This is a genomic window from Anaerostipes butyraticus (assembly GCF_016586355.1).
Lineage (GTDB): Bacteria > Bacillota > Clostridia > Lachnospirales > Lachnospiraceae > Anaerostipes > Anaerostipes butyraticus.
Window position 1 is genome coordinate 115,344 of the sequence record NZ_BLYI01000027.1, and the last position, 115,343, is coordinate 230,686.

The following is a 115,343-nucleotide window of genomic DNA, read 5'->3' on the forward strand; positions in this document are numbered from 1 at the left end:
TCTCTCGCTGATGCTTTGGATTTTGATCTTGTGAAGATTCTGACATCCGTGCAGCCGGAACAGCTGTATGATGTACTGTCTGTGATCGGAAAACCTTATGAAGACCGCCTGGAATTTGTCCGTACGGCTCCATTTTATATTGAGGCTATGCCGAAAAACATTCATAAAGCTGCCAGTCTGCAGCTGGTCTGTGAAAAACTGGGAATCCGTCCGGAGGAAGTGATCGCTTTCGGCGATGCGGAAAATGATCTGGAAATGATTCAGTTTGCCGGACACGGCGTTGCAATGGGAAATGCATGCGATGCACTGAAAGATGCTGCCGATGAAGTGACTCTGTCTAATAATGATGATGGAATCGCCCACAGTCTGGAACATCTGCTGGACTTTTTATCCTGAAGTAAAAGAAGGAAGAAGCGGTGAGATTTTCTCATTCCGTTTCTTCCTTTTATTGTGTCTATTTTTTACGTTTTCCAAAGAAGCCTTTATGTTCGTGCTCGTGGTGCTTCGGCACTTCTCCCATTGCTTCCTGGAACTTCTGAAGCGCTGCTCTCTGCTCTCCATTTAAATGTTCCGGCACCTGAACGACCAAAGTGACGAAATGATCTCCTCTGACGTTCTTGTTTCTTACCATTGGAACACCTTTTCCTTTCAAACGGATTCTTGTATCCGTCTGTGTTCCCGGTTTGATCGTATATTCATACGGTCCATCCACCGTTGGAATCTGAATGGTTGCACCCAGTGCAGCCTGTGTAAATGAAATCGGCTCTGTGGAGTAAATGGTCGTATCCTGTCTCTGGAACTTCGGATGTCTCTGTACAATGACTTCCACAAGAAGGTCTCCTCTTGGTCCGCCGTTGACACCAGGTTCTCCTTTTCCGCGGATCCGGATACTCTGTCCGTTATCAATTCCGGCCGGCACTGTAACCTCAATGGTCTTCCGGCTGCTTGTATAACCGGTTCCGTGACAGTCTGGACATTTCTCCTTGATCACTTTACCGGTTCCATGACATTCCGGACAGGTCTGCACATTCTGAACCGTACCAAACATAGACTGCTGTGTATATACAATCTGTCCGCGGCCGCCGCATTTTGGACAAGTTTCCGGCTGTGTTCCCGGTTTTGCACCGGTTCCGTGACAGGATGTACACTCATCTTTCAAAGTAATCTCTATTTTCTTTGTTGTGCCAAAAATGGCTTCTTCAAATGTTACATGAACTCTTGCGCGGACATGAGCTCCCTGAGCCGGACGATTCTGCTGCCGCTGTCCTCCTCTGGCTCCGCCGCCAAACATTCCGCCGAAAAGATCGCCAAAGATGTCACCCATATCACCGCCGAAATCAAAGCCTCCAAAGCCGCCGCCATTAAAACCGCCGCCCTGTTCAAAGGCAGCATGACCGAACTGGTCATACTGCGCTTTTTTCTCAGAATCACTCAGCACTTCATAGGCTTCTGTCACCTCTTTGAACTTTGCTTCTGCTTCTTTGTCTCCAGGGTTCATATCCGGATGATATTTTTTTGCGAGTTTTCGGTAGGCTCTTTTTATCTCTGCATCAGAAGCATTGCGGTCAACCCCTAACACTTCATAGTAATCTCTCTTCTCTGCCATGATCGTCTACCTTTTCTCTTCTCTCTTATACTTCTTTGTAATCACCGTCAACGACATTGTCATCTGCTCCGCCGGATGTTGTCTGTCCTGCACCTGCATTGCCTTCCGGTGCTGCCTGACCTGCAGCTGCTTCGTACATCTTAGCAAACAGATTCTGTGCGCTTGTCATCAGTTTATCTTTCTTTGCTTTCATGTCTTCAACCTGTGCATCTGTCATTTCCTGATCTTTTGTCTGTTCTACAAGGTCTTTTAATGCTTTCAGGTCATCTTCCACTGCTGCTTTCTCAGAAGGATCTACTTTATCTCCTGCTTCTTCCAGGGCTTTTTCTGTCTGGAATACCATGGAATCTGCTTCGTTTCTTGCGTCGATTGCTTCTTTTCTCTTCTTATCCTGAGCTTCAAATTCAGCTGCTTCTTTTACAGCCTTATCGATGTCTTCCTCAGACATGTTAGATCCTGCTGTGATTGTAATATGCTGTTCTTTTCCTGTTCCAAGGTCTTTTGCAGATACATTTACAATACCGTTTGCATCAATATCGAATGTTACTTCAATCTGAGGCACTCCACGTCTTGCAGGTGCGATACCGTCCAGACGGAATCTTCCAAGAGATTTGTTGTCTTTTGCAAACTGTCTCTCACCCTGAACTACGTTGATATCTACTGCGCTCTGATTATCTTCTGCTGTAGAGAAGATCTGGCTCTTCTTTGTAGGGATTGTTGTATTACGCTCGATCAGTCTTGTTGCAACACCGCCCATTGTCTCGATAGATAATGAAAGCGGAGTAACATCCAGAAGAAGGATATCGCCTGCTCCGGCGTCACCAGCTAATTTACCGCCCTGGATACATGCACCGATTGCAACACATTCATCCGGGTTGATTCCCTTAAATGGCTCTTTTCCTGTTAACTGTTTTACTTTTTCCTGAACAGCCGGGATACGTGTTGATCCGCCGACCAGAAGGACTTTGCTTAATTCAGATGCAGATAATCCAGCATCATTTAATGCAGAATTTACTGGTCCTGCTGTTCTTTCTACCAGATGAGCTGTTAATTCATCGAATTTTGCTCTTGTAAGGTTCATATCGAAATGTTTTGGTCCTTCTGCTGTTGCAGTGATGAACGGAAGGTTGATGTTCGTTGTTGTAGAAGAAGATAATTCTTTCTTTGCTTTTTCTGCAGCCTCTTTTAATCTCTGCATTGCCATCTTGTCTGTAGATAAGTCTACGCCTTCCTGTTTCTTGAATTCATCCAGCATATACTGTGTGATTACGTTATCAAAGTCATCTCCACCCAGTTTGTTGTCTCCGGCTGTAGATAATACTTCGATGACACCGTCACCAATTTCGATGATAGATACATCGAATGTACCTCCGCCTAAGTCATATACCATGATTCTCTGTTCATTTTCATTGTCAAGTCCGTAAGATAATGCTGCTGCTGTCGGCTCGTTGATGATACGTTTTACATCCAGTCCGGCAATCTTACCGGCATCTTTGGTAGCCTGACGCTGAGCATCATTGAAATATGCAGGAACTGTGATAACAGCTTCTGTAACTTTTTCTCCTAAATAATTCTCTGCGTCAGATTTTAATTTCTGAAGGATCATTGCGGAAATTTCCTGTGGAGAATATGCTTTTCCGTCAATGTTTACTTTGTAATCGGTTCCCATATGTCTCTTGATGGAAGAGATTGTTTTTTCTGCGTTTGTGACAGCCTGACGTTTTGCAGGTTCACCAATCGCACGTTCCCCTGTTTTTGTAAATGCTACAACAGATGGTGTTGTTCTCATTCCTTCTGCGTTTGTAATAACGGTAGGTTTTCCACCTTCCATAACAGCTACACAGCTGTTTGTTGTTCCTAAGTCAATACCAATGATTTTACCCATGATCAATTCCTCCTAAACTCTATCACTTTTTTCATTTTTTTCAATAAATATTGATTTGCTGACTGACATCTGAACTTCGTCCGCCAAGTCAGCCGGCGCATCGCGCTTCGCTTTCTTTATAAGGTAGTTCCACTCGACTAGCGCTCATCCTTCGCTTAGCTCAGATTCGCTGAGTCTCGGGAACGGCTTGTTGACTAACCTCACTTCGTTCGCTAAGTCAGCCAATGCCTCGCTAAGTGCTCTTGTCAATTTGCTACTTTTACCATGCTGTGACGAAGTACGCTTTCTTTGTACATGTATCCCTTCTGCAGCTCTTCCGCTACGATGTTTTCTCCGAGTTCTTCATCCTCCACATGCATAACCGCATTGTGAAGATTCGCATCAAACTCCTTGCCTTCTGCGTCCATCGGTGTAACTCCGAGATCTTCCATCACAGAAATCAGCTGTTTATAAATCTGCTGGATTCCCTGTACAAACGCGGAATCTTTTTCTTCTTCTGATACGCTTTCAAGACCTCTTTCAAAATTGTCAATCACCGGAAGGAGTTTTTCGAGCACTCCCATAGCTCCCATGTCATAGCGCTGTGTAGATTCTTTGCTCATCCTCTTTCTGGCATTCTCAAATTCTGCCATCAGTCTCTGATACTTATCTTTCCAGTCCGCAATCTCTGCGTCCTTAGCCTTAATCTGATCTTCAAGATCATCTTTTTTGTCTTCTGCTTTTTCTTCAGAATCTTTTTTATCAGCCTCTTTTTCTTCTATATTTTCTGCAGATGTCTCTGCGTCTTTTTCCTCTTTCTCCTGGAATTTCTTTTCTTGTTCTTTCATTCCTTCACTTCCTTTCTCAGGTTTTTCCTTTAAAGATATCATCCAGCTCCTCGGTCAGATTCTTCAAAGTCTTTACAACTTTTCGATAGTTCATGCGCTTCGGTCCGATAATTCCTACCGTTCCTGTGCCGCCTTCCGCAAGTTCATACGTCGCTGTTACAATGCTGCAGTCCTTCATGTTCTGTACCGGAGATTCTTCTCCAATATAAACCTGAATTCCATGATGTTCATCATCCTGATCCAAAGTTGAGTCAACCAGTTTTGTCAGTGCCTTTTTCTCTGCCAGAGTATCCAGCAGCTCTGTGGCTGTATCTGGATTTCCCAGTTCCGGATACTTCAGGATATTGGCCGCTCCGCCTGTATATATCTCCATCTGATTTGCCTCATGGATCGTTTTGGCGACTTCTTCCAGAATCTTTTCTAAAATATCCTGCCGGATGCCTGCCTGCTCCCGCATTGTCTGAATCAGTTCCAAATTAATATCCCTGAGCGATAATCCCTGAAGGAATGTATTAAGCAAAACATTCAGCTTCAAAATATCTTCATTAGACAGCGGTTCCTCCACCGACATCATCTTGTTCTTAACAACATTGCCCTGGGTCACAATAACAGCAAGCAGATGTTCGTGATCCACCTGAGACAGCTGTACAAACTTCAGCGTAACTTTCTGATAATGAGGGGATGAGACCATAGTGGCATAGTTCGTATTACTTGCCAGGACATTGGCTACCTGCTTCAACAGAACTTCCATTCTGTCGACCTTCTGTATCAATGCCTGTTTTTCTTCGCTCTCTGTCTCCCGTTCCATCATCAGCTGATCTACATAGAAGCGATATCCTGCATCGGAAGGAATCCGTCCTGCTGATGTATGCGGCTGTAAAATCAGACCCATATCTTCCAGATCCGCCATCTCATTCCGAATGGTTGCGGAACTTAGATTCAGATCCGGATGTTTTGATATGGTTCTTGATCCCACCGGTTCACCAGTTTCAAGATAGTTGGCTATAATCGCTTTTAATATTAATTTTTTACGATCATTTAGTTCCATATCTTTCCCTCCCTGTTATTAGCACTCAACAATACCGAGTGCTAACATCTATATTTAAAGTATCACTTTTGTATTTTATTGTCAACTATATTTCAAAAAAAATTTATTTATTTGCAATTTCTTTTTGGGAAATATTTTGAAAACGCTTTCATAGAATAAAAAATAAGGAGTGTGATGACAATGAATCAGAATCCGAATTTTGAACTGGAACGTCAGAAACTGAATCAGACCTACGAAAAAATGAACGCAGGCAAAACATCTTCCCATGATGACAGCAGGATTCCTACATACTGGACTTTTCTAAAACTGAGAATCGGATTTTCTATTCTTCTGTTGTTTTTTCTGGCCGTTTCTGTGAAAGCCTTCCCCTCACCGGAAACAAAACATATTCAGAAAGTCCTCCGGCAGATAGATCAGATGGATCCATATACACAGGAAGCGATGCGCCAGATACAGTCTGTCTTCCCCAAATAGGCCGCATTGCCTGTAAAACAAAAGTCCCCCAGACAGATCTTTTCTTTATATGATCCGTCTGAGGGCACTTCCCACTTGAAAATTTTTTGCTTACTGTACGATCTTAACCTGGATGCCATTGTTTTCCAGAGTTGTTTTTGTTTCTTCCGGAATCTGATCGTCCGTAAATATCATATCAATGTCTTTCAGCCGTGACTGAAGGACAACTCCGTGTTCCTGAAATTTACTGGAATCTGTCAGAATGACCGCTTTTCTCGCAGACCCCATCATGCTTTTCATGGCTTCTGCCCGCATCATGTCGCCACAGGTAAAACCGATTCCCGGAATATATCCATCGGTTCCCATGAACAGCTTATCCACATAAAACGCTTCTGCACATGTTTTTACCAGCGGTCCAACCATAACTTCCGCATCCTTTTGATATTCTCCTCCCAGCAGTATGACCTTCGTGTCGCCGCTGCCGGATTCCCGGATAAACCGGGCAATAAACGAGGAATTTGTAATGATCGTAACTTCTTTTTTTGTTTCAGAAAGACATGACGCCAGAAGAGCACAGCTGGATCCGGATTCTATCATAACCGTTTCCCCATCCGATACGAGTTCCGCCGCCGCCTGGGCAAGCTTTTGCTTTACATCGTATCTCACCGCCAGACGGTTCCCGATATCTGACATATTCTTCGCTGCGGCATAGCCGTGCTCCCTCACCAGCAGTTCCATACTCTCCAGTGCATCCAGATCCTTTCGGATTGTTACCTGGGACACGCCAAGCAGTTCAGATAAAGCTGCCACCTCAACTTTTTTCTGCTGTGTTACAATCTCGAGAATTTTTGTCTGCCGGTCTGTCATATCTTTCATCCTTTCTTATTCTGATTCTATCCTTCAGTTTTGTGATTACAGATCGCAGATTCCCTTTCCTTCTCCATATACACTGTACCAGTCCTGATTGAAATCTGTGACTGCTTTATCGATATTTGGATTTGCAAAAACCTGCTTCAGAACTGCATACGGCGCTGTAACTGCTTCCGCTCCATAATTGAATGCGTTCTTTATCTGCTCTACTCCTTTGAAAGATGCCGCAACAATCTTGCAGTCATATCCGTCATCATCGATCCGGTCCTGAAGATTTCCAATCAGTTCCATCGGATCGCTTCCCAGATTTCCAATCCTGTTTACATACGGCGCAATATAATCGGCGCCGGCTGCCAGGGCAAAATATGCCTGCATCAGATCATATACCGCTGTTGCCGTAACATGGATTCCTTCTGCTTTCAGCATCTTGATTGCTTTTAATCCCTCATAAGAAACCGGAACTTTAATATAAACCTGATCATCAATTTCTTTTAAAATTCTGTGGGCTTCCTCAACGATCGTATCTGCCTCCAGTGAAATCACCTGGATATGAAGGCTTCGGTCTTTTCCAATGATCTCCCGTATTTTCCTCATATGTCCGAAAAAATCTTCCGGACTTGTTTTCTTTACAATAGAAGGATTGCTTGTAACTCCTGAAATCGGCATATGGTCAATTCCATCTTTAATTTCTTCCAAATCCACTGTATCTAAAATAAATTCCATTTTTCTTCTCCTATTTTATACTAAAATTTTATTTTTCTCCATACAAAAGAACATTTTTTCTTCATAAATTATAAAGTCTGCTCTGTTCTTCCGATGATATCGTCCTGCGTTGCTTTTGATAATACATTGAAAAATGCGGAATATCCGGCAACACGAACAATCAGGTCTTTATGTTTTTCCGGATGCTTCTGCGCATCGATGAGCGTATCTCTGGATACTACATTGTACTGTACATGATATCCATCCAAGCGGTTAAAGAAAGTACGAATGATCATTTCCAGTTTCTGCTTGTTTTCTTCTGTAGACAGCATCTGCGGTGTTACTTTCTGATTTAACAAAACTCCGCCTGTAATTTCATGTGTCGGCAGTTTGGATACAGACTTAAATACTGCAGTCGGACCGCTCTTATCCATAGAATGAGCCGGTGAACATCCCTCTGCAAGAGGCTCATGAGCTTTACGTCCATCCGGAGTTGCCATGGTGTTCATTCCCTGCCCTACATTTGCTGAAATGCTGGAGGTTCCGGCATAACGAATTCCTCCGATCGGACCTCTGCCATATCTTGTATTTGGATATTTCTTCATTTCATCAATGTACTGATCATATACTTCGACTACCAGATCGTCTACATAATCAATGTCATTTCCATATTTCGGTGCATCGTTGATCAGCATCTTCTGGATTTTCTGATTCTTCGGACTGGTAAAATCATCTTCCAGAGCGTCACATAATTCATCCGGCGTGATTTTTCCTTCCTCGAATACAAGTTTTTTGATCGCTGCCAGACTGTCTGCCATATTAGCGATTCCCACCTGAAGTCCGGAAATGAAATCGTATACAGCTCCGCCTTCTTTGATGGTTTTTCCTCTTCCAATACAATCCTGTGTCAGGGCAGAACATAAAATATCCGGGCATTCTCTTTCAATGGCCAGATCAATCGCATTTTCCACGATAACACTCATTCTGGTCAGCTCTCTTGTTACATATTCTACTGCATCCTGAAGTTCCTTGTAAGATTTCATGTTTCTGAAATGTCCGCATCCTTTTACAAAGCGTTTTCCTGATGTCGGATCGATTCCATCGTTCATAGCGATCAGAAGGACTCTTGGGAAGTTCAGATAACTCATTCCGGTACAGCGGTATCCCCATTTTCCAGGCACCGCAGTTTCCACACATCCGATAGCAGAATAATTATAAGCATCTTCTTCCGCTACGCCTTTTTCAATAAAGGACGGGATAATTACCTCATCAGAGTTAAATGCCGGCATTCCGGTTCCCAGTTTCATAACTTCGATTGCTTCATCCATAAATTCTTTTGACATGTTCCTGTGGTATCTGACTGTCAGATTCGGCTGTGGGAGTCTTGTCTGGGCAACGGATTTCAGGATAAGGAAGGATAACGGATTTACGGCGTCTTTCTTATCCGGCGTCTGTCCTCCAATGGTAACATTTTGGTACATCGGGCTTCCGGCGCTGCTTAATGTATGTGCCTGACTTCTTACTTTATTAATAGTCAATGTTTTGATCCAGAGATTATCCAGAAGTTCCACTGCCTGATCGTCTGTCAATGTTCCATTTTCAATATCATGTTTATAATAAGGATAAATATACTGATCAAAACGTCCATAGGAAAGAGAATGTCCGTTAGATTCAATCTGCAGGATCAGCTGGATAAACCAGGTAGCCTGAACCGCTTCCTGGAATGTCTCTGCCGGCTCATATGGAACTTTATCGCAAATCCGTGCAATCTCCAGTAATTCTGCTTTTCTTGGCTCCTCAGCCTTCTCTGCCATCTCTCTTGCCAGATCCGCATAACGATGAGCAAAATTCTTTACTGCGTCAATTACGATCAGTACTGCTTTGTAAAAGCAGTTTTTATCAATGCTTTCTACCTGGCAGAGATCCAGTTCACTCTTCAATTTCTTCGTTCTCTCTTCATATCCTTTCAGACCGGTTTTCAACATAGTCGGATAATCAACAGCAAGATGCGCGTCTCCGGAATTCAGTTTTCCTTCCATTCCAAAGAATCCTGTTTCCATAAACACATCTACTTCTTCCGGAAGCAGAGCTCCTCCTTTTGCTCTCAGGTTATTGTTCTCCCAGAATGGAGCAATGGACCGCAGAGCCTCTTTGGTTTCTTCTGTAATATAGAAAACGTCTCCGTCACGTTTCTCAAACAAATCCAGTTCGTTGATAACAAATTCCAATGTGTATTCAGGAAAGATCGGGGCATCTTTATTAGAGGAAGCCTGGTTTCCAACGATCAGTGTTTCATCCTCAATATAGATAGACATTTTCTCCAGGATATTTTTTAACATCAGCGCACGTTTCATTACCGGCGGCTGATTCTGATTCTTCTTATATGCTTCTGTCGCAAGCAGCGCACGCTCTGCGCAGATATATGGTTTCTTATCCAGGACTTCTTCACGGAACCGTTCCATCCTTGGTGTTAAGTCTCCAAAATGCTCTACATTCTTCATATTCATATACCTCCATAGGAATCAAAAGTTTCATTCAAAACATTTTCTCTGGCTTCTATACTTCTATCATACTACATTTCTTTCATTTGTCAATATTTTTCTTTCATTTAAAACTATTTTATTTACATTTCGTAACTTTTGTGTTATGATGTTATCAATATAAGAAGGGAGAAAAAACATGTCAGACAAAGGAATTGTTTTTAATATACAAAAATTCAGCATCCACGACGGACCGGGAATCCGGACAACCGTCTTTTTGAAAGGATGTCCTCTTCGGTGCAAATGGTGCGCCAATCCGGAATCCCAGCTGAGCGAGGTGCAGATTCTTTACGACCAGAAGAAATGCCTGCACTGCCAGACCTGTGTTCAGTCATGTCCAAATCAGGCTTTTTCTTTGAAAAAAGATCACATTCAGATTGACCATGACCGCTGCAGCGGATGCCTGTCTTGTGTCCGAAACTGTCCGGGGGAGGCACTCAGCTATGAAGGGGAAGAAAAAACAGCAGATGACGTCACTGAAGTCTGCCTTCAGGATGTTGACTTTTATGAAGAGTCCGGAGGCGGCGTAACGATCTCCGGAGGAGAGGGAATGGTTCAGTCTGATTTCGTAAAAGCGCTGCTGTTCCGTTTAAAAAAACACAATATCCATACTGCCATTGAAACTACCGGTTATGTTTCTGATGATATCTTTCAGGATCTGGCCCCGGAGTTTGATCTGCTGCTGTTTGATGTAAAACATTATGATTCCAGAAAGCATCAGAAAGGAACCGGAGTCTGCAATGAACAGATCATCAGAAATCTCAAATGGGCTGTCCAAAACGGCCTGAATGTCCTTCCAAGGATCCCTGTGATTCCAGGCTTTAATGCTTCTCTGGAAGACGCAGCAGGAATTGCAGAGCTCCTGAAAGAAGTAAACGCCGATCAGGTCCAGCTTCTGCCATTTCATCAGTTTGGCGAAAATAAATATCATCTTCTCGGAAGATCTTATGATTATGAACATGTGGAAGCTCTTCACCCGGAAGATCTTTCTGATTATCAGAAAGTTTTTCTGGACGCCGGGCTCAAATGTTTCTTCTAATTATACAAAAACCCCTGCCGAATCAGCCCGGCAGGGGTTTTTAATTCAAATATCTTATTTCATTTTCTTCCGTTAAAACATCTCTTCCTGTGTCAGCAGTCCTGCTGCCATCTGCATCTTAACTTTCAGCAGATAATTATAAACAGCAATCACTCTCCCTGTAAAAATCACAACAAAAAGAGTTCCTATGCCGATTCCAATGATATGTCCGGTAAAAGCAAAACCAATCACCAATGCAATACAAAAACAGGTAAAATCGAAAATATTCTTTCCCAGTCCCATATCTCTGTGAATCTTTTCTCCGATCGCCGCTGCAAGAGCATCTGCAGGATTTGGAATCAGTTTCATATTCACCATGGTTGCCGCTCCGATTCCTGTTACCAGCACCGCAGCAATCAAAAGCAGAAATTTTCCAGCCACTGTATCCGGCTGCAAATTCAGATACTGATCAAAAAAATTAATAAACATGCTTGTTACAAGACTCATCGGAATCTGCAGCAGATCATAAATCTTAAAATTCTTTCCTTTTATGACCGCTTCCACAAGAACGCAGAAGCTGTAAAAAATAAAAACAGTGATTCCAAGATTAAAATGACCAATCTGACAGACGTTGTACGGAATTGAAATAATCGGTGAGACGCCCAGCAGAGTTTTCGTATTTAACACAATACCAAGCGCCAAAACAATCAGTCCGAAGAAGTAGATTACCGCACGGTTTAACTGTTCCTTCAAAATACATCATCCTTTCTTCCTCGAATGATTATAACACCAATTTTTCAAAGACTCAAAGGGTCTTTTCGTTATTTTTCTTTGATCTGACAGAATTTTTTCTTTCCTTTTCTTAAAAGGATTCTGTTCTGATCATCAAAATCCGCTGTTCCAAACACTGCTTTAATGTCTCCTACTTTTTCGCCATTTACAGATACTCCTCCCTGCTGTACCATTCTTCTGGCGTCAGAACGGGTAGTACAGAGTTTGGAATCCACAAGCAGGGTCAGGATGTCAATTCCTGCATCCAGCTGTTCCTTATCATATTCAAAGGTCGGCGCGTCTTCGTTGGCTCCTCCGCTTACAAACATTGCTTTTGCGGCGGTCTGCGCTTTCTTTGCCTCTTCTTCTCCATGAACGATCTTGGTCACTTCATATGCCAGGACATCCTTCGCCTCATTAATCTTGGCACCTTCCAGCGCACCCAGCCGGCGGACTTCTTCCATTGGAAGGAAGGTAAGAAGGCCAAGACATTCTTCTACTTTGACATCCTCAATATTTCTCCAGTACTGGTAGAAATCATACGGCGATGTTTTATCCGGATCCAGCCATACGGCTCCGGCCATAGTTTTTCCCATTTTCACTCCGTCACTTCTCGTGAGAAGAGTCAGTGTAAGTCCATATGCTTCTTTCTGTTCTTTTCTTCGGATCAGATCTGCTCCCGCAAGGATGTTGGACCACTGATCATTTCCGCCCATTTCCAGTTTACATCCATATCTGCGGTTCAGTTCAAGGAAATCATATGCCTGCATCAGCATGTAGTTAAATTCGAAGAACGTAAGTCCTCTTTCCATTCTCTGTTTGTAACATTCTGCTGTCAGCATCTTGTTTACAGAGAAATGCACTCCGATTTCTCTTAAAAATTCCACGTAATTCAAGTCCAGAAGCCAGTCTGCATTGTTTGCAAGGATTGCTTTATCATCATCAAATGAAATGAAGCGGGATAACTGCTCCTTGAATCTCTGCGCGTTATGCTCAATGGTCTCCCTTGTCAGCATATTTCTCATATCAGATTTTCCGGATGGATCTCCGATCATTGTTGTTCCTCCACCCAGCAGCGCAACCGGACGGTGTCCGGCTTTCTGCATATGCATCATTGCCATGATGGTCAGAAAGTGTCCGGCAGTAAGGCTGTCCGCGGTCGCGTCAAATCCGATATAGAAAGTTACCTTTTCTTTTCCTAACAAATCTCTTAATTCTTCATGCGTTGTCTGGGCAATAAATCCCCTTTCCGCTAACACATCATATACATTTCTACTCATTCTTCTTCTCTTAACTCCTTTTATCTATTTTATCCGTTGTCTGACAGAAATTTGCTTTTATGGAAATTCTTCGATTACCTTCAGCAGCAGTTCCCATGTCCTCTTAGCAGATGAAACGGACATTTTAAAATGATTTAGTACCCCAAGTTCTTCACCTCTTTAGTTCTTAAAGCTGTGGATCGGAGCCGGAATTCTTCCGCCTCGATTGACAAAATCATCGCAGGAAAATTCATTGACCGGCATAATTGGAGCGTATCCCAATAAGCCTCCGAATTCCACCTGATCCCCCACGTCTTTTCCAACCGCAGGTATGACGCGGACTGCTGTTGTTTTCTGGTTGATCATTCCCAGTGCCATCTCATCGGCAATCAGCCCTGCGATGGTCGTTGCCTTCGTCTTTCCAGGAATGGCGATCATATCCAGTCCCACAGAACATACACAGGTCATTGCTTCCAGTTTTTCCAGTGTCAGGGCGCCTGCATTAACCGCATCGATCATGCGCTGGTCTTCACTGACCGGAATAAAAGCTCCGCTTAAGCCTCCCACATAGGAAGAAGCCATAACGCCGCCTTTCTTCACCTGATCGTTGAGCATGGCAAGAGCTGCTGTCGTTCCCGGAGCTCCCGCATATTCCAGACCGATTTCTTCCAGGATCTCTCCTACACTGTCTCCCGCTGCCGGCGTCGGCGCAAGAGAGAGATCAATGATTCCAAATGGAATTCCAAGTCTTCTGGAAGCCTCTTTTGCTACCAGCTGTCCCACACGGGTTACTTTAAACGCTGTTTTCTTAATGGTTTCACAGAGAACTTCAAAGTTTTCTCCTCTTACTTTTTCAATCGCACGTTTTACAACACCAGGGCCGCTGACACCTACATTGATGACCGCATCAGCTTCCGTTACGCCATGAAAAGCGCCCGCCATAAACGGATTATCATCCGGCGCATTACAGAACACGACAAATTTGGCACATCCCAGGCACTGATTGTCTTTGGTCAGTTCCGCTGTTTCTTTGATCATCTCACCAATCAGTTTTACTGCATCCATATTGATTCCTGTTTTGGTGGATCCTACATTAACAGAAGAACACACAAAATCTGTCTGAGCCAGTGCCTGCGGAATGGAGCGAATCAAAAGCTCATCGGCTTTTGTCATACCCTTGCTTACCAGGGCAGAATATCCTCCAAGGAAATTGACTCCAACCTTCTTGGCTGCCTTGTCCAGTGTCTTGGCAATTTCCACAAAATCTTCTGATGTTTTGCATACACTGCCTCCCACCAGAGAAACAGGAGTTACAGAAATCCTTTTATTTACAATCGGAATCCCGAATTCTCTCTCAATATCTTTTCCTGTTTTCACCAGATCCGCAGCAACTGTTGTGATTTTGCGGTATATATTTTCTTTTACTTCTTCTAATGTTGTCCCTGCACAATCCAGCAGACTGATACCAATGGTAATTGTGCGCACGTCCAGATTCATCTCATGAATCATTTTATTGGTTTCAAAAACTTCATTCAGATTAATCATTTTGCCACCCCGTTAAATTCTATGCATAATATCAAAAATCTTCTCATTCTGTGCCTGGATGACGACACCAATCTCCTCACCAATCTGCTGCAGTTCAGCAGAAAGAGTATTCATATCTTTGGATGAATCCTTTGGATCCACTACCATCATCATATTAAAAAATCCACCTGTGATCGTCTGGGAAATGTCCAGAATATTCACTTTGTTGCTTGCGAGATAATCACAGACTTTTGCTATGATTCCCACTCCATCTTTTCCTACAACTGTAATGACTGTTCTATCCATGATCCTAAATCCTCCTAATTCTCATTAAACAATTGTTACAGATGACACTGCATCTCTCTTCGCCACTTCCAGCGGCAGTTCAGCTTTGTCCGGCAGGGAAACCTTTACCGTCTCATAAGCGAGTTTCTCGTAATTATTTTCTTTGCTCAGATGTCCCAGGTATACCTTCCGGGTTCCTTCCGTTGCCGTATCCTGGATCAGCTGCGCACACCTTTCATTGGAAAGATGTCCGTTGCGTCCCAGAATCCTTCGTTTCAGGTAATAAGGATATCTTCCCACCTGCAGCATATTAACATCATGATTCGCTTCCACAAACAAAATATCGGATCCGTAAATCTTCTCCACCAGATACTCATCATAATCTCCCAGATCTGTGGCGATACTTGCCTTGCTGCCATTGGACCAGAAAGAATAACATACCGGATCCGCGGCATCATGCCATACCCTGGAAGCTTCTATTTTAATATCTCCGATCCAGAACGGATGATCTGCTTCAATTGACTGAAACAAGCTTCTGTCAACCTTTCCCAGATTCTTATATTCAAAAATCGCGTCAATTGTCTTCCCTGTGGCAAATACCGGCAGTCCGTATCTTCTGGAAAGAACGCCAAGTCCTTTGATATGATCTGTATGTTCATGGGTGATCAAAATTCCTGAGAATTCCGGTACCGTCAGATCCAGCTCTTTTAATCCTGCTTCAATTCTTTTGGCGCTGATTCCACAATCTACCAGCAGTTTTGTATCTTCGGTGCCGACGAAGATCGCATTTCCCTCACTGCTGCTTGCAATGCTTGTTAATTCCATGAATTTTACCTCTTCTTTCGCCAAACCGTTCTCTTTAGTATAGCATAAGGGTATGGCAGAATCTACTTTTTCTTTTAAAATCCGCTTGCGGCAGGTGACTGGGCCGCATCGCCAAGAATTTCCCGGATCTGACGTCTGGTCTCTTCCAGATCTCCGGAATTGTCGATTACATGGGTTGCCGCCGCCTTAAACTCTTCTTCCGTCTTCTGGCTTTCCATCATCTGACGGATCTTGCGGTCAGAATATCCTCTGGACGCTTTTAACCTCCGGAAGCGAATTTCTTCTTTCGTATAAATATACCAGAGCTGATCAAACAAAGATTCATACTGTGCTCCTACCAGAAGCGCTGCTTCACAGACTACCAAAGCATTCGGGTCTTCTTTCCGGATTTCTTCAATCTGCCGCATAATCTCCACGTCTACATTTTTATGAGTAATCTCATTTAAGATCTTAAGTTTTCTTTCACTGCAAAATACAATGGAACCCAGCACTTCCCGGTCAATAAAACCATCTGCCTTTACGATTCCTTTTCCAAATGCTTTTACAATTCCTTTATAGCTTATGCCGTCCGGTTCCATCAGTTTATGAGCTACCAGATCTGCAATAATAATTCTTGCGCCATATTCGTTTTCCACTATATTTAAGATTTCACTTTTCCCGGAGCCAACGCCCCCGGTAATACCAATTATTTTCATTTTCCACTCCTTATTTTGCTTCATACCAGCTGCTTCCAGTATTAATATCAATCTCCAAAGGGATTTCCAGATCCGCCGCATGCATCATCTCCGTTTTCAGGATTTCTTTTACCTCGTCCAGTTCCTCCATCCATGCCTCAATCAGAAGTTCGTCATGAATCTGCAAAATCAGTCGGGACTTCATGTTCTTCTCTTTCAGTTTTACATTCACCCGGACCATGGCAATCTTAATAATATCAGCTGCTGTTCCCTGAATTGGAGAATTCATCGCCACTCGTTCCCCAAAGTTTCTCTGGGCAAAATTCTTTGACTTTAATTCAGGAATCGGACGTCTCCGATGGAACATCGTTTCTACAAATCCATCGGTCTTTCCTTTTTCTACTTCCCGGTCCAGATACTCTTTTACCTTTGGATAAGTCGCAAAATATTTATCAATATAATCCTGTGCCTGTTTTCGTGTAATCTTTAAATCCTGACTCAATCCAAACGCACTCAGTCCATAAATGATTCCGAAATTTACAGCCTTGGCATCCCGTCTCTGGGCACTTGTAACCTGATCCATCGGAATTCCAAACACTTCTGAGGCAGTTCTGGCATGAATATCCTGATTTTCCTGATACGCATGGATCAGTTTCTCATCTTTTGACAAATGCGCCAGAACTCTTAATTCAATCTGGGAATAATCGGCATCCAGAAAAATATACCCCTTTTCCGGAAGAAAAACTTTGCGGATCTGGCGTCCCAGATCCATGCGGACCGGTATATTCTGGAGATTCGGCTCCGTACTGCTGATTCTTCCTGTTGCAGTGATCGTCTGATTGAATTTGCCGTGGATTCTTTCATCCTCTCTAATAAAATTGGCAAGTCCATCCGCATAGGTGGATTTTAATTTGGTCAGCTGACGGTATTCCAGAATCATCGGGATGATCGGATACAAATGTTCAATCTTCTCCAGTACATCCACACTGGTAGAATACCCGGTTTTTGTCTTCTTTCCGCCTTCCAGCTTCATATGCTCAAACAAAACTATTCCCAGCTGTTTTGGAGAATTAATATTAAATTCTTCTCCTGCTTCCTGATAGATCATATTCTGGAGCTCCTCAATTCTGCCGATCAGCTGATCTCCGTAATCTTTCAGCGCCTGACGGTCTACATGGATTCCTCTTTCTTCCATATCATAAAGCGCGAACATCGTTGGAATCTCAATGTTTCGATAGAGATCCATCATGCCCAGTTCTGCCAGCCGTCTGGATAACGGCACAATGGATGTTCTGGAAACATAAGCTTCCATTCCAAGAATTTTTCTGCCTTCTTCCGTCAGTCCGTCTTCCCCTGCCATAGGTTTCTTCTTATCTAACAGTTCTTTTCTGGAAGGAATCATAAGGCTCAGATAGTCTCTGGCAATATCGTCATATTCATACGTGCTTTTCAGTGGGTTTATCAGATATGCCGCAAGTGAAATATCAAATACAGACGGTGTTTCTTCTTTTATCTTCAATTCTCCCAGATATTCTTTGGTCTCCATCATTCCGACAGATTCCACAGAAACATACAGGCGGCTGATCTGATCCAGCAGAAACTCCTTCGTTATAAATCCTTCTGCCGGTAAAAGATAAATCTGCTGCCCTTCTACGGACAAGCCAGCCCAAAAGCGGTCATTTTCTTCATAAATAGAGATACCAATCTGCTCTCTGTCTGCAGCCTGCGCAAAAATCTCTTCCGCCCGTATCAGATCGTGGATAGTCTCTGTCTCCAATTGAAATTCATCTGGATCATCTCCGTCAAATCGTTTCAAAATAGATTTAAATTCCAGTTTTTTCAGAAGCTGATACGCTTCCTGAGTATAAATATTCTGAATCTTCGCATCTTCCAGTTTAATCTCTACCGGACAGTCTAACTTGATCGCAGCAAGTTCCTTGCTCATAACTCCCTGCTCATAATATTCCTGCAGATTGTTTTTTGCCCGGTTCGGCTTTACCTCTTCAATATGCTCGTAGGCATTCTCAATGCTGTGAAATTCTTTGATCAGCTTTGTCGCTGTCTTCTCCCCAATCCCCGGAATTCCCGGAATATTGTCAGAAGCGTCTCCCATCAATGCTTTTACGTCAATAAATTCTTTCGGCGTCACCTGATACTTCTCCATCACATCCGCCGCATAATAATCCTCTACGATCGTTCCTGACATCTTTGTCTTTGGGATCCGGATCTGTACCTTATCTGTTGCAAGCTGCAGCAGATCACGGTCTCCGGATATGATCTTTACTTCATATCCCTGGGATTCTCCAATGACAGACATGGTTCCAAGAAGATCATCCGCTTCATATCCTTCCTGCATCATCATCGGAATATCCATTGCCTTCAGCACCTCTTTGATCACCGGGACCTGCTCCGCAAGCTCATCCGGCATCCCCTTCCTGGTGCCTTTGTAATCCGCAAACATCTTATGGCGGAACGTAGGCGCTTTCAGATCAAAAGCGACTGCCAGATGAGTCGGATGCTCTTCCTCCAGGAACTTAAACATAATATTTAAAAAGCCAAGCACTGCATTGGTATGAAGGCCCTGGCTGTTGGTCATTTCTGGTAGTCCGTAAAACGCACGATTTAAAATGCTGTTTCCGTCAATTAATAACAATTTTTCTTCCATCGGAATATTCTCCTTCTATTTGTTATGTTTTCCATTGTAACAGAACCAGCCAGACAAGTCCACCTCGCAAAAATCCCATATGACGGATTTTTTCCGTACATATGGGATTTTTTTGCTTATTTTACTGAAACATTGGGGTTGACAAGTATCTGTCTCCGTTGTCCGGCAGGAAAACGACAATATTTTTTCCATGATTTTCCGGACGCTTTGCCACCTGAATGGCTGCCCACAGAGCGGCTCCTGAAGAAATTCCAACCAGAATGCCCTCTTCCACTGCCATGGATTTGCCAAGATCAAAGGCATCTTCATCTGATACCGGGATGACTTCATCATAAATTTCTGTGTTAAGGACGTCCGGCACAAATCCGGCTCCGATTCCCTGAATCTTATGCGGTCCGGCTTCTCCTTTTGAAAGAACCGGAGATGTAGCCGGCTCTACCGCAACAATTTTAATATCTTCTTTTTTGGATTTTAAATACTCTCCGACACCTGTGATCGTTCCGCCGGTTCCGACACCTGCCACGAAAATGTCAATATTCCCTTCCATATCTTCCCAGATTTCCGGACCTGTAGTCAGACGATGCACTTTCGGATTAGACGGATTCACAAACTGTCCTGCCAGAAACGCATGGTCCAGTTCCTGTGCAAGTTCCTCTGCTTTCTCAATAGCTCCGTTCATTCCTTTCGCTCCGTCTGTCAAAACAATCTCCGCTCCGTATGCCTTTAAAAGATTTCTTCTCTCAACACTCATGGTCTCAGGCATTGTAAGAATGACACGATATCCTCTGGAAGCCGCAATGGATGCCAGTCCGATTCCCGTATTACCGGAAGTCGGCTCAATGATCACAGATCCTTCTCCCAGTCTGCCGGCAGCTTCTGCGTCTTCAATCATCTGCAGAGCAATCCGATCCTTTGCGCTGCCTGCCGGATTTAATCCTTCCAGCTTGGCAAAAATCTTTGCTCCTGTCTCATATTTTTTCTCTATCTTTCCAACCTCCATCAAAGGAGTCTTTCCAATCAATTCTCCTACGTTCTTATAAATCCCAGCCATTGTTGTCTCCTTTCATTTCCTATAATTCCTAGCAGGTTAATATGATATTAATATATCACATTTTCCCCGTTTGTCAATAGAAAAAGACAGAAACAACTCCGTGCTAAATCACGAAGTCATTTCCGCCTTTTTCCTTTGCCCGTTCCACAATATCTTCCAGTGTAATCTGACTTAAATACTCCCGGATCACCTGTCCCAGGCCTTCCCAGATCCCAATGGTCGGGCACTCATGATACCGCCCGCACTGATTGATCTCATCATCCAGACAGGCAACCGGCTGAAGGCTTCCCTCTGTAATCTGAAGGATTTCATAGATCGTATAATCCGCCGGTTCCTTTGCCAGCTGATATCCCCCGTGAGGTCCCCGCAGACTCTTCAAATAACCACAGATGCTCAGCTGACGTACAATCTGCTCCAAATATTTCACAGAAATTCCCTGACGTCTGGATACATCTTTCAGCGCCACCCAGTCTCCCGTATGATGCACTGCCAGATCATACATCAGACGGACCGCATATCTCCCTTTTGTTGATATTTTCATAACACCACTCCATGTTTTCTTTTTTCTACATAATTACTATGATTTATTCTACTTGCTTTCGATTCTATTGTCAATTTTCTTCTCATGATTTACAATAGATGCAAAAGGAGGAACACTGTTATGAGCAAAATCAATAAAATCACACCCCTCACCCATGTAAAATATCTGAATCTGTATGAGCTGGAAGCGGAGAATAAATTTGGCGACACCCACCCTTATTATGTCGCCAGCCGAAAAGATGAACATACCATGATGGCTGCCACGAAGAAACCAATTCCAGACGGCGTCATCATTTACAGCCTTTTCGGTGAGAATAACGATAAGGTGATCATGATCCGCCAGTTCCGCTATCCGCTCAATGATTACATATATGAATTTCCGGCAGGCCTCATCGACCCGGGAGAATCCGTAAAAGAAACTGCGGTCCGGGAAATGATGGAAGAAACCGGCCTTAACTTTACCCCGGCCGACTGCGAAGAATTTCTGCACCGGCCGCATTTTTCTTCTGCCGGAATGACCGATGAAACCAACTGCACAGTATATGGATATGCATCCGGAAAACCAAATCTGGATCATCTGGAACCCAATGAAGATTTATCTGTTCAGCTGGTAGATCGCGAAGAAGCTAAACGGATCCTGAAAGAGGAAAATCTGTCTGTCAAAGCTTACTATCTTCTGCTTCATTTTCTTCAGAGCGATCCAAAGGATCCTTTTGCATTTCTTCATATTTAAAAATCTGTACATAGCAAAAAGGAAGGACATGGATTTTCCATGTTCTTCCTTTCTATAAATAAAAGCAGATCCTTTTTCTCTCTGTTTATGATTCAATAATTATATGCTTCACTCCGCCCTGTTCTGCCCAGGAACGGAATTCTGCCATTTGTTCCTTTGTATACAGTTTCGGGTTATCCTTAAAACAGTACTCCTGATCGATCAGGTGATATTTGGATTCTGCCAGAGGATTATAGTTTAAGATCTCATAAGAAACTTCCGGGTAAATGCCGCTGATCCATCTTCCCACTGCTTCTATATTTTCTTTTGTCGCTGTCATTCCCGGAATCATCGGCGTCCGTATGATGACTGCGTCTTTCTTTTCGGATTCCAGCAGAAACTTCAGATTTCTTCGGATCCTTTCATTAGAGACTCCTGTATATTTCTTATGAAGATCCTCATTTTCCAGTTTAAAATCCGCGAAAATGCGGTCCAGATACGGCAGGATTTCCTCCAGAATTTCCTGTCTGGCATAGAGAGAAGTCTCTATGGCCGTATGGATTCCTTCCTTTTTACACTGTTTCAGTAATTCCAGAGCAAATTTCCACTGAAATAAAGGCTCTCCGCCGGACAGGGTGACCCCGCCGCCGTGGCGGTAAAATACTTCGTCTTTCCGGACTTCCTCCATTACTTCGTTCACTGTCATTTCTCTGGAATCCATTTCAATAGCTCCCGCCGGACACCAGTCGATGATCTCTGCCCAGTCTTCTGCCACTTTAGGATTGAGATGGATTTTCCCATTTTCTATTTTTACGCCTTCTGCTCTGCTTTTCTTCACGCAGGTTCCACAGTGGATACACCGGTTTTCAAAATACAGCGGTCTCTTTTTCGCAGAAATTCCTTCCGGATTCTGACACCATACACAGGAGAGAGGGCATCCTTTTAAAAATACGGTCGTACGGATGCCGTCCCCGTCATGGGTGGAAAATCTGCGGATATCAAACACCTGTCCCTTCATCTAAATATCTCCATAGCTGGTGCGGGCAATGATCTCATTCTGCAGTTCATCTGCCAGCTCCGTAAAATATGCCGTGTATCCCGCTACACGAACCGTAAGGCCGCGGTACTGTTCCGGATTCTTTTTCGCAGCGATCAGATCTTCTTTGCGCACCACGTTAAACTGGATGTGCGGTATCTCGAGATCTACAAAACTGCGGAGGAATTTGGCAAATTTATCGATTCCCGCTTCGTTTTTAAAGAATTCCGGCAGGAATTTCATATTTAACAGGCCGCCGTTGGTCGTTAAATTCTTATCCAGCTTGGATACAGATTTCAATACCGCTGTCGGACCTTTTACATCTCTTCCGTAAACCGGTGACATTCCGCCGTCTGCCAGTGGTTCTTTCGCATGGCGTCCGTCCGGCGTAGCGCCGACATTTTCTCCCATCGGAACATGAGCGGATACCGTGTACATGCCGGTATGATACGGGCCTCCCCGGTAATTGGTGAATGTGCGGAGACGGTTTTTAAAATACTCTGCCCATTTTGTTCCCATGGCATCCACCCAGTCTACGTCATTTCCATACTTCGGAACTTTGTTCAGACACATGGTTCGCAGGAACTCATATCCTTCAAAATCATGCTTCAGAGCATCCAGCATTTCACCTTTTTCCACTTTGCCCTCATCGTAAATCAGCTGTTTGATTGCTGCCAGACTGTCTGCCAGGTTCGCTACCTGAATCATCTGAATCCCGGACAGATTATATTTTGCTCCGCCTGCCGTTACATCGATACCGCCTTCCATACAGTTATCGATCACAGAAGATAAGAACGGTGACGGCAGCAGATCGATGTGTGCCTTTTCTACTTCTTCACATGCCAGGATCATCTTGTCCATAAAATAATCAATCTGACGGCGGAACGCTTCTTCCAGATCCTCAAATGTCTCATAATCCTCCAGATTACCGTAATCCGGCGCAAAACGCTCTCCGGTCAGAAGACAGATGCCTCCGGTCAGCGCCGCTTCCAGCGCTTTATTAAGATTAAACATGGCGGAATCACTCCATCCCAGATTGTTTCCCTGGGTTGTCAGTTCCACGCAGCCTACAATCGCATAATTTAAGGCATCCTTTTCCTCGATTCCCAGCTCTTCCATGGACGAAATCACTGCCTTGTCATTAAAAAACTGCGGCATTCCGCTTCCTTTCGCAACGGTTCTTACTGCTTCTTTCAGCAGAGCATCTCCGGTTCCTTCATGAAGTCTGACGGACAGATTCGGCTGCGGAAGTCCCAGATGTTTCTGCGCCTGCAAAAACAGGAAAGACAGATCATTAACATAATCATTTCCGTTTTCATCCTGTCCTCCTGCCGCAATGTTAAAACCAATCGGGAACCCGGCGAAATATTTTGCACCGTGGGAGTTCCTCATATATACGATCTCATTAAATTTTAGCCAGAGACATTCGATGATTTCCAAAGCGCCCTGTCTGGTCAATCTTCCTTCTTCTATATCTTTTGTGTAGAAAGAAATCAGATGCTGGTCCAGTCTTCCAGGAGAAAAAGAAGATGCGTTGGATTCCATCTGAAGGATCACAAATAAAAACCAGACGGACTGCACTGCTTCATGAAAGGTTTTCGGCGGACGTTCGCTTAAGTTCCTGCAGTTTTCTGCAACGGTAAGAATGTCCTTTTTCTTATCCTCATCCATTTCTTTTTCTGCCAGATTCATCATGAAATCATGATAACGCATCATAAAATCCTCTGCGCCTTCCATGACGATCTGAACACTTTTATAAAAATCTTTATGTTCCTCGCTGCATGTTTCTAATTTTGCTTCTGCCTCTTCCTGAAGTCCTTTCGGTCCCATTTCCAGCCACTTTTCACAATTTGGACAGATATGCCCCTGCGCGTGGTCTTTCTGATTGATTTTTACGACTTTGGCAATCTCATCAATTTCCTTTCCGTATCTCTGCGCCAGAATATCTTCCAGAGACTTTCCTTTCCAGTATGGTTTGATCACCTGGCGAAATGTATCGATATCTTCCTGATGAACGTTGAACCTGTCCTGAGGTCTTGTCGGCAGAGTTTCAAATTCTTTGTCCACCCATGTGCTTCCGCTTTCCGGAAAGACAACGCCGTAGCGGACGCCTGCGGTACGATTTCCTACGATCAATTCCTCCGGTTCCGCGCTGATGGCAATCTGCTCCAATGCAGCTTTCAGGGATTTTGCCCTCTGTATGATTCTTGGCTGCCCTTCATTTTTCTTATATGTATCTGTAATGATCAGAGCCTGCTCAATTGAAGCATATCTTGGCTCTGACAGCATTTTGTCTTTTAAGTAAGTCACCCGGTCTGTCTGATAAAGTTCTTCCATCCTTCATTCTCCTTTCCGCTGTTTCCTGTTTTCTTGTTTTTTATTATTATAGATTATTTTTTATTATTTTTCAAGTATTTTTTATTGTTTCTTTTCGGTTTTTCTTAGTTTTTCTGATTTCAAACCCGGCATTATTTTGTATAACAAAAAAAGCACCCGGCGAGTGCTTTTCTTCTATTCTATATAATTCCCCTGCTGTTCTACTCTTTCTCGAATACATAAATACTTGTCCCATCAGTGCCTTCCATTGTTAGTTCTCCGCCGTCCAGAGTCACTTCCGCAGCTTCAGAGTCGGCGTGAATGATATATACTCCTTTTTCGTCTGATTCTGTCCAGGTTCCATTCGCATTTTTTCCATAGCCCGTATGATACATGCTCATCGTACCATCATCGTTAAACGTTATTTTGATTCCTGCAAACATATCATGTGCTTCCTGTCTGTCCTCTTCATCCATTTCCGGATATTCTTCTGCCAGCATATCCACTACCTCGTCTACCTCCTTCGGCTCACTCATGTCTTCCGTCTGAAGTTTTGTCAATGTCCAGGTTCCTTCTATGGATCCCATCTGACAGCCGGTCAGTATCCCTGCCAGCATTCCTAACGTCATGAAAATCATTACCAGTCTCTTTTTCATCTTCATTTCCTCCTTTGTTCTTCGGCCGGTGCCGTTGTTATTTTCTTTATATTTTCAGTATAAATTCCGTTTTGGAAAATTTGTTTTTCGCTTCTATATTCTTTCTTTTTCTAAAACCAGGATGGCAGTTTCTCTGTCATCCTCCATGGTCAGCTCTTTGCCATTAACGGTAAATGTTATAATATGAGGTCCCGCACCACCGACAGCTAAATAAACTCCATCCTCCATTTCTTTCCAGGTGCCCAGCAGCTTTGATTCATCGTAATCCACTTCCATTGTTCCATCCTCACGGAAAATCACCTGATAATTTTTTAGTTCTCTTATCGCTTCCTGCCTCTCTTTTTCTGTCAGATTTTTGAAATTTTTCGCAGCATCTTCTATTCTCTGAGGCTCACTCATCCCTTCCAGCTGTATTTTTCTTGCCGTCCATGTCCCTGTCACAGACTTTTTCTCATGGGCATTGAGCAAAGTCGGCAATATCCAGACCGCCAGCAGCCCTGCTGCTACTAAAATGATGATTCTTCTCTTTTTCACCCCGGTTCCTCCTTTCCTCCGGTGCATAACTCCTGCTGTTTTTCTTTGCAGTCTCAGTATAAAAACCAGTTTGGAAAATTTGTTTTTCCTGCTTATTTTTCTTTTCGTATTTGGGAAAATCTGCTTCCAGCCAGTTCGTATCCTGTCCGGATTCCTTCAAAATCTTTTGAATAATACATGGTATGTTCTTTTTTGATTCCTGTCTCTCTTGCCTGATCCAGAATCCGCATTTCCGTCCCAAAAAACAGAATTTCCCATCCTTTTCTTTGTTTTTCCTGTATCAGATGCCGGATCTTTTTCTGATCATATTGTATACTGGCATTCTCCATACCGTCTGTCATAATGAAAACAAGAACTTTTTCTTCTTTTTCCGGTTCGGCATCTGTAAACACCGTTCCTATGGCATCAAATAATGCCGTATTGCCATAGGCATAATACTCCTTTGGTGTCAGCTCCTCTGCCCGCCGGATTGGCATATGCCGGCATAGAATATTACATTGGTCGTTGAATAAGGCTGTTGTAATATAGGCCTCGCCCTCCTGCTGTTTTTGTTCTTCCAGCATATGATTGTAGTTTCTGATCGTATCCTGTTCTTTTCCATACATGGAACCGCTTTGATCGAGGATACATATCATCTCTTTGATGCTTCCATCCTGCATTTTCTTCACTCTCCTTCCGTTTTCCTGGAGATCATTTTAACGATTACACTAAGCCAATTTGTTTTTCTTTCATCAAAAAACAAATTTTCCAAAACAGAATTTATACTGAAATCATCAAATGAAACAAAACAAATTCAACGATTGAAACAGGAGGAAATAAAATGTTAAAAAAATTGATTCTTATCATCATCGCCATATTTTTAATCCCAGTGGCTGCAGAGCAGATTCAGACAATGTCATCTGCCTCCAGAAATTCAAAGCAGGAACAGGCAGAAGAAGAAACCGATTCATTCAGCTCTGATGATACTTCCGACACCGAAACCTATGATACGAGCGATACAACAGAAGAATCTTATGAAAATACGCAGACTTTATCCGATGATTCTGAGTCTGAAAATTCCAGTGAAACAGAAAATAAAGAAGGGAGTGAAGAATTTGACTGGAAATCCGGATATGCCAATGTTCTCCATCATATTGAGGACTATATGTCCATTGAAGATGGTACAGAATGTACATTAAAAGATCTTGATTTTGACGGTATTCCAGAATTACATATCGTAACTCAAATTGGTGCAAACGGATTACTCGGAAACGCTGTAATTTTCTATTATGATGACAGTCAGAATTTACAATACACAAAATTTTCTTACGATGGCCAAAGTGCAGATTCTCCCGGACTTTATGTTAATTCCAATGGCGAATACGCATGGCTGGTTGAAAATCTGTGCTATGACTACAAAACCGAACAAAATACTTTTTGCACAGATTCTTCAAAAAAATCATCAATTGAATATAGCGGAGTCGATGCCAGTAAAATGACATTTTCCAATGGACAGATAAAATCAACTGTTCTTATTAAGGTTGAAGGCGAAAAATGGACCGGCAAAAAACCATCCCAGTTTTATGCATTAGGAGAAACTTATGATAATGTTGACGACTTTTTTAAACAGATTGGTTCTAACTGGACGTGGAGCCCAGTTGCAGAAACTTACGAATATGTCCATGTTTCTCCAACCTATAAAAATCCATCTCAGGAACAAATTGATCAATTACTGGATTCTTATCGCCCGCTGATTTAAAAGCATCATAATAAAAGATAGGAGGAATCGATATGTTAAAGAAAATCACCGCTTTGATGCTGGCTGCTTCTGTCATAATCATCGCCGCTGCTGCCATCCGGTCATTTTCATCCAGTTGGACAAAACGTTTTCCGCCTAAGAAGACCGAACCAAAGCAGACAGAAACTCCGGCTCCTATCGAAAAAAAGAATATAGAGCTTCTTCCATACAGCGACACCCGGCTTATCACCAGTGAAGAAGCGGCTGCATTATCAGATCAGCAATTAAGAATTGCACGGTGTGAAATCACGGCAAGACACGGCAAACGTGTTTGTTCAAAAGAAACAAAAAAATATTTTAAATCCATCAGCTGGTACCATCCTTCCAACAATTACGATAGAGCTTCTCTGTCAGACATCGAAAAGGAGAACGTAGAAATTCTATATAAGGAAGAGCTGGGACGTAAGCAGGATGCCGCAAAAGAACGCCTGGAAGAAGGTAAAAATGGCAAAGATGCCAAAGATTTATCTTCCGATTATGTGGATATTCTTACCTCTTTTTCTTATGATGATCTGTCTGGAAAATGGATCAGTATAGAAGAAGACTCAGATGACACTCTTGTTCCTAAAAGTACTTCTGTCATAGAAATCAGAGAAAAGGACGGCATTTTTTATTACGTATATTATTTTGTCCAAATTCCTATATGCTTTACTCCCGAAGCAGCTGCCGAAGAAGGCGAAGCCAGCCGTGTATTCTGCGACTGTACCACTGGGCTTGTCACATTAGATGAAGATACCGGAACCATTACATTTTATTCTGGTCTTTCTGACGAACATCCTTTTTTCGTTTTTGAATATGATGTTATGTCTGACCGCCTAATTCAGACAAATGACGACAAATATCAGGAAATTATGGTAAAAAATGATGATTTTAAATATTAAATATCAAATCAGAACCACCGGCTTAGCCGGTGGTTTGCTCACGCCCTATAAGGGCTCATTACCGGCACTGGAGTCTAAAGACTCGTCGAATTGGTCCGCCAGCCGCAACATCATTTACTCACTGAGTCTTTCCAGACTCTTCTTATATGTTTGTTTTTACTGGCTCCCCCGTAAACGGGTCTATATACTCCTTGAGTGTCATTTGGTCATATTCCCAGTCTTCCTGCAATTGGTTTTGAATATACTCTTGTATCTTTTTCGCATTTTTCCCTACCGTATCTACATAGTACCCTCTACACCAGAAATGTCGATTCCCAAATTTATACTTCAGGTTTGCATGTCTTTCAAATATCATCAGCGTGCTTTTCCCTTTTAGATACCCTACAAAACTTGATACACTTATACTCGGTGGTATCTCTACCAGCATGTGTACATGATCTCTGCACATTTCTGCTTCTACAATTTTTACCCCTTTTCTCTTGCATAGCATACTGAGAATCTTCGCTATATCTGCTTTCAACTTTCCATATATGATCTTCCTTCTAAATTTTGGTGCAAACACCAGATGGTACTTACAATTCCATTTTGTATGTGCTATACTCTGTATATCCATATGGATAACCTCCTTTGATCTTTAATGTGGTTGGCAAACCAACATTATTGTATCACCGGAGGTTTTTTACTGTAAGCTAAAGCAATGCTGACTCACCTGCATAGCAGGTGGTTTATTTGTTCTTCAAAGCTTCGTTTCTCTTTATTGAAAAACTCCGCAATGACGAACAGGCTTAAAGCCTAACAATCAAAAAAATCAGGGAAGGATCTATAAATCCAACCCTGATTTTCGTTACTGCGGCCAGTAGTAATCTGCGTTTCCCGGTTTCGGCGGCATAATCGTCATAGTTAAATTATTTTTTTCATCAATTCGTGTGAAAACGACAGCTCCACGAAACCAATACAACGATCTGCTTTCAGTACTTTGTATCTGGAGTTTATTTTTTCCAAAATCCTCTAAAAATTCATCCTGCTTATCACTTATCAACCTCAGAATATCTGCCACAGCTTTCTCACTCGGAACATTTTTATCTTTATTTTGATAAACTTTTAAAGAAATGACTTTCCCATTTACCAAATCTTTCTTTACATCAAGGAAAATATCATCTGTCATCTTATACTTTTGAACAACAGAAAAATCTGTTAAAATAGCTCCATATTTCTGCAATTCCACAATGCATTTTTTCTCTTCTGATTCTTTTATCATTTGATATTTTTTATCTTTTAATTCCCCAATCAGATTATCCAGACGAACAAAAAAGCGAAATTCATTACATGGTTCTCCCCATTTCAAAGCATCACTTTCACTTAACACAAATTGTGTCGACTCTACTTCATTCAATTGTTTATTATCAGCTATTTTTTCTTTCGATATCGCATGCTTTTTTACATAAGAGACAAATTTTTTATATTTGCTGCTGCCTCGCTCATAATTTCCTGCATAAACTGTCTCATCATTTGAATTTTCTTCAAATCTAGCCAAAGATGACGTTTCATACAAATCTGCTTTAATTTCAACCGAATACTGGGAAGTCCTTTTTTCTGTATCACTCGGATATTCAAATATAATTTGACATTTTGCATTCGGTTCCAGAACGAAATACTTTCCTTTTTCTAATGATTTTTCTGTTATTTCCCTGCATTCCTGTTTGGTTAAATAGGTTTCTGGAACAAGAAACGGCAGTATCTTTTCCAAGAAATAAGAACAACGTTCTTTTGATGCCTGAAATTTTACTGACCCAAGCCGCTGACTCAATGGATCATATGATAAAACTACCGTTTCATTTTCTCCTCTCACTTTATAAGTATTTTCTTTATTTGCATACAGAATAATTTCTTCCTCTGCCTCCTTATAGATTTCTCCTCTTAATGCTCCTGATTCTTCCATTAAATCTATTTTGTCTTCTACTTTCATATAGTATTGTATAATATCCTTTGCTGTTTTGTAATCCAGATAAAAAGCCCCTCTTACACCTTGTTCCACCGGGCACTCATCCCAATTTTCCTCTTTTATTTCATAGGTAATTTCATCAGAAATTGTATCCTCCTGCTTTTCTCCGTATTTCAAAAAATAGTCTAACATTTCTTTATATTCTGAATCTTCTTTATCAAAACATATTTTGCCTTGGCTATTCTCTGTTTTCTCTTTGGCCTTCTGCAATTTCCATGCAAAGTAGTCCCGCTGATGTGTCTGAACATATGTATATAAACCACCGGCTGTCAATCCTGATAAACAAATCAGACAAATCATTACCGCTGCAATTCGTTTCAGAAAATATCCTTTTACTCTGTTTTTCTTTCTTCTTTTTTCCTCCTGCTGAGCTGTATTTAACCAGTTCTCTCCCCAGATGTGGCGGATTACTCCCATTCCCTTCTCTTCCTCCTCTCTTGGAAGATCTATACTTTCCAACAGATTTCCAATAGAAAAGAACCTCATCTGAGCTTCCAGAGATATTCCCCGCATTAACGCCTGTTCTGTTTTATCTCTGATTTTTGTATACCAATGCGGACTCCTTACGTTGTCCTTTTTCATTCGATCCGCTGCTTTTTGAACCTTGTGTCCTGTAACCATTTCATACCATACTACACAAAGTGCATACACGTCAGTCCATGGTCCTAAAACCCCATCACTGTCTAATTGTTCCGGTGCTTTGTATTCATCCGCATCATCTTCAGAAATTCTGTTTTTGCAGTCTGCTAACAGCCTGAGAGTCCCATCTTCCATTACAACCAAATGTTTCAGCGAAATATTCCCATGAACCTGTCCTGCCGCGTGAAGTCCATTCACTGCCCGAAGGACAGGTCGAAACATTTGTTCCGCTTTTTCCTCTTCTATTTTGTGCTTTTCTTTTATATAGCTTTCGAGTGTTTCTCCTTCTGGAAATGTTGTAATCATATATCCTTTTCCATTTTCCAAGAAATAATCCTTAATCACCGCTATACCAGAGGACAAAATTTTTCCAAACAGACTCTTTACTTTCTTTTCCTTTTCTGCCTTCCAGAATTCTTCCGGATATTCGTATATTAATACTTTTTGTTCCAGTACAAGATCATATCCTGCATACCGTATCGTATGTTCATCCTGTTCCAGGACTGCGCCAATCATATATTTCTCCTCAAGCACAGTATATGGTTCCAGATAATTATCCTGCCATTCATATTCCCACAGCCCTTTTTTGCAAACCGGACAAATTTGTTCTGATTCTTCTTTTTCATTCATACAAAAAATACATCTGTTTCTCTTCATTTTTATTCCCAACTATCTTTATATTCACGAATATGTATCAGTACAGTAATTCCAACGATCAACCCTGAACGTCCAATATATAGTTTCCTCACTTTCCCCCTCTCGCAGCCAAAAATGAAATCCCGGATCAATCTGATCATTTTCCGGCATCTCATCATACAAATTTTTTAAGTTTTCTCTTTCTTTAGTGGAAAAATCCTGTGCCAGGAATTCTGCCGTTTCCTGAATTAGATTTTTATCCTCCCCTTTCTGATTCTTTGGAAGCTCGATAAAAATTTCAAACAAATCATCATTTACCGTATCACTTACTACATTTACATATAAATCATTTTTTACTTTATACCTGATTTCTTTACTGAAATTTGTATAAATTGCCCCATATTCTTCTACCTGAACCGCATTTCTTTCATTTTGCTCTACTTTTTTCATATCATATCCTTTTTTTTTCATCCATTGGATATATTCGTCCCCTGTCATCTCAAACCGAAAACGATTGCACGGATCTCCCCACTCTTTTACATCTTCTGATTTCAAAAAATAAATTGTACTCAAGCCCCGATAAGGATCCGTTTCATATTCCTCATCCTTTTCACTCTTTTTTGTGGATACTGCACGGCTTTTTACAAATTCTAAATATTCCTTATAGCGCTCAGTTTGTCTTCCATAATCTCCCGCATAAATCGCATTTTGACTCTCCTCCGCAGTATTCCAAAAAAAGAATGCACCTCCTGCTGCACATATCATTGCAATTATGCTGACAATCCCCAATGGCAGAATCCATCGTGTCCGTTTTCTTTTTTCAGCTTCTTTTGAAGGATCAGCAATATTTTTTACACTATTAGATAAATCAGATATTTTTCGAAAACGCTGTTTATAATTTAGTTCCAGCCCTCTGCAAAGAATTTCCTCTTCTTCCGGCAGAATTTCAGCGCCATAAGCAGACGGCAGATACAATTCATCTTTTTCAATTCTCTGAATAGAAGGTTCCGGGCGCACTCCTGTTATCATTTCATAAATCGTTGCACATAAAGCATATATATCCGTCCATGGCCCCTGTTTTCCTTTTTTCACATATTGTTCCGGCGGTGCATATCCTTTCTTGATCAGAATCGTCATGGTTTTTTCTGTCTCCAGATACGGTCTTGCCGAACCAAAATCTATGATTTTAACCGTCCCGTTCTCTTCGATCATCAGATTCCCCGGATTTAAATCACGATGAATAATTCCCATTTTATGAATTTTTTCGAGAGCCTCTGCCACAGGCTCCAGCATCTTCCAGGCCTGCTGAAAAGAGAGAGGCACATCCTGATTTTGCAGATAATCATCCAGATTGATTCCCCGGATGTATTCCATTGCCAGGTATGCTGTTCCATTTTCTTCAAACCAATCCAGAATCTTAACAACTTCAGGTATATCAAATAATTTTGACATTCGTCTGGCTTCTGCCAGAAAATCTTTTTTTCCTTTCAAAAAACGACGGCGGTCATTCCTCTCTCTGGGAATCACATTCATTACTCCATCTTCTTCCATCATTCTTCCTGCAATTTCACGCGGATAATATTCCTTTATGACTATGTTCTGTCCCAGATTTCTATCTTCCGCCAGATAAGTGATACCGAAGCCTCCAATTCCTAATATTTTTCTGATATAATATCGATTCTTTAGAACCATACCCTTTTCCAAACACAAATTCTCCATTACGTATTTACCCCTACTGTTACATTATATGTACCATCAGCCGATTCATATGAAAAGCGTACATTACACTTTCTTCCCCGGCAGGATCTCTTTTTTCTGCCGTTTTAAGCATCCTGATTTACTGGAAATTCCACCGGTATTTTACTGCTCCCCACGCAAAAAAAGGACTGTCTGAAACTTCATCCCGGTTTCGAAAACAGGCTGTATAGTTTTTTAAAAAGGCTCTCCGCCTGTCAGCCGCCAGGCGCACGACATAAAAAGACGCAGGAAATCTGTTTTCCTGCGTCTTATGTTATTTACACTTCTGACCGGATGCCGAAATTTTACTGATATCATGTTCCGGCTGTTCTTAAAATCAGCTCCTTAATTCATTAAGCAGATCTTCAATCTCATCCAGACATGCTCCGCAGACAGACCCTGCTCCGGTCACATCCTTGATCGCGTCTACGGTTACCGCTCCATCTTCATAAGCATCCATAATCTGGCCTGCTGTTACGTCCAGACATGGACATATCACCTGGTCTCTATCCATTTCCATAACCTCCTAAATCTGTTCCATTTGTTTACAGGAGATATTATGGTCAAATTTTTCTTATCTTATACTTTTCGGATTGTTTTTTCCAGATCTCTTTTTTTAATCTGCCAGTTTACCACTTCCGTCAGAAGCTGATATAAAACCGAGAACAGAGGGATGCTGAACAGCATTCCAACAACTCCCGCGACATTTCCTCCTATGGTAACTGCCACAAGAACCCAGATTCCCGGCAGTCCGACAGAATTTCCTACTACATGAGGATAAATTACATTGCCTTCAAACTGCTGCACTACAAGGAACATAATGACAAAGATGATCGCCTGCTTCCAGTCAACCGTAATAATCAGCAGGATCCCAATGCCGCATCCGACAAATCCTCCTACGATCGGGATCAGGGAAGTTACACCGATAAAAACCGCTATCAATACTGCATACGGGATTCCCAGGATTTTCATACATCCAAAAATCAGACATCCCAGAATCACAGCTTCCGTACACTGCCCGGAAAGGAAATTGGAAAACGCCTGATTGGACAGTCTTCCGACCCTTACAATATGTTTGACCGCTTTCAAAGGCAGAAACGCAAGCAGCAGCTTCTTCACCTGAAAAGCCAGCGTTTCCTTTTTCAGCAGAGCATTCAGTGCAAATACAAATCCCAAAGCGAAGCTGACAATTACCTGCACCGCACTGGAAATAATACTGACTGTGGAATTGAGCAGGTTGGTCGCCCAGGTCTGAAAATATCCCATCATCTGTCCTCCAATCTCATTCCAGTCAACATCCAGACTCAGTACATAGCTATGTATCCTCGGATTGTCTTTGGACAGGTTATCAATATATTCCTGAACCGCTTCAATAAACCCGGGAACACTGACTGAAAGCCGGTACATTGTTTCCGCCAGTTCCGGTATGATCAGACCGCAGACCAGAAGAATCACGCCGATAATACACAGGATTGCCGCAATCAGACTCAGCACGCGCCTTCCTTTTTTTATCTTATGCAGCACCCGGTTTTCAAAAAAGCGCATCGGCACGTTAATGATAAAAGCAAGACAGCTTCCAAGGATAAACGGAAACGCCACCGATCCTATATATGAAATTCCGTGCATTACAAGCGATAAATGCTCCAGCAGGAAATACAGACATATTCCAAAAGCCACCACAACAAAAGGGGTCTTGTCATTTTCTTTAAAATACTTCATACCTCACTCCTTCTTCATGTAATAAACCCATTATACGCTCTTTCCGAAAAAAGTACAGTGATTCCTGAATTTTTTGCATATTAAAAGGAGACTTCCAAGAGTCTCCTTCTTTATCTTTTGTAACGCCCAGAATGCCGGTCCCGCAGTTTTGACGCCTAGCGAAGCTAGGTGGGTTCCCTCGACAAACCTTTTGTAGTCCCTTCGAGGAGGGCTGGACATCCAGTCTGTTATCTGAGATCCCGTGATAAATAAATGTAGGTTCAAAATAGCAGGTTATCGCACACCCCAGGCCGTCGTATCTATCTCTTTAATCTTATTATAGAATAAGTATGTCAAGATTGCAACCCAACGATACATGAAATTCTATCCAATATGGATACATCCCGTCTCGCTCTTGGGAGATATCTGATCATAACCGCTGATATCCTCCCTTAAATCTCTTTTCAGATATTCAAAGACAGCGTCTTCTCCCTCCCGGGCATACATGGTCAAAAGCTTCGTAAGATATTCTCTGGAAGCATCATGCATCAAGGATCCGCCGATTCCATGGTTAAAATATTCCAGCGGACTTTCCTGGGTAAATTTGTCTCCATTATATATCTTTCCGGCGCTGACCCGGTCCACAAACATCTCCGCCATATAGCGTTTTGGAATCTTCATTCCCACAAGTCCCTTTTTATGAGGGTCCAGACTATAATCGATCCAGTACTCAAAATGGTGCTTATTCCTTCCTTTGTGGTGCAGCCATGCCTTCGAATATCCTTTATCCAGACGTTCCGCGTTATTCGGACTTGCATTTCCCTGATAATAACGGATTCCCTCAAGAAATTCCGTTGGAGAATATTTTGACATATCATGCATCAGCCCCTGATAATAAAGTCCCAGACGAAAGCAGCCCTTTGCGACCAGTATCTTATGCTTTGTAATTGTCTTAAAATGTCCAAGAATATTCATCTGCAGCACTCCTAATTTGTCCTTTACTATTTAATATATCAAAAAGTCCTGCCTGTGAAAAGTATCTTTTTTCTCGGTTTTACAAATTACTGTATCCCATCAGCTTCTTATCAACTTCACGTGCCGCGTCTCTTCCTTCACGGATTGCCCACACGACCAGTGACTGTCCGCGGTGCATGTCGCCGGCTGTAAATACATTCTTGACGTTTGTCGCAAATCGATTCGGCTCTGTCGCCACATTTGTCCGTTCATTGACTTTCACTCCAAAAGCGTCTGTGACATAAGACTCACTTCCCAGGAATCCTGCTGCGATCAGTACCAGATCTGCCGGAACTTCTTTCTCTGATCCCGCAATCGGAACCATTGCCATTCTTCCTGTTTTTTCATCCTTTTTGCTTTCCAGAGAAACCAGAACCGCTTTGCAGACTTCGCCCTTCTTATTCATCTTAAATTCTTTTACCGTCGTTGTATAAAGACGAGGGTCATGTCCGAATACCGCAATGGCTTCCTCCTGACCATAATCTGTCTTGCAGATTCTCGGCCACTCCGGCCATGGATTGTTTTCCGCACGCTCATCCGGAAGCTTCGGCATCATTTCCAGCTGAATGACACTCTTACATCCATGACGGATGGATGTTCCGACACAGTCATTTCCTGTATCACCACCGCCGATGACAATGACATTCTTTCCTTTGGCTGAAATGTATTTTCTGTCCTTAAGTCCGGAATCTAAAAGGCTCTTTGTCGTTGCTTTTAAGAAATCTACCGCAAAATAAATTCCTTTCGCTTCTCTTCCCGGCGCCTCGATGTTGCGAGGATGAGAAGAACCACACGCCAGAATAACAGCATCATATTCCTTTTTCAGCTGTTCTGCTTTGATGTCTTTTCCTACATCCGTATTTGCGATAAAATGAATTCCTTCTTCTTCCATGATCTTTAATTTGCGCTCAACAATTTCTTTTTCCAGTTTCATGTTTGGAATTCCATACATTAAAAGCCCTCCGAAACGATCAGAACGTTCATAAACCGTAACTTCATGTCCTCTCTTGTTCAGAGAATTAGCCGCGGAAAGGCCTGCCGGACCGGAACCAACGACAGCAACTTTTTTACCGGTGCGGAATTTTGGCGGATGCGCTTTTGCAAGCCCGTTTGCATACCCATATTCAATGATACTCAGCTCATTTTGCTTGGAGCTGACCGGATTTCCATCCAGCCCGCAGGTACAGGCATTCTCACAAAGGGCCGGGCAGACCCGCCCTGTAAATTCAGGGAACGGGTTTGTCTTCTTCAGCCTTAAATATGCCTGATCCCAGTTTCCTGTATAGATCAGATCATTCCATTCCGGAACCAGGTTATTCAAAGGACATCCAGATGCCATTCCGTTTAATATCTGTCCTGACTGACAGAATGGAACTCCGCAGTCCATACATCTGGCGCCCTGTTTCTGCTGTTCTTCTTTGGAAAGAGGAACATGAAACTCATTAAAATGCTTGATTCTTTCTTTTGGAGATTCCGCTTTTGCGTCTTCTCTCTGATAATCTAAAAATCCAGTTGGTTTTCCCATAACTTCCTCCTTCTTTTACTCGCTGGCATTCATATAAAATGCTTCAATCTGTGCCTGTTCGCTGCTCAATCCCCGTTCTTCCATCTGAACGATCAGATTCTGCATCTTCTTATAATCGTTCGGCATGATCTTTTTGAATTTTGGCAGATAATCTCCCAAATTACGAAGGATTTCTTTTCCTTTTTCGGAATTTGTATATGCTACATGTTCTTTCAGCATGTCTTTTACTTCCATAACATCGTATTTAGATGTCACCGGCTCGATAGCAACCATTTCTTTATTCAGATTCATGTACAGCTTGCTGTCTTCATCCAGAACGTAAGCGATACCGCCGCTCATTCCGGCCGCAAAGTTCTTTCCTGTTGCTCCCAGCACAAGAACACGTCCTCCTGTCATATATTCGCATCCGTGGTCTCCCACACCTTCTACAACTGCTGTCGCACCTGAGTTTCTGACACAGAATCTCTCGCCTGCCACACCGTTGATAAATGCTTTACCGCTGGTTGCTCCATATAATGCCACGTTTCCGATAATGATATTGTCTTCTGCCTTGAACTTCACGCCTTTTGGCGGACAAACCACAAGTTTTCCACCGGATAAACCTTTTCCAAAGTAATCATTGCTGTCTCCTACCAGCTGAAGCGTCAGTCCTTTTGGAATGAAAGCTCCAAAACTCTGTCCTCCGGCACCATTACATTTTACAGTAAAAGTATCATCGTCCAGTGTTCTTTCACCCCAGCGTTTCGTAATCTCAGCTCCAAACATGGTTCCAAATGTACGATCGATATTCGTTACATCAACTTCAATCACTTTTTTCTGTTTTGTCTCCAGCGCTGGTTTCAGTCTCTTGATCAGCACTTTGGCATCTGCCGTCTGATTCAGTTTAAAATCAAATACATTCTTATGGCTGTATTCAATCTTTGCTGCTTTCACGTAGTCTGTGCAGAGAATTCTGGACAGATCCACATGTTTTTCTGCTGCCACATGGTTTGGCTTAAGCAGATCAGTACGTCCAACCAGTTCATCAACTGTGGCAACACCGAGTTTCGCCATATATTCTCTTAATTCTTCCGCGATGAATCTCATGAAGTTTACCACATATTCTGGTTTTCCGCGGAATCTCTTGCGCAGTTCCGGATTCTGAGTTGCAACGCCAACCGGACATGTATCCAGATTGCAGACACGCATCATCACGCATCCCAGCGTTACAAGCGGTGCTGTGGCAAATCCGAATTCCTCTGCTCCAAGCATGGCTGCGATGGCAACATCACGGCCGCTCATAAGTTTTCCGTCTGTTTCCAGAATGACTTTATTTCTAAGATCATTCATGATCAGGTTCTGATGAGTTTCTGCAAGTCCAAGCTCCCATGGAAGTCCCGCATTATAAATGGAATTTCTTGGCGCGGCTCCTGTTCCACCGTCATATCCGGAAATCAGGATAACCTGAGCCCCTGCTTTGGCAACACCGCAGGCAACAGTTCCCACACCTGCTTCAGATACCAGTTTTACAGAAATACGGGCATCAGTATTGGCGTTTTTACAGTCATAGATCAGCTGTGCCAGGTCCTCAATAGAATAAATATCATGATGAGGCGGCGGTGAGATCAGTCCTACACCTGCTGTTGAATGACGGGTCTTGGCAATCCATGGATATACTTTCTTTCCAGGAAGATGTCCGCCTTCTCCTGGTTTTGCTCCCTGCGCCATTTTAATCTGAATTTCTTTTGCACTTACCAGATATTCACTGGTCACGCCAAATCTTCCGGATGCTACCTGTTTGATCGCAGAACAGCGGTTTAATCCGTCTCTTCCTATTACAAGACGTTCCGGGCGTTCTCCTCCCTCACCACTGTTTGACTTTCCGCCTAACATATTCATAGCGATTGCCAGAGTCTCATGAGCTTCTCCGGAAATAGATCCATAAGACATCGCTCCGGTCTTGAAACGTTTTACAATGGAATCTACACTTTCTACTTTATCCAGAGGAATTCCTTTCTTTGGATAATTGAATTCCATAAGACCTCTTAAGTTGCCAGGCTCTAATTCTTTATCAATCATCTGCGTGTATTCTTTGAACATCTTATAATCCCCGGTCCTTGCAGCGGTCTGCAGTGTATGGATCGTTCTTGGATTATAGAGATGCTGTTCTTTTCCGCTTCTGTATTTATGACTTCCGTCACTTTCCAGAGTCAGGTCATTTTCCAGTCCCAGCGGATCAAATGCTGCAGCATGTCTTGCGTCTACGTCTGCTTCCAGGTCTTTCAGTGAAATACCTTCGACTCTGCTGACAGTATTTGTAAAGTATTTATTTACCACATCGGAATTGATACCAATTGCTTCAAAAATCTGAGATCCCTGATAAGACTGCAGAGTTGAAATTCCCATCTTAGACGCAATTTTCACAATTCCATGAAGAATCGCATTGGTATAATCATCCACTGCCGCATAGTAATCTTTATGAAGCATTCCTTCATCGATCAGCTTCTGGATTCCCTGAAGTGCAAGATAAGGATTTACCGCACATGCTCCATATCCGAGCAGCGTTGCAAAGTGATGTACTTCTCTTGGTTCTCCGCTTTCCAGGATCAGGGCTACAGAAGTACGTTTCTTTGTCTTGATCAGATGCTGGTGCATTGCGGATACTGCCAGAAGTGATGGAATGGCAACATGATTCTCATCAACGCCTCTGTCAGATAAGATGATAATATTCGCTCCATCACGATATGCACGGTCTGCTTCTACAAACAAACGATCCAGCGCTTTTTCCATGGATGTGTTTTTATAATAAATGATCGGAAGTTCTACAACTTTAAATCCTTCCTTCTTCATACTCTTGATTTTCATCAGATCTGTATCTGTAAGAATCGGATTTTTTACCTTCAGGACACGGCAGTTCTCAGGTTTCTCATCCAGGATATTGCCTTCTTTTCCAACATAGATGGTCGTAGAAGTGATCAGTTCTTCCCTGATCGCATCGATCGGCGGGTTCGTTACCTGGGCAAACAGCTGTTTAAAGTAATTAAATAACGGCTGATGTTGATTGGACAGTACTGCAAGCGGTGTGTCTGTTCCCATGGCCGCGATTGCCTCAGAACCATTCAGAGCCATTGGCTGAATCGTTGTTTTCAGGGCTTCATAACTATATCCAAACGCCTTCAGAAGTTTTTCTCTTTCTTCTTTTCCATAAGAAGGAACCGGCTGATTTGGAATCTTTAAGTCTTTCAGCTCTAAAAGATTGCTGTCCAGCCACTCTCCATAAGGCTCTTTCTCGGCATATTTTTCTTTTACAACATCATCTGCGATCACTTCTCCCTGAACCGTATCTACCAGAAGCATTTTACCTGGGCGAAGTCTTTCTTTTACAACAATCTTCGTTGGATCGATATCCAGAACTCCAACCTCGGAAGAGAGAATAAGCTGATCGTCATCTGTAATATAATATCTGGAAGGACGAAGTCCGTTACGGTCGAGGACTGCTCCTACCTGGTCACCATCGGTAAACAAAATGGAGGCCGGTCCATCCCATGGTTCCATCATGGTTGCATAATACTGATAAAAATCCTTCTTTTCCTGTGAAATGACTTTATTGTTTTCCCACGGTTCCGGAATCGTGATCATCACTGCGTGAGGAAGATCCATACCGCTCATAACAAGGAATTCCAGTGTGTTGTCAAGTCTTGCAGAATCTGATCCATTCGGATTTACAACAGGAATCAGCTTGTGCATCTCATTTTTCAGATATTCAGATTCCATGTTCTCTTCCCGGGCAAGCATCTTATCCGCATTTCCGCGAATGGTGTTGATCTCACCATTATGAACAATAAAGCGATACGGATGCGCCTTTTCCCAGCTTGGTGTTGTATTCGTACTGAATCTTGAATGAACCAGGGCGATCGCGGATTCATAGTCCGGATTCTGAAGATCTTTAAAGAAAGTACGGAGCTGTCCTACCAGAAACATTCCTTTATATACGATAGTACGGCTGGATAAAGAAACTACATAAGAATCCTCATTACTCTGTTCAAACACCTTCCTTGCGATATATAATTTACGGTCAAAGGCCAGACCTTTTTCCACTCCTTCAGGTTTTTTGACAAATCCCTGAAGAATCCGCGGCATACATTCCAGTGCTTTCTTTCCAAGGACACCCGGATCTGTTGGCACTTCTCTCCATCCAAGGAATGTCATTCCTTCTTTTTCCACAATGATCTCGAACATCTTTTTTGCCTGCTGAAGCCTCAGTTCATCATTCGGGAAAAAGAACATACCGATTCCGTATTCTCTCTCATTTCCGATCTGAATTCCGGCTTCTTTACATGCAGCAGCAAAAAATTTATGTGAAATCTGGAGCATGATTCCTACACCGTCTCCGGTTTCTCCTGCAGCGTCTTTTCCTGCCCTGTGCTCTAATGTCTCTACAATCTTTAAGGCATTATCTACTGTCTGATGATTTTTTATTCCTTTGATGTTGACGCAGGCACCAATTCCGCAGTTATCATGCTCAAAACTAGGATCATATAATCCCGGCGTCTGATTCATCTGATTCGTCATTTTCATTCTCCCTTCGTCAAGTTTTATTTTTCACTTATCATACACAACTTTTTTCAGGTTGTAAAGGAAAAAATTCTTAAGTTGTCAGATTATTAGATATTTTGAGGATTTGTAGATATATTATCAGATTTTTTATCGAGTTTTTCCTTATTTTCTTCATTTTCGCAATTTGGACTGAAAAAGCGCTCCGCTATTATTGTACTGTTTTTCTTTTTATATTATACTGGAATTGGAAATATTTTCGAAAGATGAGGAATGAATTATGAATGAGTTAAAAAAAGAAAATCCTCTGGGCTCCGAAAACATCGGCACTCTGCTGGTGCGCTTTGCGGTCCCGAGTATTGTAGCTATGCTGGTCAGTGCCCTCTATAATATGGTAGACCAGTTTTTTATCGGAAGAAGCATCGGCATGCTGGGAAATGCCGCCACCAATGTAGCTTTTCCCCTTGTCATGATCTGCACTGCGATTGCCCTGATGTGCGGCGTTGGCGGCGCGGCTAATTTTAATCTTTCCATGGGGCGCGGTCAGAAGAAACGGGCTGCTTCCTTCGCCGGCAACACTATCGTACTGCTCCTCTCCCTTGGCATCCTTCTCTGTGTCGTAACCAGGATCTTTTTAGAGCCTTTGATGCTCCTGTTTGGCGCAACTCCAAAAGTACTGGATTATTCCATTGTTTATACCGGCATTACTTCTTTGGGATTCCCGTTCCTGATTCTCACAACAGGCGGAACCAATCTTGTCCGTGCAGATGGAAGCCCTAAGTTTTCCATGGTCTGCACCCTGACCGGAGCCATCATAAACACAATTTTGGATCCATTGTTTATTTTTGTTTTCGATATGGGAATTGCAGGAGCCGCATGGGCCACTGTAATCGGTCAGGTTGTATCCGGCATTATGGTCATCGGATATCTGACCCGTTATAAAACAGTAAAAATAGGAAAGAAAGAATTAAAACCGAATTTTGGCTATTTCAGAAAAATCGCCTCCCTGGGCATGGCTCCATGCTTCAATCAGCTTGCCATGATGACCGTTCAAATTGTGATGAATAATGTATTGACACGATATGGTGCCGCTTCTTCCTATGGAAGTGATATCCCTCTGGCATGCGCCGGTATCATCACAAAAGTCAATATGATTTTCTTTTCAGTCAATATCGGTATTTCCCAGGGGCTGCAGCCGATCATCAGCTTTAATTACGGCGCCGACAAACTTCGACGTGTAAAAGAAGCATACCTGAAAGCCATTGCTTCCGCTACACTGATCAGCACCGCTGCCTTTTTATGCTTTCAGTTTTTCCCACGGCAGATTATCGGGATTTTCGGTTCTGAAAGTGAAGCATACTACCAATTTGCCGAGAGATTTTTCAGGATTTTCCTGTTCTGCACTTTTATAAATGGTATTCAGCCGATTACATCGAATTTCTTCACGGCCATCGGAAAAGCCAGCCGGGGTATCTTCATCTCTCTGACCCGCCAGATTATTTTCCTTCTGCCGCTGATGGTCATTCTTCCTATGTTTTTCGGAATTGACGGCGTTATGTATTCTGCACCGATCGCCGATTCTGTTGCGGCAGCATTTGCCATAGGATTTGCAGTATGGGAACTTAGAAAATATCCGTCTCTGAAAGAATAAACAATTTATGACCGCACCTTTGAAATTCCCCTTTTTTCTTCATTTTTCGCTTTCTTTTGTCTATACAAAATGGTATAATCTCCTTTGTGCGTTAAAAAAGCGTTAAAAAAATTTTTAAGAAAGGAATGAATTTCAATGGACAACAAGTCAGAATTCAAACCGTATATTCCGGCGGACAAAATCGTTCCGGAATTTACCGTCACTTCTCTCTTGATTGGTATCCTTCTTGCTATCGTATTTGGCGCTGCCAATGCGTATCTTGGACTTCTCGTTGGAATGACGATTTCCGCTTCTATCCCTGCGGCCGTTATTTCCATGGGAATCATTCGTGTCATCCTCCGAAGAGATTCCATTCTCGAGAACAACCTGGTACAGACAATCGGCTCTGCCGGTGAATCTGTTGCCGCAGGAGCAATCTTTACTCTTCCTGCATTATTTTTATGGGCAGAAGAGGGCAAGATTGCATTTCCAAGCATTCTGACCATCTTTCTGGTCGCTTTGTTTGGCGGTATCCTGGGTGTATGTTTTATGGTTCCGCTTCGTCAGGCACTGATCGTAGAAGAACATGGCACTCTGCCGTTCCCAGAGGGAACAGCCTGTGCTGAAGTTCTTTTGGCAGGTGAGGAAGGCGGTTCTAAAGCCGGAACCGTCTTTGCAGGTCTTGGCATCGCCGCTGTATATAAATTTGCGGCAGATGGTCTTCATCTGTTTTCCAGCGAGATCGGATATGCCTTTAAAAGCTATGCCGGTTCTCAGATTGGAATCCAGGTACTTCCATCTCTCGCAGGTGTTGGTTATATCTGCGGGCCTAAAATCTCCAGTTATATGCTGGCCGGAGGCACTCTGAGCTGGTTCGTCTTAATGCCTTTGATTGCCTTATTTGGCGGAGACGCTGTTGTCTTCCCTGGCACAGACCCAATCTCCTCCATGGCTCCTGGCGATATCTGGGACAATTATATCAAATACATTGGAGCCGGAGCAGTGGCAGCGGGTGGTATGATCAGTCTGATCAAAACCTTCCCTCTGATCATCCGTACCTTTAAACAGGCTATGAAAAGCATGTCCAGCAAGCATGCGGATAAGAATGCTCCCCGCACCCAGCAGGATCTTCCAATGCCTCTGCTGATCGGAATCATTCTTATTATCGCAGTTGCCATCTGGCTGATTCCTACCTTCCCGGTTAATCCAATCGGTGCATTGATCGTTGTTATCTTCGGATTCTTCTTTGCATCTGTTTCTTCCCGTATGGTAGGACTGATCGGATCCTCTAACAATCCAGTATCCGGTATGGCAATCGCGACACTGATCATTGCCACTCTGATATTGAAAGCTACCGGAACTATCGGAACTACCGGTATGGTAGGCGCCATCGCTATTGGCGGTATTATCTGTATCGTTGCAGCGATTGCCGGTGATACTTCCCAGGATTTAAAGACTGGTTTCATCGTTGGCGCAACACCGAAAAAACAGCAGATTGGTGAGATGATCGGTGTCGTTGTTTCTGCAGCTGCCATTGGTTTTGTCCTTTATCTGCTCAATGAAGCATGGGGATATGGAACAGAACAGATTCCTGCAGCTCAGGCAACCATGATGAAAATGCTGGTAGAAGGTATTATGAACGCTCAGCTTCCATGGGCTTTAATCTTTACCGGAGTGTTTATTGCAGTCGTTATCGAAATTCTGAAAGTGCCGGTTATGCCGTTTGCAGTAGGAATGTATCTGCCATTCAGCTTAAGTGCCGGAATTATGGCCGGCGGTATCGTACGTTTTATCGTAGAGCGTGTCAAAGGTACAGAAAAAGAGAAAAAAGAGCGGAGCGACCGTGGAGTACTCTTTACATCCGGACTGATCGCAGGAGAAGGTATCATGGGAATCGTGCTGGCTGTCATTGCCGTTGCTAAAATGGATGCAGCGATCACTCTTCCATTCTCTCTGCCTCAGATCGGAAGCCTGATCATCTTTATCGTACTGTTATTTGGATTGTACCGATTGTGTATGAAAAAGGAAAAATAGAAAATGAAAACAAAAAACCAACGGAATTATCTGGATTTTGTACCGGTTAAAAACCCGGATATTGAATATCAGACCGATGAAAGCGGAATCGTAACTCTTTTTGTGGAGTGGACCGGTTTTTATCATCGCATCGCTCAGAAATTTTTCCATCGGCCGAGAGTCAGCGACATCAGGCTGGATGCCTATGGAAGTTTTGTCTGGCTCTCCATCGACAATTCCAGTGATGTACACCAGTTGTCAAAAACACTGTATGCTGAATATCCGGATATGGAGAAATCACTTTCCAGACTGATCAAATTTCTGGAAATTCTTCACGATAACCATATGATTTACTGGAAAGGAGAATCATGCAGCTGATCCTTCACTATATTCCTTATGTTCTTCTGTTTGCAGCCGCTACAGCCCTGATCTATGGATGGGGGCTCTGGCGGACCATGCGTCAGAAACAGGATCTGTCCAATATGCTCAGTTCCAAAGGAATTACAAAAGTTCGAAAAACTCTGCGAAAAAACGGCCCTATGACCCGCGCAGAACTGGAACCCGTGGTAAAAAATCTGACCGCGAAACAGCCGTTTCAGAGCAGACGGCTTGCGGTTACCAACCCAGGAGAATTTTTAAATTCCATTCTTCCATATATGTTGAAGCAGAAAATGATCACGGAAGAAAGAAAAAACGGAAAGATTCTCTATCGATACAGGAAATAATAGAAAGCCGGATGAATCCGCGGCATCAGCTGCGAACCCATCCGGCTTTTTGCTGTCATTCTCTCAAGAACTGATTTCAGATACTTCGATCCGTCTGATCTTATTTTTCTGCCAGTCTTCGTAATACATCTTTTAATAATTTGTAAAATCTTTCAAAAGAATCCAGCGGAAGATTCTCTTCCGGCGTATGGACATGATACAGCTGCGGACCAACAGCAATGGCGTCCAGTCCCGGAATCGCATCACAGAACAATCCGCACTCCAGCCCTGCATGAAGAGCTTCTGTCTGCAGCTCTCTTCCGAATAATTCTCTGTAGCTTTCTTTAAATACTTCACGAATCGGAGATTCTTCCAGGAAATTCCATCCCGGATATTCCCCACTGTATTCTGTAGTGAAACCAAAGGTATCTGCCAGAAGCCCGATCCTTGCCTTCAGCTCATCCTGAAGAGATGCCACAGAAGAACGAGGCGAAAATACAAGAACCAGCTGATCCTCATCAGCACATACTACCCCAAGATTCACAGAATTCACCACAAACCGGTCCATCTTAATATTACGGCTCTGCACTCCATTTGGAGCAAGATAAATCGCCGTTACATAGGCTTTGGCATCTTCTGCCGGTACAGCTTTTACCTTCTGTCCTGCTTCTGCCGTTACCTCACATACAAAACCTTCTTCATACGGAGTAATCTCATCCGCAAGAACTCCTGCAAGATTTTCAGCTATTTCTTCTGCTTTTCCGGCTTCTTTTGGATCAGCATAAATCAAAGATGCCTCACATTCTCTTGGAATGGCATTGTCTTTAGTTCCTCCGGCAAATGAGACAAGTTTTCCATCCGTATTTTTCATCAGCTGGTATATAACTCTTGCCATCAGACGGTTGGCATTTTTTCGTTCCAGATCAATGTCTGTACCGGAATGACCGCCCTTAAGTCCGGACATCACAATTTTTACCAGGGTTCCTTCTGCTTCTTCCCGGACATTTTTTCTGCTGCATTCAATGCGGAGCCCCCCTGCACAGCTGATCGTCGCGATTCCCTCTTCTTCTGAATCCATGTTGATCATCGTACGGGCTGAAATCAAAGACTTATCGAGCGCTTTCGCTCCATTCAGCCCTACTTCTTCCTCTGTCGTAAACACGCATTCCACCGGGGGATGCTTAATATCTTCATCATCCAGCACCATTAACATTAACGCAACCGCAACGCCGTTATCTGCCCCAAGGGTTGTTCCATTTGCAGTCAGTACTCCGTCTTTTACAATCAGTTCCAGACCATCTTTTGTAAAATCGTGGTCAACTCCGGCAACTTTTTCGCATACCATATCGATATGCCCCTGAAGCATTACGGCAGGGAGATCTTCCGCTCCCTCGCTGCCTTTCTTTTTGATGATAACATTGGAGGCTTCATCCTGGTGTACCCACAATCCCCTTTCTTTTGCAAAGGATACAAGGTAATCACTGATTCCTTTTTCATTTCCTGATCCTCTTGGGATTGCGCTGATTTCCTCAAAAAAATGAAATAATTTTTCCGGCTGATATCCTGTAATCTTATATTCCATTATAAACTCTTCCCTTCTGTTTATATTTAGCATGGATTTTCATGCTATTTCTGCCGTTTTCTATTGTATCAGATTTATAGAAACAATTCATCCTTTCCGATCATTTATTTATCGTTTCCCGGCACAAGAAAGAAGCCTGCTTTGCAGGAGTTCCCTGGGAACAAAAAACAGGAAGAGGGGTCATCTCTTCGATTTCTCCTCTTCCTGCATGCCTCCGTTCATCTCCGGAAGCTTTTTCTCTATTTACTTTCCTAGAACGTTACATCTTTTCCATAGTAGATGCACTCTAACACTTTTTCCATATCTTCCACAGAGGTCTCTCTTGGATTAGATCCAGTGCATGCATCTCCTACCGCACGTTCTGCGATCATATGTTTCTTCTCAAGGAATTCATCTTCTTTGACTCCAAAGTCTTTCAGATTGGAAACGATACCAAGACTTGCTCTCAGCTTTCTTACCGCCTCGATCAAAGATAAGGTCAGCGCTTTATCTGTTACACCCGGAAGTCCCAGTTTTCTTGCGATCATTGCGAAACGGTCTTCGCAGACTTTTGCATTGTACTGAATGACATACGGCAGATAAATTGCATTGGCGCATCCGTGCGGGATATGTCCTGTGTCAAATACGGCTCCTGTCTTATGTGCCAGAGAATGTACGATTCCAAGCAGAGCGTTAGAAAATGCCATTCCTGCCAGGCACTGTGCCATATGCATATTATCCCTTGCTTCCATATCGCCTTCATAAGATGCTTTCAGATTATCAAAGATCATCTCGATTGCCTGCAGTGCCAGCGGATCTGAGAATGGAGAATGAAGTCCGGCCACATATGCCTCAATCGCATGAGTCAGGGCATCCATTCCCGTATGAGCCGTCAGCGTCGGCGGCATGGTCTCTGCCAGTTTTGGATCTACAATCGCGATATCCGGTGTAATCTCATAGTCTGCCAGCGGATATTTGATTCCGGTCTCATAATCTGTAATAACAGAAAATGCAGTTACCTCTGTTGCAGTTCCTGATGTAGATGGAATTGCGATAAACGCTGCTTTCTTTCTTAACTCAGGAATGGTAAACGGATCTTTGATATCATCAAATGTCGTTTCCGGATGCTCATAAAATACCCACATTGCTTTTGCGGCATCAATCGGGGAACCTCCACCCATGGCAACGATCAGGTCCGGTTCAAATTCTTTCATGACTTCGGCACCTTTCATTACCGTTTCTACGGAAGGATCCGGTTCAATTCCTTCGATCAGCTTCGTCTCAATGCCTGCTTCCTTCAGGTATCCCACAACCTGATCCACAAATCCGAATCTCTTCATGGAACCTCCGCCCAGACAAAGGACAGCTTTCTTTCCCTTCAGTGTCTTCAACGTCTCCAGAGAACCTTTTCCAAAATACAAGTCTCTAGGTAATGTAAATCTTCCCATAATAATTTCTCCTTTATGCTGTGGAACTTACAGTTCAGTCTGAATTCTTCCCTGATCATTCCGTTGACGCCTACACTTCTATTATATATTTTTACTAATATTTATCAAGACATTCTATGGTACTTTATGAAATTTTAACAAATCTTTACTTCTTTTCTGCAAGATAGGCATCCAGCCCTTTCTTTCTCAGCTTACATGCCGGGCATTCACCGCATCCATCTCCCATTATGCCGTTATAACAGGTCAGCGTTTCGTTTCTGACGATATCAAAAACACCCAGCCGGTCTGCCATAGCCCATGTTTCTTTTTTATCAATCCACATCAGCGGAGTGATCACCTCAAATTCATAATCCATCGCCAGCGTCAATGTCGTCTCCAAAGAAGAAATAAACACATGACGGCAGTCCGGATACCCGCTGAAATCACTCTGAGACACTCCGGTTACCAGCACATGGATATTCCTTTGTTTTGCAAAAACCGCCGCAAAAGTCAGAAACAGCATATTTCTGCCATCCACAAAAGAATTCGGCGTTCCTTCTTCCGGAGCCTCATGATCCACCTCAATATCAGCCCGGGTCAGAGAATTCGGCGCAAGCTGATTCAGCAATGCCATATCCAGAATATGATGTTCGATTCCATGTTTCTTACATATTTTTTTTGCACACTCCAGTTCCTTTACATGTTTCTGCCCATAATCAAAAGAAAGCGCGATTACTTCCTCATATTTCTGCTTTGCCCAGAAAAGGCAAGTTGTACTGTCCTGTCCGCCGCTGAACACAACGACTGCTTTTGTTGGTTTGCTCATTTGTGTCTCCTCCTATTTCCCTGCCTGAGTCATAAAATGCCAGCGCAGCATATTGTCTGTCTCAAAGGCTCCTCTTAATGTAGTCGTCACTGTTTTCGCATTATGTTTTTTAATCCCTCTGGCGCTCATGCAGCTGTGACATCCTTCGATATATACCGCCACATCTTCGCACTCTGCAACCTCCATAATGATATCCGCAATGTCACTTCCAATCCGTTCCTGCAGCTGCAGCCGCTTTCCTACCATATCACAGATTCTGGCAATCTTGCTGAGTCCCAGGACCTTTTCCTTTGGGATATAAGCCACCGCGGCTTTCATGTCATACATCAGAGCCATATGATGTTCACAATAACTGAACATATCAATGTCTTTCACGATTACCATATCTTTATGATCTTTCACTGTCAGATCATCTTCAAATGTCTTGGAAAACATCTGCGCGATTTCATGATTGGAATAATTCATTCCTTCAAAAACCTCTTCATACATTTTCGCCACCCGTTCCGGTGTCTCCTTAAGTCCTTCTCTCTCCGGGTCATCTCCCAGGGCGATTAAGATTCCTCTGATATGTTCTTTTACTGCTTCTTTATCGATTGCCATAATTTCCTCCTACACTCCGGTTTTATCCGGATCCCAGACTACCTTATGAATCTGGATCTGAAATCTTACTTTATTTAAATGTTCCTCTTTCATATATTCCACAATTCTTGCAGGCTCAATCATTCCAAACACCGGACTGAAATACACAATAGCTTTCTCACAAAGAGAAAAACGATCGATGATTTCCTTGGCCCGAATCAGATCTTCTTCACTTCCAATTACAAATTTCACCACATCCCATGGCTTCAGTTCTTCCATATTTTCCAGGCACATTGTCTCTTCCATATTACTGGAAGGCAGTTTGTAATCCATCGTCATCGTAAGCCTGGCATCTCGCTCCCGAAACATTCGAATTGGCACACTGCCGTTTGTCTCAATCTCCAATTCTGTCTTAGGAAGCATCAAAATACTCCCGATCAATTCTCCGATGTTTTTATCCAGCAGCGGTTCCCCGCCCGTCAGTGTCACAAGCGATACCCCGGAATTCTTGATTTTATCTATAATCTGATCTGTTCTCATTAGTTCATAAGGTGCTTTCCGCTCATTGGCCCATTTCGTATCACAATAAGAACAATTGAGATTGCAGCCCTTCAGCCGGATGAACATTGCCAGTCTTCCGGCTTTTTTCCCTTCACCGTTGATACTTACAAATGTTTCCACTACCTGATATGATTCCATCTCATTCTCCGTATCCCGCCATGTTATTTGGCGTTTCATATACTTTTACCAGCGAAACCTGATATCCAAGCGCCTTGATTCTTTCATAAAAATAACGAGCAAAATTTTCTGCCGTAGGCCGGAACTCCACCTGAATGATTCGAAATTCTTCTTCTTCCAGCGCTTCCATTGTTTTCTCTTTTAAAGTTCCTCTTTCTATGATCAGACAATGATCAAATTCATCGGCAAGATCTTTGACATCTTTTTTCAGTTCTCCAAAATCTACGATCATTCCCCGGATCTGTCCTTCCTGCGCAAGCTCTTCACTGCTTACAGTAACTTCCAGTTTCCAGCGGTGTCCATGAAGATTCCTGCATTTTCCTTCATAGCCCGACAGAAAATGCGCGGAATCAAAAGAGGCATGAGTTGTCAACTGATACATCTTTCTTCCTTCCTTATTCTTATCTTTTCACAATACATCATCATTCTCTCAGATCCTTTTTCTTTTGTTCTGTATACTTTCAGAGCAAAAGAAAAAGGATACAGATTCTCGTACCTGTACCCTTGACATCCATAAGCGTCAAAGCAGAAACTATTCCTGCTCTCAGGTCCTAGTTTTGTTTATAGACAGGATGGTACGAATGAACTGTCTGATCCATTGAATCCAACCCAGTATAACACGATTTCCCTGAAATAGCAAACAGAGATTGCCTTTTAGGCAATCTCTGTCTGCTGTCTTTTATTTCTTCAGCGGTTTCTTTGTAACGGACATGATCAGCATGCCGACAACCGCTCCTGCCGCAATCGATACCAGATACATCAACGGATTGGTAATAACGCCTATAACGAAGATTCCGCCGTGCGGAGCCGGAAGCCCGCATTGAAATGCCATGGAAAGAGCTCCTGCCACTGCAGATCCAATAATACACGGAGGAAGTATATGAAGAAGATCTCCGGCTGCAAAAGGTATTGCACCTTCCGTTATAAATGATAATCCCATAACATAATTGACTACACCGGATTTTCTTTCACTCTCTGTAAAACGATTCTTAAAAAACGTAGTACACAAAGCAATTGCCAGCGGCGGCACCATTCCTCCTGCCATTACAGCCGCCATGATCGCATACTGTTCCGGTCCTGCATTTGCCACTGTAAGCTGAGCTGTACCAAACACATACGCTGCCTTATTGAATGGTCCTCCCATATCAACAGACATCATTCCGCCAAGAATTGCGCCCAGCAGGATGGAACTGGTTCCGCTCATGGATGAAAGGAAGTTATTCAATGCTGTATTAATAGCTCCAACGATCGGATTGACCGCGATCATAATCACACCCATCAGAAGAATTCCGCATACCGGATACAGCAGAATCGGCTTCAGTCCTTCCAGAGCATTTGGAAGTTTATCAAATATTTTTCTTAAAAGAACGATAATATAGCCGCCAAGGAAACCAGCAAGCAAAGCGCCGATAAATCCAGATGAGATCGCAGTTGAAGAATCGTATGTCATTACATTGGAGAATGTATAACCGGCGTTTGCAATCGCTCCGCCGACAAAACCAACTGCCAGACCAGGACGGTCCGCAATACTCATGGAAATGAATCCAGCCAGAACCGGCAGCATAAATCCAAAGGCCTGATCTCCAATTGTCTTCAGCACCGCCGCTAATGGCGTATTCTTACCAAAGTTTGCCGGATTAATGGCCTGATCATCAAAGAGGAAAGCCAGTGCAATCAGGATTCCGCCCCCAATAACAAATGGAAGCATATGAGAGACACCATTCATCAAATGTTTATAGATCTGCCGTCCTACACTTTCACCTTCTGCGCCTTCTTCTTCCTGAACACCGCCGCCGGCATGATGATAAATCGGCGCTTTATGATCCAGAATTGTCTGAATCAGTTCTTCTGGTTTGTTAATACCGTCTGCAACCTTTGTCTGCAGTACCTGTTTGCCATCAAATCTCGCCATTTCTACATTTTTATCTGCCGCTACAATGATTCCATCGCATTTTTCAATCTCTTCTTTGGTCAGAATATTTTTTGCTCCGCCAGAACCATTGGTTTCTGCCTTCAAAGTACATCCCATTTCCTTTGCCTTGTTCTCTAAGGCTTCTGCCGCCATAAAGGTATGCGCAATTCCAGTCGGGCAGGCAGTTACCGCCAAAACCTGATATCCATCTGTTTTTTCAGGAGTCTCCTGCTTCACTTCTTTTGTTTTATCTGGAAATTTTTCCGTTTCCTTTTCATCAATCAGACGGAGATATTCTTCTTTTGTTTTTGCATGGAGCAGATTTTCCTTGAATTCCGGATCCATCAAAATGGTTGACAGTCTTGCAAGCGCCTCCAGATGAAGATCGCTTCCTTCCGCTGGTGCCGCAATCATAAAAAACACATCGGACGGCTTTCCATCCATAGCGTCATAGTCAACACCTTCCGGAACCGTCATAGACGCCAGCCCCGGTTTTGAAACCGCCTTATTCTTTGCATGAGGAATTGCAATTCCTCCTCCGATTCCTGTTGTTCCCGTAGCTTCTCTGGCAAGAATTCCTTTTTTATATTCTTCCCGGTCTGTAATGTTTCCGCCCTTCACCATCAGGTCAATCAGATGATCGATCGCCTCTTCCTTGCTGCCAACCTTCACTCCAAGATCAATGGTTTCATCCTGCAGTAATTCTGTGATTCGCATACTCGTTCTCCTCCTTTTCTTCTATCGAAACAGTCAAAATCCGTCAAACCCACTTACAATTTTGGCTGTTTTTGATTTCTTTTGATTAGATTATAGCACGATTTCAGTCAAAGTCAATCATTTTTAGTCAATTTACTTCAATTTATCATTTTGAAAGAAAACAAAAGTATTTTTGAGCTATTTTTCTTTCATTTATCTTTTATTTTTTTCATTTATTCCTTCATTCTTTATTTTACAAATGCTTGTTTGTACTATATACTAGTCTGATGGATACTACACAAAAGAAAGGATTTCAATTATGATTCAACAAATTTACAACCTGCTGTGGGGAGATCTGATCACCATCCCGCTTCCTGGCGGAAGTTCTCTCGGTCTTTCCCTGCTGGTTATCCTGCTGATCCCGTCTGGTATTTATTTTACGATCCGGACAAGGTTCCTTCCATTCCGTCTTTTTCCGGAAATGATCCATGCAGTCCTGGAAAAAGACGACAAAAGCCGCAAGGATTCTATTTCCGGCATTCAGGCGCTGATCGTATCTACCGCCTGCCGGGTGGGAATGGGCAATCTGGTCGGCGTCGTAGCCGCAATCTCTGCAGGAGGAGCAGGCGCTGTCTTCTGGATGTGGCTGATCGCGGTGTTTGGAGCCTCTACAGCCTTTATGGAAGCAACCCTGGCTCAGATTTATAAGGAAAAAGATCCTCTTTACGGAGGTTATCGCGGAGGCCCTGCCTATTATATTCATGCTTTGTTTCAAAAAACTTCCTCAAAAAACCGGCGTTGTGTTCTGGCTGTGCTTTTTGCACTCTCCGGACTAATCTGCTGGTGCGGGATCAGCCAGGTCATTGGAAATTCCATTTCCTCCGCTGTAGAAAATGCGTTCCATATTCCTCCGATTTATACAGCTGTCATTCTTGTTCTCATTGCTGCTGTCATCGTTTTAAGGAAAAACGCTACCGTAAAAGTTCTGGATATTATGGTTCCCATTATGGCCGGATGTTATTTTCTTCTTACCTTATTTATTATTATCAAAAATATTCATCTGCTGCCATCTGTATTCCAGAAGATTTTTATGGAAGCTTTTGGATTCCGTCAGGCCGTGGCAGGAGGAATCGGAGCGGTTATTATGAATGGAGCAAAACGAGGCCTGTTTTCCAATGAAGCCGGATCCGGATCCGCTCCCTGTGCAGCCGCAGCCGCCGATATCAGCCATCCTGCCAAAGAAGGTCTGCTTCAGTCTCTCGGCGTTTTCATTGATACGCTCCTGATCTGCAGCTGCTCCGCCATGATCATGCTGATGACGCCTCCGGGCTTTATAGACGGTCTCCAGGGAATGGATCTTCTGCAGGAATCCATGAAATATCATCTGGGAAATTTCGGACCGATTTTTATTGCCGTAATCCTGTGGCTGTTCAGTTTTTCTACTTTCATCGGCATCCTGTTTTATGCAAGACCTAATATCGCTTATCTTTTCGGAGATAACTGGCTGTCTCAGACGCTCTATAAGATTCTGGCTCTTGCCATGCTTTTCGTAGGATGCCTGGCCGCCTATACTTTTGTCTGGGATCTGGGAGATATTGGTGTGGGACTTATGACTATCTTTAACCTCATCGCGCTTTTCCCTCTGGCGCCAAAAGCTCTATCTCAGCTAAAGGAATATGAAGCCATTCGAAAAGAAGAAAAGAAAGCTTCTGCTTAACATAAAAGAGACATAACAGATCCTGCCGGATCTGCCATGTCTCTTTTCTATATCATATTTGCGTTCCAGAATCAGTCCCCAAACAGCATATAAAGTCCGATGAGAAGCATCAGGACTCCCAGAACCGTTTTAAATATTTTTGACGTCAGATTCGCTGCCGTTCCATCCAGACGATTGGCAAATCCTACGGAAGTTCCTGCTGCTGCAATGATAATGCCGTGTCCTACAGAATAGCAGAGAAGCAAAAGTGCTCCGAGAAGATAATTTCCACTCTGGCTTGCAATCGCAAGCAGCATAATAATCACAGGAGCCGCACAGTGGGAAGAAAAAATTCCTCCGATCATCCCCACAAAGAAAGCTCCCACAAATCCCTGTTTTCCATTTCCGCCAAGACCATGGACGTGGGGAATCAGCTGGATCACACCCCACATCTGCAGCGCCATCAGAATCATCAGGATTCCCAGAATCATATGGACGATCTCAGAATGACCGATCACATGTCCCAGTGCTGAGGCAATGAATCCAAGACAGATAAAAGTAACTGCGGATCCCGCGGCAAATGTAATGGACAGCAGAAATGCTCTTCTGTTATCTTTGATTTCATCTCCGTCAGCTGTCACATACCCTGTTACCAGAGGAATATTGGACAGCGCACACGGCGTCAGAGATGTAAAAATTCCGGCGATCAGCGCAAACAGAGGTCCGATCCAAAGATTTCCATGGATCATCTCAACAATATTTCTTGAAAATGTTTCTAACATAATAAATTCCACCTTTTACATTTTTAGGGCTCTAAGTGCTTATTTTACTCACTTTTTCAAAAATATGCAACCTTATTACGGGAAATTCTACTGACTTTCATTCTCATTTTTTCAATGAAATATATAATTTCTTCAACCGAACAGGGAAAGATTCTTTCCCCTGCCGGTCACCGCGATACCTTGTTCATATTGCGCAAAAAAAATCCCGCTTTGCCGGCGGGATCTTTTTATAATGAAAAGAGAGGATTAAAAAATATATATGAAAAACTATGTTTTTATTATACCTCATTTCTCTTTTCATTCAATTTTCTCCGTATAAAATTTTCTAAACAAAAAATAAAATAATATGAAATAATTCTTTGAATTCTTATTTGTTTTTTAATCTCTTTAATTTCCGGTCTCAATGCTGATCTGATTGAAACGGTCCAGCAGGTCATCTACATCCAGATTGTCTTTATCCTCTCCTGCTTTATCAACGATCGCCTCCCCCTGATGCATCATGATCAGGCGGTTCCCGTATTATTCTTGAGATCTTTTGCAATAACAAACACATTTAAAATCTAAAAAGAAACCATAAAATTGCAATCATAATCTCATGGTTTCTATATCATCTAATTTTGACTACAACATTATATTTTTAATCATTACCAAAATCTTTTTTACATTAAAGCTCTCTTTTTATTGCAATGCGCAATACAAAATAATTTAAGAACAATGCACACACAAGAAAGCCTATAAATATAATGTTGGGAGCATTATTTACAACAGTTATTGTTTCATTTCCAAATTTGAAAAAAATGAACATAAATACTAAAATAATATATGGAACAAAACGTACTTTAGAATAATCATACCAGTAGTATATGAAAATATATATTGTATTATAAAACATCAAAAAAATAATCATAATGATATTTATTCTCCAATCAATATGTACTGACTGATCTCTTGCTACTCCCACAAGGATACTTCCTACATTTGCAATTAATATTCCTACAAGAATACAAAAAAATGATAAAATATTTTTCTCATTAATTATATCTTTTTTTGAAACCGGAAGGGATAATAAAAATTGTCTTGTGGCATTTGAATCTTCCATATAACATATTTTTCCAACCGTCCAGCTAAACATAAGCGACGGACACATCATCAATGATACAGTATAATATTTTGCTCCATCTATTGTTATAATCGAAAAAAACGTTGCGAAAAGAACTCCTAAAACAATATTTTTTTTATATAGTAACCAATTTTTTCGTAATAAATATATCATAATTTATCTCCTTTTTGCTTTATTAGATTTTCTAAATACATATCGATGCTAATTCCTTGATTTAATATTTTTTTTGCTTCGCACTGCTCAATTATTTTCCCTTGATGAATAAATATAAGATAATCTGCTATTTTTTCCATATCTTCTATAATGTGAGATGAGAATAGTATGCTTGTCCCATATTTCCGAACTTGTTCTTTTAATATATATAAAACCTCATTTCTTACTAATGGATCTAGTCCTGATGTAGGTTCATCCATCAATAATAATTTGGGTCTATGAGAAAGAGCAAGGCATAAATTAAATTTCATCCTCATTCCCTTAGATAAATCTTTCATTTTATAATTTGATTTTATCCCTAATTTATTTGATATCACTTTATAATCATCCTCTATCCAGTCTGGATAAAATGATTGATAAAATTTCTTAATATCATTTAATCGACATTGTGAAAAAAAATCAGTATTTTCTCCAACATATCCTATTTTTCTTTTATATGATATATCCTTATTTTCTAGAATATTTCTATTTTGAAAATAAATTTCCCCATCATCTGCTTTAATTATTTGAAGTAACAATTTTATTGTTGTACTTTTTCCCATTCCATTTGCACCAATTAATCCTGTAATCTTCCCACTTTCTAAATGAAAACTAATATTATTTAAAAAAAATTCAGGATATCTTTTTCTTAAACCTATTACTTTCATTATATTTTTCTTTTCCTTCATTCCTTCACTCCTTAAAAGCTTGTAACAAGTTACTTTCTATTCCTTTTTTTTACAGAAACTATAAATGCTATAAATGCTATAATAATTGTTTGAATAAAAATTTCTTCCATATTCCCTTTATGTTCTACAATATACGGAATTATTTCAATAATCAAAAACATAAAGATAAAATATCTCATTATTCCTCCATAAATTTTTTATTTATTCTTGATTTAAAATAATTTTTCTCTCTTTTTCAAATAATAAATCGCTTTTTCTAATTGAATATCATCATTATTTGTTACATCTCTATGATTAATATCAATATAAACTTGAGGTTTTATATTCTTAATATGCATCTCTTTTCCATTGAAATTAACATACTTTTTCGTTGTCAAACTCATCCTCATACCATCTCCTAATTCATATACAGACGCTATATCATTCATTCCGCATGTCGGTGTTCCCATTCGCAATATATTTTTATTATCAGATATCAACCTCAAAAATATAAATTCTAGAGAACTACATGTGAGATTGTTAAATAGTACACCTACATTTTTTCCTCTAATTACACTCTTTCTTGGTTTTAAAACATATTCATGAATTTTTCTTTTATCCTTTAAATATATTTTTACTTTTTCATTTATAAAAAATTCTGTGATTTTTATAGCTAGTTCAATTTTTCCTCCCATATTATTACGTAGATCAAAAATTATACTTTTCAACTTTGTTTGTTTTTCCAAACTTTGCATGAATAAATTTACTTCTGCATCATTTAATAAAGACGGACAACGATAATATAAGATTTTATATTTTTGTTCAATTCTTTTCTTATGTTCTTCCATTAATGCAAAATACTTCTGCTTTAGACAATTATCTAATTTTAGTGATTTTGCTTCAACATATTTTATATTTTTCTCTACTGTTTGTCCTCTTCCTGTTTCAAAAGTTAATAATATCTTTTGAGGATTATGTGCCCTGGAAATTGATTCAAGTATTCTTATTAATTTTAATGATTCTGAATCAATATTTTTCATTTTATATAATAAATCGCTAATACTTTGATGATTTATTTTTTTTAAAATAAATCCCTTTTTTATTATAGAGTTAGTTTCAAAAACTTCAATTACAACTAATTTATTTCCAATAATGCCTAAGGTAACTGGCAAAATATACTCCATCTTTCTAATCAATTTAGTATGTGGATCTTGAAATTTCTCCAAGAGGATTTGGAGTTCTTTAAAAAAAATATTCTTATCTTCTATGTATTGTATCTTGTAAAAATCATTTTTTAACTCTTCAGAAAGATTATCAAAATATATATATTGTTCCTTTATTATTTGTACAATTTTTTCTCTATTCATTCTTGCCCTCCTGAATCAAAGAACAATTTTTACACGAATGGATTCCATTTGATGCACTTATCTCTATTGCAGAACAGCTAATACATCCCCAACGATAAACACATTGTTTACAAGATTGCATTTTTCCTTTATTTAAGTTTACTAATTCCTCATATTTTTCATTTAAAATCTCCGTTAGATGATTTTTCTCGTTTAGCTTCCCATAGGATGTTAACCTCGACATAACGCAAGGATATACTACTCTTTCTTCCGATATACAAATAGCTTTAGAATAACATGGATTTTTTAACATCAATATACCTATATTTACAGGGTTCATTTTTATCAATTTTCTTTTGTAATCAAAAACAAACTTAGCATATTTTTTTGAATAATGTATGTTTTCAGGAAAAGGATTAATAAAATCTAACCGATATCTACATTGATAATCTCTTATTATTTCAATATATTTTTCAATTTTTTCTTCATTATAATTTTTTAAATAAGTTAAAATCATTAGTCTTAATCAAAACAATTAATAATATTTATCAGAAAGAATATTATTTTTTCCACTTTTATAATACAATTTTTTCTCCTCTCTTTACTATCTTGACCCCAATCTGCCAATTTTCGTCCGCATTCTGTTTTCTCTTTAATATGCATATATATTCTGATTGAGCGAAAAGATAAATTCCACTTGTCTGGTGTATTCAGTAAGGAGTCATTATCCACAAATTTCTTTTGTTATCCGGTTTTATTTTTTAGCAATGTAGATGTCAAAACAATTTCATCCGTTTGTATTTCAGTGAGTCGAAAACAATCAAACAACTCCTGAAGCAACATGATAGATCGCTAAAGCTCTGCTGTGGTGTGTTGTTGATATAATCCATCATCCGGTCGATATCACTTTTCGAGAGATCATCGAATAATGTGCCTTTCGGACATATCCATAATTCTTATCTCAATGAGGTTTTTTCCAGGAACACATCGGATCACAATAATAAATACCTATGCAGATGAAGTTGTCCTGTCCATATTTCAATGTATCTAGTTTTTGGAATTCGCTACCCCTATCAGTCAGAATCAATGAAAATATTAATGTTAGACCCAAATCCTGCTAGGAATGTTCGATAGTGTCGATGAGCAGTAGTCCTTCTATAATAAACTTTATCGAAACGATAACTTCTCTTCTTTGAGTAAGTATTGCAGACAAAAGAATCCTTGCCCCGTTTTGAGTAATGATACCTGCGTGAAAAAAGTCTTTGCAGTGGGAGTTGAAGTGATTGCAGATCCTGCATTTTTTTATAAATAGGAATCTTTGTTCTTAGATTCATCAAAATGGTTATGCTTTTGAAAAGAATTATATTTATTTTTTGGACTCTTTAGAGATAGCGAAAGATTCTTTTCCTAACTTTGCGGCAATGCTACCCAAAAAACATTTCCAGTTCAGAGCTTTTTCGATGGTAATACAGTCATCAAGAGTTGAATGTTTTCGGTTTCCAGTTATTTTTTACACATAACTTCCTCTTTCCTACTGCAGATAAAAGGCACTAAGAATGATAAAAGAAATGCAAAGAGACTGTATAAATAAATCCAACATAGAGGTGGAATTTAGAATTCCATTCGAAGCAAAGCATAACATACTCTAAAAACAATATACTTTCATTCATTAATGTGATAAAATAATCTTGTTAATATATATTTTTATTCATTAATTGGGAGATAACCATGATCAAAATAGCAATTTGTGATGACGAACCTATATTCGTATCAAATAATAAAACTATTGTAGAACAGTTTATAAAAAGGAAAAAGGAAATCGTAACAATAGATGAATATTTTAATGGTGAATTTTTATTGGCAGATATACAGGAAGGCGCATTTTTCGATTTGATTTTACTAGATATTGAAATGCCATATCAAAATGCTATGAAATTAACTCCTATAATAAAGGATTTTTTGCCTCATGTTCTTATTATTTTTATAACATCTTACTTAAAATACGCAGTAGATTCGTTCTCTCTATCGATTTTTCGATATATACCTAAACAAGAACTAACTTCTCGATTAAATCAAGCTTTAGAAGATGCCTTCAATCTAATAAAATTAGAGCAAGATGAAGCATATATAATTCAAACAAAAACTACATTTAAGAGACTCCTTTTAAAAGATATATTATACATTCAGAAAAACGGGAAAAATTCAATATTTGTAACATTGAATGGACAGGTAAAACTAAGAAAAAGTTTAAAAGAAATATATCCAGAATTAAATCATAATGAATTTATTTATATTGATAAAGGCTGCATCGTAAATATTATTCATATTATGCAAATAAAAAATGGAGAGATTATTCTCAGGAACAAGGAATCTTTATCAATTAGTAGATCACACATACAACCAACACAGAAACTAATTAGCACATTTTGGGGGAATCACATTTGAGTATGTTTATATTATTTATAGAGTTTGCTGCTTCAATATTGGAAGGATATATTGGAATCAGATTTGCAGGTCTTTTATTCGAAAATAAATTCAAAAAATCAAAAGCTATTATTATTACTTTTATAAGTTCATTTTTTCTTGCTATTATCGTCACTATTCTAAACATGGTAAAACTTTTTTCATGTATAACTATAATTTTTGGCATATTTAGCATATCCATTATAGTTTTTCTTATTTATAATTGTAAAATTCCACATGCCTTCCTCATCACATGTTTTTATTTTATATGCCTTAATTATTTAGATTTTTTTGCTATTACAATAGCAAGTTTTTTATTACAAGATTCAAACTACCCCAAAATTGTTACTACATATTATAGTTATTTAAGAATTAAACAATTATTTATCTGCAAATTATTGTTAATTATTTTCTATTATAATATAAAACGATTCTTTAAAAAAAGGTTTCATATTTCGTCTTTCAATCATTATGTTATACTTTCATTAATCTGCGGAATTGGAACAATATATTTAATTAATTCATCTTTCGCAAAAATATATCCATCCAATTTTAAAGATTGGCTTATTTTCAGTATTATATTCATACTAGCATGGCTGCTACTTTTTTTCTATGAACAATTCAAATATGAAAAAAAAGAAGAAAATTTTCTACATAGCAGAAACTCATTATTGGAAAAAAACTTTAAAGAATTAAATTTGCTTTATTCTGCAAACGCACAAGCATATCACGATTTTAATAATCATATAAATATTTTACAACATTTATTAATAAAGAAAGATACTTCCACTGCATTAAATTATTTAAATTCTATAAATCAACCAACAAAATGTTTATTATCACATACTTGGACTGGGAATGATATCATTGATATTATACTCAATAATAAATTAAAAATAATGGATGATAATTGTATAGATTATAAAATAAATGTTGAATTTCCTAACAATAGTAATCTGCAGCCAAATGATATTTGCTCTATTTTAGCTAATCTTTTAGACAATGCCATAGAAGCTTGTAATAGAAATTTGAAAAAAAGTAACAAATGGATTAACATTACGATTCGTATCATTAATGCTATGTTGATTTTTAAAATAGAAAATGGAAATGAAATAGAACCCAAAATTCAAAATATGCATTTCATAACATCAAAAAAAGAAAAGCAATTTCATGGCTGGGGATTAAAATGTGTAGAAAATGTAATTACAAAATATCAAGGTAACATGACTTATGCAATCAAGCAAAACAGTTTTCAAATTATTATACTTCTTAATTATGATATAAAGAATTCTTAAAAACTCATTTAAAGGACAATTTTTTGCAATTCAAGGACATTTTCTTTTACAGTCCGATAAATATGTTATGATAATTAAAAATGGAGGGCAAAAATGCTACTAAAACTATCTACTTATCTTACACACTATTTCATTAAAAAAAATATTATTAAATCAAATTTATCACAAATATATATATATGGTTTTCAACTGACTATATCTACATTATGTTCTCTTTTAAGTATATTACTTTTATCTTCGTTTTCTAATTTTATATTTGGAATTACTTTTTTACTATTTTTTATGCCATTAAGATTTTGTGCAGGTGGATATCATTCTAATACCTACCAAAAATGTTTTATTCTTACTAATTTATGCTTTTTGTTTACACTGTTTTCATCAAAAATATTTTATAAATATCATCTATTTAATTTAAATTTATCATTATTTTTTATTAGCGTTATTCTCCTTTGGATTTACGCTCCCTGTGAAAACATAAATAATCCATTAAGTAATACATATTTAGAGAAGAACAGATTATATACTCATATATTATTAATTATTTACATTTTCACTCTTTCTATTTTTGCATATTTTTTTAATACATTCTTATTTTTTTTAGGAACACACACAATGCTACTTGTGTGCTTATTATTCATAATCGGCAAAATTATTTTTTTCAAAGGAGGATATACAAATGGCACTACTTAATCTAATCGCAATTCTTATAAAAAAAATTGCAATTAACGGAGCTGGCTTAGCATCTTATGGTGGAATGTACCAACCAAAAAAGCCAAAAGAATTAATAAAATAATTCGGAAAAGAAAACTTTAAAACAATTTGATTTGTATTACAAGATGTACCGTCCTTTCTAATATATCTTTTTAGAAAAGGCGGTACATCTTCAAGTCATAAAAAATATTTATAAAAAATCGCTTTTATTATTCATATGAAAATAAATCAAAAGTAAATAAATGTATATCTCACGCTAACAGAATAAATATAAATTTGTAAAATAATCAAAATATAGTGTATTATACGAACATCTGATTCTTAATCTATTCTTTCCAACGCCTTAATTTCCGGTCTCAATGCTGATCTGATTGAAACGGTCCAGCAGGTCATCTACATCCAGATTGTCTTTATCCTCTCCTGCTTTATCAACGATCGCCTCCCCCTGATGCATCATGATCAGGCGGTTCCCATACTCTACCGCATAACGAAGATTATGGGTTACCATGATCGTTGTCAGTTTTTTCTCACGGACAACCTTATCCGTCAGTTTCATGATCAGCTCCGCTGTCTTTGGATCCAGAGCCGCTGTATGCTCATCCAGAATCAAAAACTCAATCGGCGTCATTGTGATCATAAGAAGCGCGATCGCCTGTCTCTGACCTCCGGACAGAGATCCTACCTTGCTGCCCATCATATCTTCCAGGCCAAGCCCCAGCTGACTTAATAATTCTCTGTAATAGCTGACGCGCTTCCGGTTGGTTCCGAATCCCAGGCCAAACGGCTTTCCTTTGTTATCTGCCAAAGACATATTTTCCAGAATCGTCATGGACGGACAGGTTCCCATTGCAGGATCCTGATATACCCTTCCGATCTTTCTCTGCCTTACATATTCCTTCTGCCTGGTAATATCTTCCCCGTTCAGTATGATCTTTCCTGCTTCCGCTCCCAGGCTTCCGCAGATCAGATTCAAAAGAGAGGTTTTTCCAGACCCATTGCTGCCGATCACAGAAATAAAATCTCCGTCATGGATCGTCAGATTAAAATCCTTAAACAAACAGACTTCATTTACCGTACCTATATTATAATATTTATCGATATGCTGTAACTCTATCATGATTTCACCTTCTTTTTGCGGTCCATACTGATCAGTAAGATAATAAGGAACAATACTGCAGTGATCATCTTTAAGTCCGTCGCAGGCATTCCCAGTTCAATTGCGATGGCCACACATGCCTTATAGATCACAGAACCGATCACAACTGCCGTTGTTGCTTTGATCAGATTTCCTTTAAATACATTGGTTCCAATAATAACGCTCGCAAGACCAATAACGATGGTTCCTGTTCCCATGGAGATTTCAAAGAATCTCTGCTGCTGGCACATTACGCTTCCTGCCAGGGCAACCAATCCATTGGAAATGGCAAGACCAACGATCTTTACAAATCCGCTGTCCTTTGCCAGGGAAGTTACGATGGTTGGATTATCACCAACGGCACGGAGCAGATATCCGGATTTGGTTTTCAGATACAGATCCAGAAGAATCTTCGCGATCAGCATGATCACAAAAATAATGATGACTGTCTTATATGGCCTCAGCGCTTCCGGGAATAATGCATTTACAAAGTCATTGTTAAAAACAGACTTGTAGTTAAATAAAGGAACATTTGCCGTTCCTCCTACGATTCTTAAGTTAAGAGTATACAGTCCTGTCATCACAATGATTCCTGACAACAGATCTCTGACTTTACATTTTACATGGATCAGTCCTGTCACGGTTCCTGCCGCGGCGCCGGCTGCCACAGAGGCTGCCAGTGCCAGAAGAGGATTCATTCCCTTTGACAGAATGACCGTCGTAATTGCTGCTCCCAGAGGGAAAGTGCTGTCTACTGACAAATCCGGAAAATCCAGGATCTTATAAGTTATATATACGCCAAGAGCCATGATCGCATAAATAAATCCCTGCTCAAACGTACTGATGATTAATTGTTCCATAGTATTTTACATCTCCTAATTATTCTGCCGTGCTGATTTCATCGTATGTTTCTTCCGCTTCATCCAGGATGTTCTGGCTGATCGTCATACCGATTTTCTTTGCTGCGGCTGTATTTACAATGATATCTCCTTCTTTGAAGGATTCATATTTCATATCTTTTGCCTCAGCCTCGCCTTTCAGGACTTTTGCTGCCATCTCTCCCGTCTGTTCTCCAAGATCTACAAAGTCAATTCCGACACAGGCAACACAGCCTAATTTTACCTGCTCTACCTCTGAACCAAATACCGGGATTTTCGCTTTATTTGCCTTTTCCAGGTAAGTCTGCATGTTGCTGACAACCAGATTATCTGTAAGGTTTGTGATGCAGTCTACTTTCTTGATCAGACTGTCTGCTGCCATTGGCATATCCGCAGAAGATGTGATTCCCTGAGTCACGATCTCAAATCCGTATTGATCTGCTGCTTTTTCATATGCTGCGATTCCGGCTTTTGAATTTGCTTCATTTGTACTGTAGAAGATACCAACTTTCTTTGCATCCGGCATCATTTCACGAATCAGCTTCAGCTGCTGATCTGCCAGTACCATATCGGAAGTTCCTGTGATATTTCCCACATTATTTCCGTCGTCATCTACGAATCCTGCTTCTTCCGGAGAAGTAACTGCTGTATAAATTACCGGAGTATTACTGTCCTTTACCGCATTATAGGCGCTCTGCGCGCTAGGTGTCGCAATTGCGCAGATCAGGTCAAAATCTTTTGACGCGAAATTAGATGCAATCTGGTTATCCGTTGCCGTATCGGCCTGGGAGTTCTGATATGTAACCTCAAGATTGTCTCCTTCTTTAATTCCTTCTTTTTCCAGTCCCTTCAGAAATCCCTTTCTGCAGTTATCCAGAGAACCATGTTCCGCAAACTGAAGAATTCCGATTTTGTAAGTTTCATCACCGCTTCCGCCGCTTTTTCCACATCCTGCTGCCATTGCCACTGCCATTACCGCAGCCAGCCCGGCTGCCAACACTCTTTTCATTGATCTCATAATTTTCTCTCCTTTTTATTCCTATTTTTTCTGGTCTGGTTCTTCTTCCAGCCTTACTTTTGTGCAAATAGAAAAAAGAAAAGCCTCAAGCATCTCTGCTTGAGGCGAAATATCCGCGGTACCACTCAAATTGACATAAACTGTCCACTCTCATCATATACTATCATATATGCCCACTGTGATAACGGGTCGGGTGCCCGGCGATCCCTACTGCTATTTCAAAATCACCCTCGAAAGTCCATTCGCCAGGGAAATCATACCGCAATCCCACCATCTGCGGCTCTCTGAAAATCATTCGAATCCTGCTTACTACTCTTTCTCAACGGTTTCTTTTCTATTTGTTTAAAATCATAATACTTTTATCTATGGTTGTCAAGAAAAATTTTTACTTTCTACTTGTAAAAGGAATGACCTTCATACGTAAACAGCCGGGTCAGAGACCGCTCAAACCAGGATACATTCTTTGGACTGGCAATTGTTTTCTCCACAAAATAGAGAGCCCCTTCCGAATAATCTTCTCCTTTCAAAGCCCTGTCAACACTTTCTTTTGTGCTTTCCGTCACAGTAACGGACTCATATCTTCCATCTGCAGTGGGCGAGAACTGAACGTTGCCATTTTCCCTCTGAAAGACCACCGCCTCAATGGAATCCGGAAAGTCTTCTGAACGCACACGGTTTAAGATCACATTCGCTACCAGAATCTTACTTTTCATATCTTTATCCGTAGCTTCTGCTTCTACGATCCTTTCCAGTACAGATCGCTCTCTTTCTGTTACCTGATGGGTTGTTCCCTGAATATATACAGGCTTCTCTTTAATCTGTTTTTCCAGATTGATCTTTGTTACCAGCTGTGCCTGTAAAAGATATTCTCTTTGTTCATTCAAAAGTTTCGTCTGAACCAGGTGTTCCATTTTCATACTGCTTTCCTTTGGCAGCTGCATAAACTCGCTGGCACATACTTTCTGCCCAAAACTGCAGATTCCGATGGAACACACAATGGCTGCAATTTCAATTTTCTTCTTCAATGTCACATACGCTCCTTTGGTATAGTGTATGCAGCTTTTCAGAAAATATTCTTACAAATCCATGAATTTTTCTAACGTTTCAAAGACATTTCCGGGTATCAGACAGCGGAGCTTTTTTATTTCATAGGATTAGGGTGTCAAAAGACACGTTAATCCTATGAAATAAAAAACAGAATCCGGACAGGCAGACACCCTCCGGATTCTTCAAAGATACAGGCTATATGATAAAAATTTTATGACGGAAATATTTTCCCGTCCTTGATGACAGTCTTAAGATTCAGATCTTTATCCCATAATACGAGATCTGCTTTTTTTCCTGCTTCAATGGATCCATACATATCATCAATTCCAAGGCTTCTGGCAGGATTGATGGTCGCGCATGCTGCTGCTATCTCCAGAGGAATCCCCATTTCCCTTACTACGGTTCTTACACAGTCCGGAAGCGGCGTCACAGACCCTGCCAGAGCCCCATCTGATACCAGTGTCGCACGATTTCCCCTGACTTTTACATCCAGCCCTCCAAGAGTATACTGTCCATCCGGCATTCCTGCCGCCCGCATACTGTCACTGATCAAAATCATCCGGTCAGCTCCCAGCATCTGAAACGTGGCTCTTACCACCGCCGGATGAATATGCACCCCATCGCAGATAATTTCCGCCATAACATGAGAACTGTCCGCCACAGCTCCCACAACACCCGGCTCACGATGAGAAAATGCCGGCATGGCATTATAAAGATGCACCGCATGACTGGCTCCTGCGTCAAAAGCCTTTTTAGCGGTATCATAATCTGCATTGGTGTGAGCGAGGGATACGGAAACTTCCCCTTTTACTTCCCGGATAAAAGCTTCTGTCTCAGATTCTTCCGGCGCCACTCCGATAAGTTTTACCAGACCCCTGGCAGCCTTCTGGAACCTTTTATAAATTTCCGTACTGCATGGAAGGATGTTTCTTTCATCCTGAGCTCCTTTTTTAACTTTACTGATAAACGGTCCTTCCATATTGATCCCTACCAGATCGGCGCCTGCCACAGCGGTTCCGTTTTCCTGACTTTTTTTGTATTCTGCGGCATTGGAAAGAACGGATTCCAGTTCCTCCACAGGAAGCGTCATGGTCGCAGGCGCAATCGCCGTTACCCCGATAGACGCCTCATAGGAGGCGATCGTATCCAGAGCTTCCTTTGTGCCATCACAGACATCCATTCCTTTACAGCCATGAAAATGCAGATCGATCATCCCCGGCAGACAGTAGCAGCCTTCTCCATCTACCGTCTCTGCTTCAGATTCTTCTATGGCTCCTCCTGGGAGGATTTTTTCAATCCTGTCTCCATCTGTTACAATATCACCGGATACAAACTTCTGATCCGGCATGTAGATTTTTACATTTTTTATGATCATGTCATAACCTTCTTTTATCTTATTTTAAATATTCTTCCGGTACTTTAGATAACGCAGCCTCATCTGCCACGATCGTCACATCTGGATGGAACTGTAAAATAGATCCCGGAACATGAGGCGTTACAGGTCCGCAGATAGAATTTTTCAGCGCTTCTGCTTTACCTTCTCCGCTGACAACCACAAGGAGTTTCTTTGATTTTAAAATGGTCCCGATTCCCATACTGTAGGCTTGTCTCGGAACATCATCCGCTGACGCAAAAAATCTCTTATTTGCCTCAATCGTGCTTTCTTTCAGATCAACACAGTGTGTTGCTTTCTCAAAGACATCTCCCGGCTCGTTAAATCCAATATGCCCATTATGTCCCAGGCCAAGAAGCTGCAGATCCACCTGTCCAAGGGAAGCAAGAAGATCTTCATAACGGCAAGCTTCTGCCTCACTGTCCATGTTCATGCCGTCTGGAAGATATGTATTCTCCACGTTGATATTTACCTTGTCAAATAAATATTCATGCATAAAGTAGTAATAGCTCTGTTTATTTTCTTTTGGCAGTCCTTTATATTCATCCAGATTAACTGTCGTTACTTTTGAAAAATCCAGATCTCCTTTTTTATACCATTCTACCAGCTGATCATAAACTCCGATCGGTGAAGATCCTGTTGCCAGTCCCAGAAGAGATTCCGGTTTTAAAATCACCTGTGCAGAAATAATATTCGCTGCTGTTCTGCTCATTTCATCGTAATCTTTCGTTTTATAAATTCTCATTTCTATTCTCCTTTTAATGCTTTTACTGTATCGTCATGCATCGTTTCTTTTCTGAATTTATCTTTCTTCAAATAATAAGAATAAATCAAATCCATCATAACCAGAATCGGAAATTGAGGGGAAATCACATTTCCATAGTTTAAGTATTTCAACGATGGGATTAAAACCAGTTCATCGCAGAATTCCCGATGTTCTTCCCGATTATTTCCTGTGATCAAAATTGTTTTCGCGCCTCTCCGGTGAGACTCCCGCAGCATATAGAGCACATCCTTTGCTTCACCGCCGATGCTGATGCCGATCACAACAGATCCTTCTTTCTGAAAGACTGCCTGAATCCTCATCAGATCCGCATCCTGGACAGCATCAATGTCCACCCCGATCCTTACGAATCTCAGCATCATTTCTCTTGCGGCAAGTCCGGAATTACCTCTTCCGCATACAAAAACTCTCTCCGCCTGTTCCAGAAGATCACAGATTCTTAAAATCTGCTCTTCATCCAGAAGACTGTATGTCTTATTCAAAAGTTCCTGATACGCATTGAGCACCATCCTCGTATGACTGGCAGCTGCCGCATCTTTCCCCATAAAAGTTTCTTCATATTGATAAATAAATTCCCGGTAGCCTCTGTATCCGCATTTTTTTGCAAACCGTGACAGAGACGCTTCCGACACAAACAGCCGTTTCGCGACTGCTTTGGCCGAAAAATCAGTCTGCTCCTTATTATTGATAAAAAAATCCGCAATCGTCTTTTCCAGCGGTGTAAAGTTTTTATAATTAGATTCAATAATCGGAAGCACAGATTTTACGTAATATTCCATACTGTTTTCTCCAGTATTTTATCGTACTGCCTCTGCAAATGATTTCGTGATCAGCTGAGGTCTCGTAATTGCAGATCCCACTACGACACTGTATGCTCCCAGTTCCAGCACTCTTTTTGCTTTTTCCGGAGTATTCACGTTTCCTTCTGCAATCACCGGATGTTTTACCTGATCTAAAATCTTCCGCAGTACTTCAAAGTCATTTTCTTCAATTTTTAAATCTCTGCTCTGTTTTGTATAGCCCACTAAAGTTGTCCCAATAAAATCAAATCCCAGCTGGTCCGCATGAAGCGCTTCTTCTACAGTAGAACAGTCTGCCATCCACAGCTGATCCGGATATTTTTCCTTAATCTGGCGGAAAAATTCATCCAGAGTTAAACCTCCCGGTCTCTCTGCTTCCGTAGCATCCAGAGCAATGATCTCCGGTTTTACTTCCATCAGCTGATCAACTTCTTTCATGGTAGGAGTAATATAAACATCACATCCCTCATAATTTTGTTTTACAATTCCGATAACCGGCAGATCTACCTGTGATTGTATCTCATGGATGTCCTCCCTGGTGTTCGCCCGAATTCCGGCCGCTCCGCCTTCTTTTGCCGCCAGTGCCATCCTTCCCATGATAAAAGAAGAATGCAGAGGTTCCTCCGGCAGCGCCTGACAGGACACGATCAGTTTTCCTTTCAACTGTTCAATCTTTTGATTCATTTTTTCCCTCCTTTGCTGCCCTTATCATAGCTTCTTTTTAATCTATTTTCAATATTATATGCCATTTCTGAAAGTTCTTTCATATACTTTTTTTCGTTCCACGATAATTCGTCTTTTCCTGGCTTAAAAAAAAACACAGACTGTATGTTCTTTCACTGGCACAAAAAAAGAAGGAACTGGCTGTTATATTTTTACCAATTCCTTCTTTTTTCTGCTCAGACAGCCGATAAGCCGGGTTCTGTCATTGAATGGCCATCTATCTCGACCTGCTGTCGCCAGCAGGCTCATGCGACCCACCTGAAAACAAATCGGGCCAATTTATCGTTTTCTATTCGGTCTTGCTTCGGATGAGGTTTACATGTGCCCTGTCTGTTACCAGACAGGCGGTAAGCTCTTACCTTGCCTTTCCACCCTTACCGGTCATCAAACCGGCGGTTTATTTCTGTTGCACTGGCTTGAGGGTCACCCCTACCGGACGTTATCCGGCATCCTGCCCTGTGAAGCCCGGACTTTCCTCACCATTTCCCTTTCGTCTGAAATGGCGCGGCCATTTGTCTGTCTGAGCACAGGTGATATCATATCACAAAATATTTTTAGAAACAATACAATTTTCTCTGATTTTTCAAAATTATTCAGGCAAGCACTTTTCCTTCCGGGAATGCTTTCCTAAACAGCGTTCTAACCAGCGGTCCTGCAATCAGCAGCTGGAATGGCAGAGCCATAATAAAGTTCTTTGGAATGTTTGTAAGCCAGATCATTCCAAGGCGGTTCCATGCTCCTGTGTGAACACACATTTCCAGTCCGCCGTACAGTGACATCAAAATTACCATTGGGACCACCATACTGCAGGATACCCCGATTACTTTCTTGATCACAGAACTTTCCGGAGTCACCAGAAAACGAAATGCGAATTTTTTTGCCGGACCGGAAACAATACACCAGTCACAGATCATTGCGAAAATATAGGCAAATGGAAATCCCATCCATCCTTCCTGCAGAGTTGCTATTGAAAACTGTCCTGTGTGCATAAATACATTATACATGCTCATCCAGAATACCATGCAAAAACACATTAAAATTGTATAAATTAAACTTTCTCTTTTATTTTGCGGCATATTTTCTCTCCTTTCTTGCTGCAGCCTGATGATTATTCTAGCAAATTTTTTTCTCCCGTGTAATAGAAAGTTTTATTTTCGTTGCTTTTGCATAAATTCTCGCTCTGTTTTTTTATTTTTCAGGATTTTATGCACAAAAAAAGAGGGCGTTCCCTCTTTTTATGTTTCAAAACAGCTTCCTCCAATAAACTCTCTCAGAAGAGACGTTTTTGGTATATCTTCACTTTTTATATTTAAAAAATAATCCAGAAATTTTAACAGTCTCTTGGCTTCCTGATGTTCCGGACAGTCTTCCGGCACAGCAAACAGCAGAGGCTCCGCATACTGTTTTAATACCGCAAGTTCATAAATCTGGGCGGAATTGAACATGATATCCGCCTCTTCCTGGTATGGAAAAATATTTTCCTCTTCCCCCTGCCTTACAGAATCCCACCGGGCAATGGTTTCCCTCGCATCATTGCCTCTGGTCATGGCATCCCGGACAATTCTGCGCAGCAGTCTGCCGTCAGAACTTGGAATCCGATTATGCTCGTCCAGATTAATCTGGCTTAAGGCACTGACATATATCTTATATTTGCTTTCATCCGGCAGATTTTTTGACAGCCTGCTGTTTAGTCCGTGAATCCCTTCGATCACAAGAACATCGTGCTGGGCAAGCTGAAGTTCGTGCCCTCTGTATTCCCGCTTCCCGGTCAGAAAATTATAACTTGGCATGGAAATCTTCTCTCCATGAAGCAGCTGGTTCATATGTCTGGAAAACAATTCCGTATCCAGCGATGCAATGGTCTCAAAATTGTAATTTCCCAGCTCATCCTTTGGCGACATTTCTCTGTCCAGAAAATAATCATCCAGAGAGATCGGATGCGGCTTTTTCCCTGCAATTTCCAGCTGAATTGACAACCTGTGAGAAAATGTTGTTTTCCCAGAGGAAGAAGGGCCTGCGATCAGTACAATTTTCTTATCTTCCTGGACAATCTTATCTGCAATATCCGACAGCAGTTTTTCCTGCAGCCCTTCCTGGAGAAGAATCAGATGGCTGATATTTCCCTTCGTAATTTCTTCATTCAGCGCGCCTACTGTATCAACACCTAGAGTTTTGCTCCATTCTCTGGATCTCTGCATAACGCGGAACAGCTTTGGCTGAGGATAAAACTTAGCGATTTTTTCTGTCTGATGCCGTTTCGGAGTCTGCAAAACAAGACCGTCCTGATAAGGAGACACGAGAAAATTCGCAATATAACCGGTAGAAGGCGCCATATACCCGTAAAAGTAATTTTCATATCCGTCCAGGCAGTACATATTTGTCTTTGAACCTCTTCGGAAGCGGAAGAGTCTCTGCTTCTCTCTCAGACCAATGCTTTCAAAATATTTTCTGGCCTTTGATGTATCCACAGAATATTTCGTAATAGGAAGATCCTGATCCCGCAGCTGTTCCATCTGATTCTGTATTCTAAGGGCCAGCTGTGTGGTAACCTGGATATCTTTCACGAGGAACTCACAAAATGTACTGTTTCCAATGGAATAATTGATCGCAATGTCATCGACCGCTCCTGCCCCCAGCACATCTTCACACGCTTTCAGAAACATAAACATTGCAGTTCGTTTGTAAGTCATATACCCGGCCTGTTCTTCCAGAGTCACAAACCTGATATAACTGTTTTCTTCAATGGGTCTGAAAAGTTCCTTCAGTTTGCCATTGGCATAAGCAAGAAGAATCACCGGCCCGTCCGGTTTTTGTATCTTTCCCGCCAGTTCTCCAAGTGTCGTTCCTTCCTCAACCATATAGGTTTTCTGATGAACAACCGCCCGTACCATAAGCCTCCCTCCTTTTTATATGATCTGAAACGGACTTCCTGCTTTGTAAGAAGAAATCTCGCACTCCGGAAGTTTTTGCTGCAAAAGCTCTCTCATATCATCAATAAACACTTGTTCCAGACCATAGTGTCCTGCATCTATCACACAAAGTCCCATATCCGCAGCATCCAGTCCTTCATGATGTCCGATATCTCCCGTTACGAGGACATCCGCTCCTCTGGCTGCCGCAATTCCGGTCATGCTTCTTCCGGAGCCGGGAACTATGGCTGCTTTATGAATCGGTGTCCTGGGATCTCCAAAAACTGAAACCGCCGGTATTCCAAAAGCTCTCTTGATTTCCTTCGCAAAATCTTTTAACTGCTTTTCTCCGGCAAAAGCGCCGATCATTCCGATTCCTTTGCCTTCCGCCTGAAACCGTTGATCCTGTGCTTCTTCCAGCACTCCATCCGGATAAAAACCTAATTTTTCTGCTACTGCGTCACACATCCGGCAGACATCATAATTTGTATGCATGCCGTAACAGCAGATTTTATTTTCTATCAGCCGGAGAAGCTTTCTCTGCAGAAAATCATCGCTGGTACATCGTTTTATTTTTGAGAAAATAACCGGATGGTGAGCAAAAATAAAGTCCGCACCTGTCTTTACCGCTTCCTCGACCACATCATTGGTAATATCCAGCACGACCAGTATCTTTTTTACTTCTTTTTGACGGTCCCCTACCAGAAATCCGGGATTGTCCCAGGATTCTGCCGCTTCCAGAGGAACTTCTTCTTCCAGCAGTTTTATTACGTCATCACATTTCATAATAACCCAGCGCCTCCTTTATATCATCCAGTCTTTGTTCTACTTCTTCTCTTCTTTTCCGGATATGCTCTTTTGTTCCATTCTGGAGAGTTTTTCTGATTTTTTCATATTTCCGGTATTCTTTGTCCAGGTACTCCAGCAGAACCGGACTGCAGTCCATGATCAGCTGTTTCCCGAAACAATAAAAACACTCTTTTTCATAAGATTCCCGGCCATGCACAGCCCGGATGGCAATATAGTACTTGCCTTCTTCCTGAATCATATCTTCCTCCAAAATCCGGAAATTATGATCATGAAGCCAGCGGCGCACCCTCTCCGGATGAGACTGAGGAGATACGATCAGTTCTCTGACTTCTTTCAGCTTATCCTGATCCTGATCGAGAATCTTAACGATCAGATCTCCGCCCATCCCCGCAATAATAACTGAATCAACATCCTTTTCAGGAAGTTGATTCAGACCATCAGAGAGGAGACAGACTATCCGGTCCTGAAGTCCCATCTCTTCAATATGCTGTTTTGCGCGTTCCAAAGGGCCTTTGTTGATATCCATGGCAAAGGCACGGGGACTGATCCCCTGCTGGACTAAATAAATTGGTATGTACCCATGGTCCGTCCCAATGTCGGCAGCACAACAGCCATCTGTTACAAAAGAAGCGATCATATTTAAACGCTTTGATAATTCCATTGTCTGCACCTTAATCCAGATAATCCTTCAGTTTTCTGCTGCGGCTTGGATGTCTCAGTTTCCTCAGTGCCTTTGCTTCAATCTGCCGGATACGTTCTCTTGTTACATTAAATTCTTTTCCGACTTCTTCCAGCGTCCTTGCACGGCTGTCATCCAGTCCGAAACGAAGTCTTAATACTTTCTGTTCTCTTTCCGTCAGCGTTCCAAGAACTTCATCCAGCTGTTCTTTTAAGAGGGTAAACGCTGCCGCGTCAGCCGGCACCGGCACATTTTCATCCTGAATAAAGTCCCCAAGATGGCTGTCTTCCTCTTCACCGATTGGCGTCTCCAGAGATACCGGCTCCTGTGAAATCTTCAGGATTTCCCGAACTCGTTCTACCGGAATGTCCATTTCTTCCGCGATCTCTTCCGGAGACGGCTCCCTTCCCAGTTCCTGCAGCAGCTGTCTGGATACCCTGATCAGCTTGTTGATCGTTTCCACCATATGCACCGGAATACGAATGGTTCTTGCCTGATCTGCAATTGCTCTTGTAATCGCCTGACGGATCCACCAGGTAGCATACGTACTGAATTTATATCCTTTGCGGTAATCGAATTTTTCGACTGCCTTAATAAGACCCAGATTTCCTTCCTGGATCAGATCAAGGAAAAGCATGCCTCGTCCTACATATCTTTTGGCAATGCTGACAACCAGACGGAGATTGGCTTCCGCCAGTTTTTTCTTTGCGCTTTCATCTCCCTCTTCCATCTTCTTGGCAAGTTCGATTTCTTCATCAGCACTCAAAAGCGGAACTTTTCCGATTTCCTTTAAATACATACGTACAGGATCTTCAATGCTGACCCCGTCAGGAACCGCAATCTCTGTATCGTCCTCAATCGGCTCATCCAGATCATCATCGTTGTCTTCCACTGCTGCCAGCGTCAGCACATCAATGCCGTTCTGCTCCAGATAATCATAGATTGCCTCCATCATATCTGAAGTCAGCTTCATATCCTTGAAGTAAGACTCAATCTGTGCATACTCCAGAAAATTCTTATTCTTTTTTCCAAGTTCTACTAATCCAGCAAGTTTCTCGCTGAACTGTTCCATTGTACCTTCCATAATTCGTCCTTTCTTCTCTTTCCTATTGTAACCAACCTATATTGAAATATGCAGTCCGGAAAGGCTTCCCTTTTCCCTGATCAGTTCCTGCCATTTCAAAATATCGTTTGTCCCATTCATCTGCTGTTCAATGCTGTCTTCCTTGACACGGCGGACAATATCCGTCAGTGCTTTATCATTGTCTTCCGGCGAAGGCTCCATCTTAAGCGTCGTATTGAATAATTCCGCAATCTTTTTCTGATCCTCGGAATCGGTATACTGATTCAGGATCCTGGCCGGTATTACTTTTTTCTCTTTTTCATACTGCTCAAACAGCATCAATGCCGCTCCATGGTAAATCGGCTCATAAAAATCATCTGGTCCGATGATTCCTTTCAGCCGGTCAAACAGAACCGGCTCATTGACCAGCCATGTAAGCAGAAGTTTCTGCGGCTGTCTCTTTTTCTCTTCTTTTTCTTCTGAACCGGAAACTCTTCTTTGTTCCCGTTCCGGTGTTTTCATGTTTTCCCGGGAAGAGACATAGCCTTTGGTTCCATAATATTCTACCAGATCCGTCAGATCTTTCTGCCCGATATAATATTCTCTGGAAACTGCTTCAATGTAATTTTTTCTCTCCAGCGGTTCCCCGATCTCCGCCAGCTGTTTTGCCGCTTCGTGCTGAAACTTTGTCTTCTCTTCCGGATCATCCTGATTATAACGTCCTGCCAGAACTTTGATCTGAAACATAAAGCTGCTGACCGCCTTCCGGATCCGCTCTTCCAGGGCTTCTTTTCCCTGCTCTTTAATAAATTCATCCGGATCTTTGTGCGGCGTAAGATCCAAAACCCTTACATTCAGGCCTGCGTCTTTCAGGATTGGGATGGCCCGCAAAACTGCCCTCTGCCCGGCTTCGTCACTGTCAAAGGACAAGATGACATTTTCTGTGTACCTTCGAAGCAGTGTCCCGTGTCCGCTGGTAAAAGCGGTTCCAAGAGCAGCAACCGCATTGGTAAATCCCGCCTGATGCATGGAAATCACATCCATATATCCTTCACACAGTATGATCTCATTTTTTCTTGATTTTCTCGCAAAATTCAGGCCATACAGATTTCGGCTTTTATCGAATAATTTTGTTTCTCTGGAATTTAAGTATTTGGGAGTGCCGTCTCCCATAACTCTTCCTCCGAATCCGATGACCCGGTTATTGACGTCCATGATCGGAAACATGACCCGGTTCCAGAATTTATCGCTTCCACCCCTTTTTTCATCAATCGAAACCAGCGCGGAATCTTTCAGTTCTTCATCCTTATACCCTTTGCTTTTCAGGAAACGGTACAGATCATCACTGTAAATATCCGCAAATCCCAGTCCGAAATGACGAATGGTCTCTTCTGTTATTCCGCGTTTTTTAAAATATTCAAGCCCCCTTTTCCCCCGTTTGCTGTGAAGCAGATAGTAGAAATAATTCGCTGCCAGTTTATTCATCTCCCTTAACCTGGCTTTCTCATCCATCTGCCGTCTGGCTTCTTCATTCATTTCTTCTTCCGGAAGCTCCATGCCCGCTCTTTCTGCAAGAAATCTCACAGCTTCAGGAAATGAAAAATTCTCATATTCCATCAAAAAAGTGTATACGTTGCCTCCGGCTCCGCAGCCGAAACAATAGTACATCTGCTTGTCCCTGCTGACAGAAAAAGAAGGGGATTTTTCATTATGAAAAGGACAAAGCCCAAAATAAGAACTGCCCTTTTTTTTCAACGGCACATATGTGGAAATCACATCTACGATGTCATTGCGGCTGCGCACTTCTTCTATTATGTCTTCCCCATAGATCACACGTCTGTCCCTCCTTTATTTTTCTCTCTATATATATTATTCTACATTTTCTGCTGTATTCCTTTTTTATTTTTGAAAATTTACCGGATGATCCAGAATTTTGGGATAAAAATTTCCTTATAGGTTTCAATCGCATAATGATCCGTCATCCCTGCAATATAATCACATACGGCCTGTTCTCTGGATTCTGTTCCCTGGCGGATCCTCTCCTGACTGTACTGAGGCAGAAGTTCGAGGTGTTTCATATAGTATTCATACAGAGGCGCTATAATATGCTCAACTTTTCCTTCCTCCTTTTTCGTATCCAGATCCGTATAAACATGCTCAAACATAAAATCCCTTAACCCGAACATTGCCCTGTAAACCTCTTCTGACATACAGATATCGTTCTTATTTTCGCTGTGGTTTACGATATCCAGTATCATTGTATTGACCCGTTCCCGGAATGTATGGCCGAGAATCTCCGTGCATTCCTTCGGAAGATCATCCTCCGTTATAACATTTCCCCGGATTGAATCATCGATATCGTGATTAATGTACGCAATCTTATCTGCCAGCCGTACGATCTTCCCTTCCAGTGTAGCCGGACAGCTTTTGATCGAATGATTCCTCATGCCGTCTCTCACTTCCCAGGTAAGATTCAGCCCCCGCCCGTCTTTTTCCAGATACTGTACAACCCGGACGCTCTGTTCACTGTGGCGGAATCCATGCGGATTCATATCATTTAAAACATTTTCTCCCGCATGGCCAAAAGGCGTGTGTCCGAGATCATGTCCAAGAGCAATGGCTTCCGTCAGCAGTTCATTCAGGTTCAGGGCTCTGGCGATCGTTCTCGCATTCTGTGATACTTCCAGCGTGTGAACCAGCCGTGTCCGGTAATGATCTCCTTTTGGAGATAAAAAAACCTGTGTTTTGTCCTTTAGACGGCGAAAAGCCTTAGAATGGAGAATACGATCCCGATCCCGCTGAAAGCAGGTTCGGATCTCGCACTCCATCTCAGGCCTTTCTCTTCCTTTTGTATTGATACTTAACGCCGCATAGGGACTTAATAATTCTTTTTCAGACTGTTCCTGTTTTTCTCTGATATTCATACGCAGCCCTCCTGTATCCGTAAATACCTGTGTTTCCCTAAGACTCTTTCAGTGTAATGTCGGTTTCCATTACGGAAATCGCATCCAGCGATATTTTCATGATATCCTTCACTTCTTCTATTGTCATTGACAGATACTCTGCCAGTTCTTCTGCCTTGGGTTCTCTTCCCAGTTCTTTCGCAAGATGAGACGATGCCTCATCCAGACGATTGGCTTTCATCGCCATCTGTTCTCCAATGCTGTCTGATCCCTTCTGGGCAGCAATTGAATTCAGCATTGCTTCTTCCACTGCCCGGGCAGCATATTTTAAAAACTCTTCCTCATCTTTTCCTTCATATGTGCCGACCGCTTCCAGAAGTCCGATATTTCCTTCCTGAATCAGATCGGCGTACAAAACGCCTTCTCCCTTATGTCTCCGGGCGATCTCCATAACAGCCGGAAGCAGACATTCGATGATCTGTTCCTGGCTGCCCTGTCCTTCCAGCCACTCTTTCAGCAGCTGTTTCTGAGAGTCTTCATCCGGAAGATCCAGGCCTTCCACTTCTTTCTCATAAAAAGCAAGAACTTCTGATTCTTTCTGCTCTTCTGCTTCTCTCTCCTCTTTTTTCTCTCCTGTCTTCTCTTTTTCATATCCGATGATCCGGATTCCTGCTTCTTCATATGTATCAAACAGCAGTTTTTTTGCTTCCTCATTCATCGGAATATCGCTGAAATAATCCAAAAGCTCTTCTTTCGTAATCTGATTGCCGTTTGTCTTGGCAATGGAGAGCATCTCTTCCAGCGCTTTCAAAAAATCTTTCTTATCCATACACTGCTCCTTCGCCTATTTTAAAAACGCAAAATAAGCAATTACCAAAATACCTAAAATGATCCGGTAAACACCAAATGCCTTGAAGTCATTTTTCTTAATATATCCCAGCAGGAATTTGATCGCGATAATGGAAACAAGAAAAGAAACGATCATTCCTGTCAGCAGAACAATGACTTCCACACTGGTAAATTGAAAACCAAACTTTACGATCTTTAACAAACTTGCGCCAAACATCACCGGAATTCCCAGGAAAAAGGAAAATTCGGCCGCAACTGTTCTGGAACATCCGATCAGGATTCCTCCCAGGATCGTTGCCCCGGATCGTGAAGTTCCCGGAATCAGGGAAAGCACCTGAAACGCGCCGATCGCCAGCGCCATTGGGTAACTCAGACGGTCCAGATCATCCATCGGACGTCTCCTGCTGCGGCGGTTTCTGTTTTCCACTACAATAAATAAAATACCATAGATGATCAGCATTGCCGCTACCACCGGCGGGTTATAAAAATGCTCATCCAGCCAGTCATCCAGTGGAATCCCAATGACTGCGGCAGGAAGAACCGCCAGAATCACTTTCATCCACAGTATGATAGTGTCACCTTTTTCTCTCCGGTTTTTTTTCGGCGAAAAAGGATTCAGTTTATGAAAATACAGCACAACGACTGCCATGATCGCACCCAGCTGTATGACCACATTAAACATCTCCATAAAAGCATCTGACATATTCAGCTTAATGAATTCATCTGCCAGAATCAGATGCCCGGTACTGCTGATCGGCAGCCATTCCGTAATTCCTTCTACAATTCCAAGCAGGATCGTCTTGATCATCAATAAAATATCCATACATCTCTCCTATCCTTCATTTTTACAGTTCTTATTATCCTTATGCTTTATGCCGCGGAAGAAAGAAGGGCGCTTAGGAATTCCTAATCACCCTTGTCTGTACTTCCTATTCTTCTGTTTCGTCATCTCCCAGAATCTTAACTTTTTCCTGCCAGAGTTCTTCTACCGCCGTAGATAATGGTTTCCCGGAATCAGATTCAGCAACAAGAGGAATATCCCCTGCTATGATCTGCCTTGCTCTCTTGGCACTTGCGAGGACTACAGAATATCGGCTGGAAATTACCTTCTCGTCCTCACTGTCTCCGTTGATTACCTTCATTAATTCTGTATATGATGGATGTATCATTCTTATTCCTCCTATAATTATAATTCATCTAATCCTTTTTTCGTTTCCTCAATAAATTCCATATTATTGGCAAGCAGACACTCCTTCGCCTGCACAATCGCATGGATCCGGTCGACGCATTCTTCCAGGTCATCATTAATGACAATATAATCATACTTTGTCATATCCATGGATTCTTCCTTCGCCCGTTCCAGACGCTTATGTATCACTTCTTCAGACTCCGTTCCCCGTCCGATCAGCCGCTCCCTGATTGCCTGAGCACTTGGCGCGGTAATAAAGATCAGGAGAGCATCGTCATACTGCTTCTTAATATTAAAAGCACCCTGAACCTCGATCTCGAGGATCACATTGTGTCCTGCTGCCAGTTCTTCTTCTACGAATTTACGCGGTGTTCCATAATAATTATCTACATATCTAGCATACTCTATAAATCCGTTATAATCAATAAGATTCTTGAACTCAGCTTCTGTCTTGAAAAAATATTCCCGGCCGTCCACTTCTCCTGTTCTTGGCTTTCTGGTCGTTGCCGAAACTGACAGACTGTACCCGTATTTTTCTACGAGCCGCTTGGCCGCTGTTCCTTTTCCTACCCCGGAAAATCCGGAAATCACCAGCAATGAACCTTTCTTCCTCATGTTTCTTCCCTTCTATTCTACTCTATATTCTGAATCTGTTCTCTTACTTTTTCAACATTTGTCTTCAATTCAATTGCGTGTTCCGCCAAAGCCACGTCGCTGGACTTTGACAGAATCGTGTTTGCTTCCCGGTTCATCTCCTGCGCCATAAAATCGAGCTTACGGCCAATGCTTCCCTCTTCTTCCAGTACATCCTTCATAGAATGGATATGACTCTGAAGCCGGACAATCTCCTCATCCACTGCCATCTTATCCGCATATACAGCGACTTCCGCAGCAATCCTGTTTTCTTCAATCGAAGCATCTTCCAGGAATTCTCTGACCCTCTCTTCCAGTTTTGCCCGGTATTCTTTTACAATATCCGGAGAACGCTGTTCGATAAAGTTCACATCTTCTTCCATCTGCGCTAATTTTAAAAGGAGATCCGCCTTTAAATTCTCTCCTTCCACAGATCTTGATGCCGCAAATTTCTCAGCTGCCTCCCGAAGCGCTTTCTCAATCAGTTCCCACCACACTTCTTCATCCTGAGGTTTCTCCTCCACAGAAATAACCTCTGGGAATCTTGCCATCTGTGACGCGGTAATGTCCATCTCAATCTGGAATTCTTCCTGCATTTTCCGGAAAATATCCATATATTCTCTGGCAATTTCCTGATTGTAGCGGAGCCCGATCCCTGTCTGAGATAAATCTTCAAAAGATATATAGACATCAATCTTTCCACGGCTTGCATATTCCTTTATGATCTTTCGGATTGCCGCCTCAAACATCGTAAATTTCTTTGGAAGCTTCAATGAAACGTCACAGTATCTGTGATTTACAGCTTTCATTTCCACTGTAACTTTCTGGTTTGCGGCATTGAACGCCTCTCCGTGTCCAAAGCCAGTCATACTTTTTATCATGAAAACCATCCTTTTTCTTTTTGTCAATGCTTCTTATTATAAGCAAATTAAATCTGTTCGTCAATGTTCTTTCTGTTTTTGCATCAGATACTTCTGCAGACATTCCAGATAGTGAAGAATGCCTCCTTTTTTCAATGGAACAAAATATCCGATATCCAGTTCTTCATATTTAAAATGCTTTGGTCCGCCTTCCTGCCCCCGGTTCCAGAATTTCATCGTTTCCTCAAAGGTCATAAAATAACACGCCTGCCGGTTTGTAAAATATACCAGGAGAAAACTTATACCTCCCTGTTCTTCAAACTGTTTCATAAAATCAATCTGGTGTTCATGGATATTCTGAAGCGGAAAAACATCCGCAGCACATTCTTTGGCGTCAAAACATATTGGAATCCCCTGCACAACACCAATATAATCCACGGTGCTTTTCTGATCAAAATACGCCAGGGTAATATGCCGTTTTTCTTTATCAAACCGTACCGGCTTGATCGACGTCGGAATCTTCTGTACCAGAGCCAGGTTCTGACGGCGGTATTTTTCATTGGTATAATTTACCAGTTCCTCCAGAACAGAACCTCTCAGTCCTTTCATATTCCAGCTTCCCATACTGCATCTCCCATCAGTTCTGATCTTACACGTTCAAATTTTTCCGGCAGCGGCGCCTGGATTTTCCTGCCCTGAAGGCTCACGCACCGTTCCATGTTCTCCGGAAACCGAATCTCACCGCAGTGAAGCAGCTGTCCCCGGATGCCGAATTCTGCTCTTAATTTTCGGTTGATCTTCTCATCTCCATACTTAAAATCACCTGCCAGAGGGTGCCCCTGACCAGCCAGGTGAGCACGGATCTGATGCGTCTTTCCGGTCACCAGCTTTACTTTAAGGAAGGTAAATCCGTTTTTGCAGGAAATAGGTTCATACCATGTTTCAATATAGGCTCCCTTTTCTTTTTTCTGCCTGCTGACAGTCACTTTATTATGTTTCTCATCTTTGATCAGATACCCGGATACCTTCTCTTTTTTCTTTATTTCTCCTTTTACGATACAAAAATAATATTTATCAATCTCTCTCTTCTTCAAAAGTTCTGACATCGTCTGAAGGCCCTCCAGAGAAATTCCGGCAATCAAAATCCCTGTCGTATTGCGGTCCAGTCTGTTGCAGACAGACGGTTTTATCCGGTTAAGATCTTCCGCGGACATCAGTCCTCTCTCAAGCGCATATGGAGCGATCTGCTCATTGATCGACAGATCTTCTCTGCCGGCTTTCTGGGACAGGATTCCATATGGTTTATTGATCAGCAGCACATTTTCATCTTCATATAAAACATCCAGCGGGATCTTCTGCTCCTGAACCTTCACTTCTTCCCGGAATTTTTCAATGGTTTCCTCCGCAAGATACAGCGCAATACAGTCACCGGCTTTCAGTTTCTCATTTCCTGCCGCCTTCTTTCCATTCAGCTTGATATTTTTCTTTCGAAGCATTTTATAAAGAAAACTTTTTCCCGCTTTGTTCAGATATTTCTGCAGCATCTTGTCCAGACGCTGACCTTCCTCTTTTTTTGTAATCTCTATTTCTCTCATAACTGTTCTCTAACTTTGGAAGAACCTGACAATCAGTTCCTCCGGAAAGATCCGGCAAATCCATCTTGTCAGCTTCATTGTCATTCCATAGACTGACACAGCCTTTCCTTTCTTTGCATCTTTCACCGCACAGGATACCACACGGTCGCAGTCCGCCATTACCAGCCTTTTATATCCTGATATTTTCTGATTTCCATAAGCTTTCTTAAGAAATTCTGTCTTCACAGGTCCCGGACATACTGCCGTTACCCGGATTCCCTGTTCTTTTAATTCCTGACGAAGGGCCATGGAAAAACTAAGAACATACGCCTTGGAGGCCGCGTAAACCGCAAACCCCGGCTGCGGAGAAAAAGCTGCCGCAGAAGCGAATTGATAAATCTGTCCTCCTTTTCTCATATAAGGCAGAACAAGATATGTCATCCGCGTCAATGCCCGGCAGTTCACATCCATCATGCCGGTCATCTCTTTTTCAGATATTTCGTTAAAATTCCCGGAAATCCCGATTCCTGCCCCATTCACCAGAACCCCAGCCCAGGGTTTTTCCTCCTGAAGCGCCTTTGAGATTTTTCCAAAACTCTCTTCTTCCTTCAAATCCAGAGGAAACAGACGGATTTTCACATTTTTTATTTCTTTTTGCAGCTGTTCCATGGGTTCCGCTCTTCTGGCGACTGCCCATATTTCTTCTAACTTTGGGTATTTTTCTGCCAGCTGAAAAATGAAAGCCCGGCCCATGCCGGAAGATGCTCCTGTTACGATCGCGATTTTTTTCATTCCCTCATTCCTTTGCCTTTATGACAGTTTTTGGTACGTTCCATTTAGTACATCATAATAAGAATCAATATAATAATCCGCCAGCCTGAGTTTTTCCTCCATTGCCCGCTCTGAGTAAGGATCGCGGACGGCACATGTTGCCATATTGGCCCGTTTGCCGGCCATAAGTCCATAGGGAATATCCTCAAATACCAGAACTTTTTCCGGCTCCACCGACAGTTTTTCTGCCGCGTGAAGATAGACATCCGGTTCCGGTTTCCCTTTCGGCACTTCGTCAGAAGTACAGATATAGTCAAAGGCATCTAAAATTCCATTGGATTTTAAACATACCTTCGCCAGCTCCCTGGAATTGCTGGTGGCGATTCCCAGCGGCATATGTTTCTCTTTCAGCATATGGATCAGCTCTTTTGCTCCATCTTTCAGGGAAATCTCTTTTTCGTACATTTCCGCCGCCATACGGTTCCATGTTTCCATGATCTCTTCCATCGTCAGAGGAAGCGGAAAATGTTCTTTAAAATACTTTGCAGTCTCATAAAAACTAAAGCCTTCCAGGGCGTCATTGAGCCCGTCCGGCACCTGCAGTCCGTATCTGCCAAGAAAACGGATATCAATTTCCTTCCAGATCCACATGGAATCTACCAAAGTTCCATCCAGATCGAATATTACTGCTTTCTTATCTTTTAACATCTCGGCTCCTTTAGCTGCTGTATCTCTTCTTTTGTTAATTTGCGGTAGCTGCCTGCACTCAGATCTTCCGGAAGCGTCAACGGCCCAATGGTCAGCCGCTTCAAAAACAGGACTTCGCTTCCAACTGCCTTTACCATCCTCTTGATCTGATGGAATTTACCTTCTGTAATTGTAATCCGTACTCTGGAAACTTCTTCTGAAGCATCCAGGACTTCAAGAATCGCAGGTCTTGCGGTTTCTCCGCCTCCGATGTCCAGATTTCCTGCAAATGCGGCAATTTCCGCTTCTCCCATGTTCCCTGACACTTCCGCATAATAGGTTTTCGCCACATGCTTCCGCGGGGACATCAGATTGTGCGCCAGCTCACCGTCATCTGTCAGAAGGATCAGTCCCTCCGTGTCTTTATCCAGTCTTCCGACCGGAAATAACTTTTTTCTATAAGGTTCTTCGATCAGATCGATCACTGTTTTTTCCGCAGGATCTTTTGTGGCGGACACCACTCCCTGGGGCTTGTAAAGCATCAGATAATGAAATGGTTCGTAGGACAGCTCCTCTCCCTGGCAGATGGTCTGATCCTGACCGGGACAAACCTTGTATTCCGGTCTTTTTACTGTTTCTCCATTGACAGCAGCCTGTCCGCTTTTTATCTTTTCTTTCGCTTCTTTCCTGGAAATCCCCAGGCACTGACATAAATATTTATCTAACCGCATTGTCTCCATTACATCCATCTCCAGCTGGACGCGTATTTATTCTTAATTCTGCCTTTTTTTACTTTTCCCCATCCAAGCGGAAATCGTCCGGTTCCAATCAGATGGATTCCTTCCGTCTCTACATCCGCATTCAGAGTTTCACATTTCAGATAGCGGATTGTTCTCTCATCTTCCAGCTCAAATGAAATATATTTATCATACTCTTCCGGATAAAGAGCCGCTGCCAGAGGCTGGCTCGGCTCGAACCGTCCTTTTTTCATCTCTCCTAAGAATAATCCTTTCCTCAGGATCCTGACACCGCTGAGCTTTGGAAATTCTTCTTTCAGATAAAAAAGTTTTCCCTGAAATTCCTGTACCCGGTTCCAGTCAATATCCATATGACAGTCTTTAAAAAACGCTTCCGTCTCCCTGGTCAGTTTCACCCGTGGATACTTTTCTCCGGAAAAACTCGTTTCTTTACCCGGCGCCTTCTGAAGCAGCGCCAGAAAATGTCCTTCTCCTTTGATTCGGTGCGGCCACAGACGGATGCATTTCTTTATATCCTCTCTTCCGGTCAATGTCCATTCCGGATGTCCGCAGTCAAATCCATCGCACATTTTCATGGAAACTAAAGACAGATCTTCATTCTCCGTCAAAAGATGTTCGATCACCTGCTCATTTTCCTCCGGGGAAAAGGTACAGGTAGAATAGAGCATCATTCCGCCTGGTTTTAAGAGCTTCACCGCATCATCCACGATCTCTCTCTGCAGTCTGGCATACGGCTCACTGCCTTTCTGTTCCCAATTCTTTATCTCATTATTTCCCTTCCGGAACATCCCCTCTCCGGAACAAGGGGCGTCCACAAGAATCTTATCAAAAAATCCCGTCAGGGAAGGTACCATGTGTTTCGCTTCCGTACATAATATTACGCTGTTCCGGATTCCAAACATCTCAAGATTACGAATCAGAGCCTTCGTTCTTGAAATACTGACATCATTGGATACAAGGATTCCTTCTCCTTTCAGCTTCGATCCCAGTTCCGTTGATTTGCCTCCCGGGGCAGCGCACAAATCCAGGACCCGGTCCCCTGGCACAACCGGCAGATAAGCCGCCGGAGCCATGGCGCTCGGCTCCTGGATATAATAAAGTCCTGCGTGATAATACGGATGTTTGGATGGTTTATCTTCTCTCCGGACATAAAATCCGTTTTCCGTCCATGGGACCGGCGTCACGGGAAACGGGCAGATATCCAGAAACTCTTTCACAGATATCTTTAAAGTATTCACCCGTATCCCATAATACGCCGGATCATCCAGATGCTGTTCGTATGCAGCAAAATCTTCTCCTAGAAGATTCTTCATCTTTTTCTCAAATTCAACTGGTAATTTCATCTATCTTCCTATGAAATACTCTGGGCACGATAACCTTCCGCGATAATATCCAGCTGCTTGTTAAAGTGCTCCAGGCGTTCCATGTCTCCTGTTTCGTAAATTTTGTAGAATTCATCCTGAATCTTGATAACTTCATGCTTATTGGCTACCTTATACAGATTCTGCATTGTATGAAGGATATCAGACACCATATTCGCTTTCTTCCGGAATGAATTCTGTGCATCCATGATCTCGTCCCGGACAGATGACATCTCACGATCCAGTATCACAATAGCGTCTGACGCCTGCAGAAGCTTATCTGTCACATGTTCCGGAATGTTGCCTTTATACTTATACTGCAGGGAGTGTTCCACCGTAGCCCAGAAATTCATGGCCAGCGTACGAATCTGGATCTCTGCCTGCAGCTTCTTTCTTCCATAGATGGTATTGACTTCATAATAAATAATCAGATGATAGCTGCGGTAGCCGCTGTCCTTGGACTGGGAGATATAATCTTTCCGGCTCTTGATTTCCATATCAGAGCGGTTCTCGATAATCTCCACGACTTTCTCAATATCTTCCACAAACTGACAGATCAGCCGGATGCCGGCAATGTCTTCCAGTTTATCTTCGATATTGTTGGCATTGATCTTCTTTCTCTGCATCTTGTCAAGGATGCTGGATATGGTTTTTACCCGGCCGTCTACCTGTTCAATCGGAGAATACAGGCCTGCCCTCCGGTATTCGCGGATAATATGATGAAATTTTAATGTCAGTTCATCAACTGCCAGTTCATAAGGGCTGAGAATTTCCCTCCACAATTGTATTTCCATGTACTCCCTCCTGTAATCATCTTCTTATTATAGCATATTTTTACATAGAAAAATAGCCAACTTTTTCTGAACTTTCGAAAGCTGACTATCTTTTTTTATCTCTTCTTTTGTAAAAATAAGATGCCTACCATTCCAGATAAACAGAGCCCCATGTTAATCCACCGCCAAAGCCGCTCATAACGATCTTATCACCGTGCTGCAGCTTGCCGTCCCTGTGGATCTCATCCAGCAGGATCGGAATTGTCGCAGAAGAAGTATTCGCACAGTGGTCAATATTCATCGGGAATTTCTCCAGCGGCTCTTTCAGACGCTTTGCCGCTGCCTCAATGATTCTGTAATTCGCCTGGTGAAGAATATAATACTTGATCTCGCTTTTATCGACTCCTGCCGCTTTCAGCACTTTGCCGACACTTTTTGGAATGATTCTTACCGCAAACTTAAACACTTCCTGTCCGTCCATCTCAACCTGTTTCATCGGACTTTCATCCTTTACAAGAAGGTTATTGAGGTGTCTTTCTTCACAGGTAAGAACATCCCCTCTGGCTCCGTCAGAACCGGTATCAATATAAATCTCTTTTGACGGGTCTGCCTCTACCACAACGCTTCCCGCGCCGTCTCCAAACAATACACAGGTACTCCTGTCACTCCAGTCAACAATCTTAGATAATGTTTCCACTCCGATCAGCAGCATCTTGTTTCCCATACCTGCCTTTGCATACGCCATCGCAGTATTCAGTGCGTAAATAAAACCGGAACATGCTGCGTTCATATCCATACAGGACGCATTGACTGCTCCAAGAGCTTTCTGCACCTCGCAGGACGTACTAGGAGTTGCATGGTCTCCTGATACTGTAGCTACGAAAATATGGTCTAACTCTTCCGGTTTCACACCTCCATCTTCCAATGCTTTTTTTGCTGCCTTTACAGCCATTGACGAAGTGGTGTCGCCCACTGAAATATGTCTGCTTCTGATTCCTGTCCTTGATGAAATCCATTCGTCGCTGGTATCCATCACCTGTGCAAGCTCATCATTAGTCACCGATTTTTCCGGAAGAAAACTTCCTGTTCCTAATATTCTAATAGCCATAATTACTCCATTTATCCTACATGTTTTTATACCTTATCATAGGTATATTATTTACTTTGCCTATCAAAGTATATTATTTTTTCACTGATTTGTCAATGTATCTCAGATGATGATACAGACTAATCCTCCATTACTTTCATTTATGATCTTTTCCATGGTGTTTTGAAGCTTCTGCTGGCTCTCCTCAGTCATTTTAAGAGCCTTCGCCTGCATACCGTCTCCCACCAGCTGTTCCAGGGTTTTTCCGAAAATATTAACATCCCACATGCTTTCTCCCGGCTCCCCGGATCCTTTTTCTATATATTCCATCAGATCCTTTGCCTGATACTCCTCTCCCACGATCGGCGCGATTTCCGTGGAAATATTTGCCCGGATCATATGAATGGAAGGCGCGCTTGCTTTTATCTTAACCCCATATTTATTTCCATGTTTGACAATCCGGGGTTCTTCCAGGGTGATATCCTCCTTTGTCGGAGTAACAACCCCGTATCCCCTCTGCTTCACTGCCGCTACAGCATCCCCTACTTCCTCATATTCTCTTTTCTTTTGTGCCAGATCCCGCATAACCTGAATAAATTCATATTCATTGCGGATTGGAAAACCGATGGTTTCTCCCAGAAACTCATAATAATACCGGTCATCAACAGCCACCTGGACTGTCACTTCCCCTGTATCCATGGAAACCCGGTCCAGTTTCCAGGAACTTATGTACTTGCTGTCAGGCTGTTCTTCTTCATATACGTCTTTCATGGTAGATTTATCCTGAATCATATTTCCGGCTGCTTCCAGAAGTTCTTTTTTCACCGGATGATCCTTGGAGAGCGTCTCCGTCCATTTTGGGACATAAAACCCAATGGATGAAATCGGGAACTCCAGCAGAACACTTTTTAAAATCTGATAAATATCATCTTTTTTTAACTGTTCCAGATTCATCGGAAGAACTTTGGCCTGGTATTTTTTCTCTTTTTCCCTGGCCAGAGCTTTTGTCTCTTCTGAATAAGGATGGACGGTATTTAAAAGAACCACAAAAGGTTTCCTCAGATTTTTAAGCTGTTTGATTGTTTCTTCTTCCGGCACCTCATAGTGGCTGGCTTCGATTTCTCCAAAAGATCCATCACAGGTTACAACAATTCCAATGGTAGAATGCTCTGTGATTACCTTTTTTGTCCCAATGGCTGCCGCCTTGGTAAACGGAATTTCATATTCAAACCACGGAGTTTTCACAAGACGCTCTTCATTTTCTTCCATATGTCCTGCTGCCCCGTCCACCATGTATCCTACACAGTCGATCAGCCTGACGTCCAGATCGATTTCATCATCTACACGAATGGAAACCGCTTCATTGGGCACAAATTTCGGCTCTGTTGTCATGATGGTCCGCCCGCTTGAAGACTGAGGAAGTTCATCATTTGCCCGGCTTCTTTCATTTTCATCTTCTATATTAGGAAGCACCATCAGATTCATAAACCGTTTGATAAAAGTACTTTTTCCTGTCCGCACCGGACCTACTACACCGATATAGATCTCACCGTTGGTTCTGGCTTTGATATCCTTATATACATTAAATTGATCCATAATATCCTCCTTGGATAGACTGTTAAAGTATATGCGGGACATGCAGAAATATTCCTGATAATACACAAAAAAATACTCTGACGCATTTAAAATATGTCAGAGTATTTTTACAGAAATTTTATATAAGCGCCCGGAAGCAGATCTTCCGGAAGAAACGGTTTCTCTCCTTCTAATTCTTCACTTCTTTGTGATAAATCCGAATAATTTTTTTCGCAATTTCTGCAGTTGTGATCAATGTTGTAAACAATCCTTCTTTCATCGCGATATATATGCTTTCCGCTTTTTCTTCTTCACTGGCCGCGCAGATCACCTCCGGAATATTCCAGAGTTCTTCCAGAGTCACTGCCATCAGCTGCCGGTTCCACCGGCAGTCTACCATATCTCCTGTTTCATTAAAATAATTATAGGAAATATCGCCTTTGATGCTTTCTTTGACCGTATCATCATCTTTATCCAGTCCATGGAGATATGATTCTTTCAGCTCAAAATACTGCAGAGAACTGCCAATCCCGACAATCGCCACATCGGCTTTTCTTGCCTTTTCCAAGACATCTCTGATGAAATACTGTTTCATCAGCATATCTCTGGCTTCCTGACTGTCTACTACGATCGGCGCATGAAGCTGAAGACTTGCCGCCCCGCAGTTGTGAGCAAAATATTCGCACACATTGTTTGCCTGAACTTCCCACCGTTCTTCTCCCAGCCCGCCGGACATGGGAACAAAGACCAGATTGGAAAAAGGAACCGTTGATGAAAAATTTACCGCAATCTCCCGGGTCATACGTCCTGCCGATACTGCCGCATAATGAACGCTCGGAAATTTTCTTGCAAGATATTTTCCTGCTTCCAGGGCAACCCTCTTTCTTGGATAATGGCTGTTGGCCGTATCCGTTAAAATAACATCCTGAAGTCCAAATGTTTCTTTCAGCTTTCTTTCCATATTCCGATAAGAATGTACCATGTCGTCCCGGATCGTAATTTCAACGATTCCTTCTGCCCTCGCCTTATTTAAAAGCTTTGATACCAGCGAGCGGCTCATATTGATCTGCTTTGCAATCTGCTGCTGTGTCAATTGATCATCGTAATACATATGTGCAATTTCAACTAATAACCTTGTATCATCTGAGCCGCCCATACATCCTCCTATAAATTCTGAAATATCCTGATTGCCTTTTTTACGTCTTCTTTGACTGCCTCTTTGGCAGAAAACGCCATCTGATCATAAAACAGGGGCCTGCTGGTATCTTCCCAGTATTCCTTTGAAGCTTTTCCTGCTGCCGTATTCATATAAGTATAGTAATTAATTTTACAGATTCCATTTTTAATTGCTTTCCGGTAATCTTCTTCTGATACTCCAGAGCCTCCGTGCATGACCAATGGTATCTTAATAGTATCTCGTATCTGCGCGACACGGTCAAGGTCTAATTTCGGCTCCTTTAAATAAACTCCACGTGTCGTTCCGAAAGCAATGGCCAGACAATCCACCCCTGTTTCCTCTGCAAACTGTTTTGCCATCTGAGGATCGGTATAGATATCTTCCAGATTTTCATAATCGTCTGCTTCATCAGCTGAGCCGCCTTCACTGATGCCTACCTTTGAAGTAAATACATGCCCCAGTTCCGCCTCTACGCTGACGCCGGCTGCATGTGCCGCTTTCACGACTTCTTTTGTCTCCTTTATATTATCTGCGAATTCTTTTGCAGACGCATCATACATAACTGAGGTAAAGCCAAGCCGGACTGCCTGGATGCATCTCTCATATGTACTTCCATGGTCCAGATGAACCGCTACCGGCACCCTGGCCCGTTTCGCATAGTATAACAAAATCGGTCCGATTTCTTCCAATGATATGATTGCGTCATGGCTTTGAGCGTGCTGCAGTATTACCGGACAATTCGTTTCTTCTGCTGCCTGGATAATACCCTGTATCGCTTCCAGGGTTGTTCCGTTAAATGCTCCGACTGCCTTTTTTTCCTTTTTTGCTTCTTCCAGCAGTTCTTTTAATGTAACCAGCATATGTTCCTCCTTATTCTGTACAGCTTACGTGGTACTCATCCAATAATATTTTTTCGGCCTCTCCGTTCCAGCATCCCTGATGGCGGTCACAGGCGTCTGCCAGTTTGCGGAACAGTTCATTTTTTTCTCCCAGTTTTCTAAAATCTTCAATCGCGGTCAGTGGAAGATCGGTCTGAGTATAAATTAGTTTCTTCCCTCCTGGAATTTCAGGAAGACGAAGCGTAGTATCTGCAGCACTTTCCAGCCCTCCGATATGCGTTACCATAACCCTTGGTCCCAGTCTCCCTTCCTCAATGGATTTCAGCGCCTGCACAAGATCATTCTGCGTGCTTCCGGTAAAGCCAACCGTATGTGTTCTGGAATAATGTACCCGGTAAAAATTAATCTTCGCAGAGAGATTCTGATCGATTGGTCCTGCAAAGAAATTCAGGCATCCATCCTCCGCAAGAACCTGATCTGCCTGTTCGATCAATTCCTCCACCGGCGCATAGACAAAGACATCATCATATCCTTTCCCATTTGTTAAATTCATCAGGTATTCTACAATATTGTCTGTTTTCCCCGCGTCCGCAAATACGAGCTTTTTATCTCCTTTCTGCGGCATCATGATCCTGGAAGCCCGCTCAAGCCGTTCCTGATTGAGATCAACTGCCACGATCAGAGAAGCCCCGTCTTTCATATGCAGGCCATAGTCAATACATTCCATTCCCATAGGCCCGCACGCTCCAAAAATAATCAGACTGCCGCCTTTTTTTACTCCCATCGTATGGCTATGATCTGTTTTGGATGTGTGATACATTCTTTCATATCCCGCCTTAATGCAGGCAGTAGGTTCTGCCAGCGATGCTTCAAAGAAAGAATCTCCCTCAAAAGGAATCAGGCAGTCCAGCTCCATGACTTCTTTAGGCAGAATGCAGTAAGTGCAGTCTCCGCCGTAATTTTCATAGTAATATCCTGCTGTTTTCGTTACCCCATGATCGTTCATATCCGGCTGTACCGTAAACTTGGATCCTTCTTTATATTTTCCTTTCCATTTTTCTCCTACTTTCAAAATAACACCTGACATTTCATGTCCTACGACTGCCGGATGATGTTTCAGATCTTTTGGAGCTCTTTTATGGTTTTCTCCCTGCTGTACCAGCTTGTAAGTAGACATACAGACACTGTCTGTCATGATTTTTACAAGAATTTCATCTTCTTTCATGGACGGAAGCTCAAACTCCTCCAGTCTAAGATCCTTTGTTCCATATAGCCGAACTGCTTTTGTTTTCATCTTCACACCTCTTTCTAAGTCTGTTGTCTGATTTCTTTTTTAACATAACGGCTTTTGGAAACCATTGTCAATCATTTGACACGCATTGGAACATTTGCCACTTTTATCGTTTCCTATACAAAAATCTTCCCTTCACTTTTGTGTCATTTGTTCCATTTTCTTTGTTTTTATTGACTTTTTTTGTTGAAAATTAATAAAATACAACCATCAAGTCAAACGATTTCAAAACGAAAGGAGGTACCGGGGATATGCAGATTCGTACTATTTTAGGCATTTTATTTGTAGTTCTGATTTTACAGGCTGTCTTTTCTCTTTTTCAGATTCGTCAGATCTATCAGACAATGGAACAGCAAAAACAGTTATACAGAGGGAAAGATTATACTCTTGCCATAGGAAGCTCCCGCTCTTCTCTGCGTTCCCTGTCAAAGGGCGTTATTATGATCCTTGTTGTGAACCAAGATCAGATCATACAGGACTTTCATTTACTGGAAGGGTTTTCTGTTCTTTCCCGAATGAGACAAATGCCTGATTACATCGGAAGATCGATTCAGGATTTATCTCTTGTCCTGAAAAGTAAAAATCAGAAAAAAGCATTGGCATCTGCAGCAGAACAGATTACCAGTCAGACAGCCTGTTAACTTACGTTAAAATAAAGGAGGATTTTATTGTTAAGATTGCAGAAGGCTTTACCGGCATTGTATCTGCCGGCGGTGAAAATTTGATGAGCCTGATCACCAGCATTCTGCCAAATGTACTGATTCTTTTAACATTTATCAATGCGCTGATCAGTCTGATCGGAGAAGAAAGGGTTATGAATTTTTCAAGACGTCTGACCCGGTTCCGGCTTCTGCGTTATACGCTCCTTCCGGTTATGGCTCTGTTTTTTCTGACAAACCCTATGTGCTACACCATGGGTAAATTCGTAGAAGAGGATGAAAAACCAGCTTTCGTAGACGCCTGTTTTTCTTTTGCTCATCCAATTACCGGCCTGTTTCCTCATGCGAATTCCGCAGAATTATTTGTCTGGACTGGAATTGCAGCCGGAATTACAACGCTGGGAAAATCTACGACTCCGCTGGCCGTTCGTTATCTCCTGGTCGGTATCATCGTCATCTTTATTCGCGGAAATGTTACAGAATTTATTACCAAGCAGCTAATGAAACGCAGCAAAAACCAGAATGAAAGGAGTTAATCCATATGAAGCCAGTTGTAAAAATCACACATGGGAGTAATGGATGGGGCGGACCTCTTACGGTTTGCGAGACTGACACAAAAAAGGTTGTTGTATCCACAACCGGCGGTTCTATTCACCCTCTGGCCCAAAAGATCGCTGATCTTCTGCAGGTTCCTGTCGTTGACGGATTTAATAACAAAGTGGAACCGGAAGAAATCATCATTGCCATTGTAGATGCGGCGGAACTCTGCGCTGCGGCGTTTATCCAAAAATGGGAGTAAAGACCATTGATATCCATCCTATTTCTCCATCCGGCCCGTTAGCCAAATATATCAATGAAGATAATTTTGTATCTGGTGTAAAAGAAGAGAATATAACTCTTGCCGAAGGGGAAGTTCCGGCGCCTGAAAAAGCGGCGATTCCGCCGGATCAGCCTAAAAAACCTTCAGCCGCTTCATCCGCAGCAGAAACAAAAAGAACAGAGCAAAAAGGAATTGTCGGTGTGATGACATCTGTCGGCCGCAGTATAGGAAGTGTCGTTAATGTCTTTTATCAGGCCGGCCGTGATACTCTGGATGTTGTTTTGAAAAATATCCTGCCTTTTATGATCTTTGTAAGCATCATTGTCGGAATCATCAATTATACCGGCATCGGAAACATTCTGGCAAATGCCATCAAACCGCTGGCCGGCAGTCTGCCTGGTCTTCTGATTATTTCTGTTTTCTGCGCTATCCCGTTCCTGTCACCTGTTCTTGGTCCCGGAGCCGTGATTGCCCAGGTAATCGGAGTTTTATTAGGAGTAGAAATCGGAAAAGGAACCATTCCTGTCTCTTATTCCCTCCCTGCCCTATTTGCCATCAACTCTCAGGTTGGCTGTGATTTCGTTCCGATTGCTCTTACCCTGGCCGAAGCAGAAGAAGACACAGTAAACTACGGTGTTCCGGCTATGCTGTTTTCCCGTTTGATCACAGGTCCGGCTGCCGTCTTAATTGCCTTTGTCTTTAGTTTTGGATTATACTAATTGTATCATAAGCTATATCGTCAAAAAGCTGTGCACAAGAATTTTCCCGTGCACAGCTTTTTTCATCGTAATCTTCTTATGAAATTATGCTTCGCTGAAGAATTTCTCTTTTACTTCTTCTACCGGCATATCTTTTCCGGTGAACAGCTTGAAAGCTGCTACTCCCTGCCATAAAAGCATTCCGCTTCCAGGCACAGTGATACATCCATGTTCCTTTGCTTCCCTCAGCAGTCTGGTTTCTTTTGGATTATATACAACATCTGCAACAACCAGTCCTTCGTGGAACAAATCCGGATCATTGATGATGGAGGTATCTTCTCTCGGCTTCATTCCGAGAAGCGTTCCATTCACCAGAATATCTGCGGCGTCAATCTTTTCTTTCATGGCATCTTTGGCGTCCAGATCATACAGCTCGACCTGGCATCCCGGCACTTTATCCTGAATTTTGCCAACCATCTTCTCCGCTTTCTCAAAAAATCCATCTCTCGGATTAAAAATCGTGATGGACTTCGCTCCATCCAGAGCGCATTGTACCTGGATTGCCGTAGCAGCGCCTCCCGCGCCGAAAATTACAATATTTTTATCTTTTACTTCTACTCCGTGATCTTTCAGATTCGCAACAAATCCTTCCCCATCAGTAATATGGCCGTACAGCTTTCCATCACGGTTTACGATCGTATTTACGGCTCCGATCAGCTGGGAAGCCGGTGACAGTTCATCCATATTCTGAGCCGCCGCTGTTTTACACGGCATCGTTACATTGCAGCCCTGCATGTTCAATAATCGCATGGCTTTAATAAACTCCGGCACCTGTTCCTCTTTGATATCAAAAGCCAGATAAGCTCCATCTACACCGCATGCCTGAAATCCATAATTCTGCATAGCCGGTGAATCTGAATGACCGACCGGCGACCCGATCAATCCATATAGTTTTGTTGTTCCTGTAATTCTTTTTTCCACGTCTGCATCTCCTATTCTTTGTCCCATGATAAGCTTCTGTTAACTGCTTTCTTCCAACCGAAAATTTTCTTTTTCCGCACTTCATCATCCATATTGGGGTCAAACACACGGTTCAGTTTCCAGTTTTCTTTTATTTCCTCTTTATCCTTCCAGTATCCAACGGCAAGCCCTGCCAGGTATGCCGCTCCTGTGGCGGTGGTTTCCACGCATTCCGGCCGGTGAACCGGCTCTCCAATAATATCAGCCTGGAACTGCATCAGGAAATTATTGGCGCACGCTCCGCCATCTACTTTCAGAGAATCCAGACGGATTCCGCTGTCTTCTTCCATGGCTTTTAACACATCCAGTGTCTGATATGCCAGGGATTCCAGTGTCGCTCTTACGATATGATTTTTGCTGACTCCTCTTGTCAGTCCAAGGATACTGCCTCTGGCATAGGAATCCCAGTACGGAGCTCCCAGCCCGGTAAAGGCCGGAACTACATAACAGCCATTGGTATCCGGAACTGAAACAGCCATTGCTTCACTTTCGGAAGCTTTCTCAAAAAATCCCAGTTCATCTCTCAGCCACTGGATCGCAGCCCCTGCCACGAAAATAGATCCTTCCAGAGCGTAATCAATCTTTCCTTCCCGGCCGCAGGCAATGGTGGTGATCAGACCATTTTTAGAGTTTACCGGCATCCCGCCTGTATTCATCAGCATAAAACATCCGGTTCCATATGTATTCTTTACCTCTCCTGCCTGGAAACAGGTCTGGCCGAACAATGCAGCCTGCTGATCGCCGGCCGCTCCCGCAATGGCGACCTTCCCTCCCAGCAGATCTTCATCCGTATATCCGTAGATTTCACTGCAGGATACCACATCCGGCAGAATGGACTCCGGAATTTCCAGCAGGTCCAGGATATCTTTGTCCCAGCACAAATCGTTGATATTGTAGAGCATTGTTCTGGACGCATTGGTGTAATCTGTGACATGCACCCTGCCGCCTGTCAGATTCCAGATCAGCCATGTCTCAACGGTGCCAAACAGCAGTTTCCCTTCTTCTGCTTTTTTAGCTGCCCCGTCTGTATGATCCAGCATCCAGCGGATTTTGGTTCCTGAAAAATACGGATCGATCGGAAGTCCGGTCTTTTTCCGGATCATTTCCTCATATCCCTTTTCTTTCAGCTCATCACACATCTGCGCTGTCCGTCTGCACTGCCATACTACCGCATTACAGACCGGTTTTCCAGTCTCTTTCTCCCAAAGGACCGCTGTCTCCCTCTGGTTGGTAATCCCGATTCCTGCCACCTGATCAGCGCCTATTTTCAGCTGATCCATCGCCTGGATCATAACTTTTTTCTGCGTTTCCCAGATTTCCACCGGATCATGCTCTACCCAGCCGGGTTTCGGAAAATGCTGGGTAAATTCCTGCTGAGCCATACTGCAGATATCTCCTTTATGGTCAAACAGAATACATCGGGAACTGGTCGTTCCCGCATCCAGGGCCATCATATATGTTTCTTTCATTGTGATCACCGCTCCTTTTTTATAAAATGAGTCCTATTTCCCTTCCAGGATTTCCTGGATCAGATCTCTTTCATCCATATGGTGTTTCACACCTTTGATTTCCTGATAATCTTCATGTCCTTTTCCTGCAAGTATTACGATGTCCCCTTTGCCGGCATGTTCCATACAATATTTAATTGCTTCTTTTCTGTCCGGAATCGTCACATACTCTCCCGGGCCTTTGCGCACGCCTACCAGAATATCATTGATGATATCCATTGGCTCTTCATATCTTGGATTATCGGAGGTAACCACAGTAAGATCTGCCAGATTGGAAGACACTTCTCCCATCTCATATCTTCTTGATTTTGCGCGGTTTCCTCCACATCCGAACAGACAGTAAATCTTATTCGGATGATATTTGCGAATCGTCGTAAGCAGGCTTGATAAGCTCATCGCATTATGCGCATAATCAATCATCAGCGTATATTCACCTGGCGTTTTGACAATCTCCAGTCTTCCTTTTACCTGAATTGTATTCAATGCTTCCAGAACATCTTCTTTTACGATTCCCATATGACGGCACAGAGAAATTGCCGCCAGCGAATTATAAACTGTGAAATCTCCCGGTATATCCACTGCCACACGGTACTCCTGTCTGCCTTTCAGGTCATAGGCAACGCCAAGATATCCCGGTTCCTGGATCAGTTCTACATTTTCCGCATATACATCATTGGTATTCTTCATTCCATATGTTTCAATGGCGCAGGTATGATCCTTGATAATTCTTTCTACATAGTCATCATCCCCGTTGACAATGCCCTGGCAGCACTGCTGGAACAAAAGGCTCTTGCAGTGGATATAATCATCCATATCTTTGTGTTCATTTTCTCCGATATGGTCTTCCGCCAGATTCGTAAACATTCCATAATCGAACGTGAATCCGCTGACTCTGTGAAGCATCAGGCCTTGTGAAGAAACTTCCATTACTACGTTTCTGCATCCGGCATCTACCATCTTTCGGAAAGATTCCTGCACAACATAAGATTCCGGCGTCGTATTAACAGAAGGAATTCTTTCTTCCCCTATGATCGTCTCAATGGTTCCGATCAGTCCGGTTTTCTGTCCCGCATGTTCCAGCACCTGACGAATCATATACGTGATCGTTGTCTTTCCCTTCGTTCCTGTGATTCCGATCGTTGTAAGTTTTTCTGCCGGATATCCAAAATAAGCCGCAGACATTTCTGCCAGAGCAAGTCTCGTATCTTCTACGCGAATCACCGTGATTCCTTCCGGCACTTCCACTTCTTTTTCCACGACAACCGCGGCGGCGCCTTTTTCCGCTGCCTGTCCGGCAAATTCATGCCCATCAAAAGCAGCACCTGAAATACATACAAATACACTGCCTTCCTCTATCTTTCTGGAATCATAGACCAGAGATGAAATCTCTGTATCCACATCTCCCTGCACACAGCGGTAATCTGATCGTTCCAATAAGTCTTTTAAATTCATGTTATCCTCCAAATCTATTCCTTCCCTTTGATTACGGCAGTTCAATCTCTCCATCAAATACTTTGGTTGCCGGTCCTGTCATAAAAATCGTGTTTTTCTCTTCATCATATTCAATCTGCAGATCTCCGCCTGTCAGATGCACCAGTACCTTCTTCCCGGTCTTATGATTCAGATATGCCGCGTACGCGCTGGCACAGGCGCCGGTACCGCAGGCAAGCGTCTCTCCTGCTCCGCGTTCCCATACACGCATCTTTAACGTATTTTCATCTATCACTTCTATGAATTCTGTATTCACTCTGTCAGGGAACATTGCATGATTTTCAAACTTTGGTCCGATTTTTTCCAGATCCAGATCATCTACAGAATCCACAAAAACAACTCCATGAGGATTTCCCATGGACACACATGTAATCTTATATTCTTTTCCATCCACGATCACCGGCTGATCGATAATCTCATCCAGTTCATCATAAATTGCAGGAATCTCTGAAGCTTCCATGATCGGCGCGCCCATGTCCACCCGCACCCAGGTTACTTTTCCATCTTCCACAGTTAATTTCAGTTCCTTGATTCCCGCTTTGGTTTCAATCGTGATCGTTGTTTTGTCCGTCAGTCCATAATCATAGACATATTTTGCGATACAGCGGACGCCGTTTCCACACATGGCTCCTTCTGATCCATCAGAGTTATACATGGCCATTCTAAAATCAGCTTTGTCAGATGGGCAGATACAGATCATTCCATCAGAACCGATTCCGAAATGCCGGTCACTAACAAATTTGGCAACCTTGCCAGGATCATCTATGGTCTCATTGAAACAGTTTACATATACGTAGTCATTTCCACAACCGTGCATCTTTGTAAATTTCATGTAATCACTCCTCTTTTACTTTTTTATCATTCTATCACAACAAAAGCAGCAAAGTCTACTGCTCATTTCGAATCTCCCAGTGAATCAGGAACGCCAGCACCGCCCGGAGCAGGATGATCCCTGCTACCATTCCGATTTCAGAGAAATTCCGTACGATCACAGTCCTTAAGATTTCACTGCCCATCTTAAACTCCAGACCCGCCGCCAGTCCCCGGGCAAGCACCATTCTCGCATCTTCCTTCCTCCTGACATAATGTGTTATTCCCCTGATTCCGGCCCATAAAATAACCGCTACTCCAATATATTCAAAAATGATGATTGAAATATCTGTCACAGACATAAGCACATGCTCCATTTTCTCCATCCCGATCACCTCCTTATATCTTTTCCTGTAAGATGCATCGATCTTCCGGAAAATCCGGGACGGAATTTGCTGTGTTTTACGGCATGTCTGCTCCTATCAGGTCAAAAAAAGGGATTTAAGCATGCTTAAATCCCCTTTTCGCAAATTTATTAATCCTGAAGCATTTTTTCAATGCCAGCTTTTTTTACACAAATACAGAACAGATCCATTGCCTGCTGTAATTCTTCCACTGTCGGATACGTAGGCGCAATTCTCAGATTTGCGTCCTTCGGATCCTTTTTGTATGGATATGTGGCACCGGCTCCTGTCAAGACAACACCAGCTTCCTTCGCCAGACGAACGACCTCTTTTGCGCATCCCGGCATCACATCAACTGATACAAAATAACCGCCTTTTGGATTTTCCCATGAAATCAGTCCGCTTCCGCCCAGTTCTTTTTCCAGTGTGTTTAATACGATCTCGAATTTCGGCTTCATACAGTCCGCAAGAACCTGCATATGTCTGCGGAGTCCCTGCGCATCCTTAAAGAACTGCACATGGCGCAGCTGATTAATCTTATCATACCCAATTGTCTGCGCATTCATTATTTTTTTGATCTCCGCGATATTTTCATCACTTGCCGCTACCAGGGATACGCCAGCTCCCGGGAAGGAAATCTTAGAAGTAGAGAAGAAATAATATGGACGATTCTTTGTTCCCGCTTCCTCACAGGCATCCAGAATGTTCTTTACTTCCACATCCTCAAATACCGGATGAACCCCATATGCGTTGTCCCAGAAAATCTTAAAGTCTTTTGCCGCAGTCTTCATAGAAGCCAGGCGGTTTACTGTTTCGTCACTGTAGCAGATTCCCTGAGGATTGGAAAACTTAGGAACACACCAGATTCCTTTGACTGCCTCATCCTCTGCAGCCAGTTTTTCTACCTGATCCATGTTCGGTCCATCACTGGTCATCTCAATCGGGATCATCTCCATGCCCAGAGTCTCACTGATTGTAAAATGCCTGTCATATCCCGGTGCCGGACACAGGAATTTTACCTTCTCCAGCTGTCCCCATGGTTTTTCTCCCATGGTTCCAAACACATACAGACGCATCATTGCATCAAACATCAGGTTCAGGCTGGCATTTCCGCCAATGATAATACGTTCTTTCGGAATATCCAGCAGATCGCTGAACAGCTTCTTGATCTCCGGGATTCCGTCTAAGATTCCATAATTACGGACGTCTACGCCGTCTTCCGTATGATAGTCTGTCATTTCTTTTAACATGCCGTTGGAACAGTCTACCTGACTTGGCGCAGGTTTTCCTCTGGACATATCAAGAGCAAGATTCTTCGCTTTAAATTCTTCATAAGCACGATCCGTCTCTTCTTTTAATGCCAGCAGTTCTTCTCTTGATTTTTCGGTATATGATCCCATTCTATTTTTCTTCCTTCCTTTGTACTCTCTTATTCTTCCCACTTCAGATTATTATGTTCTTTCCTGCGTTCACGCAGCAGAAGACTTGACACTTCTTCTTTCGGGTCAGCTCCTTCAAACAGCACCTTGTTAACCGCTTCCACGATCGGAACGGATACGTTATATTTTCTTGCCAGACCAAGCGCTGCCTTTGCGGAATATACACCTTCCACAACCATCTTAACTTCTTTCATCGCTTCATCTGCTGTCATTCCCTTTCCGATCAGATATCCTGCCTTCCGGTTTCTGCTGTGGACACTGGTGCAGGTAACGATCAGATCTCCAATGCCTGTCAGTCCGGAAAACGTCTCCGGTTTTCCTCCAAGCGCAACCCCAAGACGGGTAAGTTCAGCAATTCCACGGGTCATCAGCGCCGCTTTTGTATTATCTCCGTATCCAAGACCATCCGTTGTTCCGGCTGCAAGGGCAATGACATTTTTTAAAGCGCCTCCCAGCTCAATTCCGATGATATCCGGATTTGTATATACACGGAACACCTGATTCATAAAAACATCCTGGAGCATCTCCGCAATTTTTTGTTTCTTTGATCCGACAACAACCGTTGTCGGAATTCCCCGTCCCACTTCTTCCGCATGACTTGGGCCTGACAAGACACACACTTCCGCATTCGGGATTTCTTCTTCTATAATCGCGGATAAGGTCATATAAGTTCCATCTTCAATTCCTTTTGCGACATTTACAATGACCTGTCCATCTGAAATGTAAGGAGCCATCTGTTTTGCGACAGAACGCACAACCGGAGAAGGAACCGCCATTACAACGACATCTTTTCCTGTCAGGCTTGCTTCCATATCAGACAGGACGCTGACATTATCCGGCAGTTTCACTCCCGGCAGCTTTTCCTGCTGCTCTCTTTTTGTGCTGAGCATCTCGACCTCATGAGGATCATGTGACCATATCGTCACCTGATGTCCGTTGTTTGCCAGCAATACTGCCAGGGCCGTTCCCCAGCTTCCCGCTCCTATTACACTAACTTGTTTCATGAATCAAATCCTCCTAACGTTTTACTTTTTGTCCCAGTTTATTCTCCGTGCCATGAATCAGGCGGTCAATATTCGCCCTGTGGCGCCAGATTGCCATCGCCGTAAAAATCACACCAACCCCTACCAGAGGAAGATTTCCCGGTTCTGCAAAATATAACATAAATGGAATGATCAAAACCATGCAGATGGAGCCAAGGGATACATATTTGGTCGCTGCTGTCACGATCAGAAATACAACCGCACAGATCAGCCCCAGCTGCCAGTGAAACGCAAAAATCACGCCTCCTGTCGTAGCAATTCCTTTTCCTCCCTTAAATCCCAGAAAAAATGGAAAATTATGTCCCAGCACAACTGCAAATCCAGTCAGCAGCCACAGCACAGCTTCACTTTCTACTCCAAAATAAGGAATGATTATGTAACGAGCGATATTGACAGCAACCAGTCCTTTTGCGGCATCGCCAAGGAATGTGATCACTGCCGCTGTCTTTCCGAGCGTCCTCAGTGTATTGGTCGTTCCGGAATTTCCACTTCCATAATCACGGATATCAATCTTATTTGCCCGGCCTACAAAATACCCTGTCTGAATGCATCCGAACAAATACCCAACAATAAGACAGACTATAACGCACATTACCATTTATCTTTCCTTCCTTTCCCTTGTATAAATGCGGATCGGTGTTCCGCGGAAACCAAACGTATTTCGAATCTGATTTTCCAAATATCTCGTATATGAAAAATGTGTCAGTTTCTTATCATTTACAAAAACCACAAACGTAGGCGGCTTTACAGAAACCTGCGTCATATAATAAAGTTTCAGGCGCTTTCCTTTGTCAGACGGCGGCTGCTTCATCGCCACTGCCTCGGCAAGAATCTCATTGAGCACACCTGTCTGCACTCTAAGCGCATGATTCTCGATAACTACGTCCAGCAGATCAAAGATCTTCTGAAATCTCTGACCTGTCTTAGCAGAAACAAATACCAGTTCCGCATAAGACATAAAGGATAAGACTTCTCTTATTTTATTGGTATACTTATAAATTGTTTTGTCGTTCTTCTCCACCAGATCCCATTTATTCACGGCAATGATCATTCCCTTGCCTCGTTCATGGGCGATTCCGGCGATCTTGGCGTCCTGTTCTGTGATACCTTCTTCTGCGTCAATCACCAGAATTGCCACATCACACCGCTCTACAGCAGCAACGGTACGAATCACGCTGTACCGTTCCAGATCTTCTTTGATTCTGCTCTTTCTGCGCAGTCCTGCCGTATCGATAAAGACATATTCCTTATCTCCCCGGCGGATCACTGTGTCAATGGCATCCCTGGTGGTGCCGGCAACATCCGATACGATCAGCCTGTCCTCCCCAAGCATCTTATTGATCATAGATGATTTTCCTGCGTTCGGTTTTCCGATGATGGCTACTCGTGGTCTCTCATCTTCCTCCTCTTTTAATGTCTCCGGATTGCAGTTGGCAATCACTTCATCCAGCAGATCTCCAAATCCCAGCTTCGAATTGGCAGATACCGGGAATGGCGTTCCCAGTCCAAGATTATAAAATTCATAGGTGTCCATAATGAACTTTTCATAATTATCTACTTTGTTGACTGCCAGAACGACCGGCTTCTGAGAACGGCGCAGCATGTCTGCCACCTGATAATCCGCGTCCACAAGCCCCTGACGCACATCTGTCAGGAAAATGATCACATCCGCAGTCTCTATGGCAATCTCCGCCTGATCTCTCATGTGAGACAGCATCATATCGCCTGTATCCGGCTCAATTCCGCCGGTGTCAATCATCGTAAACTGATAATCCAGCCAAGAAATGTCCGCGTAAATACGGTCTCTCGTTACACCGGGAGTATCTTTTACGATTGATATCTTCTCTCCTGCCAGCGCATTAAATAATGTAGATTTTCCTACGTTCGGCCGGCCTACAATCGCTACTATTGGCTTACTCATAATCTATATTTCCTCTCTGAATCCTTCTTGTGATACTTATTTTAGTATACCGTATCCGGCAAATCCCGTCCAGTACCATCTGAGAACAAAATGCAGAACATCCATACATCCCCAGGGTCTGAAAATCTGCCCTCTCTACGGCTTCTTACAAAACAATAAACGCTGCCAGATTTCCTCTCCGGCCATGACTGGCACGATGAGAAAACAGGTATTGGGAATTACAGCAGGTACATATATCTGTAACATCCAGATTTTCTTTTCGAATCCCTGCTTCCAGCAGAATGATCTCATTAATCTTCCACAAATCCAGCTGGTATTTTCCATTTCCTTTATCATCCATATATTCTGCCTCTTCATGTCCTTCCAGAACTTTCCGGAACACATCTGCCACATCCTGACTGACTTCATAACAGTCTCTGCAGATGGATGGCCCGATGGCAGCGACAATATCTTTCGCTTTGCAGCCATATTCTTCTTTCATGACCCTTGTCATCTTAGCCCCGATTTTTCCTGCGGTCCCCCGCCATCCGGAATGAGCCAGCGCCGCAACTTTTTTGCAGGGATCATAAAAAAACAGCGGAACGCAGTCTGCATATCCTGTATACAGCGGGACTCCTTTTACATTCGTTACGAGTCCGTCCATGTTGGTCATTGTTTTTCCACAGTCTTTTTCTGTTACTTTACAGATCCTCGTTTCATGGATCTGATTGGAAAACACCAGTTTTTTCGGATCAAAGCCAATCGCTTCTCCAATCCTGCGGAAATTCTCATCCACTGCTTCTTTATCATCTCCCCGGTGATAGCTTAGATTCATGGTAGCAAAGATTCCTTTGCTGACGCCGCCCATTCTCGTAGAAAATCCATGGACAGCGCCCGCCTGATCTAATTTGCGGAACGTCAGATAAGGCACCTTCCCATCATGAAGCACCGTAGAATGATTCTGATTTGATTTTTTAAAATGCATGTTTTATCACCCGAATTTTCTTTCCCAGTATTTCTACTACATCAAAACGTATGGGCTGGGCAAAGGACCAGCCTTTTTTCTTCAGATATACCTCTGCCGTCCGGCGGATCCTGTTTTGCTTTCTGACATTAACAGCCTCTCCCGGATATCCATACGCTGTATTTTGACGATATTTTACTTCAACAAACACAAGCCAGCCATCCTGCCTTGCGATGATATCGATCTCTCCTGTTTTTGCGGTAAAATTTCTCTCCAGGATTTCATACCCCTGAAGTTTTAAAAAACGGCAGGCAGCTGTTTCCGCCGCCATGCCTCTTTCTCTCTGATTTCTCATATGTACTTCTTTACAAAAGTTCTGCGGTGGATCTCGCAAATTCCCTGAGCCCTGATTGCTTCAATATGTGCCTTTGTCCCATAGCCTTTGTTCCTGGCAAACTGATATCCAGGATATACCGCATCATACTCTTTCATCATGCGGTCCCTGGTTACCTTCGCTACGATGCTTGCCGCAGCAATGGACGCGCTCTTGGCATCTCCTTTAATGATCGGAACCTGCGGAATTGAAATTTCAGGGATCGTGACTGCGTCATTCAGCAGAAGATCCGGCACAACCTCCAGTTTTTCAATGGCTGACTGCATTGCCTTGTAAGTCGCCTGCAGAATGTTGATCTCATCGATCACTTTTTCTGAAGCCATGCCAATGCCTACTGCCACTGCCTTTTCATAAATCTCATCATACAAAATATCCCGCTTCTTCTCTGAAATCTTTTTGGAATCATTCAGATACAAAATATCGCAGTCCTTCGGAAGAATTACGGCAGCCGCCACTACCGGTCCTGCAAACGGACCTCTTCCGACTTCGTCCACCCCGCAGATATAGTGATACTGCCCGTATTTTCTTTCATACGCGAACATCTCATGCATCCGCTCTTTTTCCTGGCGCAGTTTTTCTAATTTTTTTGCTTCTCGTTCTTCTTTTTTCGTCATGCTTCTTCTCCCGGAACTTCCAGAGAAATCCGTCCCAGTTTTCCGTTTCTGAATTCCTCCAGCAAAATCTTTGCCGCCTTTTCATAATCCAGCTCGTTGCCCTTCATCCTGCAGTTTCGGTTTTCTGCAATGGCATTTAAGATTTTTACCCGGTCTTCTGACTCATCCACCTGATATCTTTTTTCCAGGATACCAGAATAATGATGTTTCAGATATTCAATCAGCTCAATGGCCATCTCATCCTGATTCAGGATTTCATCCCGGATGGATCCGATCAGGGCAAGTCTCAGTCCGACTGTCTGATCTTCAAATTTCGGCCACAAAATTCCCGGCGTGTCCAGAAGTTCGATGTTCTTATTCAGCTTGATCCACTGTTTTCCTTTCGTAACACCCGGTTTATTTCCTGTCTTGGTGCAGGCTCTTCCTGCCAGACTGTTGATAAATGTTGACTTTCCTACATTGGGAATCCCTGCGATCATCGCACGGATCGGTCGGTTTTTGATGCCCCTCCTGCGGTCTCTTTCTAATTTTTCTCTGCACGCTTCCAGAATAATATTCTGTGTCGCTTTTACACCTTTGCCTGATTTTGAATTTGTTTTTGCCACAAAAAATCCTTTGGCTTTAAAATATTTTTCCCATTCTGCCGTAACCTGATCATCTGCCATATCATATTTATTCAGCAGGATCAGACGGTATTTCCCGGCTGCCAGCTGATCAATGTCCGGATTCCTGCTGCTTAACGGAATCCTTGCATCCACCAGCTCGATCATAATATCAATTAACTTCATGCTCTCCTGCATCATACGTTTTGCTTTTGTCATATGACCAGGGTACCACTGAAAATCCATAGTTTCCTCCTTTACTCCTTATCTAGCCCCATGGCCAGTATTTGATACTGACTTTTCCAATAATATTGCTTCTCTTTATATTTCCAATTCCTGCACTTCTGGAATCTTCGCTATTGCTGTAGTTATCTCCCAGTACAAAATACTCATCGGAACCTAATGTAATTTCTTCTGACGCAACTCCCGGAGATGAAATGCTTTCATCAGAATAATTTTTCGCTGCCTTCCCGTCAACGTAAATTTTGCCATCTTTGATCTGCACAGTTTCACCCGGAAGTCCGATCACTCGCTTTACATAATAGCTGCTGCTGGCATCATCATCCAGCTTAAATACGATCACATCATACCTGCTCGGTCCTTTGATATGATAGATCAGACGGTTCACCAGATGTTTTTCCCCATTTTCAATCGTTGGCATCATGGAGTCTCCCTGGATTGTATAGCTGAAGCACACAAATCTTACGATCAGGAACGCAATCAGCACCGCTGCTGCAATTTTCAAAACATATCCGATGATTTTCTGACGCCGCTGTCTCTGACGCTTTCTCATCTGATAAGTTACCGTATATCCATTCCTCATATGAACTCCTTCCCATCCCCTTCCCGGGAACGATAACAGAAAAGGGATAAGCTTATGCGGCCTATCCCTCTCTTCTCATCATCTCTGTTGATTATACTCTTTCTTTTACTTTTGCTGCTTTACCAACACGATCACGTAAGTAGTATAATTTTGCACGTCTTACTTTACCGCGTCTTACGACTTCGATCTTCTCGATAATCGGAGAATGTACCGGCCAAGTCTTTTCAACACCTACACCGCTGGAATTCTTTCTTACAGTAAATGTCTCACGTGCTCCGCCGTTCTGTCTTTTGATTACGATTCCTTCGAATACCTGGATTCTTTCACGGTTTCCTTCTTTTACTTTTGCGTGAACTCTTACAGTATCTCCTGTTCTGAATTCAGTTACCTCTCTTAACTGTGCATCTTCGATGCCTTTGATAATCTCCTGTGCGTTCATGTTGTTCCTCCTTCAATAATTTTAGATGTTCTTAATACCGTTCGTAGCAGAGGACCATCCTATTTATAACAACTTGGATATTCTACCATACTTTTTTGCCCCGGGCAAGCATTTTTTTCAAAATCCAGAGAATTTTTTATACTGCCTTTCCAAGGATCAGCTTTTCCATGGCTTTAGCGACTCCGTCTTCCCGATTAGACGCTGTCACATAATCTGCCATCGCTTTCATCTCTTCCAGCCCGTTTGCCATGGCGACCGAACAGCCTGCCTGTTCGAACATTTCTCTGTCATTGTCTGCGTCGCCAAATACTATGATCTCATCCTTTTCAACTCCCAGGATTTCCGCCAGATGCAGCAGCCCGGTTCCCTTATTGCATCCCCTTTTGGAAATTTCAATATTTTTTGGCAGCGAACTGGAATACTGGATATCTTCAAACTGACGGAGCCAGTCCCATACCCTCGCTCTCTCTTCCATCGTTCGAAAGATCAGGGTCATCTTTTCAATGGTATCCCGGTTCTCCCTGATGTGATCTTCAATGTTTTCTACAATCTTTCTGGAACCTCTGACAATCTCCCGGGTATTCTCATCCAGTTCATAATAATCCAGATGCTCCATCGGAATTCTTTCCCCATAAGACTGCCCTCCCTGGCTGACACTGGTCATAAGATCAAACGGTCTCAGCTGACGAATCAGTTCCAAAGCCCTTTTAGGATCAAAATGATTTGTATAGACTGTCCTCTCTTCCTGAAGATCATAAACAGTGCCTCCATTACTGAAGATTCCATATCGGACTCCCTTAATGGATCTAAGTTCTACAGGCAGAGCATTCACGGCCCTTCCCGTGGCCGGAACAAAATAAACACCCTGCTCAATCACTTGTTTTATGACCTCCTGGGTCCTTTTGGTAATTTTCCTCTCTTGATTCAGCAGCGTGCCGTCCATATCTGCCGCTGCCAGCCGGAATCTGCTATTCACCTTTCTTCCCCTTTTCTTTCTCATAGACTTCCCAGAGATCCGGGCGCCTTTCTTTCGTACGTTTTACTGACTGCTCATACCGCCATTTACGAATATTTTCATGATGTCCGGACAAAAGCACTTCCGGAACTTCCTTGTCCAGAAAAACCGGAGGTCTCGTATACTGAGGATATTCCAGCAGGCCATTTTCAAAAGACTCTTCCCCTGCGGATTCATCATTATTCAAAACCCCCGGAACCAGTCTGGAAATAGCATCGATCATAACCATGGCAGGCAGTTCCCCGCCTGTCAGTACATAATCTCCGATAGAAACATAATCTGTTACAATCTCTTCCAGAACTCTCTCATCAATTCCTTCATAATGACCGCATAAAAATACCAGTTCTTCTTCTTTTGCCAGTTCTTTCGCCATTTCCTGGCGGAACACCTGTCCCTGGGGCGTAAGATAAATCACCCTTGGGGCTTTCTTCATATTTTTTCTCAGATCCTGATAAGCCCGGTAGATCGGTTCCGGCTGCATTACAAGTCCTGCGCCTCCTCCATAAGGATAATCGTCTACTTTTAAATGTTTATTTGTGGAGTAATCCCGGATATTGACCGCATTGATTTCCAGATGTCCGGCCTCTATGGCCCTCCCGATAATGCTGGTGTTCAATCCGTCTCTCACCATATCAGGAAATAATGTCAATATGTGAAATCTATTCATCCAATAATCCTTTCATAAGATGGACAACAATTTCTCTCTGCTCCAGGTCTACCTTTTTAATACAGTCCCGAATCACAGGAAGCAGAATTTCTCTTCCATCTTCCATTTTTACTACATAAACGTCATTAGCTCCTGTCTGAAGCACGTCAACCAGTTCTCCCAGATATGATCCTTCTTCTCGCAAAACCTTAAGTCCGATCAGATCAGCAATGTAATATTCATCTTTTCCCAGAGGCACTGCCTGATCTCTTGACACAAACAGCCCGCAGCGTTTGTATGGTTCAATCTCATTGATATTCTTAAATTCACGGAATTTAAGAACCGGCTGATTCTTTACAAATTTACAGGATACTACATGAAGGAGCATCCTTTCCCTTCCTGTATCCAGATATACTTCTTTCAATTTTTTAAAACGCATGATATCATCCGTCATCGAATAAATCTTTACTTCGCCTGCGATCCCATGGGTATTGGCAATCGCACCGACCTGTAAGAATTCCTCCATTGATACAGTCCTCCTTTATTCTTTCCATATTATAATAATGAAAGAAATCCTAAAACACAACCATTTTTTACACAATCTTTCTATTTTCAGAGACGTTTTTATGGTATAATTCAATTCGATGAAACAATAGGAAGGGTTTTTACAATGTTAACTGGACTGATCGTATATATGACCGCAAGTTTTTTTACAGAAGCCGTCATACATTATTTAAGTTTTCTTATTTTAAATCTCAGAGTGTCGAAGCCTCGTATTTTACTTGGTTCTCTGGCAGTTGATCTGATCGTCTGTCCGATCATATATTTCGCGTCTTCTTATTACCATATTTTCCCTGTTCCGGCAGGCATTCTTTCCTATCTTCTTGATATGTTCGGCATGTTCATTAATATTCTGTCCGTTTATCTGATCTCCCGGCAGGATTTCTGGAACACTGCAATTTCAACTTCTTTTTCTTTTTTTATATATTATCAGACATTCCTGATTACTTTTCTGTTTATTCCGGAGCAGTATGCTTTAGGTTCCTCTGCCAATCAGGCAATTTCTGTACTGCTGCTTCTCTTCTTTACCTATTTTATCGGTAAAATCATTCGCAGACTCAATCCATCATTCTTGATTGTTCGCTGTCTGAAAGAAAAAAAGCAGAAACGGATTGCTGCGGGAATTGGAATCTTTATTGCCGGCTCCTCCCATTATCCGCTTCTTCTGTCTGGAATCGTACAGGAATATAACCAGCTTATGGCAGTCATCGGATTATTTCTGCTGTTTTTCTTCAGTCTGCTGTTTCATTACATTACAAAAAGTATTCTGCAGTCTGAAACGGAAAAAGCTCAGCAGCAAATGATCGCACAGCAGAATACTTATATTAAAACTCTGGAAGAAATTCAGAAGGACGTCCGGCTTTACCGGCATGATTTTAAAAATATAATGTCCGGCATGTATCTGGATGTAAAAAACGGGAAAACCGATGTTCTGGAATCTTATATGAAGCACATGCTCCAGGACTTCGATCAAAATATCGGTTCCAAAATCCAGCTGGCCAACCAGATGGTTCATTTAGAAATCGTGGAACTGAAAAGTCTTCTGATGACAAAACTTGCCTATCTTCATTCTCTGAAGATTCCCTGTCATCTGGAAGTCCTTTACCCAGTCCAGGCATGCTCCATGCGCACACCTGACCTTCTGCGCTGCATCGGCATTCTGATAGATAATGCCGCTGAAGCCGTACAAAAGGATTCCGGCGACATCGACATTATGATCACTGCCGCAAAGGATGAGACCGTATTTATCATCAGCAATACGGCTCATGAAAGCCCGAATCTTTCCATGATATGGAAAAAAGGCTACTCAACCAAAGGGAAAAACCGTGG

The 115,343-nt window shown here is 42.3% G+C and carries 110 protein-coding genes, 2 other RNA genes, 2 pseudogenes and 1 other annotated feature (2 of these 115 cut by a window edge); of the genes and pseudogenes, 20 read left to right on the top strand and 94 right to left on the bottom strand.

Annotated features, from left to right (window positions below):
• Positions 1 to 396: the 3' portion of a Cof-type HAD-IIB family hydrolase gene (locus JMF81_RS05950; protein ID WP_201310536.1), read on the top strand. It extends 420 nt beyond the left edge of the window; the window shows 396 of its 816 coding nt (coding positions 421-816); its start codon lies beyond the left edge, outside the window; its stop codon occupies positions 394 to 396.
• A 58-nt stretch (positions 397 to 454) separates the two neighbouring features.
• Here the strand turns inward: JMF81_RS05950 and dnaJ are convergent, their stop codons facing one another.
• From dnaJ to hrcA, 4 genes are all read right to left on the bottom strand, one after another.
• Positions 455 to 1,606 (bottom strand): molecular chaperone DnaJ, encoded by a 1,152-nt coding sequence (gene dnaJ, locus JMF81_RS05955; protein WP_201310537.1) that lies wholly within the window; start codon positions 1,604 to 1,606, stop codon positions 455 to 457.
• 25 nt (positions 1,607 to 1,631) lie between these two features.
• Entirely contained in the window at positions 1,632 to 3,491 is a 1,860-nt protein-coding gene (dnaK, locus tag JMF81_RS05960; RefSeq protein ID WP_201310538.1) for a molecular chaperone DnaK, read from the bottom strand.
• 245 nt (positions 3,492 to 3,736) lie between these two features.
• Complete coding sequence (gene grpE, locus JMF81_RS05965) at positions 3,737 to 4,360, bottom strand: nucleotide exchange factor GrpE (RefSeq protein ID WP_201310539.1); 624 nt, start codon at positions 4,358 to 4,360, stop codon at positions 3,737 to 3,739.
• Positions 4,335 to 5,366 carry a heat-inducible transcriptional repressor HrcA gene (hrcA, locus tag JMF81_RS05970; protein WP_201310540.1) on the bottom strand — a complete coding sequence of 344 codons (1,032 nt, stop codon included), beginning with the start codon at positions 5,364 to 5,366 and terminating at the stop codon, positions 4,335 to 4,337. The genes grpE and hrcA overlap by 26 nt, the downstream gene beginning before the upstream one ends.
• A 180-nt stretch (positions 5,367 to 5,546) precedes the next feature.
• Between hrcA and JMF81_RS05975 the strand changes: the two genes are divergently transcribed.
• Positions 5,547 to 5,840 (top strand): hypothetical protein, encoded by a 294-nt coding sequence (locus tag JMF81_RS05975; protein WP_201310541.1) that lies wholly within the window; start codon positions 5,547 to 5,549, stop codon positions 5,838 to 5,840.
• 90 nt (positions 5,841 to 5,930) lie between these two features.
• On the opposite strand, the gene JMF81_RS05980 is transcribed toward JMF81_RS05975, so the two are convergent.
• The 3 genes from JMF81_RS05980 to JMF81_RS05990 form a co-directional block, all read right to left on the bottom strand.
• Positions 5,931 to 6,686, bottom strand: a complete 756-nt coding sequence (locus JMF81_RS05980) for a DeoR/GlpR family DNA-binding transcription regulator (protein ID WP_201310542.1) — start codon at positions 6,684 to 6,686, stop codon at positions 5,931 to 5,933.
• A 45-nt stretch (positions 6,687 to 6,731) separates the two neighbouring features.
• Positions 6,732 to 7,412 carry a fructose-6-phosphate aldolase gene (locus tag JMF81_RS05985; protein ID WP_201310543.1) on the bottom strand — a complete coding sequence of 227 codons (681 nt, stop codon included), beginning with the start codon at positions 7,410 to 7,412 and terminating at the stop codon, positions 6,732 to 6,734.
• 68 nt (positions 7,413 to 7,480) lie between these two features.
• Entirely contained in the window at positions 7,481 to 9,892 is a 2,412-nt protein-coding gene (locus JMF81_RS05990) for a glycyl radical protein (protein WP_201310544.1), read from the bottom strand.
• Positions 9,893 to 10,070: 178 nt separating this feature from the next.
• On the opposite strand from JMF81_RS05990, the gene JMF81_RS05995 reads away from it, so the two are divergent.
• The gene (locus tag JMF81_RS05995) at positions 10,071 to 10,970 is read left to right on the top strand and encodes a glycyl-radical enzyme activating protein (RefSeq protein ID WP_201310545.1); all 900 of its coding nucleotides are present in this window, start codon (positions 10,071 to 10,073) and stop codon (positions 10,968 to 10,970) included.
• A 72-nt stretch (positions 10,971 to 11,042) separates the two neighbouring features.
• Here the strand turns inward: JMF81_RS05995 and JMF81_RS06000 are convergent, their stop codons facing one another.
• The 9 genes from JMF81_RS06000 to JMF81_RS06040 form a co-directional block, all read right to left on the bottom strand.
• Positions 11,043 to 11,702 carry a YczE/YyaS/YitT family protein gene (locus JMF81_RS06000; RefSeq protein ID WP_243282552.1) on the bottom strand — a complete coding sequence of 220 codons (660 nt, stop codon included), beginning with the start codon at positions 11,700 to 11,702 and terminating at the stop codon, positions 11,043 to 11,045.
• A gap of 68 nt (positions 11,703 to 11,770) precedes the next feature.
• Positions 11,771 to 13,000, bottom strand: a complete 1,230-nt coding sequence (tyrS, locus tag JMF81_RS06005) for a tyrosine--tRNA ligase (protein ID WP_201310546.1) — start codon at positions 12,998 to 13,000, stop codon at positions 11,771 to 11,773.
• Positions 13,001 to 13,159: 159 nt separating this feature from the next.
• Entirely contained in the window at positions 13,160 to 14,524 is a 1,365-nt protein-coding gene (locus JMF81_RS06010) for a PFL family protein (protein ID WP_201310547.1), read from the bottom strand.
• Positions 14,525 to 14,536: 12 nt separating this feature from the next.
• Positions 14,537 to 14,809 carry an ACT domain-containing protein gene (locus JMF81_RS06015; RefSeq protein WP_201310548.1) on the bottom strand — a complete coding sequence of 91 codons (273 nt, stop codon included), beginning with the start codon at positions 14,807 to 14,809 and terminating at the stop codon, positions 14,537 to 14,539.
• Between the two features lie 24 nt (positions 14,810 to 14,833).
• Positions 14,834 to 15,613, bottom strand: a complete 780-nt coding sequence (locus tag JMF81_RS06020) for an MBL fold metallo-hydrolase (RefSeq protein ID WP_201310549.1) — start codon at positions 15,611 to 15,613, stop codon at positions 14,834 to 14,836.
• A gap of 74 nt (positions 15,614 to 15,687) precedes the next feature.
• Positions 15,688 to 16,308: a dephospho-CoA kinase gene (gene coaE / locus JMF81_RS06025; RefSeq protein ID WP_201310550.1), complete on the bottom strand. Its 621-nt coding sequence runs from the start codon at positions 16,306 to 16,308 to the stop codon at positions 15,688 to 15,690.
• A gap of 10 nt (positions 16,309 to 16,318) precedes the next feature.
• Entirely contained in the window at positions 16,319 to 18,952 is a 2,634-nt protein-coding gene (gene polA, locus JMF81_RS06030; RefSeq protein WP_201310551.1) for a DNA polymerase I, read from the bottom strand.
• 121 nt (positions 18,953 to 19,073) lie between these two features.
• Positions 19,074 to 20,003, bottom strand: a complete 930-nt coding sequence (cysK, locus tag JMF81_RS06035; protein WP_201310552.1) for a cysteine synthase A — start codon at positions 20,001 to 20,003, stop codon at positions 19,074 to 19,076.
• Between the two features lie 103 nt (positions 20,004 to 20,106).
• Positions 20,107 to 20,544, bottom strand: a complete 438-nt coding sequence (locus JMF81_RS06040; protein ID WP_201310553.1) for an RrF2 family transcriptional regulator — start codon at positions 20,542 to 20,544, stop codon at positions 20,107 to 20,109.
• A 120-nt stretch (positions 20,545 to 20,664) separates the two neighbouring features.
• Here JMF81_RS06040 and JMF81_RS06045 point away from each other — a divergent pair, with 120 nt between their 5' ends.
• Positions 20,665 to 21,276 carry an NUDIX hydrolase gene (locus tag JMF81_RS06045; protein WP_201310554.1) on the top strand — a complete coding sequence of 204 codons (612 nt, stop codon included), beginning with the start codon at positions 20,665 to 20,667 and terminating at the stop codon, positions 21,274 to 21,276.
• 85 nt (positions 21,277 to 21,361) lie between these two features.
• Here the strand turns inward: JMF81_RS06045 and JMF81_RS06050 are convergent, their stop codons facing one another.
• From JMF81_RS06050 to JMF81_RS06070, 5 genes are all read right to left on the bottom strand, one after another.
• Complete coding sequence (locus tag JMF81_RS06050) at positions 21,362 to 22,273, bottom strand: glycyl-radical enzyme activating protein (protein ID WP_201310555.1); 912 nt, start codon at positions 22,271 to 22,273, stop codon at positions 21,362 to 21,364.
• A complete protein-coding gene (locus tag JMF81_RS06055) occupies positions 22,274 to 24,628 on the bottom strand; it encodes a glycyl radical protein (RefSeq protein ID WP_201310556.1) in 2,355 nt (784 codons plus the stop codon). It abuts the gene before it with no gap.
• A 200-nt stretch (positions 24,629 to 24,828) separates the two neighbouring features.
• A complete protein-coding gene (locus JMF81_RS06060; protein ID WP_201310557.1) occupies positions 24,829 to 25,263 on the bottom strand; it encodes a lipocalin family protein in 435 nt (144 codons plus the stop codon).
• Between the two features lie 93 nt (positions 25,264 to 25,356).
• Positions 25,357 to 25,797 carry a hypothetical protein gene (locus JMF81_RS06065; protein WP_201310558.1) on the bottom strand — a complete coding sequence of 147 codons (441 nt, stop codon included), beginning with the start codon at positions 25,795 to 25,797 and terminating at the stop codon, positions 25,357 to 25,359.
• A 92-nt stretch (positions 25,798 to 25,889) separates the two neighbouring features.
• Positions 25,890 to 26,456, bottom strand: coding sequence for a vWA domain-containing protein (locus JMF81_RS06070; protein ID WP_201310559.1), 567 nt, complete (start codon positions 26,454 to 26,456; stop codon positions 25,890 to 25,892).
• A gap of 161 nt (positions 26,457 to 26,617) precedes the next feature.
• On the opposite strand from JMF81_RS06070, the gene JMF81_RS06075 reads away from it, so the two are divergent.
• Both JMF81_RS06075 and JMF81_RS06080 read left to right on the top strand, forming a co-directional pair.
• The gene (locus tag JMF81_RS06075) at positions 26,618 to 27,535 is read left to right on the top strand and encodes a hypothetical protein (protein ID WP_201310560.1); all 918 of its coding nucleotides are present in this window, start codon (positions 26,618 to 26,620) and stop codon (positions 27,533 to 27,535) included.
• 32 nt (positions 27,536 to 27,567) lie between these two features.
• On the top strand, positions 27,568 to 28,455 hold the full coding sequence (locus JMF81_RS06080; RefSeq protein WP_201310561.1) for a YARHG domain-containing protein: 888 nt from the start codon (positions 27,568 to 27,570) through the stop codon (positions 28,453 to 28,455).
• Between the two features lie 142 nt (positions 28,456 to 28,597).
• Here JMF81_RS06080 and tnpA read toward each other — a convergent pair whose 3' ends face one another.
• The 9 genes from tnpA to gltB all read right to left on the bottom strand — a co-directional run bounded on the left by tnpA (position 28,598) and on the right by gltB (position 42,257).
• A complete protein-coding gene (tnpA, locus tag JMF81_RS06085) occupies positions 28,598 to 29,068 on the bottom strand; it encodes an IS200/IS605 family transposase (RefSeq protein ID WP_201310562.1) in 471 nt (156 codons plus the stop codon).
• A gap of 231 nt (positions 29,069 to 29,299) precedes the next feature.
• Positions 29,300 to 31,726 (bottom strand): protein kinase domain-containing protein, encoded by a 2,427-nt coding sequence (locus JMF81_RS06090; protein WP_201310563.1) that lies wholly within the window; start codon positions 31,724 to 31,726, stop codon positions 29,300 to 29,302.
• A gap of 51 nt (positions 31,727 to 31,777) precedes the next feature.
• On the bottom strand, positions 31,778 to 33,436 hold the full coding sequence (locus JMF81_RS06095; RefSeq protein ID WP_201310564.1) for a serine/threonine protein kinase: 1,659 nt from the start codon (positions 33,434 to 33,436) through the stop codon (positions 31,778 to 31,780).
• Between the two features lie 370 nt (positions 33,437 to 33,806).
• Positions 33,807 to 33,983 (bottom strand): (2Fe-2S)-binding protein, encoded by a 177-nt coding sequence (locus JMF81_RS06100; RefSeq protein ID WP_201310565.1) that lies wholly within the window; start codon positions 33,981 to 33,983, stop codon positions 33,807 to 33,809.
• 65 nt (positions 33,984 to 34,048) lie between these two features.
• On the bottom strand, positions 34,049 to 35,188 hold the full coding sequence (locus tag JMF81_RS06105) for an AI-2E family transporter (RefSeq protein WP_201310566.1): 1,140 nt from the start codon (positions 35,186 to 35,188) through the stop codon (positions 34,049 to 34,051).
• 120 nt (positions 35,189 to 35,308) lie between these two features.
• Positions 35,309 to 35,483: non-coding RNA, 6S RNA (gene ssrS, locus JMF81_RS06110), on the bottom strand.
• A 68-nt stretch (positions 35,484 to 35,551) separates the two neighbouring features.
• Positions 35,552 to 36,142 carry a DUF5662 family protein gene (locus JMF81_RS06115; RefSeq protein ID WP_201310567.1) on the bottom strand — a complete coding sequence of 197 codons (591 nt, stop codon included), beginning with the start codon at positions 36,140 to 36,142 and terminating at the stop codon, positions 35,552 to 35,554.
• Positions 36,143 to 36,221: 79 nt separating this feature from the next.
• Positions 36,222 to 37,706: a glutamate synthase subunit beta gene (locus JMF81_RS06120; protein WP_201310568.1), complete on the bottom strand. Its 1,485-nt coding sequence runs from the start codon at positions 37,704 to 37,706 to the stop codon at positions 36,222 to 36,224.
• A gap of 15 nt (positions 37,707 to 37,721) precedes the next feature.
• Complete coding sequence (gltB, locus tag JMF81_RS06125; RefSeq protein ID WP_201310569.1) at positions 37,722 to 42,257, bottom strand: glutamate synthase large subunit; 4,536 nt, start codon at positions 42,255 to 42,257, stop codon at positions 37,722 to 37,724.
• A gap of 262 nt (positions 42,258 to 42,519) precedes the next feature.
• Here gltB and JMF81_RS06130 point away from each other — a divergent pair, with 262 nt between their 5' ends.
• The 4 genes from JMF81_RS06130 (at position 42,520) to JMF81_RS06145 (ending at position 46,607) form a co-directional block, all read left to right on the top strand.
• On the top strand, positions 42,520 to 43,890 hold the full coding sequence (locus JMF81_RS06130; RefSeq protein WP_201310570.1) for an MATE family efflux transporter: 1,371 nt from the start codon (positions 42,520 to 42,522) through the stop codon (positions 43,888 to 43,890).
• Between the two features lie 135 nt (positions 43,891 to 44,025).
• Positions 44,026 to 45,903, top strand: coding sequence for an OPT family oligopeptide transporter (locus JMF81_RS06135; RefSeq protein ID WP_201310571.1), 1,878 nt, complete (start codon positions 44,026 to 44,028; stop codon positions 45,901 to 45,903).
• 3 nt (positions 45,904 to 45,906) lie between these two features.
• Complete coding sequence (locus tag JMF81_RS06140; protein WP_201310572.1) at positions 45,907 to 46,260, top strand: PqqD family protein; 354 nt, start codon at positions 45,907 to 45,909, stop codon at positions 46,258 to 46,260.
• The gene (locus tag JMF81_RS06145) at positions 46,251 to 46,607 is read left to right on the top strand and encodes a hypothetical protein (RefSeq protein ID WP_201310573.1); all 357 of its coding nucleotides are present in this window, start codon (positions 46,251 to 46,253) and stop codon (positions 46,605 to 46,607) included. Before JMF81_RS06140 ends, JMF81_RS06145 begins: the two co-directional genes overlap by 10 nt.
• Positions 46,608 to 46,707: 100 nt before the next feature.
• Here the strand turns inward: JMF81_RS06145 and JMF81_RS06150 are convergent, their stop codons facing one another.
• The 7 genes from JMF81_RS06150 to JMF81_RS06180 form a co-directional block, all read right to left on the bottom strand.
• Positions 46,708 to 48,168, bottom strand: coding sequence for an aminoacyl-histidine dipeptidase (locus tag JMF81_RS06150; RefSeq protein ID WP_201310574.1), 1,461 nt, complete (start codon positions 48,166 to 48,168; stop codon positions 46,708 to 46,710).
• A gap of 251 nt (positions 48,169 to 48,419) precedes the next feature.
• Positions 48,420 to 49,595: an iron-containing alcohol dehydrogenase gene (locus JMF81_RS06155; protein ID WP_201310575.1), complete on the bottom strand. Its 1,176-nt coding sequence runs from the start codon at positions 49,593 to 49,595 to the stop codon at positions 48,420 to 48,422.
• Positions 49,596 to 49,740: 145 nt separating this feature from the next.
• Complete coding sequence (gene queC, locus JMF81_RS06160) at positions 49,741 to 50,400, bottom strand: 7-cyano-7-deazaguanine synthase QueC (protein ID WP_201310576.1); 660 nt, start codon at positions 50,398 to 50,400, stop codon at positions 49,741 to 49,743.
• Positions 50,401 to 50,412: 12 nt separating this feature from the next.
• Entirely contained in the window at positions 50,413 to 51,000 is a 588-nt protein-coding gene (gene folE, locus JMF81_RS06165; protein WP_201310577.1) for a GTP cyclohydrolase I FolE, read from the bottom strand.
• Between the two features lie 9 nt (positions 51,001 to 51,009).
• Positions 51,010 to 51,678, bottom strand: a complete 669-nt coding sequence (gene queE / locus JMF81_RS06170) for a putative 7-carboxy-7-deazaguanine synthase QueE (protein WP_201310578.1) — start codon at positions 51,676 to 51,678, stop codon at positions 51,010 to 51,012.
• 1 nt (position 51,679) lies between these two features.
• Positions 51,680 to 52,099: a 6-carboxytetrahydropterin synthase QueD gene (gene queD, locus JMF81_RS06175; protein ID WP_201310579.1), complete on the bottom strand. Its 420-nt coding sequence runs from the start codon at positions 52,097 to 52,099 to the stop codon at positions 51,680 to 51,682.
• A gap of 297 nt (positions 52,100 to 52,396) precedes the next feature.
• On the bottom strand, positions 52,397 to 54,346 hold the full coding sequence (locus tag JMF81_RS06180) for a PTS fructose transporter subunit IIABC (protein WP_201310580.1): 1,950 nt from the start codon (positions 54,344 to 54,346) through the stop codon (positions 52,397 to 52,399).
• 298 nt (positions 54,347 to 54,644) lie between these two features.
• On the opposite strand from JMF81_RS06180, the gene JMF81_RS06185 reads away from it, so the two are divergent.
• Positions 54,645 to 56,042 carry an alanine/glycine:cation symporter family protein gene (locus JMF81_RS06185; RefSeq protein ID WP_201310581.1) on the top strand — a complete coding sequence of 466 codons (1,398 nt, stop codon included), beginning with the start codon at positions 54,645 to 54,647 and terminating at the stop codon, positions 56,040 to 56,042.
• Between the two features lie 71 nt (positions 56,043 to 56,113).
• Here JMF81_RS06185 and JMF81_RS06190 read toward each other — a convergent pair whose 3' ends face one another.
• The 6 genes and pseudogenes from JMF81_RS06190 to JMF81_RS06215 all read right to left on the bottom strand — a co-directional run bounded on the left by JMF81_RS06190 (position 56,114) and on the right by JMF81_RS06215 (position 60,646).
• Positions 56,114 to 56,803, bottom strand: a complete 690-nt coding sequence (locus JMF81_RS06190) for a cytochrome c biogenesis protein CcdA (protein WP_201310582.1) — start codon at positions 56,801 to 56,803, stop codon at positions 56,114 to 56,116.
• Between the two features lie 387 nt (positions 56,804 to 57,190).
• A pseudogene (locus JMF81_RS16760) lies at positions 57,191 to 57,322 on the bottom strand (ABC transporter ATP-binding protein); the annotation flags it as partial.
• A 145-nt stretch (positions 57,323 to 57,467) separates the two neighbouring features.
• The gene (locus JMF81_RS06200) at positions 57,468 to 58,076 is read right to left on the bottom strand and encodes an ABC-2 transporter permease (protein ID WP_201310583.1); all 609 of its coding nucleotides are present in this window, start codon (positions 58,074 to 58,076) and stop codon (positions 57,468 to 57,470) included.
• Positions 58,073 to 58,804, bottom strand: coding sequence for an ABC transporter ATP-binding protein (locus JMF81_RS06205; protein WP_201310584.1), 732 nt, complete (start codon positions 58,802 to 58,804; stop codon positions 58,073 to 58,075). The genes JMF81_RS06200 and JMF81_RS06205 overlap by 4 nt, the downstream gene beginning before the upstream one ends.
• Before the next feature lie 212 nt (positions 58,805 to 59,016).
• A complete protein-coding gene (locus tag JMF81_RS06210; RefSeq protein WP_201310585.1) occupies positions 59,017 to 60,150 on the bottom strand; it encodes a S41 family peptidase in 1,134 nt (377 codons plus the stop codon).
• Positions 60,143 to 60,646, bottom strand: coding sequence for a hypothetical protein (locus JMF81_RS06215; protein ID WP_201310586.1), 504 nt, complete (start codon positions 60,644 to 60,646; stop codon positions 60,143 to 60,145). The genes JMF81_RS06210 and JMF81_RS06215 overlap by 8 nt, the downstream gene beginning before the upstream one ends.
• A gap of 1,211 nt (positions 60,647 to 61,857) precedes the next feature.
• On the opposite strand from JMF81_RS06215, the gene JMF81_RS06220 reads away from it, so the two are divergent.
• From JMF81_RS06220 to JMF81_RS06235, 4 genes are all read left to right on the top strand, one after another.
• Positions 61,858 to 62,574, top strand: coding sequence for a LytR/AlgR family response regulator transcription factor (locus JMF81_RS06220; protein WP_201310587.1), 717 nt, complete (start codon positions 61,858 to 61,860; stop codon positions 62,572 to 62,574).
• 2 nt (positions 62,575 to 62,576) lie between these two features.
• Positions 62,577 to 63,887 (top strand): sensor histidine kinase, encoded by a 1,311-nt coding sequence (locus JMF81_RS06225; RefSeq protein WP_243282565.1) that lies wholly within the window; start codon positions 62,577 to 62,579, stop codon positions 63,885 to 63,887.
• Positions 63,888 to 63,980: 93 nt separating this feature from the next.
• Positions 63,981 to 64,577 carry an accessory gene regulator B family protein gene (locus tag JMF81_RS16895; protein WP_201310589.1) on the top strand — a complete coding sequence of 199 codons (597 nt, stop codon included), beginning with the start codon at positions 63,981 to 63,983 and terminating at the stop codon, positions 64,575 to 64,577.
• Complete coding sequence (locus tag JMF81_RS06235) at positions 64,564 to 64,680, top strand: AgrD family cyclic lactone autoinducer peptide (protein ID WP_201310590.1); 117 nt, start codon at positions 64,564 to 64,566, stop codon at positions 64,678 to 64,680. Before JMF81_RS16895 ends, JMF81_RS06235 begins: the two co-directional genes overlap by 14 nt.
• Before the next feature lie 261 nt (positions 64,681 to 64,941).
• Here the strand turns inward: JMF81_RS06235 and JMF81_RS06240 are convergent, their stop codons facing one another.
• The 33 genes from JMF81_RS06240 to JMF81_RS06400 all read right to left on the bottom strand — a co-directional run bounded on the left by JMF81_RS06240 (position 64,942) and on the right by JMF81_RS06400 (position 96,167).
• Positions 64,942 to 65,715 carry an ABC transporter ATP-binding protein gene (locus tag JMF81_RS06240; protein WP_201310591.1) on the bottom strand — a complete coding sequence of 258 codons (774 nt, stop codon included), beginning with the start codon at positions 65,713 to 65,715 and terminating at the stop codon, positions 64,942 to 64,944.
• Complete coding sequence (locus JMF81_RS06245) at positions 65,712 to 66,593, bottom strand: ABC transporter permease (protein WP_201310592.1); 882 nt, start codon at positions 66,591 to 66,593, stop codon at positions 65,712 to 65,714. The genes JMF81_RS06240 and JMF81_RS06245 overlap by 4 nt, the downstream gene beginning before the upstream one ends.
• A gap of 19 nt (positions 66,594 to 66,612) precedes the next feature.
• Entirely contained in the window at positions 66,613 to 67,629 is a 1,017-nt protein-coding gene (locus tag JMF81_RS06250) for an ABC transporter substrate-binding protein (protein ID WP_201310593.1), read from the bottom strand.
• A gap of 97 nt (positions 67,630 to 67,726) precedes the next feature.
• Positions 67,727 to 67,961, bottom strand: a binding site (T-box leader).
• 60 nt (positions 67,962 to 68,021) lie between these two features.
• Positions 68,022 to 68,660, bottom strand: coding sequence for a cell wall hydrolase (locus JMF81_RS06255; RefSeq protein ID WP_201310594.1), 639 nt, complete (start codon positions 68,658 to 68,660; stop codon positions 68,022 to 68,024).
• Between the two features lie 227 nt (positions 68,661 to 68,887).
• Positions 68,888 to 70,051, bottom strand: coding sequence for an N-acetylglucosamine-6-phosphate deacetylase (gene nagA / locus JMF81_RS06260; RefSeq protein WP_201310595.1), 1,164 nt, complete (start codon positions 70,049 to 70,051; stop codon positions 68,888 to 68,890).
• A gap of 19 nt (positions 70,052 to 70,070) precedes the next feature.
• Positions 70,071 to 70,814: a glucosamine-6-phosphate deaminase gene (gene nagB, locus JMF81_RS06265; RefSeq protein ID WP_201310596.1), complete on the bottom strand. Its 744-nt coding sequence runs from the start codon at positions 70,812 to 70,814 to the stop codon at positions 70,071 to 70,073.
• Positions 70,815 to 70,816: 2 nt separating this feature from the next.
• Positions 70,817 to 71,632, bottom strand: a complete 816-nt coding sequence (locus JMF81_RS06270) for a MurR/RpiR family transcriptional regulator (protein WP_201310597.1) — start codon at positions 71,630 to 71,632, stop codon at positions 70,817 to 70,819.
• Positions 71,633 to 71,650: 18 nt separating this feature from the next.
• On the bottom strand, positions 71,651 to 72,337 hold the full coding sequence (locus JMF81_RS06275) for an N-acetylmannosamine-6-phosphate 2-epimerase (RefSeq protein WP_201310598.1): 687 nt from the start codon (positions 72,335 to 72,337) through the stop codon (positions 71,651 to 71,653).
• A 211-nt stretch (positions 72,338 to 72,548) separates the two neighbouring features.
• Positions 72,549 to 72,900: RNase P RNA component class A (gene rnpB, locus JMF81_RS06280), an RNA gene on the bottom strand.
• 69 nt (positions 72,901 to 72,969) lie between these two features.
• The gene (locus JMF81_RS06285; protein WP_201310599.1) at positions 72,970 to 73,452 is read right to left on the bottom strand and encodes a DUF2798 domain-containing protein; all 483 of its coding nucleotides are present in this window, start codon (positions 73,450 to 73,452) and stop codon (positions 72,970 to 72,972) included.
• 159 nt (positions 73,453 to 73,611) lie between these two features.
• The gene (locus JMF81_RS06290; RefSeq protein WP_201310600.1) at positions 73,612 to 75,267 is read right to left on the bottom strand and encodes a nucleoside kinase; all 1,656 of its coding nucleotides are present in this window, start codon (positions 75,265 to 75,267) and stop codon (positions 73,612 to 73,614) included.
• Positions 75,268 to 75,282: 15 nt separating this feature from the next.
• A complete protein-coding gene (locus JMF81_RS06295) occupies positions 75,283 to 76,071 on the bottom strand; it encodes a Nif3-like dinuclear metal center hexameric protein (protein WP_201310601.1) in 789 nt (262 codons plus the stop codon).
• A complete protein-coding gene (locus JMF81_RS06300) occupies positions 76,061 to 76,756 on the bottom strand; it encodes a tRNA (adenine(22)-N(1))-methyltransferase (protein WP_201310602.1) in 696 nt (231 codons plus the stop codon). The genes JMF81_RS06295 and JMF81_RS06300 overlap by 11 nt, the downstream gene beginning before the upstream one ends.
• Before the next feature lie 10 nt (positions 76,757 to 76,766).
• Positions 76,767 to 77,858: an RNA polymerase sigma factor RpoD gene (gene rpoD / locus JMF81_RS06305; RefSeq protein ID WP_201310603.1), complete on the bottom strand. Its 1,092-nt coding sequence runs from the start codon at positions 77,856 to 77,858 to the stop codon at positions 76,767 to 76,769.
• Positions 77,859 to 77,894: 36 nt separating this feature from the next.
• Positions 77,895 to 79,670, bottom strand: a complete 1,776-nt coding sequence (gene dnaG / locus JMF81_RS06310; protein WP_201310604.1) for a DNA primase — start codon at positions 79,668 to 79,670, stop codon at positions 77,895 to 77,897.
• A gap of 80 nt (positions 79,671 to 79,750) precedes the next feature.
• Positions 79,751 to 80,761 (bottom strand): deoxyguanosinetriphosphate triphosphohydrolase, encoded by a 1,011-nt coding sequence (locus JMF81_RS06315; RefSeq protein ID WP_201310605.1) that lies wholly within the window; start codon positions 80,759 to 80,761, stop codon positions 79,751 to 79,753.
• A gap of 37 nt (positions 80,762 to 80,798) precedes the next feature.
• The gene (locus JMF81_RS06320) at positions 80,799 to 81,569 is read right to left on the bottom strand and encodes a sigma-70 family RNA polymerase sigma factor (protein ID WP_201310606.1); all 771 of its coding nucleotides are present in this window, start codon (positions 81,567 to 81,569) and stop codon (positions 80,799 to 80,801) included.
• Between the two features lie 15 nt (positions 81,570 to 81,584).
• Positions 81,585 to 82,412 (bottom strand): undecaprenyl-diphosphate phosphatase, encoded by an 828-nt coding sequence (locus JMF81_RS06325; RefSeq protein ID WP_201310607.1) that lies wholly within the window; start codon positions 82,410 to 82,412, stop codon positions 81,585 to 81,587.
• Positions 82,413 to 82,518: 106 nt separating this feature from the next.
• Positions 82,519 to 82,758, bottom strand: a complete 240-nt coding sequence (gene rpoZ, locus JMF81_RS06330) for a DNA-directed RNA polymerase subunit omega (protein ID WP_201310608.1) — start codon at positions 82,756 to 82,758, stop codon at positions 82,519 to 82,521.
• Positions 82,759 to 82,775: 17 nt separating this feature from the next.
• Positions 82,776 to 83,393 carry a guanylate kinase gene (gene gmk / locus JMF81_RS06335; protein ID WP_201310609.1) on the bottom strand — a complete coding sequence of 206 codons (618 nt, stop codon included), beginning with the start codon at positions 83,391 to 83,393 and terminating at the stop codon, positions 82,776 to 82,778.
• A 17-nt stretch (positions 83,394 to 83,410) separates the two neighbouring features.
• Positions 83,411 to 84,292: a YicC/YloC family endoribonuclease gene (locus tag JMF81_RS06340; protein WP_201310610.1), complete on the bottom strand. Its 882-nt coding sequence runs from the start codon at positions 84,290 to 84,292 to the stop codon at positions 83,411 to 83,413.
• Positions 84,293 to 84,352: 60 nt separating this feature from the next.
• Complete coding sequence (locus JMF81_RS06345) at positions 84,353 to 84,895, bottom strand: Holliday junction resolvase RecU (RefSeq protein WP_201310611.1); 543 nt, start codon at positions 84,893 to 84,895, stop codon at positions 84,353 to 84,355.
• Positions 84,877 to 85,866, bottom strand: a complete 990-nt coding sequence (locus tag JMF81_RS06350) for an RluA family pseudouridine synthase (RefSeq protein ID WP_201310612.1) — start codon at positions 85,864 to 85,866, stop codon at positions 84,877 to 84,879. The genes JMF81_RS06345 and JMF81_RS06350 overlap by 19 nt, the downstream gene beginning before the upstream one ends.
• A gap of 9 nt (positions 85,867 to 85,875) precedes the next feature.
• On the bottom strand, positions 85,876 to 86,637 hold the full coding sequence (locus JMF81_RS06355; RefSeq protein ID WP_201310613.1) for an SDR family NAD(P)-dependent oxidoreductase: 762 nt from the start codon (positions 86,635 to 86,637) through the stop codon (positions 85,876 to 85,878).
• An 18-nt stretch (positions 86,638 to 86,655) separates the two neighbouring features.
• Positions 86,656 to 87,324, bottom strand: coding sequence for an HAD family hydrolase (locus tag JMF81_RS06360; protein ID WP_201310614.1), 669 nt, complete (start codon positions 87,322 to 87,324; stop codon positions 86,656 to 86,658).
• Positions 87,318 to 88,043: a pseudouridine synthase gene (locus tag JMF81_RS06365; RefSeq protein WP_330597330.1), complete on the bottom strand. Its 726-nt coding sequence runs from the start codon at positions 88,041 to 88,043 to the stop codon at positions 87,318 to 87,320. Before JMF81_RS06365 ends, JMF81_RS06360 begins: the two co-directional genes overlap by 7 nt.
• On the bottom strand, positions 88,043 to 89,404 hold the full coding sequence (locus tag JMF81_RS06370; RefSeq protein WP_201310616.1) for an RsmF rRNA methyltransferase first C-terminal domain-containing protein: 1,362 nt from the start codon (positions 89,402 to 89,404) through the stop codon (positions 88,043 to 88,045). Before JMF81_RS06370 ends, JMF81_RS06365 begins: the two co-directional genes overlap by 1 nt.
• Positions 89,405 to 89,412: 8 nt before the next feature.
• Positions 89,413 to 90,216: a GTP pyrophosphokinase gene (locus tag JMF81_RS06375; RefSeq protein WP_201310617.1), complete on the bottom strand. Its 804-nt coding sequence runs from the start codon at positions 90,214 to 90,216 to the stop codon at positions 89,413 to 89,415.
• Positions 90,217 to 90,340: 124 nt separating this feature from the next.
• Positions 90,341 to 91,303: a beta-ketoacyl-ACP synthase III gene (locus JMF81_RS06380; RefSeq protein ID WP_201310618.1), complete on the bottom strand. Its 963-nt coding sequence runs from the start codon at positions 91,301 to 91,303 to the stop codon at positions 90,341 to 90,343.
• A 102-nt stretch (positions 91,304 to 91,405) separates the two neighbouring features.
• Positions 91,406 to 92,878, bottom strand: a complete 1,473-nt coding sequence (spoIVA, locus tag JMF81_RS06385; protein ID WP_201310619.1) for a stage IV sporulation protein A — start codon at positions 92,876 to 92,878, stop codon at positions 91,406 to 91,408.
• Positions 92,879 to 93,047: 169 nt separating this feature from the next.
• Positions 93,048 to 94,013 carry a sugar-binding transcriptional regulator gene (locus JMF81_RS06390; protein WP_201310620.1) on the bottom strand — a complete coding sequence of 322 codons (966 nt, stop codon included), beginning with the start codon at positions 94,011 to 94,013 and terminating at the stop codon, positions 93,048 to 93,050.
• 8 nt (positions 94,014 to 94,021) lie between these two features.
• Positions 94,022 to 94,894, bottom strand: coding sequence for a class II fructose-bisphosphate aldolase (locus JMF81_RS06395; protein WP_201310621.1), 873 nt, complete (start codon positions 94,892 to 94,894; stop codon positions 94,022 to 94,024).
• 10 nt (positions 94,895 to 94,904) lie between these two features.
• On the bottom strand, positions 94,905 to 96,167 hold the full coding sequence (locus JMF81_RS06400) for a zinc-binding dehydrogenase (RefSeq protein ID WP_201310622.1): 1,263 nt from the start codon (positions 96,165 to 96,167) through the stop codon (positions 94,905 to 94,907).
• Positions 96,168 to 96,415: 248 nt separating this feature from the next.
• Here JMF81_RS06400 and JMF81_RS06405 point away from each other — a divergent pair, with 248 nt between their 5' ends.
• The 4 genes and pseudogenes from JMF81_RS06405 to JMF81_RS16650 all read left to right on the top strand — a co-directional run bounded on the left by JMF81_RS06405 (position 96,416) and on the right by JMF81_RS16650 (position 98,362).
• Positions 96,416 to 96,805: a transcriptional regulator GutM gene (locus JMF81_RS06405; protein ID WP_201310623.1), complete on the top strand. Its 390-nt coding sequence runs from the start codon at positions 96,416 to 96,418 to the stop codon at positions 96,803 to 96,805.
• A gap of 26 nt (positions 96,806 to 96,831) precedes the next feature.
• Positions 96,832 to 97,359, top strand: coding sequence for a PTS glucitol/sorbitol transporter subunit IIC (gene srlA, locus JMF81_RS06410; protein ID WP_330597346.1), 528 nt, complete (start codon positions 96,832 to 96,834; stop codon positions 97,357 to 97,359).
• A gap of 5 nt (positions 97,360 to 97,364) precedes the next feature.
• Positions 97,365 to 97,858: pseudogene (locus JMF81_RS16645) on the top strand (PTS glucitol/sorbitol transporter subunit IIB); the annotation flags it as partial.
• An 87-nt stretch (positions 97,859 to 97,945) separates the two neighbouring features.
• Positions 97,946 to 98,362, top strand: a complete 417-nt coding sequence (locus tag JMF81_RS16650; RefSeq protein ID WP_330597347.1) for a hypothetical protein — start codon at positions 97,946 to 97,948, stop codon at positions 98,360 to 98,362.
• Between the two features lie 84 nt (positions 98,363 to 98,446).
• On the opposite strand, the gene aroE is transcribed toward JMF81_RS16650, so the two are convergent.
• The 18 genes from aroE to rimM all read right to left on the bottom strand — a co-directional run bounded on the left by aroE (position 98,447) and on the right by rimM (position 113,979).
• Positions 98,447 to 99,322, bottom strand: a complete 876-nt coding sequence (gene aroE / locus JMF81_RS06420; protein ID WP_201310624.1) for a shikimate dehydrogenase — start codon at positions 99,320 to 99,322, stop codon at positions 98,447 to 98,449.
• Between the two features lie 11 nt (positions 99,323 to 99,333).
• Positions 99,334 to 100,830, bottom strand: a complete 1,497-nt coding sequence (glpK, locus tag JMF81_RS06425) for a glycerol kinase GlpK (RefSeq protein WP_201310625.1) — start codon at positions 100,828 to 100,830, stop codon at positions 99,334 to 99,336.
• Between the two features lie 33 nt (positions 100,831 to 100,863).
• Positions 100,864 to 102,321, bottom strand: a complete 1,458-nt coding sequence (locus JMF81_RS06430) for a UDP-N-acetylmuramoyl-L-alanyl-D-glutamate--2,6-diaminopimelate ligase (protein WP_201310626.1) — start codon at positions 102,319 to 102,321, stop codon at positions 100,864 to 100,866.
• 31 nt (positions 102,322 to 102,352) lie between these two features.
• Positions 102,353 to 103,192 (bottom strand): diaminopimelate epimerase, encoded by an 840-nt coding sequence (dapF, locus tag JMF81_RS06435; RefSeq protein ID WP_201310627.1) that lies wholly within the window; start codon positions 103,190 to 103,192, stop codon positions 102,353 to 102,355.
• A gap of 55 nt (positions 103,193 to 103,247) precedes the next feature.
• Complete coding sequence (locus JMF81_RS06440; RefSeq protein WP_201310628.1) at positions 103,248 to 103,556, bottom strand: DUF1622 domain-containing protein; 309 nt, start codon at positions 103,554 to 103,556, stop codon at positions 103,248 to 103,250.
• A 149-nt stretch (positions 103,557 to 103,705) separates the two neighbouring features.
• Positions 103,706 to 104,974, bottom strand: coding sequence for an aminotransferase class I/II-fold pyridoxal phosphate-dependent enzyme (locus tag JMF81_RS06445; RefSeq protein WP_201310629.1), 1,269 nt, complete (start codon positions 104,972 to 104,974; stop codon positions 103,706 to 103,708).
• Positions 104,975 to 105,003: 29 nt separating this feature from the next.
• Complete coding sequence (locus JMF81_RS06450) at positions 105,004 to 106,017, bottom strand: NAD(P)H-dependent glycerol-3-phosphate dehydrogenase (protein WP_201310630.1); 1,014 nt, start codon at positions 106,015 to 106,017, stop codon at positions 105,004 to 105,006.
• 13 nt (positions 106,018 to 106,030) lie between these two features.
• Entirely contained in the window at positions 106,031 to 106,654 is a 624-nt protein-coding gene (plsY, locus tag JMF81_RS06455; RefSeq protein ID WP_201310631.1) for a glycerol-3-phosphate 1-O-acyltransferase PlsY, read from the bottom strand.
• On the bottom strand, positions 106,655 to 107,977 hold the full coding sequence (der, locus tag JMF81_RS06460) for a ribosome biogenesis GTPase Der (RefSeq protein WP_201310632.1): 1,323 nt from the start codon (positions 107,975 to 107,977) through the stop codon (positions 106,655 to 106,657).
• Positions 107,978 to 108,122: 145 nt separating this feature from the next.
• On the bottom strand, positions 108,123 to 108,941 hold the full coding sequence (gene pgeF / locus JMF81_RS06465; protein ID WP_201310633.1) for a peptidoglycan editing factor PgeF: 819 nt from the start codon (positions 108,939 to 108,941) through the stop codon (positions 108,123 to 108,125).
• The gene (locus JMF81_RS06470; protein ID WP_201310634.1) at positions 108,931 to 109,275 is read right to left on the bottom strand and encodes a YraN family protein; all 345 of its coding nucleotides are present in this window, start codon (positions 109,273 to 109,275) and stop codon (positions 108,931 to 108,933) included. The genes pgeF and JMF81_RS06470 overlap by 11 nt, the downstream gene beginning before the upstream one ends.
• Positions 109,272 to 109,928, bottom strand: coding sequence for a ribonuclease HII (locus JMF81_RS06475; RefSeq protein WP_201310635.1), 657 nt, complete (start codon positions 109,926 to 109,928; stop codon positions 109,272 to 109,274). Before JMF81_RS06475 ends, JMF81_RS06470 begins: the two co-directional genes overlap by 4 nt.
• Positions 109,925 to 110,776: a ribosome biogenesis GTPase YlqF gene (ylqF, locus tag JMF81_RS06480; RefSeq protein ID WP_201310636.1), complete on the bottom strand. Its 852-nt coding sequence runs from the start codon at positions 110,774 to 110,776 to the stop codon at positions 109,925 to 109,927. Before ylqF ends, JMF81_RS06475 begins: the two co-directional genes overlap by 4 nt.
• Positions 110,777 to 110,798: 22 nt before the next feature.
• Positions 110,799 to 111,353: a signal peptidase I gene (gene lepB / locus JMF81_RS06485; RefSeq protein ID WP_201310637.1), complete on the bottom strand. Its 555-nt coding sequence runs from the start codon at positions 111,351 to 111,353 to the stop codon at positions 110,799 to 110,801.
• 91 nt (positions 111,354 to 111,444) lie between these two features.
• On the bottom strand, positions 111,445 to 111,792 hold the full coding sequence (gene rplS, locus JMF81_RS06490) for a 50S ribosomal protein L19 (protein ID WP_201310638.1): 348 nt from the start codon (positions 111,790 to 111,792) through the stop codon (positions 111,445 to 111,447).
• A gap of 136 nt (positions 111,793 to 111,928) precedes the next feature.
• Complete coding sequence (locus JMF81_RS06495) at positions 111,929 to 112,768, bottom strand: Cof-type HAD-IIB family hydrolase (protein WP_243282553.1); 840 nt, start codon at positions 112,766 to 112,768, stop codon at positions 111,929 to 111,931.
• Positions 112,761 to 113,474 (bottom strand): tRNA (guanosine(37)-N1)-methyltransferase TrmD, encoded by a 714-nt coding sequence (trmD, locus tag JMF81_RS06500; protein ID WP_201310640.1) that lies wholly within the window; start codon positions 113,472 to 113,474, stop codon positions 112,761 to 112,763. The genes JMF81_RS06495 and trmD overlap by 8 nt, the downstream gene beginning before the upstream one ends.
• Entirely contained in the window at positions 113,467 to 113,979 is a 513-nt protein-coding gene (gene rimM / locus JMF81_RS06505) for a ribosome maturation factor RimM (protein ID WP_201310641.1), read from the bottom strand. Before rimM ends, trmD begins: the two co-directional genes overlap by 8 nt.
• A gap of 144 nt (positions 113,980 to 114,123) precedes the next feature.
• On the opposite strand from rimM, the gene JMF81_RS06510 reads away from it, so the two are divergent.
• Positions 114,124 to 115,343 carry the 5' portion of a sensor histidine kinase gene (locus JMF81_RS06510; RefSeq protein ID WP_201310642.1) on the top strand. Its footprint extends 136 nt past the window's final position, so only the first 1,220 of its 1,356 coding nucleotides appear in the window; its start codon is at positions 114,124 to 114,126; the stop codon falls past the right edge of the window.

What these genes read in the sequence shown, in the direction of transcription:
- trmD (WP_201310640.1), bottom strand. Translation starts at nt 113,474, where the DNA reads ATGAATAGATTTCACATATTGACATTATTTCCTGATATGGTGAGAGAC.
- JMF81_RS06235 (WP_201310590.1), top strand. Translation starts at nt 64,564, where the DNA reads ATGGCACTACTTAATCTAATCGCAATTCTTATAAAAAAAATTGCAATT.
- tyrS (WP_201310546.1), bottom strand. Translation starts at nt 13,000, where the DNA reads ATGAGTAGAAATGTATATGATGTGTTAGCGGAAAGGGGATTTATTGCC.
- JMF81_RS06470 (WP_201310634.1), bottom strand. Translation starts at nt 109,275, where the DNA reads ATGAGAAATCAGAGAGAAAGAGGCATGGCGGCGGAAACAGCTGCCTGC.
- JMF81_RS06440 (WP_201310628.1), bottom strand. Translation starts at nt 103,556, where the DNA reads ATGGAGAAAATGGAGCATGTGCTTATGTCTGTGACAGATATTTCAATC.
- glpK (WP_201310625.1), bottom strand. Translation starts at nt 100,830, where the DNA reads ATGAAAGAAACATATATGATGGCCCTGGATGCGGGAACGACCAGTTCC.
- JMF81_RS06180 (WP_201310580.1), bottom strand. Translation starts at nt 54,346, where the DNA reads ATGCGAATCACAGAATTACTGCAGGATGAAACCATTGATCTTGGAGTG.
- JMF81_RS16895 (WP_201310589.1), top strand. Translation starts at nt 63,981, where the DNA reads ATGCTACTAAAACTATCTACTTATCTTACACACTATTTCATTAAAAAA.
- folE (WP_201310577.1), bottom strand. Translation starts at nt 51,000, where the DNA reads ATGGCAATCGATAAAGAAGCAGTAAAAGAACATATCAGAGGAATCTTA.
- JMF81_RS05995 (WP_201310545.1), top strand. Translation starts at nt 10,071, where the DNA reads ATGTCAGACAAAGGAATTGTTTTTAATATACAAAAATTCAGCATCCAC.
- JMF81_RS06445 (WP_201310629.1), bottom strand. Translation starts at nt 104,974, where the DNA reads ATGGGATCATATACCGAAAAATCAAGAGAAGAACTGCTGGCATTAAAA.
- JMF81_RS06210 (WP_201310585.1), bottom strand. Translation starts at nt 60,150, where the DNA reads ATGAATAGAGAAAAAATTGTACAAATAATAAAGGAACAATATATATAT.
- JMF81_RS06380 (WP_201310618.1), bottom strand. Translation starts at nt 91,303, where the DNA reads ATGGCTATTAGAATATTAGGAACAGGAAGTTTTCTTCCGGAAAAATCG.
- JMF81_RS06355 (WP_201310613.1), bottom strand. Translation starts at nt 86,637, where the DNA reads ATGAAAAAAATCGCGATCGTAACAGGAGCATCTTCCGGCATGGGCCGG.
- JMF81_RS06105 (WP_201310566.1), bottom strand. Translation starts at nt 35,188, where the DNA reads ATGAAGTATTTTAAAGAAAATGACAAGACCCCTTTTGTTGTGGTGGCT.
- JMF81_RS06045 (WP_201310554.1), top strand. Translation starts at nt 20,665, where the DNA reads ATGAGCAAAATCAATAAAATCACACCCCTCACCCATGTAAAATATCTG.
- queE (WP_201310578.1), bottom strand. Translation starts at nt 51,678, where the DNA reads ATGGAATCATATCAGGTAGTGGAAACATTTGTAAGTATCAACGGTGAA.
- dnaJ (WP_201310537.1), bottom strand. Translation starts at nt 1,606, where the DNA reads ATGGCAGAGAAGAGAGATTACTATGAAGTGTTAGGGGTTGACCGCAAT.
- JMF81_RS06350 (WP_201310612.1), bottom strand. Translation starts at nt 85,866, where the DNA reads ATGAGAGAAATAGAGATTACAAAAAAAGAGGAAGGTCAGCGTCTGGAC.
- JMF81_RS06185 (WP_201310581.1), top strand. Translation starts at nt 54,645, where the DNA reads ATGATTCAACAAATTTACAACCTGCTGTGGGGAGATCTGATCACCATC.
- JMF81_RS06140 (WP_201310572.1), top strand. Translation starts at nt 45,907, where the DNA reads ATGAAAACAAAAAACCAACGGAATTATCTGGATTTTGTACCGGTTAAA.
- JMF81_RS06275 (WP_201310598.1), bottom strand. Translation starts at nt 72,337, where the DNA reads ATGAATCAAAAGATTGAACAGTTGAAAGGAAAACTGATCGTGTCCTGT.
- JMF81_RS06090 (WP_201310563.1), bottom strand. Translation starts at nt 31,726, where the DNA reads ATGAATGAAAAAGAAGAATCAGAACAAATTTGTCCGGTTTGCAAAAAA.
- JMF81_RS06315 (WP_201310605.1), bottom strand. Translation starts at nt 80,761, where the DNA reads ATGAATATCAGAGAAAAACAGGAACAGTCTGAAAAAGAATTATTAAGT.
- JMF81_RS06130 (WP_201310570.1), top strand. Translation starts at nt 42,520, where the DNA reads ATGAATGAGTTAAAAAAAGAAAATCCTCTGGGCTCCGAAAACATCGGC.
- queC (WP_201310576.1), bottom strand. Translation starts at nt 50,400, where the DNA reads ATGAGCAAACCAACAAAAGCAGTCGTTGTGTTCAGCGGCGGACAGGAC.
- rimM (WP_201310641.1), bottom strand. Translation starts at nt 113,979, where the DNA reads ATGGAGGAATTCTTACAGGTCGGTGCGATTGCCAATACCCATGGGATC.
- polA (WP_201310551.1), bottom strand. Translation starts at nt 18,952, where the DNA reads ATGGAAGAAAAATTGTTATTAATTGACGGAAACAGCATTTTAAATCGT.
- JMF81_RS06320 (WP_201310606.1), bottom strand. Translation starts at nt 81,569, where the DNA reads ATGGATAAGAAAGATTTTTTGAAAGCGCTGGAAGAGATGCTCTCCATT.
- JMF81_RS06290 (WP_201310600.1), bottom strand. Translation starts at nt 75,267, where the DNA reads ATGGTACGGGCGGTTGTTCATCAGAAAACCTATATGGTTGAGGAAGGA.
- JMF81_RS06115 (WP_201310567.1), bottom strand. Translation starts at nt 36,142, where the DNA reads ATGAATATTCTTGGACATTTTAAGACAATTACAAAGCATAAGATACTG.
- JMF81_RS06375 (WP_201310617.1), bottom strand. Translation starts at nt 90,216, where the DNA reads ATGGAAATACAATTGTGGAGGGAAATTCTCAGCCCTTATGAACTGGCA.
- JMF81_RS06015 (WP_201310548.1), bottom strand. Translation starts at nt 14,809, where the DNA reads ATGGATAGAACAGTCATTACAGTTGTAGGAAAAGATGGAGTGGGAATC.
- JMF81_RS06245 (WP_201310592.1), bottom strand. Translation starts at nt 66,593, where the DNA reads ATGGAACAATTAATCATCAGTACGTTTGAGCAGGGATTTATTTATGCG.
- lepB (WP_201310637.1), bottom strand. Translation starts at nt 111,353, where the DNA reads ATGAGGAATGGATATACGGTAACTTATCAGATGAGAAAGCGTCAGAGA.
- JMF81_RS06055 (WP_201310556.1), bottom strand. Translation starts at nt 24,628, where the DNA reads ATGGAAGAACTTTATCAGACAGACCGGGTGACTTACTTAAAAGACAAA.
- JMF81_RS06285 (WP_201310599.1), bottom strand. Translation starts at nt 73,452, where the DNA reads ATGCCGCAAAATAAAAGAGAAAGTTTAATTTATACAATTTTAATGTGT.
- JMF81_RS06475 (WP_201310635.1), bottom strand. Translation starts at nt 109,928, where the DNA reads ATGACGAAAAAAGAAGAACGAGAAGCAAAAAAATTAGAAAAACTGCGC.
- rpoZ (WP_201310608.1), bottom strand. Translation starts at nt 82,758, where the DNA reads ATGATACATCCATCATATACAGAATTAATGAAGGTAATCAACGGAGAC.
- JMF81_RS06450 (WP_201310630.1), bottom strand. Translation starts at nt 106,017, where the DNA reads ATGAAACAAGTTAGTGTAATAGGAGCGGGAAGCTGGGGAACGGCCCTG.
- JMF81_RS06270 (WP_201310597.1), bottom strand. Translation starts at nt 71,632, where the DNA reads ATGGAATATTACGTAAAATCTGTGCTTCCGATTATTGAATCTAATTAT.
- JMF81_RS06150 (WP_201310574.1), bottom strand. Translation starts at nt 48,168, where the DNA reads ATGGAATATAAGATTACAGGATATCAGCCGGAAAAATTATTTCATTTT.
- JMF81_RS06100 (WP_201310565.1), bottom strand. Translation starts at nt 33,983, where the DNA reads ATGGATAGAGACCAGGTGATATGTCCATGTCTGGACGTAACAGCAGGC.
- JMF81_RS06010 (WP_201310547.1), bottom strand. Translation starts at nt 14,524, where the DNA reads ATGATTAATCTGAATGAAGTTTTTGAAACCAATAAAATGATTCATGAG.
- JMF81_RS05985 (WP_201310543.1), bottom strand. Translation starts at nt 7,412, where the DNA reads ATGGAATTTATTTTAGATACAGTGGATTTGGAAGAAATTAAAGATGGA.
- JMF81_RS05975 (WP_201310541.1), top strand. Translation starts at nt 5,547, where the DNA reads ATGAATCAGAATCCGAATTTTGAACTGGAACGTCAGAAACTGAATCAG.
- JMF81_RS06360 (WP_201310614.1), bottom strand. Translation starts at nt 87,324, where the DNA reads ATGTTAAAAGATAAGAAAGCAGTAATATTCGATCTGGATGGAACTTTG.
- gltB (WP_201310569.1), bottom strand. Translation starts at nt 42,257, where the DNA reads ATGACGAATCAGATGAATCAGACGCCGGGATTATATGATCCTAGTTTT.
- grpE (WP_201310539.1), bottom strand. Translation starts at nt 4,360, where the DNA reads ATGATATCTTTAAAGGAAAAACCTGAGAAAGGAAGTGAAGGAATGAAA.
- JMF81_RS06225 (WP_243282565.1), top strand. Translation starts at nt 62,577, where the DNA reads ATGTTTATATTATTTATAGAGTTTGCTGCTTCAATATTGGAAGGATAT.
- JMF81_RS06325 (WP_201310607.1), bottom strand. Translation starts at nt 82,412, where the DNA reads ATGGATATTTTATTGATGATCAAGACGATCCTGCTTGGAATTGTAGAA.
- JMF81_RS06390 (WP_201310620.1), bottom strand. Translation starts at nt 94,013, where the DNA reads ATGGGCGGCTCAGATGATACAAGGTTATTAGTTGAAATTGCACATATG.
- JMF81_RS06190 (WP_201310582.1), bottom strand. Translation starts at nt 56,803, where the DNA reads ATGTTAGAAACATTTTCAAGAAATATTGTTGAGATGATCCATGGAAAT.
- JMF81_RS06205 (WP_201310584.1), bottom strand. Translation starts at nt 58,804, where the DNA reads ATGAAGGAAAAGAAAAATATAATGAAAGTAATAGGTTTAAGAAAAAGA.
- JMF81_RS06345 (WP_201310611.1), bottom strand. Translation starts at nt 84,895, where the DNA reads ATGGGAAGCTGGAATATGAAAGGACTGAGAGGTTCTGTTCTGGAGGAA.
- JMF81_RS06155 (WP_201310575.1), bottom strand. Translation starts at nt 49,595, where the DNA reads ATGGGAAGATTTACATTACCTAGAGACTTGTATTTTGGAAAAGGTTCT.
- rpoD (WP_201310603.1), bottom strand. Translation starts at nt 77,858, where the DNA reads ATGGAAGGTACAATGGAACAGTTCAGCGAGAAACTTGCTGGATTAGTA.
- JMF81_RS06145 (WP_201310573.1), top strand. Translation starts at nt 46,251, where the DNA reads ATGCAGCTGATCCTTCACTATATTCCTTATGTTCTTCTGTTTGCAGCC.
- JMF81_RS06120 (WP_201310568.1), bottom strand. Translation starts at nt 37,706, where the DNA reads ATGGGAAAACCAACTGGATTTTTAGATTATCAGAGAGAAGACGCAAAA.
- nagA (WP_201310595.1), bottom strand. Translation starts at nt 70,051, where the DNA reads ATGATCATAAAAAATGTAAAAATCTACATGCCGGATCAGAAGTTTGTA.
- gmk (WP_201310609.1), bottom strand. Translation starts at nt 83,393, where the DNA reads ATGAGGAAGAAAGGTTCATTGCTGGTGATTTCCGGATTTTCCGGGGTA.
- JMF81_RS06395 (WP_201310621.1), bottom strand. Translation starts at nt 94,894, where the DNA reads ATGCTGGTTACATTAAAAGAACTGCTGGAAGAAGCAAAAAAGGAAAAA.
- JMF81_RS06050 (WP_201310555.1), bottom strand. Translation starts at nt 22,273, where the DNA reads ATGAAGGGACAGGTGTTTGATATCCGCAGATTTTCCACCCATGACGGG.
- plsY (WP_201310631.1), bottom strand. Translation starts at nt 106,654, where the DNA reads ATGGTAATGTGCGTTATAGTCTGTCTTATTGTTGGGTATTTGTTCGGA.
- ylqF (WP_201310636.1), bottom strand. Translation starts at nt 110,776, where the DNA reads ATGGATTTTCAGTGGTACCCTGGTCATATGACAAAAGCAAAACGTATG.
- JMF81_RS06200 (WP_201310583.1), bottom strand. Translation starts at nt 58,076, where the DNA reads ATGATATATTTATTACGAAAAAATTGGTTACTATATAAAAAAAATATT.
- dapF (WP_201310627.1), bottom strand. Translation starts at nt 103,192, where the DNA reads ATGAAATTTACAAAGATGCACGGTTGTGGAAATGACTACGTATATGTA.
- JMF81_RS06220 (WP_201310587.1), top strand. Translation starts at nt 61,858, where the DNA reads ATGATCAAAATAGCAATTTGTGATGACGAACCTATATTCGTATCAAAT.
- cysK (WP_201310552.1), bottom strand. Translation starts at nt 20,003, where the DNA reads ATGGCTGGGATTTATAAGAACGTAGGAGAATTGATTGGAAAGACTCCT.
- tnpA (WP_201310562.1), bottom strand. Translation starts at nt 29,068, where the DNA reads ATGGATATACAGAGTATAGCACATACAAAATGGAATTGTAAGTACCAT.
- JMF81_RS16650 (WP_330597347.1), top strand. Translation starts at nt 97,946, where the DNA reads ATGATCTTTGTAAGCATCATTGTCGGAATCATCAATTATACCGGCATC.
- JMF81_RS06040 (WP_201310553.1), bottom strand. Translation starts at nt 20,544, where the DNA reads ATGAAAATATCAACAAAAGGGAGATATGCGGTCCGTCTGATGTATGAT.
- queD (WP_201310579.1), bottom strand. Translation starts at nt 52,099, where the DNA reads ATGTATCAGTTGACAACTCATGCCTCTTTTGATTCCGCGCATTTTCTG.
- spoIVA (WP_201310619.1), bottom strand. Translation starts at nt 92,878, where the DNA reads ATGGATCAATTTAATGTATATAAGGATATCAAAGCCAGAACCAACGGT.
- JMF81_RS06340 (WP_201310610.1), bottom strand. Translation starts at nt 84,292, where the DNA reads ATGATAAAAAGTATGACTGGCTTTGGACACGGAGAGGCGTTCAATGCC.
- JMF81_RS06240 (WP_201310591.1), bottom strand. Translation starts at nt 65,715, where the DNA reads ATGATAGAGTTACAGCATATCGATAAATATTATAATATAGGTACGGTA.
- JMF81_RS06060 (WP_201310557.1), bottom strand. Translation starts at nt 25,263, where the DNA reads ATGAAAAAGAGACTGGTAATGATTTTCATGACGTTAGGAATGCTGGCA.
- JMF81_RS05990 (WP_201310544.1), bottom strand. Translation starts at nt 9,892, where the DNA reads ATGAAGAATGTAGAGCATTTTGGAGACTTAACACCAAGGATGGAACGG.
- der (WP_201310632.1), bottom strand. Translation starts at nt 107,977, where the DNA reads ATGAGTAAGCCAATAGTAGCGATTGTAGGCCGGCCGAACGTAGGAAAA.
- coaE (WP_201310550.1), bottom strand. Translation starts at nt 16,308, where the DNA reads ATGAAAATAATTGGTATTACCGGGGGCGTTGGCTCCGGGAAAAGTGAA.
- pgeF (WP_201310633.1), bottom strand. Translation starts at nt 108,941, where the DNA reads ATGCATTTTAAAAAATCAAATCAGAATCATTCTACGGTGCTTCATGAT.
- nagB (WP_201310596.1), bottom strand. Translation starts at nt 70,814, where the DNA reads ATGAGAATTTATAAAACGAAAGATTACGATGAAATGAGCAGAACAGCA.
- JMF81_RS06405 (WP_201310623.1), top strand. Translation starts at nt 96,416, where the DNA reads ATGCAGATTCGTACTATTTTAGGCATTTTATTTGTAGTTCTGATTTTA.
- JMF81_RS06135 (WP_201310571.1), top strand. Translation starts at nt 44,026, where the DNA reads ATGGACAACAAGTCAGAATTCAAACCGTATATTCCGGCGGACAAAATC.
- JMF81_RS06365 (WP_330597330.1), bottom strand. Translation starts at nt 88,043, where the DNA reads ATGGAGACAATGCGGTTAGATAAATATTTATGTCAGTGCCTGGGGATT.
- dnaK (WP_201310538.1), bottom strand. Translation starts at nt 3,491, where the DNA reads ATGGGTAAAATCATTGGTATTGACTTAGGAACAACAAACAGCTGTGTA.
- JMF81_RS06295 (WP_201310601.1), bottom strand. Translation starts at nt 76,071, where the DNA reads ATGAAATGTGATGACGTAATAAAACTGCTGGAAGAAGAAGTTCCTCTG.
- JMF81_RS06080 (WP_201310561.1), top strand. Translation starts at nt 27,568, where the DNA reads ATGTTAAAGAAAATCACCGCTTTGATGCTGGCTGCTTCTGTCATAATC.
- JMF81_RS06075 (WP_201310560.1), top strand. Translation starts at nt 26,618, where the DNA reads ATGTTAAAAAAATTGATTCTTATCATCATCGCCATATTTTTAATCCCA.
- JMF81_RS06215 (WP_201310586.1), bottom strand. Translation starts at nt 60,646, where the DNA reads ATGATTTTAACTTATTTAAAAAATTATAATGAAGAAAAAATTGAAAAA.
- JMF81_RS06070 (WP_201310559.1), bottom strand. Translation starts at nt 26,456, where the DNA reads ATGCAGGATGGAAGCATCAAAGAGATGATATGTATCCTCGATCAAAGC.
- hrcA (WP_201310540.1), bottom strand. Translation starts at nt 5,366, where the DNA reads ATGGAACTAAATGATCGTAAAAAATTAATATTAAAAGCGATTATAGCC.
- JMF81_RS06250 (WP_201310593.1), bottom strand. Translation starts at nt 67,629, where the DNA reads ATGAGATCAATGAAAAGAGTGTTGGCAGCCGGGCTGGCTGCGGTAATG.
- JMF81_RS06370 (WP_201310616.1), bottom strand. Translation starts at nt 89,404, where the DNA reads ATGAAATTACCAGTTGAATTTGAGAAAAAGATGAAGAATCTTCTAGGA.
- JMF81_RS06400 (WP_201310622.1), bottom strand. Translation starts at nt 96,167, where the DNA reads ATGAAAACAAAAGCAGTTCGGCTATATGGAACAAAGGATCTTAGACTG.
- JMF81_RS06430 (WP_201310626.1), bottom strand. Translation starts at nt 102,321, where the DNA reads ATGAATTTAAAAGACTTATTGGAACGATCAGATTACCGCTGTGTGCAG.
- JMF81_RS05980 (WP_201310542.1), bottom strand. Translation starts at nt 6,686, where the DNA reads ATGACAGACCGGCAGACAAAAATTCTCGAGATTGTAACACAGCAGAAA.
- rplS (WP_201310638.1), bottom strand. Translation starts at nt 111,792, where the DNA reads ATGAACGCACAGGAGATTATCAAAGGCATCGAAGATGCACAGTTAAGA.
- JMF81_RS06020 (WP_201310549.1), bottom strand. Translation starts at nt 15,613, where the DNA reads ATGGAATTAACAAGCATTGCAAGCAGCAGTGAGGGAAATGCGATCTTC.
- JMF81_RS06300 (WP_201310602.1), bottom strand. Translation starts at nt 76,756, where the DNA reads ATGGAATTATCAAAGCGTTTAAATATGATCGCTTCTTTTGTAACAGAT.